Origin of the sequence: Psychrobacter sp. FDAARGOS_221 (assembly GCF_002313155.2) — a bacterium.
Classification (GTDB): domain Bacteria; phylum Pseudomonadota; class Gammaproteobacteria; order Pseudomonadales; family Moraxellaceae; genus Psychrobacter.
On the sequence record NZ_NWFK02000001.1, the window covers coordinates 2,998,918 to 3,114,260 of the forward strand.

Sequence of the window (115,343 nt, forward strand, 5' to 3'; positions counted from 1 at the left end):
GGCACGTTTAGAAGCTGAAAGTACCAATACACCAGCAGATATGCTACTAACGGTTGATGCCGGTAACTTATGGCAAGCGGGCGAGCAAGGCTTGTTGCAGCCGCTTAATTCAGAAGTGATTAACAGCAATGTGCCAGAAAAATACCGCTCAGCAAAAGATCTATGGACGGGTCTATCACTACGTGCGCGTACTATTTTTTATGATCCAAAAAAAGTAAGCCCAGAAGATCTGTCAACTTATGCGGACCTTGCTGATCCAAAATGGAAAGGCAAATTATGTTTACGTACCTCGCAAAAGGTATATAATCAGTCATTGGTTGCCAGTATGATTGAACATTATGGCGAGCCAAAAACTGAAGAAATCGTTAAAGGCTGGGTGGCTAACTTAGCAGCGCCTGTGTTTAGCAGCGATAATAAAATGCTTGAAGCCATTGCTGCCGGTCAGTGTGAAGTGGGTATTGCCAACAGTTACTACTATGGCCGTACCTTAGAAGAAAACCCTGATTTCCCTGTAAAACTATTCTGGGCTAACCAAGGTGAAGGCGCTGAAGCAACCGGTACTCATGTTAACGTATCTGGCGCAGGTATTATCAAAAACGCTGATAACGTTGAAGGCGCACGTAAGCTGATCGAATGGTTGTCTTCTGACACCGCGCAAGGTCAATACGCCAGCAGCGATAAAGAGTTCCCAGTGAAAGAAGGTATTGATGAGTCAGACCTTCTACGTTCATGGGGACCATTCAAACAAGATGACATTAATGTTAGCATCTTTGGTCAACGTCAAGCACAAGCGGTACAATTAATGGATCGTGCAGGTTACGAATAAAACATACTAAGCCAAAATGCGCTAAGCGAACTTTGTCGTCTATCGGCTAGAGTGATTTAATCAGTCTAGCCGATAAGCTTATTATCTAGATGATTTATTACTATGATGACTGTCTCTTGCACTAAATTTGTTTTAAAGTATTGAGATAGTAGTCATTGTTTTAAAACGTTTTTATCAAGACGTATGCATTAAGATGTGGTTATTAAGATGCATGAGCAGACAAAGCAGGTTTAGCATTAGGGGTTTATGAAAGCGAATCAATCCAACAAATCTCTAATAGCGAAATTAGTCCTTGGTCTAATTTCGCTATTTATGTTGATACCCATCATTATTGTCATGCGCTCATGGTTTGAGCCTATGGCTGAGGTATGGTCGCACCTTGCAGACTATGTCTTACCCTCCGTATTAAAAAATAGCGCTTTAATCCTAGTCTTAGTCACCGTAATAGCAGGTAGTCTTGGCACCTATTTGGCGTGGTTAACCAGTATGTATCGCTTTACTGGGCAGAAGTTTTTTGCTTGGGCATTAATGCTGCCATTTGCCATTCCCGCTTATGTACTGGCTTTTGTCAGTGTCGGTATCTTTGATTACAGTGGCATATTGCAAAGTAGCTTAAGAGAGCTGGGGATAAATGGTTCTTTTATTCAGATACGTAACGTCTGGGGCGCCGGTGTTATCTTATCACTGGTGTTCTATCCTTATGTGTATCTATTGGCGAGACAAGCTTTTTTATCGCAAGGGCAACGGGCGCTAGAAGCGGGTCAAATGTTAGGGCTAACTCGGCAACAAGCATTTTTTAAAGTGGCTTTGCCTCAAGCTATGCCGTGGATTGTTGGCGGTTTGCTATTAACCTGGATGGAAACCTTAGCTGATTTTGGTGCCGTATCTGTATTTAACCTAGATACGTTTACAACGGCAATTTATAAAGCTTGGTTTGGCTTTTTTAGTTTAACCACGGCAGCGCAGCTGGCCGCCTTATTAATCGTAGCAGTATTTATTGTGCTGCTGTTTGAGCGTTATTGGCAAAAAAAGCGCAGTTATCTACCCAGTGCAGGCAGCCGCCAACGTCAACAATTATCTGGATTAAAAAATCTGTGGGCATTACTCTTTTGTAGCCTGATTTTTATTTTGGCGTTTGGCATCCCTATGGGTCAGCTGCTAATCTGGGTGATTGATAACTATCATATTGATTTGGATAATCGTTATTGGGGCTTTGTCACCAATACTTTGCTCATTGCCAGTGCAACCGCAGTCACCATTGCGGTATTAGCGTTGTTAATGGCATGGCTGTTGCGCCAATTCCCAAGCCGTAGCAACCAGCTGTTGGTATCTTTGGCTAATCTGGGTTATGCCGTGCCCGGCACAGTATTGGCGGTGGGGGTATTTATCCCAATTGCGTCGATGGACAACGCGTTAATCGCTTTAAATATCACAACCACTCAGGTCATTAGCGGTAGTGTGGTAGTGATGTTATTGGCATTGACCACACGCTTTGTGACAGTTGGCTTTCAGCCCATTGATCGTCAGCTTAATCGATTAACACCCAGTCAGGAGCAGGCGGCGCAGTTATTAACGACCAATCGTTGGCAGCGCTGGCGTCAAGTATATTTACCAGTTATCAGCCCAGGTGTATTAACCGCACTGATCATGGTGTTCGTTGAAGTTACTAAAGAGATGCCCATTACTCTAATGACGCGTCGTCAAGGTTGGGATACACTGGCTGTCAGAGTGTTTGAAATGACCTCTGAGGGTATGTATGAGCGTGCCGCGCTACCCAGTTTGACCATAGTGTTGGTTGGATTGATACCGGTTATCTTATTAATACGTCAGTCAGATAAAAGTTAATTATTTTTATCAGTATTAATTACAGTTAATCAGAGCCATAGTTAATAAGAGCCAGAGCGCTTAATTTTATTTGTGTTTGATTGCCAATATCATTCGTCATTATTTATTTATTAAAATAGCCTAAGCAAAGGTAAGCCAATATGCAGCAGCAACCAGCAGCCACTTCAGCGGATATGACAGCGAGCAAATCACCGTATCTGGTTATCGATCAGATCAGTGTTAGCTTTGATCAAACCCAAGTGGTCAAAGCGCTATCGATGAGTTTAGAGCAGGGTGAGATAGGTTGTTTATTAGGGTTTAGTGGTTGTGGTAAGACTACCGCGCTAAGAGCGATTGCTGGTCTTGAGCAGCCGGTGCAAGGTCGGGTAATCTTAAATAATAAAGTGTTGACTGATATTGAGTCTAACAAGGTCAACGTGCAAGTGATGCCAGCCAAACGTGATATGGGCATGGTGTTTCAAGACTATGCGCTGTTTAGTCATCTGACGGTGAGTGAAAATATTGGCTTTGGCTTACACCGCTGGTCTAAAGCGGATAAAGCAGCCCGCATTAAAGAGATGTTGGCGTTAGTTGAGCTGACTGAACATGCCGATAAGCGTATCAATCAATTGTCTGGCGGTCAGCAGCAACGTATTGCTTTAGCGCGTGCGCTAGCGCCTAAGCCTGAGCTGCTTTTGTTAGATGAGCCATTTTCAAACTTAGATATGATGCTGCGAGAATCACTGGCAGCCAAAGTACGTGATATCTTAAAACAGACCAATACCACGGCTATTTTGGTTACCCATGATCAGCATGAAGCCTTTGCTATTGCTGATAAGATTGGTGTGATGCATAAGGGTAAGTTGGCACAGTGGGCAACACCTGACGAGCTGTATCATGAACCGAACAGTCCGTTCATTGCTGAATTTATTGGTGAAGGTGCGATGATTGATGGGGTGATTGAACAAGGCACCATCAAGACAGCACTGGGTGATATCAAGCGCTATCCTGAGCCGATTCATTCGCATTATCAAGAATACGATTATGAGACTTACTACAATACCGGTGAAGTGTGTGAATACGACTTTGCCAATGGCACTCAGATTAAAGTGCTGATTCGTCCTGATGATATCGTGCACGATGATAGCAGTCCGCAGCAGGCCATTGTAGTCGGGCGCGTGTTTCGAGGTGCTAACTTTTTATACCGATTGCGCTTAGACAATGGGGAAGAGGTGCTGTCGTTAATCTCCAGTCACCATGACCATCCGATTGGCTCATCGATTGGTTTTAGACCCTTGATGGCTCATGTGGTGTTATTCCATGGCGATGACTTGGATGTGACCACTTGGCACCGTATTTAGTTAGTTCAAATATCTAGCTGATTTAAATTTTATTGCTGACGCTGCGCCAATACGTGCAAATAACGCCCCAGCCATTTATAAGGGGTTTGATTTGAGTAGCGTAGCTCCATCTTAATCACTGCTTCAGGATTGGTATGACCGCCACGCTTTAGCGGTGAATAATCATGAAATACGCGTAAGCCACTGACTGAATTAATCTGTAAGCCTTGATCCTCAAGCCAACCTGCCACTTGCTCATAGCTGACAGGGTTGTTTGGAGTCAGGCTTTTTTTATTGTCTGATTTAAACTCTGGGTTATTTAGCAAGTTAAAGTTACCCATAATCAAGTTGCGATAGACAAAACTGGCCGGATTATAAAAACACAGTGATAGTACCCCGTCAGCAGCAAGCCAGCGGGCAAAAAATGGCATGATGTCACTGGGCTGACCCAACCACTCAAGTAGAGCATGGCATAATATTAAGTCATAGCCCTCGTCTGCTGTCTCACCAAGAATTTCTTCAAAATGCTGATACGGACATACCAACCAACTAATTTTATCTAACACGCCACGTTCGCTGGCGTTTTTTTTGGCCTCGACCAACATATTGTGTGAGATGTCATTAATCGTCACCTGATGTCCTTGCTCGGCCAATTCAATTGAAATCTGTGCCAAGCCGGCACCAACATCCAAAATTCTAAGCGGTCTATTGTGTTGCGCAGACAGCTGCTTGACCACATCAGTTAGATCTCGCTTGAGAACAGCCAGACGAATGTCACCTTTTAATCCGCCATATACCTTTTTGACAAAATGCTCAGTAATGGGGTCAAAATTACGGTCTTCAGATACGCTCATAGCAGTCAGGTTTCCAAAAAATACAGATAGGTTTTAATAAAATAATAAAGTTTGTGTCAATAAACACAAAATAATGGCTGTTTTTATAAGAGAGTTTGGGGCGTTTTTTAATTTAAATCTAACAGGCGGCTAATTTTAACCCAGTTTGCATTCAATCGCTGCCGTTTTGTTGTCAATAGTTGTCATCATGGCTTGGATACAGCCCTATAAATGCACCCGTTTGAGGCTAATTTGTGCTAAAATATAACAGTTAATTTTTTGCATGAATTGGTTCAAAAATTGGCTATAAAACTGACAAAATAGTTGAGCAGTCAGTTTAGCAAAAACAATCAATAAAAAACTTTAAAAATAGTTTGCAGAAGGTTCCTAATTTAAGTCGGGGACAACTGCTAACATGGAGATGTATGTATGAGTGATTCGGTCAGTCCTATTGCTATCATCGATGAGATGAAGCAATCCTACCTTGATTATGCGATGAGCGTTATTGTATCTCGAGCGCTACCGGATGTGCGAGACGGGCTGAAACCTGTGCATCGTCGTATCATGTATGCCATGCACCAGTTGTCTAACGACTACAATAAACCTTACAAAAAATCGGCACGTGTGGTTGGTGACGTAATCGGTAAATATCACCCTCATGGTGATACTGCTGTTTATGATGCCATTGTACGTATGGCACAGGACTTTAGCTTGCGCTATCCCATGGTCGACGGTCAAGGTAACTTTGGTTCTATCGACGATGATCCAGCAGCAGCGATGCGTTATACCGAAGTACGTATGACTAAGCTGACTCACAAAATGTTGGCAGATCTGGATAAAGACACGGTTGACTGGGAAGACAACTATGATGGTTCAGAGCGCATGCCAAGTGTGTTGCCAGCACGTATTCCTAATCTACTGGTAAACGGCGCGACTGGTATTGCGGTCGGTATGGCGACCAATATGGCGCCGCACAACTTAACCGAAGTGCTTAATGCCTGCTTGGCGTATGCCGATAATCCGAATATCTCAAGTGAAGAGCTGACCAACTATATCTCTGGTCCTGACTTCCCAACTGGCGGTATTATATATGGCCGTGCGGGTATCGTTGATGCGTATCGCACTGGTAAAGGCCGTCTGCATATCCGTGGTCGTTATCACATTGAACCGATGAGTGAAACTGGCGCCAATCGTGAGCGTGAGCGCATTGTATTTACCGAAATTCCATACCAGGCCAACAAAGCCAAGCTAATCGAGCGTATTGCTGAGCTGGTACGTGATAAGAAAATTGAAGGTATCTCTGAGATTCGTGATGAGTCTGATAAAGACGGCATGCGTATTGCGATTGATTTACGTCGTGGCGAAGTAGCAGAAGTTATTGTTAATAACTTGTTCTTGCAGACACCACTAGAGTCAAGCTTTAGCATCAACATGGTTGCCTTAGACAATGGTCAGCCAAAGCTAATGACATTGCGTCAGTTAATTGCAGCCTTTGTGCGTCACCGTCAAGAAGTTGTGACTCGCCGTACGATTTATGAGCTAAACAAAGCCAAAGCGCGCGGTCACTTATTAGAAGGTCTGACCGTTGCCTTAGCCAACATCGATGACATCATCGCTACCATTAAAGAGTCGGCCAACCGCGGTGAAGCACGTGAAAAACTATTAGCCCAAGTATGGGATTCAGGTACCGTGGTTGCCATGTTGCAAGCGGCAGGTCGTGGTACATTAGCTGCTGGTGACTTGCGCTCAGTACGCCCTGAGTTTATCGAAGGCGAGGACCTGAAAAATCCGTTTGGTCTAATTGATGACGGTAACAACTACCGTTTATCACTTGAACAGGTTAACGCGATTTTAGAGATGCAACTGCATCGTTTAACCGGCCTTGAGCAAGACAAACTAACCGAAGAATACCAAGACATCTTACGTCAAATTGCTGAACTTGAATCTATCTTAGCGGACTTTGATAAGCTGATGATGGTTATTAAAAATGAAATGCAAGAAATCTTAGATGAATTTGGTGATGAGCGTCGCACTGACATCGTTGACTCACGTAGCGACTTTAGCCGTGAAGACTTAATTCCAGAACAGACAGTGGTATTAACGGTATCACGTACGGGTTATGCTAAGACCCAGCCAATCGGTGACTATGTCGCCCAAAACCGTGGTGGCCGTGGTAAGTCAGCAGCAGCGATGAAAGAAGATGATGTGATTGATCATCTGGTTGTGACCTCGACTCATGCGACGGTGCTTTGCTTTACCGATAATGGGCGTGTGTTTAGCTTACGTGGCTTTGAAGTGCCAATTGCCAGCCGTGGCGCGCGTGGCCGTCCGCTAGTTAATATTATTGGCTTAGACCCAGATGAGATTGTCACTACTATTTTACCGATTCCAAAAGCGGTCGAAGAAGCACCACATGACGCTGATGAAGCTGCTGCCATTGCAGATGCTGATGTTGTGGACGATGATGCAGAAGAAAACGACAATACCGTAACGGGACCATTTGTATTCTTTGCGACTGCTAATGGTACGGTTAAGCGCGTGAAGCTGTCTCAGTTTGCTAACATTCGCTCGAATGGTTTGATTGCGATTGGCCTAGAAGAAGATGACAAGCTTGTTTCTGCACGCATTACCAATGGCGAGCAGCAAGTGATGCTATTTGCCTCAAGTGGTAAAGCCATTCGTTTTGACGAGAATGATGCACGTGTGATGGGCCGTACTGCTAAAGGTGTTCGCGGTATGCGTATCGCCAAAGATGAATCTATTAAGTCATTGGTGGTTATTGAAGATGACGTGAAAGAGATTCTGATTGCTTGTGAGAATGGTTATGGTAAGCGTACGCCAGCTGAAGAGTTTAACGCGCAAAACCGTGGTGGCGGTGGTGTTATCGCTATCAAGACCAGTGAGCGTAATGGTGCTTTAGTGCGTGCGACCAAGGTACATCCTGAAGATGACATCATCTTAATCTCGAACAAAGGAACGCTAGTGCGTACGCCAGTGGCTCAAGTAGCAACGTCAGGACGTAACACTCAAGGGGTAACCTTAATTCGCTTAGCCAATGATGAAGTGTTGGTTGGTATGGCGCGTGTTGAGGAGAGCACCGAAGAAGAGGAGCTACTTGAAGGTATGCTAGATTCTACAGATGCGCCTTCTGACGCAGATGAAGCTAATAAACTGGCTGACGATGTCGAGACTGATAGCGATACCGATATTGACGATACTGATGCAGATAACATCAATGACGCAAGTGATGACTAATGTTAACCTTAAAGTAGGGTGTTACGCTTAATACTGATTAAGGTAACAAAACTTATCTTTGTTGTTGATTAGTTTGCCTTTAAAATGCCGATGGAATAGACTTCTGTCGGTATTTTTTTTAGAGTTAAATTTTTACAGTGGTTTTATAAAGTCAGTAATTTTCTAAAGCTCGTGATTCGTGAAATGTTTCATTAGAGTCAGCTGAACCACTAAGTCCGAATAATCTTCTAACCATAACAGTTGCAAGATGAGTGTCAGGCTACGTCGGGCTACATAGTCAAACAACTCTAAACCAAATATTAGGCTATACTTCTTAAGATTTTATAATTTTTATAATAATGCATAACAAGTAATGAATAATTAAGGGGCAGATATGTCAAATTTACATTTACATCATTTAGAGAACTCACGTTCATTCCGTATTTTATGGCTACTTGAAGAGTTGGAATTGGATTATCAGCTAACCAGTTATCAAAGAACCAAGTCTTTTTTAGCGCCAAAAAGCCTAGAGAAGGTTCATCCTTCTGGTAAAGCACCTATACTAGAAGTGAAAGGTATTGATTCAGACAAGCCAGAAGAAACCACGGCTTTGATTGAGTCAGGTTTTATCATTGATTACTTGATGGCAAAATATGACCCTGAGTTTAAGCTGCATCCGAAGCTAGATGCAGACAGCCAAGATTGGCGTGATTACGACTTTTGGATGCATTACGCCGAAGCATCAGCTATGCCAGCCTTGGTAATGCGTTTGGTGTTTACGAAGATTGTAGAGCGTTCACCTGCCTTAATACGTCCGATTGCAAAAGGTATTCGTAAGCAAGTTGAAGCATCAATGATTACCAAAAATATCAACAAGACCCTTGATTTGATCGAAGCTGAGTTGACCGAAGATAAATGGTTCGCCGGTGCTGAGTTCAGTGCGGCAGATATTCAAATGGCCTTTTTCGTGGAAGCGGCTAATGCCGGCCGCAGCTTAGATACGGTACGCTACAACAGTATTGTCAATTGGTTAAAGCGTTGTAAAGCAAGACCTGCCTATCAAGCAGCAGTAGCGAAAGGGGGTAAGCTTGAGTTCTAACCAGTCCCAAAAATCTGCAACTCAACATCAGCAACAGCCAGGAGGTAACATTCATCCTGAAAAACCAGAGATTCTACGCAATGTTAAAATGAAGTTGTTTGTTTTTTTATTGTGTGTAATCAGCTTTTTTGCTGGCTGGCAGGCAAGCCGCTCTTATTTGGTTAAAGAGTGTCAGCTAGCTGGAGCGCAAGTAACGGTTGAAGATAAATTGATATTGTGTCAGATGCCTTAACAGCTGCAGACAACTTTAGATATAAACAAAACCTGTGATTGGTATTGCCGATCACAGGTTTTTTGTTTTTAGCTAAAGCTATTTAATCCAAGCATTTAAGCTCACTTAGCATCATATTATTTACTCTAAATACTTGATTTTAAATGTTAATTAAATCTAGTCTATTGAAATTTAAACTAAGGGTATCCATTATATGAACAGCGATTACTGTTTAGTCATAGTTATAGTTTGACATTTACAATAATTTATAAAATTAGCTCGACATAGACTTGAAAAAACATGACACAGTCTGCATATATGTAACAGAGTAAAGCAGTAAACAGTGCTACTTTAACAGGGTTAAAACCTAATTAAAAATAACCACACCGTTTAATGCTGAATAAATTAAAGATAATACAAATTAAAACGATAAGGATTCTTAGATGAGATTTGAGAAATTTACCCAAAAGCTACAAGCAGCTTTGCAACAGGCTCAAAGCATAGCGCTTGGCAGAGACCATACCAGCATTGCGCCGGTACATATTATGGCCGCACTATTAGAAGATGAGTCTAACTTATCTGTGTGTCAGCAAGCGGGCGCTAGTGTGCCTGCATTAAAAAATGGTGTTGCCAAAGCGTTAGACAATCAAGCAACCATTGCGACACCTACTGGAGAAGTGAACCTAAATCCAGAGTCAGTTAAAGTGCTAAATTTAGCCGATCGTCAGGCACAAAAAGCTGGTGATGACTATATTGCGACCGAGTGGGTGCTGCAAATATTAGCAGAGCAGGGCGAGACCAAAAAAATATTTGAGCAAGCGGGTGTCACTGCGGCTAAGTTAAAAGCAGTGATTGAGCAACTTCGTGGAGAACAAACCGTGGACAGTCAAAATGCTGAAGACCAACGTGATGCATTGAACAAATACACCATAAACCTAACCGAACGTGCAGAGTCAGGTAAGCTTGACCCGGTGATTGGTCGTGACGAAGAGATTCGTCGTACCATTCAAGTATTGTCACGTCGTACCAAAAATAACCCAGTACTTATCGGTGAGCCAGGGGTTGGTAAAACTGCCATCGTTGAAGGCTTAGCGCAAAAGATTGTTAATGGCGATGTGCCAGAAGGTCTACGTAGCAAAGAAGTATTGTCACTGGATTTAGGCGCACTCATTGCCGGTGCCAAATATCGTGGTGAGTTTGAAGAGCGTCTGAAAAGCGTGCTCAACGAGCTGTCACAGCAAGAAGGTAATGTCATCTTATTCATTGACGAATTACATACCATGGTTGGTGCCGGTAAGTCAGACGGCGCAATGGATGCGGGTAACATGTTAAAGCCTGCATTGGCACGCGGTGAGCTGCACTGTGTGGGTGCAACTACTTTAGATGAATACCGTCAGTATATTGAAAAAGATGCTGCCCTTGAGCGCCGCTTCCAAAAAGTATTGGTTGATGAGCCAAGCGTTGAAGATACCATTGCCATCTTGCGTGGTTTAAAAGAGCGTTATGAGCTACACCATGGTGTCGATATTCAAGACAGCGCTATTATTGCTGCTGCGCGTATGAGTCATCGCTATATCACCGATCGTAAATTGCCAGATAAGGCAATCGACTTGGTCGATGAAGCTGCGAGCCGCTTACGTATGGAAATGGACAGCAAGCCTGAAGCATTAGGCAAGCTAGACAGTCGTTTGATTCAGCTAAAAATGCAGCGCGAAGTGCTCAAAAATGAAGAAGATGCTGGTGCACAAGCTGAGCGTCAGATTCTAGATGAACAAATTGAAGAGCTTGAAAAAGAATATGCCGATCTTAACGAAATCTGGCAAGCTGAGAAAGCCTTGGTTAAAGGCAGTCAACAGTTAAAAGACGAGTTGGATAAAGCGCGTATTGCTTATGACAAAGCCAGCCGTGAAGGTGATTACGAAACCATGAGTAAGCTGCAGTATGAAACCATACCTCAGCTTGAAAAACGTATCACTGAATCCGACTTGGCAGAGCAAAAAGAACAAACCGGAGAAGGCGAAGGCATTAAGTTGTTACGTAACAAAGTGACGGACAATGAAATTGCTGAAGTGGTTGCTGCAGCGACTGGTATTCCGGTAAGCCGTATGCTACAAGGCGAACGTGAGAAAATGCTTGAAATGGAAAGCCACTTGCATCAGCGTGTGGTTGGTCAGGATGAAGCAGTGCAGTCGGTTGCTAACGCGGTTCGCCGTAGTCGCGCCGGTCTGTCAGATCCAAACCGTCCATCAGGCTCGTTCCTATTCTTAGGTCCAACCGGTGTCGGTAAAACTGAGTTGACCAAAGCGCTTGCCAGCTTCTTGTTCGATACAGAAGATGCCATGGTGCGTATCGACATGAGTGAGTTCATGGAGAAGCACAGTGTCAGCCGCTTGGTTGGTGCGCCTCCAGGTTATGTCGGTTATGAAGAGGGCGGTGTGCTAACTGAAGCGGTACGCCGTAAGCCATACAGCGTTATCTTGTTTGATGAGGTCGAAAAAGCACATCCAGATGTGTTTAACATTCTGCTTCAAGTATTGGATGATGGCCGCTTAACTGACTCACAAGGTCGTGTGGTTGATTTCAAAAACACGGTTATCATTATGACCAGTAACTTGGGTTCGCATAAAATCCAAGAGATGGCCGGTGATGACTATGAAGAAATCAAAGCTTCTGTTATGGAATCAGTTGGCCAGCACTTCCGCCCAGAGTTTGTCAACCGTATTGATGAGATTGTGGTATTCCATCCATTGGGTATGGCACAAATGGCGGGCATTGCAGACATTCAGCTTGATCGCTTACGTGACCGCTTAAAAGAGCGCGAAATGGACATCAAGTTAACGCCAGATGCGATGCATATGTTAGTCGCCGTGGGTTACGATCCTGTATATGGCGCGCGTCCTTTGAAACGTGCTATTCAGCAGCAGATTGAAAACCCATTGTCATTGAAGCTATTATCGGCAGAGTTTATTGCTGGTGATACCATCAAAGTCGATGTTGATGAAGAAGATAACCTAGTCTTCACCAAAGAATAATCTGTCAACATTGATTATTGTTAATAGGTAATTAATCAAAAAAGACCCTCTATATTACATAGAGGGTCTTTTTTTGTACCTAATTTTAAAGCTGCTTGTTTTCATAATATCTTAAAGTCGTTTGTTTTAAATAGACTTTATAGTGAATTCATATGGCATACATATATGATGGTCATCGCACTATTTAATAAACCGCTAATAACAAAGTCTATTTTAAATTTGCATTAAACTGACCTAAAAGCGATAATTGTTGCTGTTATGTTACCCATTATAGAGTCTAGTGTTAATTTATTAAGGGTGACCTGTGTATAAAATTGCTAATTAGTAATTGCATTGTTAAGGTAACTTCTTTTTTATCAAGGTAAGAGGAATGAGTGATTTAAAAATTGGGCGTTTAGGACCCTTTCCACGGGTTAATCGGCCTGTATTTATCGCCTCAGTGATATTAATTGTTGGTTTTATTATCTTTGGTGCTTTGTTCCAAGATATGGCAAATGAAGTATTTACTTCATTACAAAGCTTTATTACCCAAAGATTTGGCTGGCTGTTCATTGTGGTGATGAATGCTGCTGTATTTATTTGTTTGTATTTAATATTCAGTCGCTATGGAGATATTCGGTTAGGGCATCAGACCGAAGCACCTCAATACAGTCTTATGTCTTGGATTGGCATGTTGTTCTCTGCAGGTATCGGTATCGGTATTATGTATTGGGGTACAGCTGAGCCAGTGTTTCACTTTATGGCACCACCATTAGGTGAAAAAGAGACGGTTGAAGCGGCCAAACAGGCAATGAATATATCGTTCTTGCATTATGGTATTCACGTTTGGGCAATTTATGCTTTTGTGGCGTTATCTTTGGCCTATTTCCACTTCCGCCGTGGCTTACCACTTGCCATTCGCTCTGCTTTATATCCTATATTAGGTAAACGCATTAATGGCGGCTGGGGTCACACCGTAGACGTACTTGCCGTATTCGGTACTATGTTTGGTGTGGTAACCACCCTCGGTTTGGGTGTGTTACAGATTAACTCTGGCTTAAGCGGTTTATTTGGACTGCCTAATAATATTACGGTTCAAATTATATTGATTGCGTTTATTACCTTACTGGCCTGTGGCTCATTAATGATGGGTCTGGATAAAGGGATTAAGCGTCTAAGTGATTTAAACATCTTCTTAACGTTTGTACTATTGGGTTTTGCATTCATCCTAGGTCCAACTCAGTATATTATGGATAGTTTTGTCGAAAATATCGGTAACTATACCCAAAACATCATCGAGTTAGCGTTCTGGAATGAAGCCTATAGTAAGACCGATTGGCAGTCAGCTTGGACTATTTTCTACTGGGCTTGGTGGGTAAGTTGGTCACCATTTGTGGGCGTATTTATTGCTCGTATTAGTCGTGGTCGTACCATTCGCGAATTCTTATTAGGTGTATTATTTGTGCCTATGGCTATCTTGTTCTTCTGGTTCACAACCTTTGGTGGCGTTGCTGTCAATATGGAATTAGAAGGGGCGTTAAAAGGCATTAGCCCAGGCTTTATTGAAGTGGTACAAAATGATTATGGTAACGCTATCTTTAAACTAATGGAATTTTATCCATTGGCTAAAGCGACCACCATGCTAATCATCGTTATGATCGTATTGTGGTTTGTGACCTCATCAGACTCAGCAAGTTTCGTTATCGATATGTTGACTTCTGGCGGTGATACCAACCCTCCTAAGACTCAACGTCTATTCTGGGCTGTGACTCAAGGGTTGGTAGCTGCGATTTTGTTAGCAGCAGGTGGTCTAGGTGCATTACAGGCTGCGGCTATTGTGGCAGGTTTCCCATTTGCTATCGTAATTGTGGTAATGATGTACTCATTGATGCGAGGTCTTAGCCGAGATCGACTCATCTTATATCGTGCGCAGCAGTGGTTTATTACCGAAGAATCTGCTGAGCACAACACAGCCGATGAGTTTGTTGATGAAGAGTTGTTGAAGGGTCCACCAAAAATTGCCTCAGGTGATTAATGGTGTCGATCGCTTAGCATAATAATTTTACTGTTTTTATTTTAAAATAAGCAAAGGCCAACTTTTAGGAGTTGGCCTTTTTTAGGTTTACTGATTAGTTAATTAATTAGGCTGATTGGCATTAGCGTGTACGATCTTCAGCACCACATTCACTCGCGGTATAGCTAATGGCTGTCGGAGTTGTGCAGGCCGTACAAGCATTACCCGCTGTCTTATAACTAATTTGCCCATCTGCTGATTTATGCTTTACGCACACTGGGTCGTAATGCATAGTACACATCACTTGTGCTTTATCAGCGGTAAAGGGTCCGCATTGTGAGGCAGAGCTATTATCAAAGGGTTGATTGTTATCAGTAACTGGTGCTGGCTTAGTGGGTTTTTGTGCTTCTTCTGATGTCGTACAGCCTGTTAATAGCATGCCTATTACTAGCGGTATGCCAAATAGTGCTGACCCTAGTACAGACGATGTGCTTACTTGGGTTTTTTGATTATTTGTTTTGATAAATCCTTTCATAAGTGACCTCATCCTTTCTGAGTAAGTAGCTGGATTTAATCATCATACTAAAAAAACAGCCCACCGAAAGGTGAGCTATTTATACATCTTGTATCACAATTAATCAAAAAAACGGTTAATAATAATTAAGCGTCTTATTCTTTGTTAATCTGAACATATTTATCAAAGTTTTCAGCATAGTCATCTAAGTTGTCACTTAGCATTTGACGATACTGCTTCATGTAAAACTCGATAATCTCTTCTTTTTCTTTCGCCAAGTCACTGCCTTTAACAAAGCCGATAGAGGCCACAGAAGCAGTATATCGAGCAGCGGCATATAACAACGATGCGCCAACTTGTCCTGAATGAGATTGAGGACCTAATTGGCTGTTGGCCAACTCAATAACTGCGTCAGCACGTTTGTAAAAGGCTTCGATGTCTTGAGAAAGCGGCTGTTGATTGTCAGTATTGTTTGTTTTATCAGTCATAGTATTATCTTATTGAGACCTATTTAAATTTAAGTTTTGGTTTGGTTGCTCAAGTGAATAGGGCTATTGGCAGGCTAAATTATAGGTTAGCATCTGCTCTTAATTGATCGGCCTTATCTGTTTTTTCCCATGTAAACGCAGTATCAGAGCCTGGACGACCAAAGTGGCCGAAGGTTGCTGTTTGCTGATACATAGGTTGTAACAGATTTAGCATATTTGTGATGCCGTAAGGGCGTAGGTCAAAGTGAGTGCGAATCAGCTCAATAAGAACATCATTGCTCACTTTTTCAGTACCAAACGTATTGACTGAGATAGAGGTTGGTTCAGCCACACCAATGGCATAACTGATTTGAACTTCACAGCGCTCAGCTAGACCAGCAGCAACTAAGTTCTTAGCAACATAACGACCGGCGTAGGCAGCACTGCGGTCAACTTTTGAAGGGTCTTTACCACTAAAGGCACCGCCGCCATGACGTGCCATACCGCCATAGGTATCAACAATGATTTTACGGCCGGTTAGGCCTGCATCACCTACTGGACCACCGATGACGAATTTGCCAGTCGGGTTGATGTGATAGCGGGTTTCTTTATGTAGCAGATGGGTTGGCAGTACGTGCTTGATGATTTCTTCCATCACCGCTTCTTGCAGATCTTTTTGTGAGATGCTTGGGTCATGCTGAGTCGACAATACTACCGCATCAATGGCTGATGGTGCGCCATTGGCATATTTTAAGGTAACTTGTGCTTTGGCATCTGGACGCAGCCAAGATAGGGTGCCAGCACGGCGCAATTCAGATTGACGCTCCATTAAGCGGTGGGCAAACTCGATAGGCGCAGGCATTAATACTTCGGTTTCGTTACTGGCATAGCCGAACATTAAGCCTTGGTCACCAGCACCTTGATCTTCAGGATTGGTGCGATCAACGCCTTGGGCAATCTCAGGTGATTGTTTACCAATCATGTTAATGACGGCACAGGTCTCACCATCAAAGCCAAGATCTGAATGATGATAGCCAATACCTTTCACCGTATCACGGACGATGCGTTCAATATCGACATTGGCAGTGGTAGAAATTTCACCTGCTAATACCACAGCACCTGTTTTTACTAAGGTTTCACAAGCTACGCGAGCATGTAAATCCTCTTTCATGATGGCATCAAGCAAGGCGTCTGAGATTTGATCTGCCATTTTATCTGGATGGCCTTCACTTACAGATTCAGAGGTAAAAAGTTGATAGTTATGCATAATGAGGTATCACTTATAGTCAGCACTTGTATTTAAGAAATTAAGATTTGGAAAATCTGCAAGAACATCACAATGGTGTTCATGGTCTGTTGAACATTCAAACGAATTATTGATCGGTTACGCTTATTTTTAAGGGTAGTTGCGTGTTTATTTGAATGTTTAACAGACCCTCGGCGTAAAACTTATCTATTTTACCCTGAATGGCAATAAAACTCTAGCGAGCAACAGTCATTACTAGATTAATAATTTTCAGCTTAGGTCTGTGTTAAAGTTCAGCAAACTTTTGCTTGTCTTTGAACATACACTCTTTATAAACAGGGCATTCACCGCATTTCGGTGTACGTGCTTGGCAGGTATAGCGGCCATGCAAAATTAGATAGTGGTGTGCATCGACAAGATAGGCTTCTGGTACCCGTTCAAGCAGCTTTTTTTCAACCGCAAGTACGGTAGGGCCAGTGGCCAGTCCGGTTCGATTACTGACTCGAAAGATATGGGTATCAACCGCCATTGTGGGCTGTCCAAAAGCGGTATTTAGTACCACGTTTGCTGTTTTGCGACCGACGCCAGCCAATGCTTCTAAATCTTTGCGATTATCCGGTACATGGCTGTTGTGTTTATCAATCAAGTCTTTACAGGTTTTAATCACATTTTTTGCTTTAGAGTTAAATAAGCCAATGGTCTTAATATACTCTTTGAGCCCGTCTTCTCCGAGTGCATAGATAGCTTCAGGCGTATTAGCCACAGCAAACAATTTACGCGTCGCAATATTGACACTAATGTCAGTCGCTTGCGCTGATAGGATAACCGCGATTAATAGTTCAAAGTCGCTGCTGTACTCAAGCTCAGTGACAGGCTCATCAATGGCAGCAGCCAGCTTGTCAAAAAAAGCCATCACATTGCGATTGGGCAAGCGTCTTGAAGGTGGGGTGTCCGCTGTTTTGTGTTTAATAACTCGACTCATAGTCTGGGTATATTTCCTAAGGGTCTGAATATAGTGTTGATTAAATAAAATAATCAATTCATTAATTAATTAATTAATTAATCAAACAAATGATCACTGTTATTGCTATCAATGTTCATAATCATTGTTAGATTTTAGCCTAGTCAAGCTGCGCTAATTGCTGCTTTAAATCATCCAGCTCTGCTTGTTTTTTATCGTTAGCGCGCACACTCAGCTGTTTTTCTAACTTTTTGATTTTAGTGCGTAATTTTGCGGCGGCAATGGTAGCTTTTGCTTTTTGGGCATCGATATCTAAGCTTTGATGTGAGGCATTACCTAACAAAGTCTCTACCATACTGGTCACTGGCTTAGCATGGCTTTTGTCCGTCATTTGCTGAGCCACTCGATTCAAGTGAGTATGATAGCGGCCGCGAAGATGAGCCTGCTCCTTATCTCGATATTCAGCAGTTTCAAGCTCTGATGCGCGTGGTACTTGCACTAGGTCAATGCAGTCTACAGGGCAGGGCGGTAGGCATAACTCACACCCAGTGCATAGATCAGTAATGATGGTGTGCATGTGCTTGCCAGTGCCTACGATGGCATCGACAGGGCAGGCAGGTATGCATTTGGTGCAGCCAATACAGTCATCTTCACGAATGACGGCGCGCACCTCAGTTGGTCTTTGAGTATTAGGGTCAACAGGCCAAGGCGATTCACGAGCAATCAAAGTCTCACGTTGCATAATCGTAGCGATGGCATTACTAACCGGCTGACCACCTGGAACACATCTGTTGTGCGGCTCATCCTCTGTTACGATTGCAACCGCATAAGGCAAGCAGCCGTCTGAATGATCACATAAGCCACACTGAGTCTGAGGCAGACACGCATCAACGGCAGCTATAGTTTGTTGCTGCTCAGCGGATAACTGTTGCAAATTTAGGCGATCAAATAAAATCGGTAGATTGTCCAAGCGTTCAGGTATCACTAATAACCTCACATCTGGTTCATATAGCCAAGCTATCCTGCTAAAAGCTGGCTAATAGAATAACTAATAGAAATAAATAAAAACTAAAATAAGTAGAAATCTAGATAGTTAAGTCACGTACTGAGCAGCTTAAAATCGTAAGAAATAAGGCTGTTTAGAGCGGCGTTAATACAACTAAAATAGCCTAAGCATAGCACTTATATCATGCCGTTTTATGCCGCTAAACTAAGCAGTTGGTATAAGCTGCTGTTTCCAACGTGTAGCGCATGCTTACCTAACGGATGTTGCTGCTGACGTGCGCTCAGCTGATGATCAACAGCTAATAATACATCAGCCACTTTAGCAAATTGTGCATAGCTGTGCGCGTCGCGTTTAATCAGTGTTTGACCGTCTTGATAAAAGGTATCTTCTAAATATAGGGCCAAATGATTGAGTATGTTTGCCGCATCTGTTAACTCTAAAAAGCGAATAGCACCGGCAACTTGCTTTAAGGTCTGTGGAATCTGATGTAATAGTTCATCTGGATATTGTGACCCATCTGTCTCTTCTGCACCTAATACATTAGCCTGATGCGCCGGATTAATTGGATCTAGATAATCACTGATACTGCGTTCTAGACGGCGCAATAATTGACGACATTGTTCAGTTAGGTCTTGATAAGCAGACTGCAGCTGATGAATAGAAATACTCGCGTTATTGAGTTGCCATGCCTGCGCACCTGGAGTATGTGCATTTGACATGCGAATAGCCGCGTTTTCTGCTTGAATCAAGTCTGCTAAAAAGCTATCTAATTGTTGATCAGAGGGCTGTTGCCATTGTGACAGTTGCTGAGCGCTTTGGCGTAGAGTATTTGCCACTGGTGCTAGTTTTAATAAGTCAAAGGTTGAGGCAAGTGCCAGTAATTTGTGATTGATATCATCAAAACTAACGTCTACAGGCTCGCTTTGGCTGCCATCATTGACTAGCGCATGCACTTCAACTTTAATATCACTAATCTCTTGCTGTAATAGCTCATTTAATTGGGTAGCAATCTTTTGATCAGGCCCATACATAAAGTGCGCAAACTGATTGAGCTGCGCTTTATCGAGCTGATTATGTTCAAGGCTTTGTTTTAATTGGACCGCCCATTCATTGGATTGTAAACAGGCAAAGCTTACCAAGTCGGCAAAGCGTTGATCGTCTGCTGGCAGGTAGTTATGGAACTGTTGATCTAAAAATATAAAGAGGCGTTTTTGCGCTTCGTTTAATGGCAATATTTTGGCCAAATCTTTGGTAGCGGCTTGTGCCGCCTGCCAGAATAAGCTGGATGATTTTTGGGCAACTCGGTGACAAGCCTGGAACATCGCATCCAGTTTTTGTAGCTGGTCGTTGGTTAGTTGTGGCTGACCTGTATGATTAGGCACATCGGCTTTGACGGATAAAGCCACTGCCAATCCAGAACGATAGGCGGTTGCTAGTAGCGACTGATCTAAGCCAAGCTCAGTGATGGATTGAAAGTTTTGAGCAGGGTTGGCTAGAGTGATTTGACTAAAGTCATCAGAGATAAGGTCGTTTTTAGCAAGCGTAGATTGACCAATCAGCTGTAATAACTGGTTAATAATAGGCAGTAGCAAAGAGGGCTCTACGGTTTCTTGTAACAGCACAAACTCAATATAGCGCTCTAATATCATCACTGCTTGTGACAGGGAAAGAATAAGCGGTTTGTTTTGATTATTCCCTTGCTCATATAGGTGTTGCAGCGCTTGTGCAATTGCCTTTGTTAGTTGGCTAGCTCCTGATAAATCAATCAGCTCAAGGACAGCGGTCAATTGCTGAAATGAGGCAACTGAATCGAGCAGTAGCGGTGCTTGCTCGATGTCATCATAAAACTCAGTTAGATGCTGCTCAGCAACCCTCAGTGTGGTCTTAATCTCAGGACGCAATAGATACAAAGAATTCAGATCAAAGTTTGTAACACTGATTGCTTGAGTGGCTGGTTGCGTGTGTGCTGCTGTCATAAGAGTACCGGTTAATAAAAAAGTCCATTTTAGGTTTTAGCTTGATTTGCTCATAAGCTCTACTTGCTCATCATTTATCTAATAATTGATCTAATCAATTAGCTACTAAGATACAGGTTATGCGCTAAAGGCTGCTGAGTGGCTGATTTTTGATACAGCATGCTAGGTAGCGATTGCGGATCGACCACTTGATGAAAACAGGTGATGCCTTGAGTGTCTGCTAAACTTGGATGCTTGCCAACTAATTTTGCTACCCAGCTAACATGGTCGTTAAATTGAGCTTTAGCCGCCAAAAGTTTGTCAGCCAAATGACTAAAGTTAGCGTGTGAACTTGCCCCTTCGGTCTGAATGTCCTCATCAATAGCAAGGGCAACCTGGCCACCTGTCATGGCCAAATACACTTCTGCTAAAATCTCGGAGTCAAGTAATGCTCCATGGAAGGTACGGTCCATTTTACCAACGTTTAGACGGCGTACTAATGCATCCAAGGTGTTCTTTTGGCCAGGATATTGTTGTTTAGCCAGTACTAATGAGTCGGTAACGGTGATTTTTTCAGCAAAATCTGTCAAACCAACTTTATCAAACTCCATCGATAAGAAGCTGATATCGAACGGCGCGTTGTGAGCGATAACTTCAGCGCCAAGCATAAAGTCATACAGCTGCTGAGCAACTTTATCGAAGGTTGGTTTATCGGCTAAAAAGGCTTCAGAAATACCGTGAACGCGAATAACTTCTTCATCCATACCGCGTTGAGGGTTGATATAGACGTGCAGCTTTTCACCGGTGAATTTGCGGTTCACCAGCTCTACGATACCTACCTCAATGATGCGGTCCCCTTTGAGTGCGTCCAGACCTGTGGTCTCGGTATCCATAATAAGCTGACGACCAGACTCACCGCTATGAATAGGCTTTGGCAATAACGGCTTAAAATGGGGGTTAGCACGACTGGTATCACCGTCAAATTCAATCTCTGCTTCAACCAATTCAGTTTCTGTTGTCTCTACTATGGGCGCATCAACAGGCATGTTTTGATCTAGTGGGTCGTTAAAAGTTTGGTTCATGGTGTTATCGTTATCTTCTATAGGATAGGGTTCATCAGCGACAACATCATCAAAGCCTAAAGGGTCGCTAAACAGCCAATCATCTGAAGTTGATTGTGCGCTATCGACTGCTGATGAATGAGATAAATAGTCTGTCGTTGAATGATCGTTCATTTTTTGAGCTTGGTTTTTTCGAGCTTCGATTTCTTGTGCTTGGCTTTGCTGTTTTTGGCTTGGGGTTTGAGTTGCCAAGCTATCTTCTGTTTGAGTCGTAGTTGCCGAATTATTCAGTTTTTTTTTAAGGCTTCTGATTCATTTGAGTCGCCTGCAGGTGCTGATGGGGACTCTGAAGACTCAAGGATACCTCTATTGGCCAGCTCATCGGCTTTTTCATTACCTTCATGTCCGGCATGACCTTTCACCCAGTGCCAGCTAACATCACGGTTTTGCTGTAGCGCATCTAATCGTTGCCACAGTTCCTGATTTTTAACCGGTTTGTTCGCTGCTGTCTTCCAACCTTTTTTCTTCCAATTGTCAATCCATTGGGTGATACCATTTTTGACATAACTTGAGTCGGTCCAAATTTCAAGGGTTTGGTCTTGCGGGCTTTTTTCTAGAGCAACAATGGCACCCATAAGCTCCATTTGGTTATTGGTAGTGTGCGCATCGCCACCAAAATGTTCAGCCTGCTGACCATCACTAAACACTAAAAATGCACCCCAACCGCCTGGACCAGGGTTACCTTTACAGGCGCCGTCGGTAAACGCCACAGTGGTATTAGGTTTAGGATTTAGTACAGACATAGATGCTCACTCAAAAATTTAAATCTAAAATGTGACAGGTTTTAAAATGACAATGTTAACGCTAATAACAAGTCAAAAGGTAACATGTTAAGTAGGATTAATAGTAAAACTATTATTGCGGTTAGTATATCAAAAATCACTGCCCATTTGCGCCTTCAACTTATTTATTGTCAGCGTCTGACTGTTGGTTTTAAATGATAACAATCGTACCAAGTTGCTTTAAGTTTGTTAAAATGGGCGCAGTGTTTGATTAGGGTATACGTATCATGATTATTGATATCTACAACACCTGAAAAAACAGCCTTAAGGCTAATAGTTAGTCTATTAATGACCTTATTTTATATTTTCAGCAATAGCTGCTACTTTTACCCACACTGGGGCGATTAGGAATATTATTTTGAACTTTTATACGATGAAAAAACCTGCTTTTACTGCCTTGATGCTGAGTGCAGTGTTTATGGTTTCAGCCTGTAGTAACAATAACGATGACAGTCAAAGCACTGGCGACAACACTAATGCTAGCGACGCACAAGTGGCAGCCAATCAGTACGATGAAGTATTTGCAGGGTGTTACACCGTCAGCAAAGATGAACCGGCTCAAATCAAAATCAGCACCCAAGATCAGGGCCTAGTGATGCAGATGAAAGAGCCAAAGTCTGCTGGTAGAGTTTGGGATGATCCTGAGCCTTTAGAGCCGATCGATTTGGATCAAACAGAAAAGTACTTTTCAATCGACAAAAACAATCTGACAGCCATGATTGGTCGTCCAGATCGAGTACTGGTGCTAGGCCATATTAAGTCTGCTTACGTCAATATCAATCCAACCCTAGATAGCCCATATTTAGGATTCATCTTGCAAGGAGCAAATACCATTTACAAGGTAGCCTGTGATGACAACGTCAATATGGACTTAGTTAGTGAAGAAGACATGAGTAACATTACGGTTAAGCCAATCGGTAAAGTGGATACTGAATAAGTCAGCAACAAGCAAAAGGGTAGAGTAACATGGGTTTTTTAAATTACTTATTATTGGGTGCATTGGCTTATGCGGCTGGCTGGGCAGTGCGTATTTATGTGTTAGAAAATGGACCACGTCCTGAGCAAGCTTATAGCTTACAACATCCTAAAGTAATCCAGATTTTGGCTTTATTCTTGCTAGTAATGCTTATTATCTCGACATTGTTGGGACGTTTTGTGCTTGGCCATGAGGGTTTTGATTGGGCATTTATTATCGTCAATAGTGTATCAGCCACTTTTGTTTTCTCTTTTGGGTTAAGTCCAGATCATATTCGTCACGACTTACCCGATTAAAAAGAGTTTAGTAAATATCTTAATGAGATAACAAAAAAACCGCCTCAATAAGAAGCGGTTTTTTTGTATTTAGACTATCTATATAACAATCACTCAGACTAATTGCTATTAGCAGGGTTTACAGGGGTAATATAAACATCTGCTTCATTGCTAGACTCATCTGAAGTATTAGCCGGTGCAACCGGTTGCTGTGGTGCAGGTTGCGGTTGCGAGGTAGAAGTGCGAACCGGTGTTGCTTGCTGCTGTTGTTTATAAGCAGGTATTGGTTTTGCTGCTTCAATCGCATCGGCTTGCTGCGCAGAGATTACATTTGGACCACTGGTTGCTCTGATGATTTCAGCTTTTTGCTGTTGGTCAGATTTACCATCGAATACATTGACCAAGTTGCGGTTACGCGCCACAGGTACAGTTGCCGTATTCAAGTTAGCACCACCGCCTAAAGCTTCATATAGATCAATCTGGTTGGTAAGACGCTCTTGCTCCAGATTTAAGATGCTTTGCTGTGCAGAGAACAATGAACGTTCCGCATCAAGCACACTTAGATAGTCATCCACTTGCGCTTCAAATCGTGCTTGCGCTACTTCTAAGATTTGTGAGAAGCTGTCTTGAACACGGTATTGAGACTCCGTTCTTTGTAATAACGTGGCACGATCTGCAAGAACATCATTGACTTCTCTAAACGCATTCTCAATCGTATTTTCATACTCAGCCAACGCTTGATCACGTTCAACCTGAGCCACTTCATAATTGGCATCACGCTGACCGGCATCAAAGATAGGCAGATTAATAGAAGGCCCAAATGACCAGCTCGCTGAACTGCTGTTAAACAAGTCCGATAAGCTATCACTGCGATAGCCTAAGTTACCGGTTAAGCTGATGGTTGGGTAATAAGCAGCACGCGCTACCTCAATATTGGCACCCGCTGCCTTTAATCTGTGTTCTGCTTGTACCACATCTGGACGTAACTGAAGTAGCTCACTTGGTAGGCCTGCGCTAAGTACTTGACTAGAAGTGATCGAAGAAACTGCAGGCTCTGGTAGCATGTCTTCTGTGATAGGCGCGCCGACCAAGTATTTTAGGGCGTTACGAGCTTTTAAGATGTTGCTTTCAGCGTCGTAGGCAGCAATGCGCGCTGTTTCGGCCGATGCTGCTGCCTGTAATGAAGGGGACTTAGGGTCAATCCCAGCTTCTAAGCGTGCTCGAGTAATGTATAAAGAGCGCTCACGACTCTCAAGTGTACTTTTCGCCAGTTCAAGCTGTTTCAACTGATAGCTTAAGTTGACATAGTTACGCGCAATGTTTGCAATTAAGCTTACTTGAGCGGTTTCTTTAGCAGCGGTTGTCGCTAGATACTCTTCTAAAGCCTGCTCTTTTAGGTTGCGAATTCTGCCCCAAAAGTCGAGCTCATAGCTTGACATACCTAAGCCAACTTGGAATCTATTGCCATCGTTGTTATAGCCCATCTCACTGCCACGTGAATAAGAGCCATTGGCTTCGACACTCGGCAAGTCTCTGCTGTCTGTGATTCGATACTGAGCTTGCGCTCTTTGAATCGCCAGTACTGCTTGTCTAACGTCTTTATTGTTATCAAGACCAAGCTGAATTAACTGTTGTAGTTTAGGGTCAGTATAAAAGCTTTGCCAGCGCACAGCCGCATGACTAATCGGCGGCTGATTGGGATCTGTTAGCTCATAGCCTTCACCTGCTAGTGGCAGGTTAGGGCGAGCAACAACAGGATCAGTTTCCGCTTTTGGAATGGTTTGACAAGCACTAATAGCAATCGCCAAGGTTGACAAACCAAACAAGCGTGACATTTTTTTAGTCGTAGTCATAGTTCGGGCACTCACGGTTCGATCTTTTTGATTAAGGATATTAAATGAAGATGTCATCATTGAGTGTTGTCTCCAAAATTAGCTGGGGTAGTAGGCGTTACTACAGTGCTATCAGGTGAATGAGCAGGTGCGTTTGGCGTCGAAGGTGTTGAACCCGAAGTAGGTCCATTACCACCATTGTTATTGCCTTTGTATTTAAATACTGAGCGCACCCAAACATAGAACATTGGGATGAAGAAAATACCCAAGAAGGTCGCTGTAATAACACCGCCAACCACACTGGTACCAATCGCGTTTTGGCTACCTGCACCAGGACCAGTTGCAAGATATAAAGGAACAACACCCAGACCAAATGCCAATGAAGTCATGATGATCGGACGCAAACGCTGTCTTGCTGCGAGCATTACCGCATCGCGTAGCGAGTTTCCTTCCTCTTGGTGTTCTTTGGCAAACTCAATAATCAAAATAGCGTTTTTAGCGGACAAACCGACGACGGTTAACAGACCCACCTGCAAGTAAATATCGTTAGCAAATTGTCTAAACCAAGTAAATAATACCGCACCAACAACCCCTAATGGTATCACTAAAATTACCGCAAAGGGTATTGACCAGCTTTCATATAAGGCAGCCAGACATAAGAAGACAACCAAAATAGATAGTGCATATAACAGCGGAGCTTGTGCACCAGATTTTTTTTCTTCAAGTGACAATCCGGTCCACTCATAACCAATACCTTCAGGTAACTGACCGATCATCTGTTCCATAGCCGTCATTGCTTCACCGGTACTCATACCTGGTGCTGCGTTACCTTGAATGTTCATAGATGGAAAGCTGTTATAACGCGTTAGTCGTGGGGAAGCATATTGCCATTCACTATTAGAAAACGCATCAAATGAAATCATTTGGCCTGCTTCATTACGCACATACCACTTGTTAATATCTTCAGGGTTAGTACGACTGTCTGCTTCACCTTGAACGAATACACGCTTAATACGACCTCTGTCTACGAAGTCATTAACATAAGAAGAACCCCAAGCGGTTGAAATGACACTATTAATACCCTGAATAGACAGTCCATAAGCACTGGCTTGTTCATGATCAATATTAACTTTTAACTGAGGGGCATCTTCTTGACCATTCGGACGCACACCAGCGACTTGGTCATTTTGGCCTGCCATGCCCAGTAACTGGTTACGTGCGGCAAGCAATCCTTCATGTCCGACGTTACCCACATCTTGAAGCATTAAGTCAAAGCCACTGGCGTTACCTAGCTCTGTAATGGCTGGCGGTACAATAGCATATACTTGCGCTTCATTAATTTGAGTAAAGAAGTAACCCATTGCCCGATCTGCAATAGCCTGTGCTGAGTTTTCTTCACCAACACGGCCATCCCAGTCAGAAAGGCGAATAAAGGCAATACCCATGTTTTGACCTTGGCCAGCAAAACTAAAACCAGCGACGGTAAACACAGAGGCAACATTATCTTCCTCTTGAGTGTCGTAATAGGTACGAACTTTTTCTAATACGTCTTGAGTATCATCTAGGGTAGAACCAGAGGGCAGCTGAACCAAAGCAATCATAATACCTTGGTCTTCTTCAGGCAAGAATGAGCCTGGAATACGCATGAATACAACAGCCATAATACCGATAATAGCCGCATAGCCTAAAGCGTATAGCCATTTTAGGTTGATACTTTTACCAATAAAACCTTCGTATGAACGACTTGTTTTATCAAATGTGCGGTTGAACCAACCAAAGAAGCCTTTTTTCTCACCTTCTTTTTTACGTTGACGTTTTAGTAAAGTCACACATAAGGCAGGTGTAAATATCAAAGCAACCACTGCCGAAAGTGCCATACTGGTAATCAAGGTAATTGAGAACTGGCGATAAATTACCCCAGTAGAGCCACCAAAGAATGCCATTGGTACGAATACCGCCGCTAGAATCAGAGCGATACCGATAACAACTTTACTGATTTCTCCCATCGACTGCACAGTGGCATCATGGACGGAGATATCCGGATTTTCTTCCAAAATACGTTCGACGTTTTCGACCACAACAATGGCGTCATCCACCAGTAGACCAATGGACAGTACCATCGCGAACATGGTTAAAACGTTAATACTAAAGCCTGCCACATAGAGCACACCAAAAGTACCTAGTAATACAACAGGTACAGCTAGGGTTGGAATAATAGTGGCGCGCCAATTTTGCAGGAATAAAAACATAACCAAGAAGACTAAAATAATTGCTTCAATTAATGTTTTAACAACCTGCTCAATAGATAATTTAACGAAAGGTGTGGTGTCATAAGGGACAACAGAAGCCAAGCCTTGTGGGAAGTTTGCTTCAAGTTCAGCCATACGATCTTCAACCAGTTGTCTGGTTTCAAGCGCATTAGATCCTGGTGCCAGTGAGATACCAATACCAGAAGAAGCTTTACCATTATATAAGGCTTGTACACGGTAACTTTCATTACCCATTTCAACTTTTGCCACATCCCCTAGGCGAACTTGGGCACCGGTGTTATCGGTTTTGATCAGGATATCTTCAAACTGCTGAGGTGTTTGTAGATAGCTTTGAACCGTTACCGTGGCGTTGATAACCTGTTCATCAGTATTTGCAGGAACTTGACCCAATTGGCCGGCAGAAACCTGAGTGTTCTGTGCGCGGATTGCATTAACAACGTCACTGGGTACCAGATTGAAACTGCGCAGACGGTCTGGCTGCAACCAAACACGCATCGCATAAGAGGAACCGAATAGTTGTACCTCACCGACACCATCAACACGGCTGATTTGGTCAACGATATTAGAGGCAACATAGTCGGCAATATCAACGTTGTCCATTGAGCCGTCTTCAGAGATGAAGCCATAAACCATCATAAAGCCACTAGAGGACTTATTAACGTTAACCCCTTGACGCTGTACAGGCTCTGGCAATGAGCTCATTGCTGATTGAAGCTTGTTTTGGACTTGAACTTGTGCTGTATCAGGATCAGTACCGTTTTCAAAGGTTAAGGTAACCGAACCGCTGCCACTAGATGAGCTACTAGAAGACATGTACATTAAGCCATCAAGACCTTTCATACGTTGCTCGATAATCTGAACAACCGAGTCTTCGACGGTTTGCGCATCAGCACCTGGATAGCTGGCACTCACGTTAACCGTTGGCGGCGCAATACGTGGGTACTGTTCAATCGGTAAATTAATGACCGATATGACACCCAGTAACATGATTAAGATTGCAATCACCCATGCAAAAATAGGGCGATCAATAAAAAATCGTGACATGATAAATTCCTTGTCTGCCTATTTTTGGGTTAGTTTGCAGCAGAATCTTGTTCTGAAGATTGTTCAGTCGCCGGTGCTGCTGGCGCTTTTGCTTCAGAGTTCTTCTCAGGTGCTACAGGGCCTTTACTGCTTTGACCTTGTGGCGCAACTGGTCCTTTACCTGTTTGACCTTGTTGTGGTGCTACCGGGCCTTTTGGCGCTGCTCCATTATTTGCAGGCTTTGGTTGCCAAGGTCTTGGAGAGACTTTGGTCTCAGGCTGTAAGTTTGCACCGCCTACGACCACAACGCGCTCGCCACTTTTTAAGCCATCAGTGATGATCCAATTACCCTGGAAAGTCCCTTCGGTGGTGACTTCACGTACTTGCAGTTTGTCTTCACCATCGACGACATAAACCTGAGTACCGCCTTTAGGTGTACGTTTAAGCGCACTTTGTGGCAATAGCACTGCATTGTTAATCATACCTTGCATCAGTCGTGCTTTGACATACATGCCTGGTAGTAACAAATAACGTTCGTTATCAAAGATGGCGCGTAGGGTAACAGCACCTGAGTCTTCGTTGACTTTGGCTTCTGCCAATAGCAGTTGTCCTGCTTCTGGATAAGGGGTACCATCTTCTAATACCAGCTCAACGCGGCTGCTGCCGCCTTGAAGCTCGCCTTGCATTTGTTGCTGCTTCAGTCTTAATAAGTCTGCTGAAGACTGACTGATATCAACATAGATCGGATTAATCTTTGAAATGGTAACCAGTGGGTCCGGTTGGTTGGCATTGACTAATGCGCCAACAGTTAAGCCTGAACGCTCAGTAATACCTGAGATAGGGGCCACAACGGTTGTGCGGTCAACATTTAATTGGCTACCAGATAGCTCAGCTTTTGCGGTAGCAACGGCGGCTTCTGCACTGGCGATATTTGCTTGTGCTTGTTGCGCTGACGCCACGGCACTTTCATACGCCGCTTTTGCGGTTTTGGCACGTGTTTCCGTTTGTCTAAACATCTGCTCCGAGATGGCTTGCTTAGATAGCAATGGACGCAAGCGATTGACATCATCAAGGGCTTGCTCTAGCTCAGCTTTACGTGACTCAATATTTGCCACACTATTGTTATAGCTTGCTTTTGCAGTCTCAACGTTCGCTAACGCCTGTTGCACCGCTGCTTGACCTGCAGCTTGTGATGACTCATAGTTTTCATCGCTTAAGCGGTATAAAGGCTGACCCTTTTGTACCATACCGCCTTCACGATACAAGATTTCATCAATTACCCCAGTAATCTGCGGTCTAATAGCGGCCTGTTCGTAAGCGGCAATACGTCCTGAGAACTCTTTAATTAAAGGCACCGTTTGGAATTGCACTGGCATCACGTCGACGGTAGCAGGCGGCATTTGCTGTTGAGCGGCGGCTGCATCTGCTTCATCTTGTTTCGAGTTACAACCAGCAATGAACAGACCGGATACAGCGAGGCTAATAGCGAGATAAAGATGTGATCGTTTCATGTAAAAAAACCTTAATTTGGGTCATCACAAGTAAGTAATAAGTTATACGTTAATGAACTAGCAATATAAATTCAATATTTTTTTGGCCAGATGAATACCAACAAAGTTGATATTCTGGTCATTTAGGTACTTAAAGCATTCACAGCTTATCGTTTGAATAATCGTTACAAATATCTGTACTTTAGCAATGTTAATCAGGCTGCTTGTGTTAAATTTGTAACACCTAAGTGGTTAGACTATCAATCAAAACTTATCAATAACCATCCGTAGTGATTACAGCAATATGACGATTATTTAAATAGGTCAAACAGTTATAGGAAATTCTCGTCGAATAAGATGAATTTTAATTGAAATATTAAACCAGACAAATAAAAAACCACAACTGTGGTTTTCTATAACGCTGCATGTTTTGATGCAACCAATGTTTTGATGCTATGACAATTTGCCGAAATACAGTCGCTGCCAAACTATAAACGAACCCCAGAAGCTTAGCAAAGTCAGATGTTTATGGCTTTACTGTGTTTTAACTGGGGTTATTATATATTACAGGTGTAAAGTATAACAAATTTGCGTTGTAATCGTTATCTTATTTACAATAAATTTCAGCTCGATTAAGGCATCTATTATCGCTGTTAGCGCTAGCTAATATTAGGTCTAACATTAAGCCAGACGTGAACTCGCAAGCTCAGTTAACTGCCATAAGCCTTGACGATATTGGTTGTCTGGTAATTGATTCAAGGCTTGCTGCGCCAGACGCGTCTCTTCCATGGCTCGGGTACGACAATACTCTAAGGCACCAGAGTTTTGGACGATATCGATAAGCTTTTGCGCATCATCCACTTTACCGGTCTGTACAGCGATACGTAAGGTGTTGTACTTTTCCTCATCGCTGTCTTTTAGCAAGCGTAGGGCTACGATGGTAGGTAGTGTTGGCTTACCTTCGGCCAGATCATCGCCTAAGTTTTTGCCCATAACGTCAGCATCACCGGTGTAATCAAGCACATCATCAATAATCTGAAACGCATTACCAAAATGTTGACCAAAGTCACTAAATGGCTGCATGAATTCAGGACGGTTTTGCAAGATAGCGACACCGCAAGTGGCCATCATGAATAAGCGCGAGGTCTTACCATCGATGATGTTGATATAGTCTGTTTCAGTCGCAGATGGGTTGTGCTGGTGTTGCAGCTGTAGTACTTCGCCTTCGGCAATATCACAGGTGCCATCAGAGAATAGCTGTAATAAAGGCAAGCTTTGAAAGCCAACCAATAAGTTAAAGGCGCGAGCAATCAGGTAGTCACCAACCAATACCGCAGTGGCATTATCCCAAGTAGCATTTGCAGTAGGGCGACCACGGCGTAGGCCTGACTCATCGATCACATCATCATGTACTAATGTTGCGGTATGCAGCATTTCAGTAATAGCGGCTAAATGCATCGCATCTTTTGACTGCTCATCTTGACATAGGCGAGAGCACAACAAGGTAATTAATGGGCGCATACGCTTACCGCCAGCATTAATCACATGTTGAGAGACATTCATCACCAGTTGTACTTTGGAGTTTAGGCTACCAAAGACTTGTTTATCCATAATGGCAAAGTCATCAGCGACGATTTGCTGGATGTCGGTATAATCAAGAGTAGGGGCGTTGTCTGAGATGGCGGTGTTTTGATTAGTCATATTACTGTCAACTGCAATAAAATAATTAAGATGGATGAGGACAAATAAAGGATAAATGTAATAATAAGGTAATAATAAAGTCAAATATTAACTATTATATAGAAAGCTATTTGAATATTTATGCTAATAATAAGTCAGCTTTTTTAGTAGGTTTGATTTTAACCTAACTGGCTGTGTATTAGGGGGCTAATTTAATATTATTTTAAGCTGATTAGCGATTTGTGCTTATTTTGCCCGCTGTATTTTACGTGATATGAGACGATAAATAGTATTTTATATGTAACCAACCTCTATGTAACTAATGGCTTGAGCAGTTTGATCGAATGCTTAAGCAGCTCTAAAGATGGACTTGATTAGTCAGATAGTTTTTAACGGTCAAAGCTAGCTTGTTTATTCTATCTTTATCATCTATATATCAAAAATAGCCTAAAGCTAATCTTATTTAATAAAAATGGGCTATTAGCAACAAAAAAGCATCATAGCATAGCCTTTATTTGTAATCATCCCTTGCAATTTGCGTCATAAATGCGTAGAATTTCGTCTTCATATTCAAGGCACGTGACCAAAGTGGTCAGGTTGCTATATTTTCTGTAACTTTCCCTGTCGTGACCGTAGATCAGGCAAAAGCTGAAGCGTTATTAAGTGAGTAATATTATACGCTTGGTAACCACGGCACACGGGTTAAACGGAGTCGTAAGATGTACGCAGTTATTAAAAGTGGTGGCAAACAGCACCGTGTAAGCGTTGATGAACTACTAAAAGTTGAGCTTCTTAAAGGGGCTGAGCAAGGCGAAACCATTAAAATCGAAGACGTATTAATGGTTGTTGATGGCGATGATTATAAAATCGGTCAGCCAGTTGTTGAAGGCGCAAGCGTTGAAGCTGAAGTAGTAGAGCACGGCCGCGGTAAAAAAATCCGCATCGTGAAGCACAAGCGTCGTAAGCATTATCATAAAGAACAAGGCCACCGTCAGTGGTACACACTTCTTAAAATTAAAGCAATTAATGCTTAATAACTGGTTTTTACCATTACAGGTATAAAGATATTATTAGTATAATTTGGATGCTTTCAGCTGATTCAGACGAAAGCCAAAAATTAGTATAGAATATCTTTATAGTAATAAAGTTTTATAAATTAGTCTCAGTAAGGAGATTTCTCATGGCACATAAAAAAGCCGCAGGTTCAACTCGTAACGGTCGTGACTCTAACCCAAAAATGCTTGGCGTAAAAGTATTTGGTGGTCAAGATGTTGTCGCTGGTAATATCATTGTTCGTCAACGTGGTACAGAATTCCACGCTGGTGAAGGCGTAGGCATGGGTCGTGACCATACTTTATTTGCCTTAACTGACGGTGTTGTAAAATTTGACACCAAAGGTAAATTCAACCGTCGCTATGTATCTGTAGAGCAAGCATAATAATTTGCTAATACAGTTAACCAGTAGCGTAACCTACTGGTAATAAAAAGCCCTGATAGTAATATCAGGGCTTTTTTGTGTGTGACCATTCATCAGAGCGTAACATAACAGAAGTTTTCTTTGCAATTTTCATCTAGTCAGGTAATAAAAGACGTGGCACACTGTTCATCAATTCATTAACACTTATTTTTATTTTAAGTTAATGTCTTTTTTAAGGAATGTTTTAAAGATCTTATTAAAAATTATCTTGATGAACGTTTTTAAGACATCTTTTACAAGTTATCATTAATCGCTATTTATTATTCGCTATCCATTAATGTAAACTTTTTTGATTAATCTAAATGAAAGGACGTATTATGTTTAACACAAATACCCAACAACAAAAATCAACTAAAAATAAGAAAAACACGTTTAAAAATATTATGGGCAGTGCCACCGTTGCTGCATTGATGGTAGCTGTACCAGCCATGCCTGCCATGATGGCAACTCAAGCGCATGCAGCTGCAGCCAGTGATTTGACAGCAGCTAAGCGACTGAACAATCTATTGGTCAATACCAAAAGTATGACGGCTAACTTTTCACAGTCAACTAAAGGCGCAAATGGCGGTCAAAGTGGACTGAGTGCTAAAAATGGATCGTTCACAGGTAGCATGAGCCTTAAGCGTCCTAACAACTTCCGCTGGAGCATCACCAAACCTTTCGAGCAGCTTATTGTGACTGATGGCAGCGCACTATGGGTTTATGACAAAGATCTTGAGCAAGTGACGCGTCAAGATGCTTCTAAACAGTTGGGTAATACGCCTGCGTTATTATTGTCAGGTGATCCTAAGAAAATCGCTCAAAACTTTAAAATTACTCAGCCTAATGCCAGCAAAAACTACTATGTGCTGTATCCAAAAACCAATGATACTAACTTCAAAAGCTTGAGCATTAGCTTTAATGGCGGTAAACCAGTAATGATGGTGCTAAGTGATTCTTTAGGTCAAGTGACGACCATTCGCTTTAGCAATGTTAAACTAAATACCAGTATTGCTAACAGCCAATTTAAGTTCACGCCACCAAAAGGTGTTGATGTTATCAACCAGTAATCACTGATAACTTGATAACTGATAGTTTGATAAGATTTCAGCACTATAACTAAAAGATCAGCTCATTAGTTGTTAATTAAATAAAATAAGATTTAACTAAACCCAGGCTCCGGCTTGGGTTTTTTATTGAGGTGAGATAAGAGAATTAAGCTAACCAAATAAAGTAGATTTATATTATTTAAAAAAATATCTAAAAAGAGCATCTAAAAAAATAATCTAAAAAACTAGGAGAGTTGATTAAATGCAGAGTTAAACATAAGTCAGTGAAGAATTGGTATAATAATTTATTTTAGTATTATCTATTAAAGTGCTAGTTATTACCGATCATATATTGCTAATTAATTAACGAATAAACTCACAGACTAACCATAAATCGATTACCAGATACCGAGGGCTAGATGACCGCAAAAGTTACCAAACGTTCTGAGCAAAAACGTGCACGTGAAACCAAAGATAAAATTCTGACCGCTGCTATCAAAGAGTTTTCAGCGGCAGGATTCGAAGGGGTATCGACACGTGCAATAGCCAGCCGTGCAGGGGTGAATCATACTTTGATTACCCATCATTTTGGCAGTAAAGCTGAGCTATGGAAAACGGCAGCGAAGGCCATCTTTGATACTTATTCGGCACAATCTGAAAAACGATTGCTTGATCTGGGTGATGTTGAGCAGAAAAAAGTAGTACGTGAGTTATTAAAGCACTATATTGAGTTCAGCGCTGAGTTTCCAGACTTTCATCGGTTTATGATTCAGGCCAACCGCGGTGATTTAGAGTTGTTAAATTGGTTTACCGATGAGTATTTAAGCCAGTATTCAGACTCAGAACTCGACTTATTACAACAAGCGCAAAAACTGGGTCTTATGCCGCAGGGTGATAGTCTTCATATTCGATATTTGTTTATGGGGGCAGTGACTTCTATTTTTACTTTTGCACCGCAATATCAACGTTTATCTGGAAAAGATCCGTTTTCTGAAGCCGTTGTTGAAAAGCATATTGATTATGTGTTGTCATTATTTGAAGTCAAAAAAGACACAATACTAGGGTAGAGCGTATGCCCCAAAGCGATATCACTTTTAAGACATTATATTGAACAAAAAAGAGCGCTCAGCATCTAATGTTGAGCGCTCTTTTTATCTTAGAATAACTGATTAACCATTTTTAGCGAATAGCATCAAACCGGTTAATACCAGAACAATCCCCATGATACCAAGCAGAGAGGGTGCCGGATTGTTCAAAAATATCATACCGCCCACTAAGGCAAAAACCACTTCACTGGCTTGAGTCGCATCAACCCCTGCCACTTCGCTAGGGCTCTCGGCTTGCTCGCGGGCAAACAAAAACAAGCTGGTTGCAATCACACCAGACAGTAGCGCGACCAAAAAGGTATTATTAACTTGTGCAACATCAGGTAGTTCAGGGCGAATCATAACACCTAAAACCAACCAAAAAGGGGCGCTGCCCAGCGTCATTAACCACACTTTATTAAATGAATCTCGTAATAAAGTGGTGGGTATGGTTGGGATTTGCTCAATAGATTGCTGTAGCTTAGATTTTGGTAAGGTCGTCACTGCCACACTTTTAGGCTGCTGCTGAAAGTAATCCGCCATTTTTAACGACACAATTCTAGGTGCCAGAGTCGTTAATGGTTGAAACTCGTTATTAACTGTCCAAAATTGTAAGGTCTGCATGTTTAGCTTTTTCTGAGCTTGCTTAACGTTGTAAGCGCGCGCATTGTAGGATGCTTGCCAAACCAACTGGCTGCCAATTGGATAACTAAAAGCGGCAATAAGACAGGGCAGCGTCCCATAAATAAGCACGTGTGATAAAGGCGTGTCTAGCCCAAAAAATCCAGCTGAACTGCTAAGCGCTTCGCTGACATTAGCTAGTATCACCCCAACAAAGATAATAGTGGCATAGAAAATAAAGCGTCTTTCAAAACGATGACCAAATGCCATCAGCACGAATAAGCTGGCAACCACCGTAAACATAAAGGTAGCCGCAACCACCCAACCGCTAACATGATCTGCGGCATAGCAAAGTCCGGCATAAAAAAAGCCAAACCCAATACTGCCGGTAACTGACCAAAATCGCCAGTGGCTGATAAATATATCCCACAGCTGTCTGATTCTTTGCCATCCAAAACGTATGCTAATCAGCGCCGTTAATAAAATCAGTGCAAACAGATAACGCAAACTGGCAGACCAAAACCAATGTCCACCAGCGGCACTCATTATTTCATTGAGTACATACGTTGAGCTAAAAAAAGCGCACGCAACTAGGGTAATTAAAATCAGTTTTAGCATAAACACTCAGGCAGTTAGAAATTTTATGACTCGAAAAGACCGCTGTTTATTTACCTTTGGCATCGGCCCATATGATTTTGTGAAGCTGCAGTTGTAGGCGTACAGGCAGGGCATCAGCCAATATCCACTCTGCAAGCTCACGTGCTAAGTTAGGCACATCAACGCTAGCAACATCACCTTGTGCATCCTCATGGACGTTGAACATAGGTGAGAACCACACGGTTGATACACGCTGATCAAGCTGATGCTCAGCGACTATCTGCTTGGCCCAGTCATAATCTGTGCGATTCATAATCACGAATTTGATTTGATCATGTTGGGTTAGATAATCAAGGTTGGACCATAAGTTTTTGTCAGCTTCACCACTACTCGGGGTCTTGATATCCATCACTTTGCTGACCGCTTCAGGAACCTCAGCCACGCTTAACGCACCAGCTGTCTCTAACGAAATCTCATAGCCGTCATCAAGTAGTAGAAGCATCAGAGGTATTGCATTGGGCTGAGCTAATGGCTCACCACCGGTTAGGCAGATGCGCTTGCAAGGGTATTGAGCGATATCTGCAATGATGGCATCTAGGCTAAGACGCTCACCGCCTGTGAAGGAGTAAGTGGTGTCGCAGTAAACACAGCGTAGAGGGCAGCCAGTCAAGCGCACAAATACAGTGGGCAAGCCAGCCGTTAGCGCTTCGCCTTGTAGAGAGTAAAAAATCTCTGTCATACGTAATCCAGCTTCAGGATCAGTGACAGGAATGTTGGTCGTTCTTAAATTTGACATAGTAAGCGGTCAGGTTATGAATGAATTTGGTGATAACAGTGATGGCGTTAATAAAAAAGTAAAGGTAAGGATTTTGAATCCTTACCTTCTGGTATTTAACATTTGTTATTAATTAATGAGTATTTGTCTTAATGAATACTTGGCTGTTATTAATAAGAAAATAAAAGCTAAAGCTGTGATAGTAATAAGCAAACCTTATCTTGTCAGTAATAAATATCTTAAGATAAGAAGCCTTTACTTCATTCTAGTTAAGGCACACATAGCCGGTGCATGACCATAGCAATTATGAGCATTATATAGCTTGATATTAATGGTGTAGCCCTTGCTTTTCATACACTGAGTTTGAGCTTCAAATTTTGTTTTGTTGATTTGGCTGACATCATCAACATACTGACACGCCTTTAGGTCGGCACGAGTTGTTTCCACTGTTGCCCCTGATTTTTCCCAAGCCTCAACAGCACTTGGCGCAGGCTGATGGTAACTGGGCACCATAATGACACACCCTGACAGTGTTAAGCTAACAGTTGCTGCTAGGCCAACTAACATATTTTTCATAAGGCGTATCCTTATTTAATCAACCAGTATTTTAAACTTGAATGATGTTGCTATAACAACGACAAAAGATTAAGCCAAGCGTAACAGCTCATTGATGCTGGTTTTTGAACGCGTTTTGGCATCAACTTTTTTGACAATCACTGCGCAATATAAACTGTGCGTACCGTCTTTTGATGGAAGGCTACCTGATACAACAACTGAGCCGGCAGGAATGCGGCCATAGCTAATTTCGCCAGTTTCACGATCCAAGATCTTGGTTGACTGTCCGATATAGACACCCATTGAAATTACTGAGCCTTCTTCAACGATAACACCCTCAACAATTTCAGAACGTGCTCCGATAAAGCAGTTGTCTTCAATGATGGTTGGGTTAGCTTGTAACGGCTCTAAAACACCGCCGATACCAACACCGCCTGATAAATGTACGTTTTTACCAATTTGTGCACATGAGCCAACGGTTGCCCAAGTGTCTACCATAGTGCCTTCATCAACGTAGGCGCCAATATTGGTATAGCTTGGCATTAACACTACGCCTTTACCGATAAATGAACCGCGACGAGCAACAGCCGGTGGCACAACACGCACACCTGATTCAGCGAACTGAGCAGGGGTCCAGTTTGCAAATTTAGTCGGAACCTTATCATAGAATTGTAGGTGTTCTGCTGATGGCATTGCATAGTTATCATTCATGCGAAATGACAGCAACACTGCTTTTTTGGCCCACTGATTGACGACCCATTCACCTTCTTTCTTTTCAGCAACGCGTAAACTGCCATTATCTAGCTGTTCAAGGACGCTTTCTACCGCTTTCTTAACGTCTTCTGGCATGGTGCTTGGGCTATAATCAGCGCGATTTTCAAAAGCTTGTTCAATGATTTGTTCTAATGACATAAATGATTCCGTAATGTGCTAGTGTGCGTTAACTTAAAGTTAACCGCGCCTATGCATTAATTAAAAATAAGGAGGGTTATTGTCGCTAATTTTTGGTCATATAGCAAACGCTGTCACCCTTTTTTTATGACCAGCTCAGTACGCAAAGTGCCTTTGATAGCCAGTCATAGCCTATATTAAAGTGTTTTAGGCGTTATCGATTTGTTTTTGTAACCAGTTCAGCAAATCTTGATAGACCAGTTGATTGTCTTTTTCATGCAAGGGTTCATGACGCATTAAGGGGTATAAAAGCTGTTCAACTTGTTTGAACCCTTGCTTTTGCATGCGAATGGTTAGTTTGCGTATGCCTTTACCCATATCACCGACTGGATCATCTTCGCCACTGATAAATAGCATAGGGAAGCTTGGGTCAATGGTATCCGCCCAGCCTTTGTCAAGACCGGCTTGCATTAATTGGAATAAAGTCAAATAGCCATTGTTGGTGAAGTCAAAACCACACAGAGGATCATTTTCATACTCTTTAATGGCTTCAGGATTGGCACATAACCAGGCACGATCTGATTTGATACGGTTATTCTTTAAGCGTGAATTGAATAATTTATTAACCACAGCGGTAAAGGTGGCATTAGGGCGCTTCGGTTGTAATCGATTAAGTGTTTTTGCTAATGGAATACCTAATTTAACCAATGGGTTGTAATCACTGCTGCCCATTAAAATGGCGCCATCAAACTCACTACTGTGAACTTGTAGCACAGTACGAGCGATAAATGAGCCCATTGAATGCCCTAAGATAAAGTGAGGTACATCAGGGTATTGCTGCTTAAGAATATCAGCCATGATAATGACATCTTTTAACAGCGTTTGCATCGGGTGTTTTTTGGCGAAATAACCCAATTCATCAGCATTACGAATACTGCGTCCATGACCTAAATGATCATAGGTTAGGACAGCAATACCGTGCTCTGCTAAAAACTGAGCAAATTTGGCATAGCGCCCGCTGTGCTCAGTCATACCGTGTAAAATCAGCAAGGTTGCTTTGGCAGGTTGTTTTGGCTCAAATAGGGTATGGTTTAGAGTGTGAATCTTATCTGATGAGAGCAGAGTCTTAACCATGAAGCGTCCTTTATATAATAGTATTGGTTTTTGCTTGATATTGTATGAAGTCTGACCAGAGTACAGCTGTTTACATCCGTTGTTTTAAGTCAACAGCTATTGCCTGTTAAAACTAATAATCCGTAAACTAGTGAATAATCTTGACCGATATTGATTGAAAATATTGGTTCAAATTTTTGGTAAATAATGACTTATTATACCTGATAATTGCATAGCGCTCAGGGTCTAGATGCTGATATTATTATTGCGCTTTAGTATCAGTTTGTTGCAATATATGCTATAAATATTACTACTTCAAAAAATAAATTTTGTAAGTTTATGATAATCACACTCTGCATTAGTTTATATTGAAAATCGAAGTATGCATTTTAACTTTCAGCGTATAACCATAGCTGATAACTTATATCAATAATTCATACCACTCATTCATAGGTACTAGGATATAACCATGACAAAAAAATCATTTAAAACAAAAGCATCTTTATTAGCAACTGTACTTTTAGCAAGCAGTCTTGGCTTGAGCGCATGCTCAAATGAAAGTGATACAAATAGTGCTGCAGATAGTGAAGCAGCAGTATCGGCAGATAAATTACAAACTAAGTTTGTTACGCTTGCAACTGGCGGTGCATCTGGTCCATATAACATTATTGGTACCTCTCTAACAGAAGCTTACAATGCGACCTATGGCGTTAACTCTAAAACGCAAACCACAGGTGCTTCGGTTGAAAATATGAATTTGATCGATCAAGGCAAGGTTGAAATGGCCTTTGCAATGAGCGATGTTGTGAACGATGCTGTGCTGGGTAGAAATAACTTTAATGCACCAATCACTAAAGTACAGCAAGTTGCAGCGCTATATCCTAACTATGTTCAAATCGTGACTTCAAAAAAATCAGGTATCAAGAACTTTGAAGACTTGAAGGGTAAACGTATTGCAGTGGGTGCACAAAACTCTGGAGTTGAAGTAAATGCGCGCAACTTACTACAAGGTTTTGGCATGACATATGATGATGTTAAAGTTGACTATTTGGGTTATGCAGAAGCTGCTGATGCCTTAAAATCAGGTAAGCTAGATGCCGCTTTCTTAACCAGTGGCTTGCCAAACTCGTCGTTAATGGAGCTGCAACAAGGGTTTGATTTGCAGTTGGTTAGTATCGATCCTGCTAAGGTTGCAGAAATTGCTCAAGATGAAACTTACTTTACGGCAAAAGAAATTCCAGCAGGCACCTATGGCAATGAAACTGCTATTCCGACAGCTGCTATCATGAATGCTTTGGTTGTAAGCTCTGATATGTCAGAAGATGATGTTTACAAGTTAACCAAAACCTTCTTTGAGAGCTTGGATAAGTTAAAAACAGCGCATCAGGCAGCAGCGGATATTAGTTTAGAAAATGCACAACAAGGCATGGTTGCACCTGTTCACCCTGGTGCTCAAAAGTACTATGATGAGCAAGTTGCTCAGTAGTATTTATTAGGTTATTGTCTTTAGATGATAAAGCCATTAAAAAACCAGTACGGCCAACTTCGCTTTACTGGTTTTTTTGTTTTGGTATTCTTGATTAGCGGTGTTTTGTTAGTTGCTAATTGGCAGCAACAACGCATTGAAGTTGTCTTTAAAAATCAATCTTGTCTGTTAGAAGGAACAGCCTTTGAACTTCAATGGATTCATTCAGTTGAAAAGCAACAATGGGTGGAAGCTTATCAAGTTCAAGATAAAAACTTATTGCTAACAGATACCTATTTTGAAACCTTTGGTGCCGGATCGCCGTCGATGTCTGCAAGTGACTTAATAGACGATAGTATTCAACACCAATCACAGTTGTTGAATCAAAAGCAAGCCGCTGCTTACCAAGCTAGACAGAATCACTTGAATCAAAAATATCAACATTATGTGCACTATCAAGTTAATCAGCAACTGCCATATCTAAACTGGATGGTGTCCTCTCATGTAAAGGCTATCATTATCAATCAGAATCAAACACTGCCAATTTATCAATGGGTTAGTGATTATACTAATATTTATATTGCACCCAAGAAACTAACAGTATGGGCGCAGCTGTTACAGGAATCATGTCATGACTACACCGCACACAGTTCGGCCAGAATCAGAGGATGATTTAGGTTCACCATCTGCTGAAAAGCAGCAGCAGATACTTGAAAAGTTTGATAGAGAGTCAGTCACACGACGTTTAAAAAATAAGCACATTGGTTGGTTTATTTCAGCTTTGGCTATCGCTTATGCTGCTTTCCACTTATATATTACATTTAACCCAATGCCAGCATTATTGCAGCGTGCCATTCACGTTGGTGTCGGATTTGCATTAATTTTTCTAATTTTCCCGGTATCTAAAAAGTCATCGAGACAGAAAGTGGCCTGGTATGATTGGATCTGGAGTATTCTTTCATTTTCAGGTGTTGCTTACCTAATGGTTGAATACCAGGATATTGTTACTGTGCGCGGGGGGATACCAAATCAGTTAGATATTGTCTTCGCTATAATTACCGTCCTGTGCGTATTAGAAGGCACACGACGTATTACAGGGTTTATTTTGCCGTTATTCGCCCTTATCTTTTTAGCATATCCCTTCTTTAGTCATTTAGACTTTATGCCTAATAGGCTATTAACCAGACCCTATGATATCGGAGATATTTTCGGTCAGTTATATTTAAAAACCGAAGGTTTATATTCAACTGCCATCGGTGCCTCTGTTACTTTTATCTTCTTATTTATCTTATTCGGTGCTTTTTTATCTCGATCAGGGATGGGGCAACTGTTTAATGATTTAGCATTAGCGCTGGCAGGGCATAAGCAAGGCGGGCCAGCAAAAGTTGCGGTGATATCAAGTGGATTTATGGGAAGTATTAATGGTGCAGCTGTCGCAAACGTCGTAGGCACCGGTGCCTTCACCATTCCTCTAATGAAAAAAGTTGGTTATCATAAAAACTTTGCAGGTGCTGTTGAAGCCAGTGCTTCTGTGGGCGGACAAGTGTTGCCACCTATTATGGGTGCCAGTGCTTTTATCATGGCCGAAACAACTGGGGTTAAGTACAGTACCATTGCATTAGCAGCATTACTGCCAGCAGTTTTATACTATCTTGGTGTGATTGCTCAAGTGCACTTTCGAGCAGGACGCCGTGATTTAAAAGGGATTGCAAAAGAGAGTTTGCCACGCCTTAAAGATGTGATGAAGGCACGTGGGCATATGCTATTACCGATTGTATTTCTAGTCTTTTTGTTAGGTAAATCAGTACCTGTAGGTTTCGCTGCAGCATATACTATTGGGTTTACGGTAGTAATGAGTATGCTAAAGGCTGAAACGCGTATGGGCTTTAAGGATATACTGGGTGCTCTTGAAGATGGTGCTCGCCAGTCTTTAGCGGTAATGGCAGCTTGTGCGGTGGTAGGTATTATCATCGGTGTGGTGAGTTTAACCAGCTTTGGCTCGGTAATGACTTCTTCCATTGTGACCTTAGGCGCAGGTTCATTATTCTTAACCCTTATTTTGACCATGTTAGCGTCTATGGTATTGGGTATGGGTCTACCTTCAATTCCTGCGTATATTATTACGGCGACTATGGCAGCGCCAGCATTGGCAGGTTTTGATATTCCTATTTTAGCCGCCCATATGTTTGTATTTTACTTTGGTATCTTCGCTAATATTACACCGCCAGTTTGTTTAGCAGCCTTTGCTGGTGCGGGTATTGCCGGCGGTGATCCAATGAAAACAGGCTTCCAGTCTTTAAGACTGGCTTTAGCTGGATTTATTGTTCCCTTCATGTTCATCTATAATCCCACCATGTTAATGATTGACCCAGCAGGGCTTGCAGTGACTGCCAAAGAGTTCCCTTTACCACCAGTGATTGAAATTATTACAGTTGTATTTACTTCAGTGACTGGTGTGATTGGATTAAGTGCAGCAGTAGAAGGGTACTTTAAAGGTGAGATGAATGCGATTACTCGTGTGGTATTGGCTATCGGAGCATTACTGCTTATTTACCCTGAAGTTATGACAGATATTGTCGGGGGCGTTATCGTATTCGGTATCATTGCATTCAATATTAATGCTAACAAGTCAAATAACAAACCGGTTTCTGTGACTCGACTCTAACAAAGAGCTTATTTCAACCGACGCGTTTTATCTGTAAAAAAGGAGGTCTACTTATTGGCAGACCTCCCTTTTTTTATTGCTTAGAAAATAGCTTTTATAAATTTAGAAAGCTATCAATTAGCAACCTAACTTTTTGCCAGCGGCTTCCGCTTCCAACGCTTTTTTGCTGCGAATTGGCGCTGGGCAATCTTCGCCATAGTATTGACGATCAGCGAAGTAGCTTGAGCGTACCATAGGACCTGCCCAGATACTAAAGAAGCCAATCTTCTTACCATAGTCCATATAGCGCTGGAACTCATCTGGATGCACATAACGGTCGACAGGGGCATGGTTTTTACTTGGCTGTAAGTACTGGCCAATGGTAATCATGTCCACGTCATGTGCTTTTAAGTCATCAAGTAGTTCGTAGACTTCTTCTTCTGTCTCACCAAGACCGACCATAAAGCCACATTTAGTTGCAATATCTGGGCGACGTGCTTTGTACTCTTTTAACAGATTTAGTGAGTGTTGATAGTCTGAACCTGGACGGAATGCTTTGTATAAGCGGGGCACGGTTTCGATGTTATGGTTAAACACATCTGGCGCGGTCTTAGTTAATAAATCTAACGCCACTTCCATACGACCACGGAAATCAGGTACTAAGATTTCAATTAAGCAGCTAGGGCTTAATGCACGAGATTCATTCATAACGTCAACGAAATGCTGTGCACCACCGTCTTTAAGATCATCACGGTCCACAGAGGTGATAACCGCATATTTTAGACCTAAGCCTAAAATAGTTTCAGCGGTATGACGTGGCTCATCAGGATCCAACTCATTCGGACGACCATGCGCCACATCACAGAATGGGCAGCGACGGGTACAGATATCACCCATAATCATAAAGGTCGCTGTACCATCACCAAAGCACTGGGCTAGGTTAGGGCAGGCAGCTTCTTCACAAACAGTATATAGCTTTTGTTCACGCAACGTCTTTTTGATGCGCGCAACTTCAGCAGGCGAGGACATTCTGACACGAATCCAGTCCGGCTTTTTAGGCGCTTCTACCGTTGGGATGACTTTAATTGGGATACGGGCAACTTTGTCGTATCCACGTAACTTTTCCCCTTTGACCGCTTTTTTTGGTTTTGGCGAGGCTTTAGGGACAAAGGTTTCTACAGTATTTGTCATAATAATATCTGTCCTAACCCTTTTTAGCATAAGGGTTTTATTGATTTCATTGGTTTTTTATTAGTGGTTAATAGCACTATAAAATTATGAACGCCATTATAACAGATATAGGGGGCAGATGCCGATAACTCAAGGGTGTAATCGTAGTATTAGAATTTATAACCCTAAAGCTTAATTTTAGAGCTCGGTTAAATCAAATCCCATCTCAGTTAACACTTCAATCGCCGCTCGGAATGCTTTTTGAGTGGCTGGCGCACCGCAGTAAGGTAGACTGTGCATCAATACTTCGCGGATTTCAGCAACCGTTGCACCATTATTAATTGCACCTCGTATATGCCCTTTAAGCTCATTTGGACTTTTTTGAGCAATTAAAAATGCCATGGTAACCAATGAGCGGTACTTATGCGGTAACACTTCATCGTCTTGCCAAGTGCTGCCCCAAGCGTGTTCAATAATCCAGTCTTGAAGCGGCTGAGTAAACGGGGTTGCTGATTGCAAAGAGCGTTTGACATGTGTCTCGCCCATTACTTTAGTACGTACCTTTAGACCATTTTGATAATTGTTACTGTCATAGTTGTTGTCTGACATTGCCGCGCATCCTTCAGCTAGTGAGAAGTTAGTGGGGTTAGTATTTATAACATCAGTTAAATGAGTCTGGAAAATAACCTTACTTTGTTAAATAAGACGTTGTCAATCAACTTGTGTGCTTTGTCGATTGAGCCAATCAAGATTTGGCTAAAAAGTAAAAATGACTGACCAACAGATATTTGACGCTAACATCAGTCTTTATACCATGTATTTCTAAAATAAATGTTCGATATGGCCTTAAAATACGGCCGCTTTACAGTTTGGTGATTAACTTTTTAGCTAATTTAAGCTATATTATGCGGCAGTGTTAAACCCACCTGCATGGTGTCGGAAGCCACCACTTAAATCGATAGAATATCGTTGCCTACAACGGTCTTATACGTGATGAAAATGATCATAAGTAAGCTGTTATTATAAAAATAGGGCATATCTGATAAGCGATAGCATTGATGAATCAATAATATCGGTCTATCTTTAGTGGCAGCTACCCAAGCCTGCATCAAATAATTAAAGAGGATGCTTATTGTGTTAGACGCATATCGTAAACATGTCGAAGAACGTGCCCAACTTGGTACAGTACCTTTACCACTTTCTGAGCACCAAACAGCCGATCTAGTTGAGCTATTAAAAAACCCACCAGCAGGTGAAGAAGAGTTTTTAATGGACTTGTTGGTTAACCGTGTACCAGCAGGTGTTGACCAAGCCGCTTATGTTAAAGCAGCGTTCTTAGCCGCTATCGTAAAAGGTGAAGCAACCTCACCACTTATCGACAAGAAAAAAGCTGTTGATATCTTAGGTACTATGCAAGGTGGTTATAACGTATTACCTCTAGTTGAAGCACTAGATGATGCTGAAGTTGCTGAAAACGCAGCGACTGCTCTTAAGAGAACATTGCTTGTATTTGATGCGTTCAACGACGTCACTGAAAAAGCTGAAGCGGGTAACGAGAAAGCAAAAGAAGTTATCCAGTCTTGGGCAGACGCTGAGTGGTTCTTAAACCGCCCAGAAGTACCTAAAAAGATGACTTACACTGCGTTCAAAGTGACTGGCGAAACCAACACTGACGACCTATCACCAGCACAGGATGCGTGGAGCCGCCCAGACATTCCACTACATTCATTAGCGATGCACAAAAACTCTCGTGACGGCATCCAAGCTGACGAAGAGGGTGTACGTGGTCCAATGAAGCTAATTGATGAGCTTAAAGAAAAAGGCCATCCATTAGCATACGTTGGTGATGTTGTTGGTACGGGCTCAAGCCGTAAATCAGCGACTAACTCAGTACTTTGGTTAATGGGCGATGATATCCCTAACGTACCAAACAAACGTGCTGGCGGTCTTGTACTAGGTGGTAAAATTGCACCTATCTTCTACAACACTATGGAAGACTCAGGCGCATTACCTATCGAAAACGTTGCTGTTGATAACATCGACATGGGTGATGTATTTGATATCTACCCACATGATGGCAAAATCACTAAGCATGATTCAGACGAAGTTCTGTCAACTTTTGAGCTAAACTCAAACACGCTACTTGACGAAGTTCGTGCTGGCGGTCGTATCCCATTAATCGTTGGCCGTGCATTAACTAACCGTGCTCGTGAGTACATGGGTCTTGAGCATTCAGACGTATTCGCTAAGCCAGAACAACCAGAATCTTCAGACAAAGGCTTTACTTTAGCTCAGAAGATGGTTGGTAAAGCATGTGGTATGGAAGGCGTACGTCCAGGTATGTACTGTGAGCCTAAGATGACCACTGTTGGTTCGCAAGATACCACTGGTCCTATGACTCGTGACGAACTAAAAGACTTAGCTTGCTTAGGTTTCCAAGCAGACCTAGTTATGCAGTCTTTCTGTCACACAGCCGCTTATCCAAAGCCAGTTGACGTTGAAACTCAGCACACACTACCTGACTTCATCATGAACCGTGGCGGTGTTAGCTTACGTCCAGGTGACGGTATCATTCACTCATGGTTGAACCGTATGCTTCTTCCAGATACTGTTGGTACTGGTGGTGACTCGCATACTCGTTTCCCAATGGGTATCTCATTCCCAGCAGGTTCTGGTCTGGTTGCGTTCGCAGCAGCGACTGGTGTTATGCCACTAGATATGCCTGAATCTGTACGTGTTCGTTTCGTTGGTGAGCGTCAGCCTGGTATCACTCTACGTGACCTAGTACACGCTATCCCATTACAAGCGATCAAAGAAGGTTACTTAACTGTTGATAAGAAAGGTAAAATCAACGAGTTTAACGGCCGTATCTTAGAGATCGAAGGTCTAGAAGACTTAACCGTTGAGCAGGCGTTCGAATTATCTGACGCATCAGCTGAGCGTAGTGCTGCTGGTTGTACCATCACTCTATCTGAAGAGTCAGTCACTGAGTACTTAAACTCTAACATCACACTACTTAAGTGGATGATCTCTGAAGGTTATGGCGATGCGCGTACGCTAAGCCGTCGTATCGAAGCTATGCAAGAGTGGTTGAAGAGCCCAAGCTTAATGCGTGCTGACGAAGATGCAGAATACGCAATCGATATGACTATCGATATGAGCCAAATCAAAGAGCCAGTACTTTGCTGCCCGAACGATCCAGATGATGCTAAGACACTATCTGACGTTGCTGGCGACAAGATTGACGAAGTATTCATCGGTTCTTGTATGACTAACATCGGTCACTTCCGTGCCGCTGGTAAACTATTACAAGAAGTACCTGCAGGTAGCTTGAAAACTCGTCTATGGATTGCACCACCAACTAAGATGGATGCACGCCTATTGATGGAAGAAGGTTACTACAATACTTACGCACAAGCCGGCGCACGTACTGAAATGCCAGGTTGTTCACTATGTATGGGTAACCAAGCACGTATTGCTCCAGGCTCTACTGCAGTATCTACTTCTACTCGTAACTTCCCGAACCGTCTAGGTCAAGGTGCTAACGTATACCTAGCATCAGCTGAGCTTGCTGCGGTTGCTGCGGTACTTGGTAAACTACCTACTAACGAAGAATATCAGCAATACGCTGGCATGCTAAACAGCATGGGTGACGAAGTATATCGTTACATGAACTTCGACCGTATGGAAGAGTACACTGAAGAAGCAGATAAAATTAACGTGGCACAACTGTCATAAGTTGACCCATTAAACGTTAATTTTTAGCTAAAAAAAGACCCCGTATCGAAAGATTCGGGGTCTTTTTATGATGACTCAATTCGTATTATTGTTGAACCAGTTTATAATTAAAATCTGTTCTTATAAATCTAGCTCTTGAATTGAAGGAATTAATGAAGGTTTATTTAGCATCAATCATCTTGTTCAAAAAATGCAATCTTAATGACATAGACTAAGAATAAAAGCGCTAATACCAGTAATACGGTTTCAATCACATTATCCGTTAACGACTGATTTAAATACATGGTTTGTTTCATAGCTCTTTTTTCTCCGTAGGATAATCACGGCGTAACTGTCTTCTTAAGGCAGCCATCCATAAGTAAGTTAAAAAGACGAAAGGGAATCCAGCGAAAGATCCAACAGCCTTAATGCCTTCTATTTTTCCGGTAACAACAACCGCATAAGCAACTAAAGCAATCAAGACACTCCAGACCACCGCTTTATAACGGCTTTCAGTACGTCCATCATGACTGGTCATAATACCTAAAGAAATGGCGGCACTGGTAACAGTAGTGACCACAAATCCTAAGAATAAAATAACGGTCACCACTTTAGTGACGGCAGAGCCAGGTAGCATCTCTAGAAGATAGTAGAAGGTGCCTTCATAATCGCCTTTATTAGCAATTTCGGCTAATTTACCGCTACCTTCAATGGTATCGAGTAGGCTAAAACCTGAGAAAACGGAAAACCATATAACGATAAATCCAGTTGGAACAAGGATGCTAGCAAGTACAAACTGGCGAACTGTCCTACCATAAGAAATCTTTGCTAAAAACACACCAACAAAAGGTGCCCAAGTGACCCACCACACCCAATAAGCCATGGGATACCATACAATCCAATCACGTGGTTCAAATAAATACAATTCAAATGAATGCGGTATGGTTTGTGTCGCTATATTGCCAACAGCGACGACCATCGTACTTAGAAAATAATGACTTGGTCCAACTACAAAAACAAAGGTAAGTAAGGCTAATGATAAATAAACGGTCATATTACCCAAAAAGGTCATACCTTTAGCAATTGGTAAAATGGCTCCTAATGTATATAAAGCCGTAATAACGATTAATATAATGGTTTTCCAGCCTAATGAAGCAAAAGAAATACCAGTGATAATCTCTAAGCCTGAACCTATTTGTCCTGTTGCCATTGCTACTGATGAGGAAACAGATAAAGCAATTGATATAATCGCTAAAGCTGTAATAATGATACCAACTGGTTTCACCCAACGCTTTTTGGGAAAGGCTTTTTGCAAGGGAGCGGCAGGGCTGAACTCCATCTTATGCTGATATGCAAAATAAGCCATAACAATGCCGGCTAATGTATATAATGCCCATGCCGGCAAGCCCCAAACGTGCAGTGCTAGGCTCATCGCGTTGCCAACCTGTTCATATGTGGCTAGGCTGGTATCTTTAACGCCGATAGAGGATTGATAGTAGTGCCATAAGCCTTCGATAGGTCCGTAAAAGACGATACCAACCCCGATGCCAGCGGTAAAAAGCATGTTCATCCATGTTAAAAAGGAGTATTCGGGTTTGGCTTCTTTACCTCCGAGGCGAATATTACCATAACGTGAGAAGGCGACTGTTAGGCAAACAATTAATGCCAATAAAGGCAGCCACATTATTAACCAATCAAATGCTTGATAGAAAAAGTTACTGGCTGCAATAATAACACCGGTTAACACGGTTGGTTTCCAGACTGCAATAGCAGCAATAATACCAACCAATATAGCCGTATACAGAAAATAGTTTATTCTCTTAGACTCATTGATGTTAAGACTCATTTTACGAGCTCCCCAATACAATGGCTGACGGTCATAATAAACCATCGGCTTAGTTAATAAGGTTTTCTAAAATATATTAATAGATTAACCTATATTGCCGCTTTATTACTATACCTATTTAAAACCTATACTAGGCAAGATTAATAAAATAACTCAGTAGAATGGTTGCTTAATTTAATAGCAGAAGATAAAGAACCAGGAGAGTATCTTGATCCATTTATCCCCAATAAAACGTCGCTTAGTCTATGTGACTGTCTTTGAGATTATTGCCATCATCATGTCGACCTATATCTTAATGTGGCTAAGCAATAGTGAGGCAGTGGAGTCATTACCGGTTGCAGTGATGGTGTCGGTGACGGCAGTGATATGGAATTTTATATTTAATACTGGGTTTGAAGCGTGGGAGAGACGACGCCAAAATCACGAGCGCACGTTTTTAATTCGTAGCATGCATGCAATAGGCTTCGAGGGCGGATTAATCTTAATTTGCTTACCGCTATATATGATTTGGTACAAGGTTGGCCTGTATCAAGCGTTTATGATGGAGGCAGCATTGCTGTTGTTTTTCTTAGTTTATACCTTTGTGTTTACCCTGATATTTGACAAAATTTTTGCATTACCCAATCAGTCATAATCACAATCATAATGCTCTATTAAAAAGAGAACTACTGAGTTGTATTTTTATGATTTCACAATAGAGTTATCATTTTTAGTTTGATGTAGTGTCTTTAATTTTATGGAGAGGGCTTTGATTTATTTATCCCCGCTCAAGCGTCGCTTAGTGTATGTGATAGTCTTTGAAGTAGTCGCTATTATTTTGTCCACGTATATTTTAATGTGGATTAATGGCGGTGAGACGATGGAATCATTACCGGTGGCGGTGATGGTGTCGCTGGCCGCTGTGATTTGGAATTTTATCTATAACACAGCATTTGAGGCGTGGGAGCGTCGGCGTCAAAACCAAGAGCGTACGCTGTTGGTTCGCAGTATACATGCGGTCGGTTTTGAGGGTGGGCTGATTTTAGTTTGCCTACCGCTTTATATGATTTGGTATGACGTTGGGGTATATGAAGCGTTTATGACGATAATAGGTTTGTTGCTATTTTTCTTAGCTTATACTTTTGTATTTACTTTGATATTTGATAAGATTTTTCCACTGTCTAATCAGCAGTAGTCTAAGTAATTGTTATTTATACCTTAACCATTATTTCCATGCTTTAACCAGTGATTTGTGACGATAACAAAAGCCCCTTTATAATAAAGGAGCTTTTATTGTCTGTATCGTATGAATTAAAATGGATATTTGAAGTAAGCGCTACTTATTGTAAACCGGCTTACGTTTTTCAACGAAAGCCGTGATGCCTTCGATAAAGTCATCGGTTTTGGCCAAGCGAGCTTGCTGTAATACTTCCATGTCTAACGCCTCATTAAGACCAGAGTAGGCATGGGTATTCAGCATATGCTTCATGGTTGCCAAAGCAGTGGCGGGCAGGGAAGCCAAGCGAGTGGCCAATGTCATTACCGCATCATCTAACTCGTCAGCACTAACCACTTGATTAAGTAGGTTTAAGTCATCCATATCCTGTGCAGATATCTTCTCACCTAGCATAATAAGCTCAGTGGTCTTAGCCGGTCCAATCAGATGGTTTAACAAATATACGCCGCCTGCATCAGGTACTAAGCCGATGTGTACAAAGGCTTGTAAGAATTTAGCGGTGTCGCTGCTTACACGGAAGTCGCAGGTCAAGGCTAAGTTCATGCCAGCACCGGCAACGGCGCCTTCAAGTTTTGCGATGATAGGTTTGTGCACTTTGCGCAGCTTTAAGCTAACTTCACCAGCGCCTTCAACCATGCCTTTTAAGGTATTTGATAAGCTGTCTTTGTCCATGCCGTTAGACAGCATTTCTTTGATATCGCCGCCACTTGAGAAGTTGCCGCCAGCACCTTGCAGGATAATGACACGTACCTCATCATCAGCTTCGGCTTTATTTAACACTTCCATTACGCTGTTTTTTAAAGGCGTGCTAAAAGCATTTAGGCTTTTTGGATCATTTAGCGTAATGGTAGCAATATTATTTTCAACGCTATACAAAACGAGAGACTGAGACTGGGTCATAATCGATATCCTGCGATTAATAAAATATAAGTGCTAGAACGGTTTATATTTAAGTGGCTGTTTATATTATAAATAACGCTTTAAATTGTAAATAACTGATAGGTTGAAATAAAGGTCTAGCTCATTGTCTGCTGTTTAAGCATGGTTAAGAATTTTACCACTTGATCGGGTAGGGTTGCCCACGAGGTGACCAAGCGGACGATACTATACTCATCGTCTACGGCTTCCCATTCATAGAAGTCAAACTCAGTCTTTAAGTGGGTGATCAAGGTGTTGGGCATTTTAGCAAATACTTGATTACTTTGGGTCGGTACAAACAGCTCTAAGCCGCAGTCAACTATACCTTGCGATAGCTGAGCAGCCATCGTATTGGCGTGACGACACAGCTCAAGATATTTATCATCTTTTAATAACACATCAAACTGTAGCGCTAGCAAATAACCTTTTGCCAATAAGCCGCCATGCTGCTTGAGATAAATATTAAAGTCTTCGGCAATCTGCTCGTTAGGAATGATTAAGATTTCACCGAACATGGCGCCCATCTTTGTTCCGCCAAACCAAAAGATATCGGTTAATTCTACAAAGTCGGCCAAAGTGACATTACGCTGGTCTGGATTGTCATGATAGCTGGCGATGGCAGCGCCTAAACGTGCACCATCCATAAATAAATACATGTCATGTTCGCGGCAAAACTCAGAGATAGCCTTTAACTCTTCATAGCTATACACAGTACCAAGCTCAGTGGTATTAGAGATGTAGACCGCTTTGGTACGCACCACATGAGGGGCGAAGCTGTGACGCATGCGAACTTTACGTAACGCTTCAATGGTGAGCTTTCCATTGGTTGATGGCGCTAAAATCACTTTGTGACCGGTCGCTTCAATTGCGCCTGCTTCATTAACAGCGATATGTCCTGTGTCACAGGCGATAATACCATCGATGGAGTCGAGCATAGCATCGATACAGACTAAATTGGCTTGAGTACCAGTAATGCCAAAATGAATGGCAATATCTGAGTTGCCAAGTTGCTGCTGAACAGTATTGCGGACTTTGGCTGAGAACTCATCGTAGCCATAGCCTTTATGTTGTTGTAGGTGGCTATCTTGTAAGGCGGCGATGATGTCGGGATGGGCGCTTTCGCTATAATCATTCAAAAACTGATACATGACGGGATTTTAACTCTCTGTTGGGGATTGGTCTGTCACAAAAAAAGCCTGTTTTAAGATACGCCACTTAATACAGTCAACGTCATATAAAGCTGTCAAAATACAGGGTAACCAAGTGCGAATACGACCAAATTAGACGTGGCAAGGGTACAACTTAACTGTTTTATAACACTATGACTAGGGGTGTACAGACGATATGTGTACATTAAGTTTGGTATCAAAACAGGCCGAAGAAGTACAATAAAAAATAATAAAGGTACAACAATAAATAAGTTTTTTAATTATAAAGGGTTAGCGTTATTTTAAACACTAACTTGCTAGTTTTTCAGCTATTTTTTATTAAGTTAGCTAGCTTTTTATCAATCAGCTTAAGGTTATTAATTAGATTCATATCATTATTCATCCGCTTCAAAGGCAGCATCGGCCATGAAGTGATCTGGTGTTAGGTTAATAAAGCGCGTGTATTGACCTTCGAATGCTAGGCGCACAGTACCAATTGGACCGTTACGCTGCTTACCAATGATAATCTCAGCAACGCCTTTTAGATCAGAGTTTTCGTTATAAACCTCATCACGATAAATAAAAGTAATCAAATCCGCATCCTGCTCAATCGCACCTGACTCACGTAAGTCAGACATGATGGGGCGTTTGTTGGGACGGTTTTCCAGACTACGGTTAAGCTGAGATAGAGCGATCACTGGGCAGTTCAATTCACGAGCCAAGGCTTTCAAACTACGTGAAATCTCAGAAATCTCTTCCACACGGTTACCACTTAAGCTGGGTACTTTCATCAGCTGCAAATAGTCGACTACGATTAAGCCCAAGCGTCCATCATGGTTTTTGGCGATACGGCGACAACGTGAGCGCAGCTCTGAAGGCGGTAAGGCAGTACTGTCATCAATATATAAGTGCTTTTCTTGCAAGTGGGTCACAGCGTTCATCATACGTGCCCACTCATCTTCATTCATTTGACCTGAGCGCAAATTGGTTTGGTTAATTTGGCCCCAAGAAGAGAGCAGACGCATCACGATTGATTCTGCGGGCATCTCCATTGAGAACACCACTACTGGCAGGTTTTCATGGAATAACACACCTTCAGCTAAGTTCATCGCAAAAGTGGTCTTACCCATAGAAGGACGGGCGGCGACAATAATCAAATCACCCGCTTGCAAGCCTTGAGTTTTATTATTGAGCTCAGTGAAAGGGGTTTGCAGACCAATCATGCCATCTGGGTTGTTCTTTAACTCATCGATTTGCTCGATAACATTGGCCAATACCGAGTTGATATCCGCCGGTCCACGTTGCTCAGCACGCTTGTTATGCTGCTCGTTAATAGCGAAAATCTTAGACTCAACAGTATCTAGAATTTCACTGACGCCACGCTCTCTTGGATCATAAGCGAGCGCTAGCATTTCATTACCCGTGGTAATTAACTGACGCAATGTCGACAGCTCACGCACACGCTGAGCGTAGGCGGTCAGGTTAAATAAGGTACCCGGGCTTTGAGTCAGGATATCGGCAAGATAGCTTTCACCTCCGGCTTGTTTTAGCAGCTTTTGCGAGCTTAGCCAGTCATGCACCATCACCGTATCATACGGTTCGCCAACCATCGCTAGATGTGAAATCGCCGCAAAGATATGCTGATGACGTCCGGCATAAAAATCATCTTGAGAGACGATATCAGACACCTTCTCAAAAGACTCTTCGATACTCATTAGCGAGGCGATCAGTGCTTTTTCGATGTCGATATTATGCGGCGGCTGCTGGCTGAGTAAGTCGGTTAAGCCTGCATCATTATTGTCTTTTTTGTCACTTTTTTTGTTGCTGTCTGCCATAGGGTACTTGTCTTTTTAAATTGGATAACTAATGGGGCTGTTAATGGGTGCCGCTGTATTTGCTTTAATGTATTTACTTTAACGTATTCGGTTTAATCTGTTGGGTTTAAAGAGCTAGGTTTAATATCAGTGATATGATTAATAGTATTCAATCACCAGTAGAACCTGTGGAAAAAAGGGATGGTGCTATGGTGTTAGGTTAATAGATTTAATGAGTTTTAGCTATTTGCATTCAAACGTCATGTCATATTGGAGCGATTAATACGTTTGTCATTTATAGGCTTTAATTTGGCCCTAACGGTTGTCATTTCTGCTAATAGTATAGTGGCTTGTTTGGTCACAACAATCAGACTTATCTTGCAGTGATATCGATTGTGTTATTGTTTATGATAAAGTGGCGGCATGCAGCAATAAAACAAGTGAAAAATTAAAGCATGACGCATTTTATAGGGAACTGATAAGTGTAGCATAAAGCCCAAATAACTAAAACGGCATTGTCCTACGTACTCATATATAAGTGCACCCGTTTAACCATCCGTTTTACTTACGTTAATTAAGCATATCAGTTAAATAAAGCGAATGTATTAAATAAACAGTTTCATTTAAATAAATAGACTCTGTTAAATAAACAGACTCCGTTATATAAAGTAAATCAATCAAATCAAAAGAAACCCCAAATTAAGATAAAAATATAGCTATAAAAGGCAACTTAGATGACCAATACAGCAAATAATCATAAGCATAAGCGCAATGCGCCAAATAATAAGATGAGCATCACACCATCGAAAAAGCCATTAGTAGTCACCACCGGTGAACCTGCCGGCATAGGGATGGATATTGTGCTACAACTGGCGGTGCAGGGTAAGCTGCAAGCGTTAGAGCATCCAGTTATTGTGTTGGCCGATGAGACTGTGCTAAAGCAGCGTGCACAGGCCATCTATGGCGAGCAGATATTTGAGCAGTATCCCAACCTATGGCAGCGTATTGATAGTGAACAGGATATCAGTGAGCAACTGGCTACACACGAGTCAGATAATGCTGCGCCACGCTTTTATATGATTGATGTACCTTGTGCAGCACAAGTGACAGCGGGTCAGTTAAATGTACAAAATGCGCAGATGGTGATTAACCAATTAAAACTGGCGCACCAATTGGCGATATCAGGGTCTGCTGCTGCAATCGTGACAGGGCCACTGCAAAAGTCGGTTCTGATAGATGCGGGTATTACGCTGGCTGATGGCAGTATGTTTACTGGGCATACTGAATTCTTTATGCAACAAAGTGGCTGCGACAAAGTGGTGATGATGTTGGCCAATGCCGCCATGAAAGTGGCTTTAGTCACTACTCACTTACCATTAAGTCAGGTAGCAGCGGCTATTACTACTGAAAACCTACAAAAAACCATACAAATTTTAATGGCCGATTTAAAACAAAAATTTGGCTTATCTCAGCCTAAAGTATTGGTTTGTGGATTAAATCCACACGCTGGAGAAGATGGTCATTTGGGTACAGAAGAGATTGATATTATCAATCCAGTACTGCGTGAGTTTCAGCAACAAGGCATGGATTTGTCATTAGCGATGCCTGCTGATACCTTATTTACGCCCAGACATTTGCAGCAGTGTGATGCGGTGCTTGCCATGTATCATGACCAGGGCTTGCCGGTATTAAAATCACATGGCTTTGGCGATACGGTTAATTTGACCTTGGGTCTGCCTTACATTCGTACCTCAGTCGATCATGGTACCGCGCTTGATTTGGCCGGTCATCCGGTTAAGCCAGAAGCCAATCAAAATGGCCAAGTCGATGATATCAAGCAAGTCGCAAATAGCCATAGCCTGTGGCAGGCATTGACTATGGCATCTGATATGGCCAATGCAACCGTGCCTGATTTGCGTTAAATTTATACATCTGCCGGCCTGATTGCGGGCTAATTATGCTAAACTAAATCCTTTTATAATTGATAATTAAGACCTTATGACACAATCAAATTCTAGCAAACATCCTTTGCATGGCACCTTACAAAAAGCAGCCAAACATCAACCACGTAAACGTTTTGGTCAAAACTTTTTGCATGACGCCAGTGTTATCTCTCAAATTGTAGACAGTATTGGTCTCAATAAAGACGACAATCTGGTCGAAATTGGTCCAGGTATGGGCGCCTTGACTGAGCCGTTACTTGAGCAAGTAGATGCCATGACAGTGATTGAGCTGGATCGAGATTTGGCAAGTAGCTTACGTATTAGAATTGGCGCCAACAGTCATCCTAACTTTAATATTATCAATACCAATGCGATGCATTTTGATTATTCCAGCCTGTATCAACAGCCAGATGCTGAACAAAGCACGGCTGGCAAGAAGCTGCGTATTGTGGGCAACCTGCCATACAATATTTCTACGCCATTATTATTTACGCTGCTTGACTACGCAGATATCATTGAAGATATGCACTTTATGCTGCAAAAAGAAGTGGTTGAGCGTATCACCGCAGAAGTGGGCAGCAAGATTTATGGTCGCTTGTCAGTCATCATGCAGTACTTCTGCGAAACTGAGTATTTATTAACTGTACCTAGAGGTGCGTTCAATCCGCCGCCAAAAGTAACCAGTGCTGTGTTTCGCTTACGTCCGCATCAACAAAAACCTGTGGTCGCTGAAGATGAGAAACTGTTTGCCTTGGTAGTACGTGAGACCTTCAACCATCGCCGCAAAACCTTGCGTGCCATTTTCAAACAATCTTCATTAATGCCAACCTTAACTGATGCCGATTTTGAAAGCATTGGCATATCATCAAGTGCGCGTCCAGAGACGTTGGATGTAAAAGACTTTGTGGCATTAAGCAATGTGGTGAATATCAAGCAACAACAGCAAGCTGAAGAAGATAATCAATCAGAATAAATGAGTTGTATCTGTATCTATTTATCAGCTGTAAAATAAGCAGTTGTTTTAATGTCCCAGTCACTTAAGTATTGGGTAATTAGAGCTGTTAATAATTAAAGTTATTAAACATAATACTGATTGGAATTTGATATCAGTATTGCGGATGATATACCCTAAAGTAATGTTTACAAGGTATTTTTAACTAAAATAATATGAGACTAGAGTAATTATATGACTTATCGTGCCGAGTATGTAATCGGGGACCTGCAAGGATGCTACGCTGCTTTTGTTGATCTCTTAGACAAAATACAATTTGATCCTAATCAAGATAAGATTTGGTTTGTCGGGGATATTGTGGCGCGCGGTGAGGATTCATTGGCTACTTTACGTCATGTTAAGCAGTTGTGTGAGCAGGGCGCTGCGCAAACCGTATTGGGTAATCATGATATTAATTTGATTGCGGTATGGCGTGGTTTTGCACCTTTAAAGGACAAAGACAAAACCCGTCCCATCTTTGAAGCAGAAGACTGCACTGAGCTGATGGACTGGTTACGTAAGCAGCCATTATTATTGATGCCTAATAAAGATACGGTGATGGTACACGCAGGAATTCCGCCGCATTGGAGTGTTAAACAGGCTAAAGGTTATGCTCGTGAAGTAGAAGTGCAACTTTCAAGCAGTCTTAAGCAGTTAGATAGGGTATTGCCGCACCTGTATAGTAATGATGCCGATGAGTGGTCAGAGAGTCTACATGGCTTTACACGGATTCGTGCGATTACCAATTATTTAACGCGCATGCGCTTATGTAAACAAGACGGCACATTAGAGCTTAGCTTTAAGTCAAGCTTGTCTGACGAAATGCCTAAAGATTTCTCACCTTGGTTTGATTGGGAAGTTGAGCGTAAGCACAAGATTTTATTTGGTCATTGGGCGGCATTAAAAGCAGAGATTGATTTGCCACATGCACGTGCACTTGATGCAGGCTGTGTGTGGGGTAATAGTTTGCTGGCTTATCGCCTCAGTGACGGCAAAGTATTTACCACTTCTGACAAATGTCCAAAATAATATCTGCAGCTATTCCGGCCAGTCTTGATTAAGTTTAGCGTGCTTTATTTCTGTTTTATCGAATAAACAAAAAAGCCAGTGAGTTGTCATCACTGGCTTTTTTTTATTTCATTTAATAAGGGTTTGTAAAGTTGGTTGGCAGGCTAAGTGCTAGGCTGGTAGGCTACTGAGCAGTTAAGCCGCCATCTACCACAAACTCAGAACCGGTTGAATAAGTTGAATCATCTGATGCTAAAAATAGCACCATGCCGCTGACTTCTTCTGGCTGAGCAACTCGCTTTAAAGGAATGCTTTTCGCGAACTGCTCAACCGCATCTTTGGTATCGCCCTGCATAATCATAGGGGTAGCAATAACGCCAGGATGGACAGAGTTAACACGAATGCCATAGTTGGCCAGCTCAATAGCGGCGGCCTTGGTCATGCCTCTGACCGCAAATTTAGAATCGGTATAACCAATGGCGCCACCGACCAGACCATTAATAGATGAGATGTTGATAATAGATCCATTTTCGGTCTTTTTCATTGAAGGCACCACCGCCTTCATGCCCAAGAATACAGACACCTGATTGATCTCTAAAATGCGGCGATAGTCTTCAAGTGAGGTCTCTAGCATCGATTTGGCCATGGTGATGCCGGCATTATTAACCAAAACATTGATGGGGCCAAAGTGGGCTTCAGTTTGTTCAATCACCTGTTGCCAATCTTGCTCATTAGTCACGTCATGTTTGATAAATAAAGCATTGTCACCCAGCTCAGCGGCTAGCGCAGCGCCTTTTTCTGCATTAATATCGGTTAACACCACTTTAGCACCGTGCTGTAAACATAAGCGGGCGTGGCTCTCGCCCATACCTTGGGCGGCACCGGTAATGATAATGACTTTATCTTGTAATCTAGACATGACTAACTCCTATGGTTTAATGGTTATTAATGAGTCGTTATAGGCTCTTTTTAAGATTACTTGGTCGTCTTATAAGAATAATTATTAACCATACTATTCAGGAAGCTTAGGTGGATTTTTGGGTTTTGGTAACGGTTTTTTAGCATTTTTGGTTTTCTTATCTTTAGCAGTCTCTGCTTTAGCGCAGTCAACTTCATCAGTAGTTTTATTGTCACTGCCTGACTCATGGTTTGAGCTCATGGCATGATATTTTTCATCGACATAATCATACTTTAGATGACTTAAGGCTACCGCATAATCATCGGTCTCTAAAGTAGCAGGCAAATTGCTTTTTGGCTTAGAGTTTGACTGCTGTTTGTCTTTGAGTTTCTCTTTTAACTCTTGCTGCTGATTAGGCTTAGTCGCAGTGTTGTCTTTGGTATCTGTTGCCTTATGATCAGCAGCAACCGTTTCGGCGGATACCTTAATGTTAGCCAGACGACGCACCGCAAAATGTTTGGGGAACAGTTTGTGCTTTTGAGACTTGCTGCTTTCTTCATGAATCATGTGCCCATCGCTGTCGATTTCTGCATAATGCATCGGCTCAGGACGGGGTAGGATAAAGTCTCTTGGCTGAGTGACTAAGTGGGTGGTCATCAGTTTGCTGATGGTTTTCCACTCAGGTATTTGTACCCCTTTTGAACGTAGCGCCACGGTCATCGCTAAGAAGAAGCTCACCATTAAGTTGATGATACCAATTAATGCCACACCCAGCAGAGAAATCATGATAACGCCAAGCGTCAAATCATCTCCTGGAATATTAAACACGCCATGTGCAAAGTTAGCAGAGGCAAACGCGATATGGCGGATATCAAGCGGCATACCAAATAAGAAGCCAACGGTTGCGGTACTGCCTAGGAACACACCAAATAAGAAGTTACCCATGATGGCGCCTAGGTTATTCTCAATAAACAATCCTAAGCGCTCTGGCCAATGTACCGGTAATATTTTGACTAATAGCTTATGACGGGCAATACGCTCGCCAATATTATTAAATAACGCCAAGTTGTCGTAGTAACCAGCAATCAGACCAGCCAAGAATAAGTACACACCAGCGATGGCGGCATGGAACAGGGCTAATGAATGAAATGGATGTAAATCATGCAGCAAATGCTCAGCTTGTGCAGTATCTATCATCGGAGTACCAAACTGCTGCAACCACAAAAATGAGATTAATAGCGCAAGCGGCATCGCTATCATCACGTTACCCATAATGGCAATAAACTGGGTACGGACGATATCAACCATCAGCTCAGAGAGCTTAGCCAGCTGATGGGACTTCTTACCAGAGCTATCAGAGATGGTAGAAGCAATGGCAGCGGCGGTCATCGCAGGCTGCTTAGTAGCAACCGTACCGTGAATAATATGAATAAACACAAAGCCTAAGCCGTATATCATACTATTAACAAAGGCTCGGCTCATCGGTGCAAGATCAAGGTCGTAGGACAAGATTTTTATAGTCGCCATAAAGGCAATCACAAAGCCACCGACTGCGGCCATCTTAAACATTTTGATATAGCCCGACTTATCGGTACTAATATAATGCTCACCGACACGCCCTGAGTTCTCAGTAATCTTGCGCGATAACAGCTTGGTATTGTTGTTAATCAAATAGCCAATACTATAGCGTCTTTTTACACTGACGATAATGGCTTGAGTCAGCTCAATCACCGCCTTATCACGTTTTTTAGAATCGTCACCGAGTAAGTAGCCAAGGATATGCATCCGCTTTAGACTTTGCTCTAAGCGCAGTAGCATATTGGTTAAGCGAATTGAGATACCAGTTTTATAAATACGCTTGCGCACAATATTGACGATATTGTCACATTGCTCGAGCATCACAAACAGTGGCGCAAGGTCGGTGGCTTGTTTGGGTATGACATCCGCAAAGCTGTCTAGCTGATGCATCTCACGGTATTCATTGGCAAACAGTACCGCTTCTTGGTTCTGTGCAACGAAGGCGGCTGAATAGTCGAGCATTTGAGGGTAGGACTTCATCAAGTCAGGATGTAAGCCGATGCCGCTGACCCGATAGGACAAGATTACCATCGCATTTAGAATGTTGTTTTTGGCAGTGGCGACTAGATTTGAGTGGGCATCATCAACCATCAGCAGCTCAATTAACTCATGCCACAAGCTTAAATCAATACTGGCTAGCCAATCTTCATCATGTTTGCCATCAAACAGATAAGCGACCAGCTCTACGATAGAGTTATCCTCTGGTAATAATGGCACAAAGCGGTGTCCCACTAAGCGCATTAAGCTGCTTGAGAAGCTATGATCCGACAAGATACCGGTATCGGTATATAACGACATACGGTGATACTTGTTCAACAGGGTCAGGATGAAAATAGCTAAGCCGTTAGCATACTCAGGGTGCTGGCGAAGTAGGGCATTTAGATTACGTAACTGTTCATTGGTGCAGTCTGGATTTCTTTTAAATTCAGTCTCTGATACCCGCAGGGTGTCAATCAGCTTCTTTAATAAAAATGGCTCAGGAGTGTCACCTAGTGCATTTATTTTTTGCAAAATATCTTTTAATTCTGCCACTTATACACCCTTAATTGATTAAATTAATAGACGTTAGTCAAATCTTTAAAAAACTCAATCGTTTTGATGCTAATTATATAACCGTTTTAAATTTTTTGTGAATTTATAATAATTTATTACATCATTAATGAGCAGGCATAACGGTCATCAGATACCATATACACCTGATAAATAACCTCTTATTTTGACAAAAAAGACAGCTCAATGAGCTGTCTTTTTGTAACGTTATCAGACTATTATAAGCGATATTGTTAAATCATTTAGCTGATATTTTGTTCAAAGTACGAAATATCAAAGTCCATCATAGGCTCACTACCGGTTCTTACCATATCAGCGTGTGCTTTGATGCGTGGTAAGATACGGCCAACGAAGTAAGTGGCTAGTTTTAGCTTATTAGCATAGAACTCGCCTTCTTTGTCGTGTGCCGCTTCAACCATCATCGCAAACATGAACGCATAGCATAGGTAGCCCATCGCGTGTAAGTAATCCACTGCACAGCCGTTGATTTCAGTCTTACGAGTGCTGATGTTGGTTAATACAGTTGTGGTTAGTTCTTCGATCACGCTAGCTGCATCTAAAGTAGCCTGCTTGATTTCGTGGTCTGCTTTCATGTTGGCCACAAACTCACGGATTTCAGCTAGGAAGCTTTCTAAGTATTTGCCTTGGTTACGAGCGATTTTACGACCTAACAAGTCAAGGGCCTGAATACCGTTAGCGCCTTCATAAATCTGAGAAATACGCGTGTCACGAACGATCTGTTCCATACCCCATTCACGGATATAGCCATGACCGCCGAATACTTGCTGGCTGTCTACCGCTGCTTCAAACGCTTTGTCGGTTAAGAAAGCTTTTGCGATTGGTGTTAATAGAGCAACATGCGCAGCAGCTGCTTTAGCATTGTCCTCATCAATACTGAACTTAGACTCATCTAATTGCTTAGCAACGTACATAGCGAAACAACGTGATGCTTCAGCGTTAGCACGCGCGTTCAATAGCATGCGGCGCACATCAGCGTGATGGATGATGCTGTCAGCTGCTTTATCAGGATTTTGAACACCTAGGTCGCTACGGCCTTGAGTACGGTCTAGGGCATAAGCGGCGGCATTTTGATACGCAAGCTCAGTACCACCTAGGCCTTGTAGACCCATAGTCACACGCTCATAGTTCATCATGACGAACATAGAAGCCAGACCGGTGTTTTCTTCACCAACCATCCAGCCTTTAGCGTTATCAAAGTTCATCACACAAGTTGCTGAGCCTTTGATACCCATTTTGTGTTCGATAGAGCCGGCTGCTAACGTGTTACGCTCGCCTAGGCTACCATCTTCATTAACCATAAACTTAGGTACTAGGAATAGTGAGATGCCTTTTGAACCCGCTGGTGCATTTGGTGTTTTCGCCAATACTAAGTGTACGATGTTGTCGGCTAGGTCATGCTCACCGCCAGTAATAAAGATTTTAGTACCTGAGATAAGGTAGCTGCCGTCATCTTGTGGTTCGGCTTTGGTTTTGATAATACCTAAGTCAGTACCTGCATGTGGCTCGGTCAAGCACATGGTACCTGCCCATTCACCGCTGTACATTTTTTCAAGATAGGTTTGTTTTTGCTCTTCAGACGCAGAAGCTAATAAACAAAGCGTCGCACCAACAGTTAGGTTAGGGTATAGCGCGAAAGCTTGGTTGGTAGTGAATACCATTTCTTCGGTTAGCATGGTGACCATTTTTGGGAAACCTTGACCGCCGTATTCAGGATCACCACCTAGACCAATCCAACCTGCTTCTGCGTACTGTTTGAACGCATCTTTAAAGCCGGCAGGTGTAGTTACTACGCCATCACCATGGTAGGTTGCGCCTTCTTCATCACCAGAGCAGTTTAATGGCAATAATACGTTCTTAGATAGTTTTGCCATCTCTTCAAGTACCATATTGACGGTATCCATATCAACATGGGCTAGATTTTCATTGGCTTGCCAGAACTTTTCAACGTCAAAAACGTCGTTCAGCATGAAGCGCATTTCATCAAGTGGTGGATTGTAAATTGCCATGGTTATTCCTTTTAAATTATTAGAATGAGTAACGAATCAATGGGTTGCTATACAGTGAGTTGCGACGCAATAAGCACCACCTAATGGTAGCACTTATTGCGTTAATTCTATAGCATCGAATAGTGTGGCTTAGAATGCAAATTGATCAACATCCATGCTCATGTATGGCTCAGCACCCGAATCAATACGCGCTAAGTAAGTGCGGGTACGTGGTAATAGTTTGCTGTAGTAGAATTGAGCAGTTTTGATTTTGGCATCATAGAAGCCAGTTTCAGTGGTACCGTCAGCCAATGCTTTCTTAGCAACAGCCGCCATGCGAGCCCATAAGTAAGCAAGGGTTACGTAACCGCTGAAGTACATGTAGTCTACTGCAGCTGCGCCTACTGAGTCAGGATTTTGAGTGGCTTGCATGCCAATACGTGCAGTTAAGTCAGCCCATTCGGTATTTAATTTGGCTAATGGACGTACAAATTCACCCATTGAGTCATCGTCTTCATGCTCTTTGCAGAATTTATGGATAACTTTAGTGAAGTTGGCCAACATTTTGCCTTGTGAGCCCAATACTTTACGGCCTAATAGGTCTAAAGATTGAATTTCAGTAGTACCTTCGTATAGACATGCGATACGCGTGTCACGTACGTTTTGCTCCATACCCCACTCAGAGATGAAACCATGGCCGCCGTATACTTGAACACCGTGGTTGGCTGCTTCATAACCAGTTTCTGTTAAGAAGGCTTTGGCAATAGGGGTTAATAATGACAACATTTGATCAGCGTATTGCTGTTCTTCACCAGTGCCTTTAGCAACGACGTCAGCGAACATGGCTAAGTAATACACTAGCGCACGACCGCCTTCAGCAAATGCTTTTTCAGTTAATAGCATGTTGCGAACCGCTGGGTGAACAATGATAGGATCGGCTACTTTATCTGGCGCTTTAGCACCGGATAGTGAACGCATGGCCAGACGCTCTTTAGCGTACTCAAGTGAGCCTTGGAAAGCCACTTCTGATGCGGTTAAACCTTGTACTGCAGTACCGATACGAGCAACGTTCATGAAAGTGAACATGCAGTTTAGACCACGGTTTTCTGGGCCAATTAGGTAGCCGGTCGCACCGTCAAAGTTCATCACACAAGTGGCTGAGGCTTTAATACCCATCTTGTGTTCGATTGAGCCACAAGTCACGCCATTGCGCTCACCTAGGCTACCATCAGCGTTTACATTTACTTTTGGTACGATGAATAATGAGATACCTTTGGTACCAGCAGGCGCGCCAGGTAGGCGAGCCAATACGATATGAATGATGTTCTCAGTCATATCATGCTCACCGGCTGATATGAAGATTTTTTGACCAGTGATGCTGTAAGTACCGTCGTCATTTGGCTCAGCTTTAGTACGAATAATACCTAAGTCTGAACCGGCATGGGCTTCGGTTAAGCACATGGTACCTGACCACTCACCAGTAACCATTTTTTCTAAATAGATGGCTTTTTGCTCATCGGTACCATGGTGCTCAAGAGTAGCAATCGCACCATGTGATAGGCCTGGATACATAGAGAATGACCAGTTGGCTGAGCCCATAATTTCGTTTACGACAGTACCTAGTGAGAATGGCATGCCTTGACCGCCAAACTCTTCTTCGGCAGCAAGTGCTGCAAAGCCAAGTTCGCAGTATTGTTTGTACGCTTCTTTAAAGCCTTTAGGCGTGGTCACTTCACCATTGTTAAACGTACAACCTTCTTCGTCACCACTACGGTTTAGTGGGGCAATTTCATTTTCTGCAAAGGTAGCAGCTGCTTCAATATAGCTGTCAATAATGTCACGCTCAACTTCTGCGTACTGAGGTAAGCTTTGATAGTGCGTAGTGCTGTCTAAAAGCTCATGTAAAACAAACTGCATGTCACGAAGAGGGGTTTTATACTGCATGTGGCTATCCTTAAGATATGTTGTGGGTTAATGTAACCGCCTAAAAATCTGTCCGTTTCATACCAAATCTGCTGCTTAAACAGTCAATTTTTATTTAAGCAAATGGGCTGAAATGACTGAATAGGATTCAACTTAAATGCAAATTTTATGAGGGTAATGTTAAGGCTACATGTCTTAAGTGGTGACGACCTGCTTTTAGTTATTAGGTGTTGTCACTGTTAAGCATTAGCTTTTATAAGTCTTGGATTAGCACCCTAATGACTTATTGTTCATAGACTTATCGCTCATGTACTTGCATCTGATTTAACAGAACCGTTAATCAAATGTCGTCTTACCCTAAACAAAAGAAGATAAAAGAAGGGGTATAGATAACATTTTTCACAACAAAAGATAGTAGTTAGGCCGTTATTTTACAAGCGTTTGCAAAGACTTATGGGTCACAAATAAAATATTGAAATACAAAAAAATGCGTTGTTTAACACATTTTGTATTATCGACTAAAGGTTTTAGCCTGTGATTTGAGGGGTAATTTGAAGGTTGATTTGAGGATTAGTAAGAGTGGAAATTTAAACCGGTATCTACTAACGATAACCGGTGTTATTGGTGAAATTTGAATTATTTGGCTTGTCTAACTTATCTCGTCATGACAACTCAATCCATTAAGCCTCAATCCATTAGCGAGGGTAATTAGACATCGCCATTAGCATCATTTGCCATAGTCATTAAAGTCGCTAAGGCCACAACTGGTGCGGTCTCAGTACGTAACACACGATTGCCAAGCTGCCAAGGTAAGTAATTGGCTTGGCGTGACAGCTGATATTCATTGTCAGATAAACCGCCTTCAGCACCGATCAATAAATCAAAGCGCGGCAGTGCTGCTTTATTGTGATATTCAGCTAAATGCTGTTTGATGGACTGATTGGCATTAAGGGTAGCTTGCTCTTGTTGGCTAGGCACGGCTAGCACAAGGGCAAGAGATGATAGATTGAAATAAGTTTGATAATAATCATCATCTAGCAAGTAGCTGACGCTAGAGTGACAGTCACCAACGTTTTGTTGTAACCAGTCTTCAATGGATAACGGTGACAGCACCAAAGGTGGCCGGTTTAAGCCACATTGCTCACAAGCAGATAGCGCCACTTGCTGCCAATGATTTAATTTTTTGTCTACTTGATTGGCTTTTAGGCGCACCTCACCATGCTGACTGCTTAGCAGTTGAATGGCGGTTGCCCCAAGTTCTGTGGCCTTTTGGATGGCATAATCCATGCGGTCACCACGACTCATCACCAAGGCAATGGTGCTGTAATAGGCAGAGGTGTTATCAGTAGCATCATGAGATAGGACGCGAGCAGTGGCAGTTTTTTTATCAACAGCCACTAACTCAACCACAGTCTCACCGCCTAAGCCATCAAACAATACGCTTTGTTCCCCAACTTTGGCACGCAGTACACGGCACCAATGATGATACACATCATCGGGTAGAGTAAGCTCAGTATTAATAGGCAACTGTTGTAAACCTAAGTGGTCTGGTTGTTCGGACAGCTGCTGAGCGGGATAAAAAAAACGGCGCATACCGGATGCCTTATTATTGATAAGCTGTGTTGATAAAAGATGCTAGATAGCTAGATAATGTTGATAAGTGGTTGGCTGTGGTTTAGCTTAAAATTTACCACTAAGCAGTTATGCTTGAGTGGTTAATCCTAAAGACTCGACCAAGCGCTTGTTTGGCTCTATTCGGTTCATAGAATAAAAATGCAGTGCAGGCACGCCCTCAGCAATAAGCACTTCACATAAGCGGTGTACCACTTCAAAGCCAAACTCACGGATGGCTTTACGATCGTCGCCATAATCGGCTAACTGCTTGCGAATAAAGCGTGGGATATCAGCGCCACAGCTGTCGGCAAATCGAATTAAGCTGCTAGAGTTGGTGATTGGCATGATGCCAGCGACCAGTTTGTGCTTGTCAGTATCAACACCGCGCTTTTCTAAAGCATCACGTAGGTATAAATAGCTTTCTGCGTTATAGAAAAACTGAGTGATGGCAGAGTTGGCACCGGCTTCGAATTTATTCACTAAGTTTTGAATGTCTGAGTCAAAGCTTTTGGCTTGCGGGTGCATTTCAGGATAGGCTGCCACTTCAATTTGAAAGTGATCGCCAGAATGTTCACGGATAAAACGTACCAAATCTACAGCAAACGGTAATTCACCCATGCCAACCTGACCTGACGGTAAGTCACCACGTAGCGCTACCATGCGATTAATACCAATTGACTTATAAAAGTCTAGCAGCTTGGCGATTTCGTTTTTGTCATCACCGATACATGAGATATGTGGTGCAATGGGGGTATTAGCACGTGATCGAAGGGTACCAACGATGCCCAAGGTGCGCTCACGAGTGGTACCACCAGCGCCATAAGTCACTGAAAAATAACTGGGTGCTAATTCATTAAGTGCATCAAAGGTGTGACACAGTTTTTCAACACCCTCATCGGTTTTAGCTGGGAAAAACTCAAAAGAAAATTGCGGCTTGCTCATACCCTGTCCTTGATGAAAATAAATAACGCTTAAATATTATAGCCCTTACTAATAAGCTGAGAAATTAATGATAATTTCTCAGCTTAGGGTAAACGGTTTATTTTGACTTGTTAAATACTAAAATGGTTTAAGGTTAGTACTTTTAGTTGTTAAGTACTCGTTAAGTGATTAAGATCCTTAATCCTTAATCCTTAATCCTTTAGCGTCTTAGTGTTTAACTTTTAATATTAATAGTCTATTAATATTTATAGTCATTAGGCTTGAATGGGCCTTCAACAGGGACTCCAATATAGTCCGCTTGTTCTGGTGTTAACTTAGTCATGACACCATTAAAGCCGGCAACCATAGCGGCAGCCACTTCTTCATCAAGTTTCTTCGGTAATACTTTTACGTATAGGCCGTTTGCACGCTCATCTGCTGGAAGCTCAGAGAAATTTTGCTCATGAAGATACATTTGTGCCAATACTTGGTTGGCAAATGAACCATCCATCACACGTGATGGGTGACCAGTGGCGTTACCAAGGTTAACTAGGCGGCCTTCAGCCAATAAGATTAAGTAGTCGCCATCTTCTTCTGAGCGGTATACTTGGTGTACTTGCGGCTTAATCTCTTCCCAGCGCCAGTTGTCACGCATAAACTGAGTATCAATCTCAGTATCAAAGTGACCGATGTTACAAACCACAGCGCCTGATTTTAACGCGGCTAACATGTGTTTATCACACACATGATAGTTACCAGTGGTGGTAACGATTAAATCAGTATCTTGTAGTAGTCGAGTGTTGATGCCTTCTGCTGAGTTGGTGTTGTTACCATCAATGTATGGCGATACTAGCTCGTAGCCGTCCATACAGGCCTGCATGGCACAAATTGGGTCAACTTCAGTAACACGTACAATCATACCTTCTTGACGTAAGCTTTGTGCTGAGCCTTTACCCACGTCACCATAACCGATGACTAGAGCGCGGCGGCCAGCAAGTAGCATGTCAGTACCACGCTTGATGGCGTCATTTAAACTGTGGCGACAGCCGTATTTGTTGTCGTTTTTAGACTTAGTTACCGCGTCATTGACGTTAATCGCAGGTACTTTTAGCGTACCTTTGTTTAACATTTCGATCAGACGATGCACACCAGTAGTGGTCTCTTCTGAGATACCATTGATGGTGTCAAGCATTTGTGGGTAGTCATTGTGGATTAGTGCCGTTAAGTCACCGCCATCATCCAAAATTAGGTTGGCATCCCACAGCTCGCCATTTTCTTCGCCGCCAACGAATAACTGTTGACGTAAGCACCACTCGTATTCTTCTTCGGTTTCGCCTTTCCAAGCAAACACTGGAATACCATTGGCCGCCATTGCCGCAGCAGCGTGGTCTTGAGTAGAGAAGATATTACATGAGGTCCAGCGTACTTCAGCACCCAATGCCACTAGGGTTTCAATCAGTACCGCGGTTTGAATGGTCATGTGAATACAACCTAGGATTTTAGCACCGGCTAAAGGCTGTTGCTCACTGTAGCGCTTGCGTAGGCCCATTAGCGCTGGCATTTCTGCTTCTGCTAGTGAGATTTCACGGCGGCCATAATCGGCTAGGCTGATGTCAGCTACTTTATAATCTGTAAAACTTGAATCGATATTAGACACTGCGTCCATCTCGAGCTCCTTGGTGTGAAAAAATAAATTAAGGGGGAAAGAAACGCAGGTGTCGTTGTTTGCCATCGACAAAGAGAGTTCACTAAAAGCTAAATCAATAAAAGCTATGCTTGTGTTCTAAGATGTTATAAAAGATGGCTAACCGAGCCTGACAATTGCTAAAGCAACTGATGCAACACCTCTCGGCAGGCAAATATTGTAAAGGATGTGCTCGCTAAAGTCATCTTTAACCGCCAAATTTCGCCTAAATTTTGTTGAATTAAGTGTGTGGATGTTAATACTGTTAACGATTGTCAATATAGTTAACAGCGACTAGTACTGATTATCACAACCATTTACTAGATCAGCCACTGACGGCGGCAACAGCCAGATTCAGGTAGGGCAGATACAGATAGGTTAGGGGCGGGTGACTGTTGTTATCAGACTTTGTAGCTAATTGTTTGTCAGTTAATGATTGTTGATAACTAAATGCGTTATGCAGTTCAAGGTTTAGGTTGTGTTGCATATGCTGTTGATAATCTGTTAATAGCTGCTGTGCTGGCAGGCTTAGATCTGTTTTTAAGCCCGATATTAGCTGATCGGTACCAAGTGCTTTAATAGAGGCTTCTTTTAGCATCCATAATAAGTTGCGTGCTTGTTCAACAGACATTGTTTGCTTAATAGTTGCTTGTTTTGGACAGGAGTGCATTAATGACAGTTGTGGTAATGAATTTAACCACAGTAGCTCATTGGGATGAAAGAAGCGCTTACTGACTTTAGCCGATACCGAATTAAGTTCTATATCGATACCGATGTCAGCACTGCTAATCGCACAAGCCACAGACCGCTGAGAATGCGAAAAGCTGATCGGATAGCCAACAGGTTGTAATCGATAGGGATAGTGAGAGTCATCTAAGCGGACATCTTGATGTGCTGTTTGAAAAGCAGAATGAGCGCTAAGCGTTGATATTAATTGGCTAGCCAGTTGACGTACGGCCAGTTTTTGCGCCTGTTGCTCATTTAAAGCTGTATTAACCGAGTCAAAGCTTGCAGACGCCAGCCAAATCTTAGCGTTCGATGACAATAAAGGTTGCTGTCTGCCGTGACAATCATAGGCAAGCAAATGTGAGTCGATTAGATTGACGCTTTGTGAAGTTGTCATGAGGCTGCTAATTAGGTTCTCGTTATTGACGCTTGTGGCGACTGCAATGTGCTCGCTGTATAAAACTCTATCTCAAATAATAAAAGCCTGATACACAGGGTTATCAGGCTCTCATGCGACTTAATTATAAGATTTAATCAGCTAGAGATGACTAAATTAGTAAGCCAGTTCAGCGCGACGGTTTTGTGCGTGTGACGCTTCATCAGTGCCAGGGGCAAGCAGACGGTCTTCACCATAGCTGATGGTTTCAACGCGCGCATCAGGAATACCTTGCGCTGCTAAATAAGCTTTAACCGCTTGGGCGCGACGCTCGCCTAACGCGTGGTTGTATTCACGGCTACCGCGCTCATCGGTATGACCTGCCACTAACACACGTGCATCAGGGTTTTTGGCCAAAAATGCAACCTGCTCATTTAAGATGTTAGCCGCTTCAGCACTGATATCGTAGCTATCGAAAGCGAACTGTACCACGCTGCGCACATTTTGAGCATCAGCACGAATCTGATCAGAGTTAGAAATCAAAGGTGCTGTTTGGTGAGCGGCGTTACCTGGTACGGCCATAGGAGCGACCACAAGATCAGATGAGCTTGACTTAGTGGTACAGCCAACAGTGGCTAATAAAGTAGCAGACACAAGCGCAACGGCTGGAAGTTTAAGATATGAAAACATATGAGTTCCTCAGTTTACTCAAAAGTGTCTTAAGCGTCGCATTGCTTATCAAAGATAGGAGTCAATGCTGCTGACTAACACTGGAATTTTGCAAATAATATAATTTCAGATGCATTATAACTAATATTACACAAATAAAAATAGTTATTGTGTTGTGTTATTAGTGTTACTCGATAGTGATATTAGAATAATGACAAAATTTAATAAGGATAACAAGCCTATTTATTGCATTGCGGTTCTGATTGAAAGCTTGAAATTGTTGATTCATCAACCGCTACCAACGGTATTTATCAAAATTTTCAGGATTAGCCCAGTATTTGGCATTTAACCAGTCAGGGCGCTGTTTATAATCGTACAAATTAAACTGCCAGCATTGTAGCTTGGTATGGTTAGCGCTAGGCGCATCTTCATTCGTTTCATTATGAGCCACATCAATGGGGGTTAAGATATAGCCGAGTCCATTTAAATTATTAACCTGTTTATGCTCAGCGTCCACTTTTGGAGCAGATATAAATAAAACACTTTGTTGTGCAAACAGGTCACGTAGACGGATGGCAATAGTTTGTTGCTGCTTTAGCTTATCGGGTCTGACTTCAGAAGTATTTGATGAGGCCGAAGATGTATGTTGTGGCTGGCTTGTACTATTTGTATTGTCAATTAACGGCTGTTTATTGTCGATTAATTGGGCATCTATAAAGCAGCTTAAATTGTAGCGGCTGTCAAAAGCGGCGTTGACAAAGTCAGTCGCTGTGCTAGCGCGCACTTTTATTTGATTAAATGTTTGTTTAAGCGGTGTCAGCAGAGAATCATTGATATCGGCATCACAGATTAATAACAGACTAAAAGCGTCTGCCGTTGATGTTTGGTCAGTGCTGTTGTCTTTTGGACTGTCTTGATTGGCTAAGTAGTTAATAACATGGCATAAATGCTGAAAAATGGCATCGATGGTCGCTGTTGTATGGGTAGCAGGGGGTGTTGGCATAATCAGAAATTGTGTCCGTGTTATAAGAGTAGGGGTTTAAAATAGCAGCAATGCTACAATATACAAACTATACTATATCTTACTGGGTTTAAATAAAGAAAGATTGACCCTAATTTTAAAACCGTTAATTTTTAAACCCTGCATATAGACTTTAAATGATAAACGTAACCTTTAAATTAAAAGCGTAACCCTGAAATTAAAAGCGTAACCCTGAAATTAAAAGCGTAACCCTGAAATTAAAAGCGTAACCCTGAAATTAAAAGCGTAACCCTAAAATTACAAACATGACCTTGTTACAAGCGTTACCTTTTTAACAGTATAACCCTCAAATTAAAAGAGACTTATTTATGACAACCGAAACCCTAGAGACCACAGCCACTCACGTTGAAAAAATCTATCTAAAAGATTACACCCCGCCAAGTTACAGCGTCGATAGCGTGGCATTAGACATCAAAATGTTTGATGACCATGCGACAGTAGATAGCGAGCTACATATGACGCGTCAGCACCCTGGGGATTTGGTGTTATTCGGTCAAAACATGAGCTTAACTGCTATTAGTATCAATGACGAGCCATTAGATGACAGCCGTTATCAGCTTGATGACAGTCAATTGGTGATTGCTGATGCGCCAGATGATGTGGTGCTAAAAATTAGTGTGCGTCATCAGCCACAAAAGAATACGGAGCTTGAGGGTTTGTACATCGCCGGTGAAGGCGATGAGGTGATGTTTGTCACTCAATGTGAGCCAGAAGGGTTTCGTAAAATTACCTACTATCCAGACCGCCCTGATGTGTTGTCGGTGTTTACCACGCGTTTAGAAGCGGATAAAAAGTTTCCAACGTTACTGGCCAATGGTGACTTGATTGAATCGGGGGATGTAGAAGGCGATAGTAGCCGTCATTATGCGATTTGGCATGATGCCAGCAAAAAGCCAAGCTACTTATTTGCTTGTGTGTTCGCCAATTTATCAGTATTAGAAGACAGCTATACCACTATTGAAGGCCGTGAGGTTGCGTTAGAAATCTATACTCAAGACTATGACATTGATAAGTGTCATTTGGCGATGCAGGCACTAAAAGATGCGATGCATTGGGATGAAGTAAACTATGGTCGTGCTTATGATTTAGACCGCTACATGATTGTTGCGGTGAAGCAGTTCAATATGGGTGCGATGGAAAATAAAGGCTTGAATATCTTTAACACTTCTTGTGTGTTATCAAGCCCTGAGACCACCACGGACGCGCGCAGCTTTAGCGTGAAGTCAATTATCGCCCATGAGTACTTCCATAACTGGACCGGTAACCGAGTTACTTGTCGAGATTGGTTCCAATTGTGTCTTAAAGAGGGCTTAACCGTCTTTAGAGATCAGTCATTCTCAGCCGATCATCAGTCACCGGCAGTACAGCGTATTGATGATGTCTCTAGACTGCGTGCATTCCAACTCACCGAAGATGCAGGTCCGTTAGCGCATCCGCCACGTCCAAGCAGCTTTGTTGAGATTAATAACTTTTATACCGCTACTGTCTATGAAAAAGGCGCGGAAGTGGTACGCATGCTTGCCAATACCTTAGGTGATGAATATCGTCAGGGTACTGACACTTATTTTGAGCGTTACGATGGTCAGGCAGTGACTGTTGAAGATTGGCTGTCTGCGCTTAGCGCCAATGGCAAATCAGTTGAGCGCTTTATTGATTGGTATACCCAGCCCGGTACGCCTGAAGTGTCAGGGTCACAGCAGTTTGATAGCGCAACGGGCACTTTGACCGTTAGCCTGTCGCAACAGACCCGCCATGTTGAGGGTTATGATGCGCCAAAAGCGTTACCAATTCCAATTGCAACCGCCATCTTTGATAGAAGCAGCGGTGAGCTGATTGAAGAGCGCTTATTGATGCTAGATAAGTGGCAACAAGACTTTGTGTTTGAAAATGTGAAAACCGTTGATTCACAAGAGCCTGTGGTGTCATTACTGCGTGACTTTAGTGCGCCAGTGCAGCTTAAATACAATCACAGCGAGCAAGACTTAGCCTTTTTACTAGCCCATGAGACCAGCGGCTTTAACCAGTGGCAAAGTGCTCAAGCCTTGGTCAATCAGGTACTCATTCAAAACAAGCCAGCCGACACCTATTTACAAGCTGTCAAAAAGGCGTTCTTAGACTTAACTGAGACCGATGCCATGTTGGCTGCACGTATTTTAGATATACCGGCTGAGCGTGAGCTGGCAAGTTCGGTGAACGCCGATTATCAGCCTGAACAGATGCAGCAAAAATGGCAACAGTTAAAACAACAGGTTGCCGATAGCATGGTTGATAAATGGGCTGATATCTATCAACAGTTGCCAATTAACGAGTACGAAGATACTCCAGAAGCGCGTGGTAAACGAGCGTTGCGTAATGTGGTGCTGGACATGGCATTGACTGCCGGTATTGAAGAGGCGCAGCAGTGGGCTAAAGCACAATATGAAATGGCCAGCTGCATGACAGAGCGTTTGGGTGCTTTAAGTGCGATGGTTAATCATCAGCACCCACAAAAAGATGAGATGTTAGCTGATTTCTACCAGCGCTTTAATAAGCAAGCTTTAGTGATGGATCTGTGGTTTAGCGTTCAGGCAGCTGACGTCAATGCCAACGTCGACGATATTCAGGCATTAATTGAGCGTGATGACTTTGATTGGGGAACGCCAAACAGAATCCGTGCGGTTGTCAGTAGCTTTGCAGCGCAGCCAACTAAGCTGTGGACTAAGAAGGGGGTGCAGACTTACATCTCTGTGGTGCAAAAATTAGATAGCACCAACCCAGTATTGGCTTCTCGCTTATTACAAGCCTTGTCACGTTGGTACACCCTTGCTGAGCCGATGCGCGCTGAAGCGAAGCAGCAATTACAGCAGCTGGGCACACAAGTGACCTCTAAAAACGTCACTGAAAGTCTGCAAACCTTGCTACAAGCAGGTTAAGTCAAGGCAAGCAGGTTAAATAAAAGCAAGCAGGTAACCTAAAGTCTCTCTTTTTAATGAAAGGGAGACTTTTTTATCATCCACCGTTCATTAATCATTTAGCTTTCTTTGGCTTTGCCCAATAAAAAACGCCTAACGTGTGGTTAGGCGTTTTTTGTATCGTCAGTAAAATAGTATTCGTTGTTAGTAAAATATTAGCGGTTAGGCAACACGTCTTTGATGGTGTTACGTAAGTTGCGAAGAGAGGCAACCGTGCTGTCCCAATCTAGGCAGCCATCAGTGATTGACTTGCCGTATTCAAGTTGACTTGGATCACCGGTTAGCTTTTGGTTGCCGCCTTTTAAGTGACTTTCAATCATCAGACCCATAATCGACTTGTTACCATTGCTGATTTGTTCAGCGACATTTTGGATAACCATTGGCTGCAAGTATGGGTCTTTGCCAGAGTTGGCATGGCTTGAGTCAATCATGATTTTGACTTTGGCATTGCCTTTTTCTAGTTCATTTTCAGCTTGTTCAACTGATGATTGATCATAGTTAGGCTTGCCATTACCGCCGCGCAATACCACGTGAGCGTATGGGTTACCTTTTGACTTAATGATACACACTTGACCATCGCTAGATAGGCCTAAGAAGTTGTGACCCGTTTTAACCGCGTTCATAGCGTTAACGGCCACGGTCATGCCGCCATCAGTACCATTTTTGAAGCCAACAGGACAAGATAGACCTGAGCTCATTTCACGGTGTGTTTGACTCTCTGTGGTACGCGCGCCAATAGCAGACCAGCTGATTAAGTCTTGGATATACTGAGGCGTGTTCGGGTCCAGTGCTTCTGTCGCACAAGGTAAGCCTTTTTCGTTTAAGTCGAGCAATAGCTTACGTGCAATACGAAGACCTTTTTCGATATCAAAGCTATCATTCATATCAGGGTCATTAATCAGACCTTTCCAGCCCACTGTAGTACGTGGCTTTTCAAAATAGACGCGCATGACGATATAGATGCTGTCTTTTAACTCTTCCGCCAATTTGACCAGTTTGTCCGCGTACTCATTAGCGGCTTTGACATCATGGATAGAGCAGGGACCTACCACGACCAATAATCGTTTATCCGTGCCATCCAAAATATTTTGAATGGTAGTACGTCCTGCAAGCACCGTGTCATACGCTTTATCAGATAAAGGGTATTCAGCTTTTAAGCTGGCAGGAGTCATTAAAGGGATAAACTTTTCAATATTCACGTCATCAATATCTGCTGTGTGGGTAGTCGAATTTGTCGTCATATATATGTGCCTAGTTTAAAATTTTGTTAAAGGTTTGAAAAGTAATTATTGGGATATCCTTATGCCTGTTGCCTCAGGAGTACTCGTAAGGGCTTAATACTTCTAAATAAATGTACAGTCACTTATACTTTATTATGGGGGGTTACTCTGAGATTGACAAGTGTTACCGGCATCTTATTGCCTTATATAAGGAATGGATGGGCTAAAATTTTGTTATACTGTTTTATTGTATTTGTTGATGTACTTAAGATTTAATGCGGTTTTTATTTTTAACCTATTTTGTATATCGTGATTTCATTTTAAAGTAGAGTTTGGTTATGTTAGCAAGTTCGGCACGTCAGTCCACAGCAGTAAATAGCACAGGTTTACAGCCTAATAAGCCTTTGGTTATTGGTATTGTGGCAGGAGAGGCTTCGGGTGATAGCTTGGGTGCCGACTTTATGGCACAAATGAATGAGCTGTCTGACGATGTTATTTGGGTTGGGGTAGGCGGGCCTAAGATGAAGGCACAGGGCTTGCAGTCTTTGTTTCCGTTAGAGCGTCTGGCAGTTATGGGTCTGGTTGAGGTGCTGTCTCAGTTACCGGACTTATTAAAGGCGCGTAAAGAATTGGTCGCTGCCTTTACTGAGGCCAATGTCGATTGGTTCATAGGTATTGATGCGCCTGATTTTAATTTGCGAGTGGCACAGAAGCTTAAGCCAAAAGGCATCTTTTGTGTGCAATATGTCAGTCCCTCAATTTGGGCATGGCGCGAGTCACGTATTAAGTCGATTAAGCAAGCGACTCATTTGGTGCTGTGTTTATTCCCATTTGAGTTAGAAGTGTATCAGCGTCATCATCATCCGGCCGTCTGTGTTGGGCATCCGCTGCTACATAACTTGCCGCAGCAACTGCTTGAGATATCCACTCAAGAGCAGCGCCGTGAGTTGATTTGGCACAATTCTGAGCTTAATCAGTTCTTCGTCAAACGTAAAGAAGACATCAGCTTAATGATCTGTCTAATGCCAGGTTCACGTCGATCTGAGATTAATGCAATTTTGCCATTAATGTTAGATGCTGTGACCCGTCTGCTGCATGTCGATGAGAACTTGTGCTTTGTTATCCCGACCGTTGACAAAAATCATCAGTACATTGTGCAAGACTTAATCGACAGACAAAATGAATCACTACGTCAGGCAGTGGCCGTAGCTTACGATGAATCACAAACTCAAACCCACTTTAGCCAGTCAATTATGGCAATGAGTGACATGGTAGTGTTAGCGTCGGGTACCGCGACGCTTGAAGCCATGCTATTGACACGCCCCATGGTAGTGGTGTATCAGATGAATAAGATGACTTACAGCATTGCCAAGCGTCTTGTCAAAGTACCTTATGTTTCTTTACCCAATATTTTGGCACAGCAGCAGATTGTGCCTGAGCTCATTCAAGAGCAAGCTTCTGGTGAGAATATTTGTCGTGAAGTAACACGCTTAATGACGCCACGCGCCTATGAAGAGCAGCTGCATAATTTAGAGCAAACCAGTATTTGGTTAAATCAGCAGAGCAGTCAAAGCCCAGTATCGGCGGTGATTAATACTTGGCATGATTATATGAGACGTCAGAATCAGCAATAACAATCTGACTTTTATCATTAAACCTGCTAATCATTCACTATGTCAGCTAAGTAAGTCATTATATGAACCAAGCCACTCAACAAAATCCGCATCAAAGCCCGAAACAAGACGATCATCAGAGTCAACACGATTGCATTCAAATTGATAAACAACTCGATAGCCTACAGCTGGTATCTGAAAGCTCTGCTGCTCAGCCTAGCTTTCCAATGCCTTTGACTCAGCCAATTATTTTACAAGGTCAAATACATCGACAGGCGTTGCTTAAGCAAACTAGTGAGTGGTTAAACTCATCTCAGTCGCAAACTCAGACCCAAGCTCAGTCTCAATTATCATACGAATCTCAAACCCAATCGCAGCTGCAATTACAATTACAGTCATCGAGCACTAATGATGCAACTGCTAGTTACTCTGATACTGAAATTGACAACAACACTCATTGGCTAGATATAGGTATTGATGAAGTGGGGCGTGGGCCATTGTATGGCAGTGTGGTTGTGGCAGCCGCCATCCTACCTGAGGCTTGGTCTGCAGAAACCGATCAATTAGCGTTACATGAGACAGTATTAGCAGATATCACTGATTCTAAAAAGTTAACCGAAGTCAAGCGGGAGCGTTTATTTGAGCCAATTAAAAAACATGCTTTGGCTTATCTAATAGTCGACGTGCCAGCGGCAGTGATTGATGAGATTAATATTTTACAAGCGACACTGCAGGCAATGCGTTTGGCTAGTGAGCAGCTGATGCTTGAGGTGGTGTCTCTGCTTGAAGATTCGTTAAATATAGGACAGGTTAATAACAATCAGAAACAGCAGGTTGGCTTTAAGCTGCTAATAGATGGCAATAAACTGCCCAGTCTCGACAGCCAAACCCTAGCTAGTCATGGTATAGGGGAGAGTAGCAGATACCCGCTACAGTCGGAGGCTTGGGTCAAAGGTGATGCTCGGCATACGGCGATAGCCGCTGCCAGTATCTTGGCAAAAGTAACTCGTGATAGACAATTAGTCATTGATGGACAGCGTTATCCTGGTTATGGGCTAGAGAAGCACAAAGGCTATCCAACCAAGACCCATATCGAAGCGCTGCATAAACTTGGCGTCTTACCTGAACACAGACGCAGTTATAAGCCGGTGCAATTGGCATTAGCTGATACCGGCCCTGTTAAATAATGGCTCAAATAATGGGTGAAGTAATTAGCCAAATAAATGCGATAGCTAACTGAGTCATTGTCATTCAATTAGTCAGTTAGCTACTAGCTATCCATCCTATTCATCACTCTATCTTACTCATCACGGCGCTCAACGGGATGATCGCGTAAGTGTTGATGTAAAATCTTACGCAGCGTCAATACCGCTTCAGGAGATTCATGGATACCATGCCCGCCTGAAATGATGGTTTCACTGGCAGCGCCCTCTAAGTGCGAGCTGCTATAGGGCACTATACCATCAGAGATATTGGGCGACAACGATTGCGCGATATCTTTGGTGAGACTGCTTTCATCTTCCTTCGATTTCATTTCCGCAACTTTCTCTTCATCTGCCTCTTCTGAAATTGACTCAGAGCCGATACTGGCTGTTTTTTCTGTCAGCTCCTCTGTTGAAGGTGCAGGCTTATCTGATAACGCAGTCTCTGGCTGTGAGGTGATATTCAGACGCATTAAGCCTTGATACAGATCAGAGTCTCTATTGGCAATAATAGAGTGGTAGGTCACATCATCAGCAATTTTTAAATCAGAAGTGAGCTTCATAAATGAAGACTTATCACTGAGCTGGCTGGCGCCATTTTCAAATATTAGTGCACCCATTGGGTTCTCAACCAATTCACCTTCGGTCACGATACTGGTTAGGTTGCCTTTAATGGTCTGTGCAAAGCCAAGTGGCAACTGTACAACGCGGCGCAATAGTTGAGTAAACCAACGATCTGCAAAGTCAGTACCTCTAAATGGTGCTGAGATAAACACAGCCGTATCAACACTATCGAGCTTTTTCAAATGCAGACGGTTTTTGATACGCATTTCGTCGAATTGAGTATCTAGCAGATCACTGATTTCTCTGTCTCTTTTACCTTCGGCTAAGCGCTTGAAGTTGGCTTCAAGGTTTTCGTTAGATACCATCATACGACCAATCACGGCACCCATACTATGACCAATCAGCACCGTATTGTGACTGGCAATGTGCTCTGCATTTGGATCATTCATTTCAAATGCAGTCTCAATTAACTCTTGAATACGATAACGGTTTTCAAGCATGGGAATGTTGGTAGCATAAAATATCTGCCACACTTGGTAGTTGTCACGTAGTTTGGGGTCATTTGAAATATCGTTGGTCACACTCACCCAAGTGGCAGGACTTGATGCCAAACCATGCAGCATAATAATAACCCGCTTATTAGGGTCGTAAGGCTCTAGCATGAACAGCTGTGGCTGAGTTAAGGTCTGCTGTTTTGCTAATAAATTAAAATAACCAACATTGTCTAAACGGTTTTCGGCCAGCCACATGCCATAGCTGGCAGAGAAGTTGGCAGCCAAATAATAGGGTTTACCTAAAATATCGACCACCTTGGTGTGGTACGGGTTATACAGTCGCAAATCAAAGTCATGGCTGTCTAGCACTTCTGCTAGCGTCTCACCATGAGGAGAGATAACCGCAGACAGTAGCAAGTTGCCAGTCAGATGGATACGGTCTTTTGGGTCTTCAGCGTTAATGCGATTGTTATTGGCTCTGATTAATCCAGCAACTGAAGTGTTTAGTCGCTCATCAAACAAGGTGACGTAACTGACGCCAAAGCCTTCACGCTCACTAATGGTATTAAGACCGGAAAAGCTTAAGTCATGGCTGGCATATAATTCATCAATAGACTTGTTATGAGTTTGCGTATTTTGTAGATATTCAGGCTCATTGGGCAAATACACATCAAGGCTCACGGTTTTGGTGCCAAGATTGTATTTTTGCTGGTCTTCTTTAATAGACTGCGCGACTTCTTCGGCTTCTTCTTCTTTCGAGGTGTTGTCTAGATGATCCATCAGCTCATCGAAGTAGGGATCTTCATTAATAGGCGGGAAGGTAAAATTAAGCACTTTAAGCTGCTCGCCATATTGGGAGTTGTCTTTGCGTTTTGCACTATTAGACATGGCCGTCTTAGAATCATCCACCAATTTGGGACTGATAAAAGAGGTCATCTTGGCCACTTGCTGACTGTGATCTTTATTGGCATACAGCTGCTTAATCAAGGCATCAGTCGCCGCCTCATAGACGTCTTGAGTTTGAATATCTAAGTCTGTGATTAAGTTGCCTGGCTCTGGTTGGTCAGAGTTATTGGTATTATTGTGCGCCGTTAATTGATCATAAAATAAATAAGCGTAGCTGTATTTAATGGCACTTAATAAGTTGTCACGGTAATCGGTATTACATTGACGAAGGTACTGCATGCGCTGCAAATTATCTTCTGGCGTCATCGGTGCGTTGGCATAATAGGGATCAATAGGCGGTCTTAATATTTTAGAGACGCAGTCTTCTGACGCCTGAATTTGTCTAGCCCTTGCCATATATAACTCTGCAAATAATGCTAACGATTCGCGGCTATTAGTGTTTAACACCCCTGAATGTACCTTTGCTATACAGGCGTCAAAGTTTTCATAGCACTGATTGGCTGGCACGCCCATAGAGACAAGAACAGAGGCACTTTTGTTACTTAATGAGTTTTTAGTGACGATGTTGTCTCGCTGTTGGACAATAGTCCTACTGGCGTTTTTTTCAGATACAGAGACGGTATTACAAGCCGTCATCAAGGCACTGAGCGCTAATATCGAACCAAGGCGCAGTGTTAATTTATTCAATCTTTTTGGAATATTTATAGGCATAAGATTAAGGCTTTTGATGTTTATTGAAGAACAATATGACCCATTAATTATGAACCACTAATATAGCAATATAGCAGGTAATAATCAGAAAAAAATGGAATATACTAAATATTTGTTTGCAGAGACAAGCATCGTTTAACCGGCACAGCCAATAAACGTTTTAAAATTAATGAGTAAAGGAATAGTAATAAAGTGTGTAGGAGCAGATATAAAAATAAGTAAAGCCACTCAATTAAGTGGCTTTACTTCCATGTACGATTATTTGCTATTGTCAGCGATAGAGCTGATGAGATGCCATTTTAGTTGGCTGGTAAATCCCAAATATAATATTTACCAGATTCAACGATCTGAATTTGTTTGGCGATAGTGGCATCATCAGGATGCTTTTGCTGCAGACGCTTTAAGCGCTCTAATGCTGCAGGACGGTTGTCGCCTAATAGGTCTGCTTGAGCAATACTTTGCTCAGCTTCTTTGTAGCTTTGCTCTGCTGCTTTCAGCAAGTATTTTTTACCTTCTTTAAAGCCGCCGCCCTCAGAAAGCATCATGCCATAAATGAAGTTGGCTTCTGCGCTGTTAGGCTGTCTATCAATTGCTTTAGCAATAAAAGTACTGCCACGTACCGCATAATCTGAACCTAAGTCTAAGTTACGACCCATGCCGTTTAACTTAGCAGCACGCAATAATACTTCATAAGACGCGTTTTCATTTTCTGCAAATGGGCGTAACCATTCTTCTAACTCTTTTAACTTCTCTTTGGCATAGTAGCGGTCAGAAGGTGTTTTGAAGTTTGGCGGATAGTGACGCGCATTAGGACTGATTGAGTCAATGAAGTCATCTAGCAAACTTACGTCAAGCTGATCTGAAGGGTTGTTTTCAAATTTTGGAATAATAACCGTTGGGATATAGCTGTTATTAGCCACGCTCACCACTGGGGTAGGAATACCAGATAAGCGGTTAGTAGAAAGGTCAGTGGCTTTGTATAACGGATCAGCAGCTAATTCATTTTGCTTGTATCTGTCTTTGTGGTCGCCAGTTGAAACAGCAATAGCAGCTTGAGTTTCTTGAGCCGTTGGTGTGCTCACCGTGCTGCTGGTTGAGCTGCTAGAGCCTGGAATATTAGGCAGTGATTCACAACCTGTGGCAGCAAGTGCTAAAAGTGTAGCACTTGATAAAAGTTTGATAGAGACTTGCTTGTTCATAATAAGATCCTTGTGATAACGTCATGCACTGATGTCTTATTTAACATCAAATCAACGCTATTAGTAGGGTTGATCTGATCGCCTGTAAGCCATCATGCTAAGCGTTATTTATGATTTAAATAATAAACAGTTTTTTGGCTAAGTAATTTGGGGCCATATAACTTTATGATTATTAACGTTATGACTGTTTCAATAACTATCTAAAAGTAATTATCGAAAACAGTGATTGCTCATAAAAAAATTAATTCAATTGTCAGATAAATCATTAAACCAGATAAGTGGTTGATAACCGTTCAATTGCTATGGATAAAATTGAATCCCATAAGATACCAAGTTTGTAAATAGGATAAAAGTGGCAGGTTGTAAACGACCAAACCATTTATGTGTATTATTAATCTACCCTAAAGACTGGTGCTTATGGAGTTACAGTAAATGCCAAGCCATTTATATGACTTAACCTGGTAATATAAGCAACGATTATAAATGATAAGCAACCGCTTTCATTTGGTTCGCCATCCAGCGCATGGTTGATTTAACTGGTGCGGGTAATACTTGACCACCATAATCTAAAGCCGCCTGACGATGTTCTAACTCTTCAATATTCATCTGCGCCAATATCTCTTTACTGCGGGTATCCTGCTCAGGCAGTTTGCCCATGTGATCTTCTAAGTGTTCGCTCACTTGCGCTTCAGTTTCTGCAACAAAGCCTAAGCTAAACTCATCAGAAATCAAGCCAGCAACCGCGCCCAGACCAAAAGATAGGCCATACCAAACTGGAGTAAACACACTAGGATGGCTGCCAAGCTCATCAAGGCGGGTTTCGCACCAGACTAAGTGATCAATTTCTTCATCGGCTGAATGCTGCATTGCGTCTTTGACATGGGCATTTTTGGCAGTGAATGCTTGCCCATGATATAAGCCTTGAGCACAAACTTCGCCGGTGTGGTTGATACGCATCAAGCCTGCCACGTGGCGTGATTCATTAATTGATAGCTGAGGGATGGTCTCAGAGCTGACAGGGAGAGGGCGTGTCGATGGGTTTGAATGAGGAATGATGGCACGCAAGCTGCTGTCAAACCCCACGATTGCTTTGTCTATCAAAGTTAGATTTTTTGCCATAACGCCCTCTATATTGATTAATTATCGATCGTTGTTATTGAATGACGGTAGTAAAGGTAATAATAAAGCGCAGCTTGTTATATTAGCTCGGCTTTATTTTAGCTCGACAGTTGCGCCTTTTTCTATATTAGCAAACAGTTCCAGCACATCCCAGTTAGTCAAGCGTACACAACCTGCTGAACCTTGGCGACTGATACCTTCAGGTACTGGTGAACCATGGATACCATAAGAAGGTTTAGACAGTCCCATCCAAACTACGCCTACTGGATTATTCGGTCCTGGCGGCAACATGAATACTTGCTGCTTATCAGTGCCTTTGTTAACTGTAGACTTATACCAAGGCATTTTTACTTTATTAATAATTTTAAAGCTGCCCGTCGGTGAAGGGGTGGTGTCGCTACCCACTGTGGTTGGGTAGGTTGCTACTAGCATATCGCCTGAGTACGCGTATAAGGTTTTGTCTGCTTTATTGGCAACCACACGGTCAACTTTTGCTTTTAATGGATCAGCAGTATTAATAACAGTGATGGTTTCACCTTCAACAAACTTCTTGCCCTTGTTAAGCTTTTTCAAATAACGAATGTCCATATGGAAACGTTCGCCAAACATCTCTTCGATGTTTTCGTAATACAGACCTTTAACTTTTGATTTGGCTTCAGAGCCTGATGGTGTTGGGGCAAAAGTGGTATTTACGTCTTCTTTGGTAATGGTGTATTTAACCAATACCGGTTGATTGGTATCGATGTTTTTAGTTAAAGCATCCCAAGTGGCTTGGTCCATGCTACCGGTTGCTGGCAGGCCACTCATTTTTTGGAAATTGGTCAGCGCTTTGATACTGTTCATACCCCAACCGCCATCAAGTGGGCCTGGTGAGGCATGGTTCCAATCAAGCAGTGCTTGCAGTTTTACAGTCATCGCTGTATTTGGATTCATATTTGGTGTCCAAGTGGCGCTGTTCACCGCTTTGGCATAGCCAGACAGGCTAAGGGTAGTATAGACTTTTCCATCTTTATTTTCGATGCTTTTGATAGAGGCTTCGTCAATCTCAAGGCCCTTACTGGCAACAGCTTGACCGCCATCTTCACTTGACTCAATTTCTATTTGTTGATCGTTAGTTTTTGGCGTTTTTTTGGCGGCGGTTTTTTCGGTGACACCTTCGGTCTCTTCGATCAGTTGTTGTAGTCGATCGACTGAATCAACATCATTGCTAGCTGTGGCTTGGATATCCTCAACTTCAGCGCTATCGACTTTGGCTGTGCTGTTTTTTTGTTGAGCAAATACCGGGCTGCTGATGGCAAGCATGCCGCTGGCAACACCGGTCATGATAAGTTTGGTTAGATATGCCGACTGATGAGGCTGGTTATTTTTATAGGAAGTTTTATTGGTTGTTGTGGTTGTTAATGTATTGTTTTTTGAGGTTTTATTGATCATAGTCATTTCATATTCACCGTTGTAGAGACTTGCTATTATGCGACGAAATGAGGCTACTGGCAAATGTTTGGCACAAATTCAAAATGAAGCGTAACAATTGTGCTATTTAAGGTGGTGGCTTGATAACAAACCACTAATTTTAGGTTAAATAATTCAGGTATAATCAGTAACATTTAGCTTATTTTTTATTCATTTGTATTTTTAACCATTATATTTAACACGCATTTTAAATTAGGTGTTTTATTTAGATTTATTTTGGTTTTATTTAAATTGTTTTTTATTGAAGACACCAGGGGATAGCATGGCGGCTCAGAGTGACCGGACAAACGATAACAATAAGCTAAATAAAGCAAATAAAGTAAAAGACGATGAGTTTTATACGCAGCTAAAAGACATCGAAAAAGAGCTGCCACATTATCAAGATTATTTTAAAGACAAAATCATTCTGTGTAATTGTGATGATCCATCAAAAAGTAATTTTTTTAAATATTTTGCGATTAACTTTGATCAGCTGGGTATAAAACAGCTAATAGCGACTTATTTTAACGCTAATAAACCGGTTTATAGATATGAAGTCAATAATGCCCTGAGCTTAAACAAAGACGGTAATATTGATTTAACTGAAGTAAAAAAGACACCGCTACAGCAGCAAGGTGACTTTCAAAGTTCTGAATGTATTGAGATTTTAAAGTCTGCAGATATTGTTGTTACCAATCCGCCGTTTTCATTGTTTAGAGCTTTTATAGAAGTGCTGATGCAGCATGAAAAGCAGTTTTTGGTTATTGGTAATAGCAATGCCATCAGTTACAAAGATTGCTTTGAATATATTATGAATGACCAAATGTGGTTGGGTTACAATAATGTGCGTTGGTTTTACAAGCCAGACGGGACGTTGTTTGAAGCTGCGCGCTCATTTTGGTATACCAACTTAGATAATTTAAAGCGGCATAAGCGTTTTGAGCTGGATAAAACTTTCTGTGCAGACGACTATCCACAATATGATAATATTCATGCTATCGAGGTCGGCAAGGCCAAAAATATTCCGATTGATTATAGCGGGGTGATGGGCGTACCGATTACCTTTATTGATAAGTACAATCCAGATCAGTTTGAAATTGTTGGTTTAGACTACCATGTAAAAGAGGGTAGGCTGCCACATCTTGTCAAAAGTGAGTGGCAAGGTAAGCTAGATAGGGCATATTTAAAGGGCAAGCGGCTTTATTCGCGAGTGTTAATTAGGCACAACTTAGATAATACAGCCCATATAATAATGAACAAGGATTGATCAGCATGCCCTTCGAGTACGTTAATATTGACTGTCAGCAATCGGGTCCGCCCTCTCAGTATCTGGATAAACGCTATACCCTGGTAAAGTGTGTGTTCAAAAATAAAGTTAACTTATCGAAGGACTATCATGATAAAGCTTGGGCATTGGCGCAACAAGTTAATCCCAAGCAGGCCAATGATGCGGTTAGCTCAAGAGACAAGCAGCGATTGATTCAAGATGCACTAGGCGGTGTGTTAGCAGAGTATGGTTGGTTTCATTATATTAATCGTGTTTTTGGTGATAATTCCGTCAGCTTTACAGAAATGAAGCAGGGCGAGCAACAGATCGACTTAAAACTCAGTAATGGCACGACCATTGAGGTGCGTTCTTCTTTTCCAAGAAATGGTATTGAGTTTGCGGTTTGTCATAGCCGTCATCAATTCAAAAATATCTGTAAGTATGAAAACCTGTACAAATTGCAAGAGACAGCAAAAGACTTCTTCGCTTGCGTCTATTTTGAAACTCAAAAAGATCAGTTATTGGCCGCTGAAGAGATAGTGTTTTATTTGGTGGGTGGTTCGACTCGCGATATGATGCTTGACGATAGCATCGCCTATGACACAGACTTGGTCGCTGAAGATGATTTAACCCAGCAAACAACCAAATACAAGGTGATTAATATCAGTAATGCACTGGATATCAGCGGCTTTGAGCAATACATGCAACAATTGGGATATCAAAAAAATAACACCCTGTTTTAATTAAATCAGCAGCTGAATCATTTAAACTATTTATCAATAGCAATACTTAACAGCACTTTACTAAACTATTTTATCAACCATTAACCAATCACTTAATTAAAACTTTTTTTAACTTAGATTCTTTAAATTTACATTCTTTTAATTTAACCAATAGGCTCGTGTACTATGTCAACAAACGATTCATCAACGTCTAATATTCAAGACAACGCATCACTTTCAGCGGTAAACCTTGATCCAGAAGCCTTACTGGCACAAATCCAAAGCGCTAATAATGACACTGGCGGCTACAGCATGGAAGAGATTAATCTACAGCAAGATGGTCAGTTTGATGGCCTACTGGCTGATTGCGATGAGGCTTTAACCTCACTGCTAACCATTCGTGACTTTATTCGCTTTTGCGTGACTCAATTACGCAATCATGACGTGGTCGTGGCTCAAGGCACCAATGATGTGTTCGCTGAAGCCGCTGCCATTGTATTACACAGTTTGTCGCTAGATTGGTCGGCAGAAGAGCAGATTTTAGATTGTCGTTTGACACCGTCTGAAAAAGGCGAGGTGTTAACCTTATTACAAGCGCGAATTATTTATCGTAAGCCACTAAGCTACTTGGTGAATCTGGCTTACTTCTGTGACTTGCCTTTCTATGTGGATGAGCGAGTGCTGATTCCAAGATCACCAATTGCCGAGTTGATACGTCAACAGTTCTATCCTTATTTTGAAACCAATGAATATGCTCAGCCACTAGCTCCGGATTCCACTGTGGATATTCCGGTATTTTATATGCATGGCTTAGAAGAAAAGCAGCTGTATCAGCCAGAGCGTATCTTAGACTTATGTACTGGTTCAGGCTGTATCGCTATTGCACTGGCCAGTCGCTTTAGAGATGCGTTGGTGGATGCGGCTGATATTGATACCGATGCGTTGCAAGTGGCGGCGGTTAACGTTGAGCACCATGGTATGGAGCATCAGCTAAACTTAATCGAGTCAGATTTATTTGACAAAATACCTGCTGAGAACCAATATGAGCTTATCGTCACCAACCCGCCTTATGTTGACGCGGCAGCGATGGCTGAGTTACCACCTGAGTTTATCCATGAGCCTGAGCATGCATTAGCTGCAGGACAAGATGGCTTGGATTTGGTACATAAAATTTTGCTAGAAGCACCTGATTATTTGAGTGCTGAAGGTCTGTTGGTTTGTGAAGTCGGTGACAGTGAATGGGCGCTGCGTCAGGCATATCCAGAAATTCAGTTTGACTGGTTAACCTTCGTACATGGCGGACACGGTATCTTCGCAATAGATCGTGCTACTTTATTAAATTACCGTGATTTGTTTGCAGAACAGGTTGCACAGCTAAGCGAATAGTTGGCTAGCTGTACTTTTCAAAACTTTTCAAATTTAGGCGTATACCTATTAACACTCAATAAATAGAGCATGAGCTATGGCAGGAAATAGTATTGGACAGGCATTTAAAGTGACGACTTGTGGTGAGTCACATGGGCCAGGGTTGTTGGCTATCGTTGATGGCGTACCGCCAGGACTTGAGTTAAGTGCTGAGGATTTGCAGCAAGACTTAGACAGACGTAAGCCAGGTACCTCAAAATTTGCAACCCAACGCCGTGAACCTGATGAAGTTGAGATCATATCAGGGGTGTTCGAGGGCAAAACCACGGGCACTTCTATTGGTCTGCTTATTCGCAATACCAATCAAAAGTCCAAAGACTATAGCGACATCAAAAACACCTTCCGCCCAGGTCATGCCGACTATACCTATAGTATGAAATATGGCTTTCGTGACTATCGCGGCGGCGGACGCTCATCTGCCCGTGAAACTGCAATGCGAGTCGCGGCCGGTGCCATTGCCAAGAAGTATCTGCAACAGCGCCTGGGTATTAATATCCATGGCCATGTGGTCCAAATCGGTAATGAGCTGGCAAAACAGCAAGATCCTAGCACTATCGACTGGGAGTTTGTGAATAGCAATCCTTTCTTCTGTGCTGATGCGGATGCCATACCACGCTTTGAGTCGTTGATTACCGATTTACGCAAACAAGGCAGTAGCTGTGGCGCTAAGCTAGAAGTGATTGCTTCGGGTGTGCCGGTTGGTTTGGGTGAGCCTGTTTTCGATCGATTAGATGCTGATATTGCGCATGCCATGATGAGTATTAACGCGGTAAAAGGCGTTGAAATTGGCGATGGTATGCAGGTAGCAGAGCAGTTTGGTCATACTTCGCGTGATGAGCTAACCCCTGAAGGCTTTACTGCCAATCATTCTGGCGGAATATTGGGCGGCATATCATCAGGACAGGACATCAAAGTGAGTATTGCGCTAAAGCCAACCTCTAGTATTACCACAGCAGGCGACAGTATCGATCAGCAAGGTAATCCAGTGCAAATGTTGACCAAAGGCCGTCATGATCCTTGTGTTGGTGTTAGAGCAACGCCTATCGCTGAAGCGATGCTGGCGATTGTATTGATGGATCATTATTTGCGTCATCGTGGTCAAAACGCTGATGTCACTTATCCACTTGAGCCCATCGCGCCTTAAGGTTTTAACACTGAAAGCTCATCAGGGTTTGAGTAGTTAGAGGCCTGATATAAGCACTCTGATGAGCCAAGTACTTTAATAAGCTAAGTGCTCTGATGAGCCAAGTACTTTCATAAGTTGAGCGTTCTAATCACATTGAACAATGGCACCTTAACCGATTGCCGCTTAATAGTAATAACAATAACCTAGCAGAATATTATAAAAATATATTACAAATAAATATTATAAAGAATAAGGACAGAAGATTATGACTCAATCACATCATCACCCGATAGCAGACAGTAACGATCAACAGGCAACCTCTGCTTCAGTCACAGATGAGCAGGTCATTAATTGGATTAAGTCGCGTCGCAGTATTGGTAACTTGAGCATACCGGCGCCCAATGCAAATCAACTAAAGGCAGCTATTGAATGTGCGATGACAGCACCAGATCATAAAAAACTACAACCCTGGCGCTTTAGCATTGTTGAAGGGCAGGCAAGACATGAGATGGGGCGAGCATTACTTGAAGCAGCACAAGCGCAAGCAGAGCGTGAAGGTACGGAGCTTGACGAACGCACAACAGAGAAGACGTTGAAGATGCCGCTGCGTGCACCCATGATAATAACAGTGACGACTCGTATGCGTTATCATGAAAAAGTGCCGTCATTCGAGCAAATGCTCAGTACCGGCGCTGCAGTACAAAACTTAATTTTAGCGCTACAAGCACAAGGTTTTAGTAGTGTCTGGCGTACCGGTACATTGGCCAACGAGCCAGCAGTGAAGCGTTACTTTAACGTTGGTGCAGAAGATTATATTTGTGCTTTTGTGTATGTGGGCACTAGCCATTGTGCGATGCCTGGTCGTGGTGACTTTGAGATAACCGACTTTGTGCGCCATATGTAACCGTTTTATTTAGAGCCTTAATTGACCTAAAACTCTGTTTGATCTAGAGCTTTATTGAGTTCATGACGCCATAAACTTAGCAACTTTATTTAACTTCTGCTTAAAGCCTTAAACTATCGACAATGCAGGGCAATGGAAATAATTGCGATAGATTGGCTCACAACTGGCAGATTGTTTATTTTACTGTTTTAGGTTAATTTAACTTAATAATATAGCCTAATATTAGCCGGCTTAACCTTGATTGCATTTATTTAAATATTTAAAAAATTATCAGATTTAAATCAAACCGCATTTAACACATTAACATTAATAATATGAGAGTAAGTCAATGACAGACGATAACCTAGTGAATAAGAAGGATGACAATCCAGTTGCTGCTGATGATCAAAACAAAACAGCAGAAGACAAGCCTGGCTTTAACTCAGGTATTATTGCCAGCTTATTTGAAAAGGCCACTAAGGCGACAAAAGCCAAACGCAACCCTATATTCGACCCATCGGTAGTCGAAGAGATTGTGGTCAATAATATGAATAAACCACAGCCGCCAAAAGGCATGCACAATTTGCGCTTGACCTTCTTAGGCGGGGGTAGCTTTGGTACTGCCATGTCAAACTTAGCGGCTCGCAATGGCTGTGACTCAACCTTATGGGTACGTAATAAGCGCACCGTTAAGTCACTGCAAAAGACACGTATTAACAAAAAATATTTGCCAGACTATACCTTAGATGAGCGCTTAAAGTACGAGCATGACTTGCAGGCTGCGGTACAAGATAAAGATATTATCTTTGTGGCCGTACCAAGCTCGGCATTTAGAGAAACGCTTAGAAAAATTAAACCTTATTTGACAGGTCAGTCTGTGGTATCACTGACTAAGGGTATGGAAAAAGACACCTTTAGTTTAATGAGCGATATCATCAAGCAAGAGCTACCAGAAGTGAACTATGGCGTGATGTCAGGGCCAAACTTAGCGGTAGAAATTATGCAGAACATGCCGTCAGCCTCAGTCATCGCCAGTGAGTCTGAGCACCTGCGTCATGCGGTTCAATCTGCATTGCACAGTGCTTTTTTTAGAATATTTGCTTCGGATGATGTGAAAGGGGTTGAGCTTGGCGGTGCGCTAAAAAATATCTATGCGATTGCCATGGGTATGGCAGCTTCATATAACGTGGGTGAGAATACCAAAGCCATGCTATTGACTCGTGCGTTGGCTGAAATGAGCCGCTTCGGTGCTGCTGCTGGTGCAAATCCGTTAACCTTCTTAGGCTTATCCGGTGTTGGTGATTTATACGCAACTTGTAGCTCTGAGCTGAGCCGTAACTACCGTATTGGTAATATGCTGGGTAAGGGCATTAGTTTAGAAGCCGCCATTAAAAAGTTAGGTCAGACCGCTGAGGGTGTGAATACCATTCAGCAGGTGCATGAAAAGGCAACCAAGCAAGGTATATATATGCCAATTACCCATGCGCTGTATGCGGTTATCTTTGAAGATCAAGCAGCATTAGGGGTTGCACTAAACCTTATGGAGTCTGGCTTTAGAAGTGATGTTGAGTTTGTCATGCCACATGAATATAGCAATGAGGCACTCAATGCTCAGATTGCTGCGGCAACTGACCAAGAGTAATAACCAGATTCATTTACTCTGAGTTAGCAAATACTGTTATAACCAACAAATAGGCTGAAGTGTTATGAAGCTCATTTTAATGCGTCATGGACAAGCAGGGTATCAAAGCACCAATGATGCGGATCGTCAATTAACTGAGTTTGGTCAAAAGCAAGCTCAGCAATCAGCGCAGGCTTTGCTAGAGCGCTATCAGCCTGATTTGTTTGTGGTGAGCCCTTATACTCGAGCCAAACAAACGTTAGCCGCTTTCACCAAAATAAACCCTGAAATACCGGTGGTTGAGCTTGAAGGCATTACCCCAGATGCGGACCCAGTCAAAGGGTTAGACAGCATATTTGATTTGGTATTAGATGCTGCTAAGCAAAACGGCGTAAGCGAGCAAGATAAGCTTGAGTGTGTATTGGTGGTTTGTCATATGCCTATCGTGGCTAAGATGGCAGGTTTATTGATTGCACAAGATGCTGAGCCTTATGCACTGGCAGAAGCTAGAGTGTTTGATGCTGAGTTGGTAGCGCCGGATATGGGTGACGAAGTGGATCGATTTGTACCCGATCAATATTAAATTTCTTATTCAACATGCAATATCTAGGTCTAAGTAACATCCAAGTATAAGCACGAACAGTTTAAATACCAGTTATTTGAGTTTCGGTTGTTTTGATAGTTGTATTATTAATAGTTAAGGAGGCAAGGGCCAATGGATAATAATAACGATAGAAAGCAAGTGCCGCTAACGCCTCCTGAGCCGCCCATCTCTAATAGTGGTCCTTTTGCTCCTGATGCTAGTTTAGAGCAGCAGCGCTTACACCAACTTTCAACGGCACGTCATTCAGGACTTTCTGGACAGTCGACTCTAAGCGACGAGCAGCTGACAAATTTGGTGAAATACAACCATATAAGCTATTTGCTGTATGTGCTCAGTATTTTCACAGCAGGCTTGTTGTGGATAGTGCCGATTATTATGAATTACGCACGTCGACGCGAGGCAGATAATACTTGGCTTGCGACTCACTTTGACTGGCAGATTAAAACCTTTTGGTACAGTATTATCTTTGTCGCTGCCGGTATTATTATAGGATTGATTGGACTTGGCGGCTTAGGTATTGGTGTATTTTCTGAGAGTAGTGGTATGGCTCTTGGCTCGGTACTGCTGACCATTATCGGTGGCGGGATATTTGTGTTCGCTAATTTTTGGCATATTTATCGAATCGTCAGAGGCTGGATTGCACTGACAGATCATAGACCCGTTCCTTAGTTTTGCTAAAGCTAATAATGGGTTTGTATATTTTTACTTATCATCACTAACGTCAATGACGCTATAGGCAGCTAATGAAAAGTCTGGCTTATAGCGTATACATTTGTTGTGATAAACCGATGAATTACATCAATTATACTGTTATAATCGTCACCTCTTAAGTATCACTGACTAAGAGTCCCTTAAACTCATTATGGGTCTAAATATAGTCACTGATGATAACGTTTTAAAAGCAGATTTTTTACATTTCAACTCTTTAACAAATGCTTTACTGATAGCTTTGTTCTATTTACTTATCCCATAACAGGTTACCCAACGTTATGTCATACGCCTTATTACGCCCTTTTTTATTCAACCTTGACCCTGAACATGCCCATGAATTAACGCTTCAATTATTGGAAAAAGCGCATAAAGCCCATGCGTTAGGCTTTATCTATTCTCAGCAATCGCTACCAACTGAATGTATGGGTATACAGTTCACTAATCCAGTTGGACTGGCAGCGGGTTTGGATAAAAATGGCGATTATATTGACGCTTTGGCAGAGCTGGGCTTTGGCTTTATTGAAATAGGCACAGTCACGCCCAAACCGCAGGCAGGTAATGAGAAGCCCAGATTATTTAGAATAAAAGAGGCGGGGGCAATTATTAACCGTATGGGCTTTAACAACTTGGGTGTTGAACATTTAGTTAACAATGTAAAAAAATGCAAATATCAGGGTGTTATTGGTATCAATATCGGTAAAAATGCCATAACCCCGGTTGAAAATGCTGCTGATGACTACATATATTGCCTAGAGCGGGTTTATCCGTATGCTTCTTATATTACGGTGAATATATCTTCGCCCAATACTAAGAACTTGCGTGATTTGCAAAGTGGCGATGCATTAACCGAACTGTTAGATGCGATTAAATCCCGTCACAATCAGCTAGCAACCGAGTATGGCTTTTATGTGCCAATGGTGCTGAAAGTAGCACCTGATTTAACCACAGAACAAGTGGATTATATTGCCCAGCAGCTGATCGACTTTGATATAGATGGTCTTATTGCGACCAATACCACGTTAAGCCGTACTGGTGTAGAAGATTTACGCCATGGCGATGAAGATGGTGGCTTATCAGGTCGTCCAGTGGGTCATTTAAGCAACCAGATTATTGAGCAGTTTGCTGAACGCTTAGACGGTAAGTTGCCTATTATAGGTGTTGGCGGTATTGACAGCAGTGATAAGGCGGTTCGCAAAATTGAAGCGGGCGCGCAAATGATTCAACTGTATAGCGGTATGATTTATAAAGGACCTAGGTTGGTTCAACAATGTATTGAAGCGATTGCCAGTCATCGTGACAGCGAGCTGAGATAACGGATGAGTATGCTAGATATTATTATTGCCATTATTGTCTTACTCGGACTGTGGCGAGGATTTTCAGTTGGATTCATTCGTAGTGCGATTGCATTGGTGGGTTGGTTTATTGCTTTATTAGCCGCCACTCGCTTAGCGGATGATGTCGCGCCTTATTTTGCAGGCGTGGTACAGTCACCTGTGTTACAAATGGGTGCCGGCTTCTTGGCTGTTGTGTTAATCGTGATGCTGGTTATTCAGTTATTAACCTTGATGGTATCTGGCATTGTTAACAGCTTAAAGCTCGGTTTTGTAGATAAGTTTTTAGGCGGCACTTTAGGTGCTGCCAAAAATATTTTGGTGGTGTTGGTATTGCTGAGTGTTTCAGCGCCAGCCTTAATGACAACCTCAATGTGGCAATCATCGGTATTAGCGCCTGAGCTACTACCTTATGCCCCATTTGCCAAAGAATTTGCTGCCAAGGTTTTAAGTGGTGCATGGGAACAAATAGACATGCCCGCCGAAGACGTTGAGTCAGTAGATGGCCACACTGTAAATGATCAAACTTATTAATTAAGTTGGGTCAAATATAACTGGTCGTAAGTAACACGCTGATAACCTCAGTGATAACGATAGATTAGCAACCACTAATTTAATCGTCTAACCAATAAAGACTATTTTAAAAGGATAGAGTATGTGTGGAGTTGTAGGTATCGCAGCGCATGAACCAGTCAATCAGATGTTGTACGATGCTTTAACAGTGCTACAGCATAGGGGTCAAGATGCCGCCGGTATCGTGACCATGAAAGATGGGCGTTTTTTCCTACGTAAAGACAATGGTATGGTGCGTGATGTATTCATGACGCGTCATATGGTGCGTTTGGTTGGTGAGTTTGGTGTCGGTCACGTTAGATACCCAACCGCTGGAACCTCAAGTAGTGCGGAAGCACAACCGTTTTACGTCAACTCTCCTTATGGTATTACACTTGCGCATAATGGTAATTTAACCAATGCTGAACAGTTGGCCAAAGAGCTGTATCAAGATGATTTGCGTCACTTGAACACCAATTCTGACTCAGAAGTGTTGTTAAACGTGTTAGCGCATGAGATTCAAGCATTGGGTAAAACCAAGCCAACCCCAGAAGATATCTTTAGTGCTATCAGCTCTATGTATCAGCGTATTGAAGGCGCTTATGCGGTTGTGGCGTTGATTACTGGCCAAGGCCTAATCGCCTTTAGAGATCCAAATGGCATCCGTCCACTGATTTACGGTGAGCGTTTGGCTGCCGATGGTGGCACAGAGTATATGGTTGCTTCAGAATCTGTTGCATTAACCGGCTCTGGCTTTAAAGTGGTGCGTGATGTCAAGCCAGGTGAAGCCATCTTTATTGACTTAGATAATAACTTACATACCTTCCAGTGTATTGAGCCAAAAGAATACACCCCTTGTATGTTTGAATATGTATACTTCGCGCGTCCTGACTCTATCATGGACAATATCTCAGTATACAAAGCGCGTTTACGCATGGGTGAAAAACTGGCCCAGAAGATTCGTGATGAATGGGGTGAAGATCATGATATTGATGTGGTCATTCCAATCCCAGATACTTCACGTACCTCAGCGATGGAATTGGCACTTAACCTCAACATTAAGTACCGTGAAGGCTTCATGAAAAACCGTTATATCGGTCGTACTTTCATTATGCCAGGTCAGCAGCAGCGCAAAAAATCAGTGCGTCAAAAGCTAAATGCGGTACCTTTAGAGTTTAAGAACAAGAACGTCTTATTGGTTGATGACTCTATTGTGCGTGGTACCACGTGTCATGAGATTATTCAAATGGCGCGTGATGCCGGTGCTAACAAGGTATTCTTCGCCAGTGCTGCGCCACCGGTGAAGTTCCCTAATGTCTATGGTATTGACATGCCTGTTCGTCATGAACTGATTGCTTCTGGCCATACGGTTGAAGAAGTCCGTGAAATCATTGGCGCGGATCGTCTGATTTTCCAAGACTTAGATGACCTAGTAGAAGCGGTACAAGACACCAAACACAGCAAGGTCGAAGGCTTTGATTGTGCGGTATTTGATGGTAAATACATTACTGGTAACATTACTGAAGAGTATTTACAGTACTTGCAGCAGCAGCGTAATGATAAGGCTAAGAATAAAACTGGCGGCGTACAAGTGATTGCGGACACTCCCGTTGATATGACGGGCGTTCCTGAAGACGAAGCGTCTTAATCGGCTGCATACACGCTGTTATGGCTAAGGCCAAGTTAGTATCTTTGTATTTAACATCATAACTTGCCTTAGTAGTTAGCTATAAATAACCTGCCTTTAACTGAAGGCAGGTTATTTTTTTGGCTGTAGTTTGGCCAGTTATTAAGGTTTTGATTTATACAATTAACAATCAATCTTTCGATTTTATTTTCCGATGAAAACATGCTATTGCTAGGTAATAAAAATACTTAAAGATAAAAGTGCTTAATGATAAAAATTCTTGGCCATATAAATTACTTAGCCATAAAAAAGCAGCTAACCTTGGGTTAACTGCTTTTTTGTATTACTTAATTAATTGCACATCAATTGAGCGTCAATTGAATGAAGAGTTGGTTATATGCTTGGACTTAGTAGTAACCTAGGATTTTCCACCAAACTAGACCAGCTGCAATCCATACTACTAGGTTAACCACACTCATAACCGCACCCATTTTCCACCATTCGGCAAGCGTGGTATAGCCAGAGTTAAAGATAACAGGCGCAGTACCTGTTGCATAGTGGGTCAAGGTCATCATGATGTTACCGGCTGCTGCTAAGATTAATGCAAATAGCATTGGCGGCGCACCTAAGCTAAGACCAACAGCATAGAAGGCAGCAAACATGGCTGTAATATGCGCTGTGGTACTGGCAAAGAAGTAGTGCATATATAGGTATACCAAGGTTAAGATAACCACAGCACCCACCCAGCTAACACCTGTCATGCCAATCGCTGTTTCGATGTTGCTTGAGAACCAGGTAATTAAGCCAAGTTTGTTTAGGTAGTTGGCCATCATAACTAACGCACCGAACCACACAATGGTGTCCCAGGCAGATTTCTCTTTCAACACATCTTGCCAGCTTAATACGCCAGTAATTAATAGAACAGACAATCCAATAAAGGCGGTAGTCGTAGCGTTGACACTGAACTGATCGCCAAAAATCATAGCTGGTACGTTTGCCCAAAGTAGCAGCATAAGTGTGAACACGCCTAACATGATTTTTTCATGACTGCTGACTTTACCAAGTTTGGCCAGATTTTCTCTAGCATAACCTTTAGCATCTGGTGTTTCTTTAATTTGAGGTGGGTATATCCAATAAACGACCAATGGCATCAAAATTAGACACAATATACCAGGTACAAACATGGCGAGTGCCCACGTTGTCCACGACAATTGAATCTCACTCCCAGTGGCTTTATTGACCAGGTCAACCACTAATGGGTTAGGTGCTGTGGCGGTAATAAACATACCAGAGGTGATCGGGTTGGCATGATAGTTAACCATCGCCAAGTAACGCCCAATTTTGTTTTGAGTGCCTTGCTGCGGCGTAGAGTCAAAGCTTAACGAAATAGAGCGCATGATAGGGTGAATAATACCACCACCACGAGCGGTGTTCGACGGTGTGATAGGGGCAATGATGAGCTCAGCAATGGCCAATGCATAACCAATACCCAAAGTACGCTTACCAAAAATTGAAATAAAGTAATAGGCGATACGAGAACCAAGGCCCGTCTTAATCAGACCGCGTGAAATCATCACAGCGATACCAATTAACCAAATCAGAGGGCTAGAGAAACTCGATAATGCATCATTAATAGCATCTTTTGGTGTCTCTGCGGTCACCCCAGTCACTGCCACTAGGGTAATGGCAATCATCGCCAATGCACCAATAGGTAGAGCTTTACCAATAATGGCAACGATAGTGGCTACGAATAATGCCAACAGATGCCACGCATTATCGGTGACACCCTCAGGTGTTGGAATCACTAACCAAATGATCAATCCAACCGCAATGGCTATCGCTGCGGGAATTGGCTCAAATGCGAGTTTTTTTTCAGGTTCAGAATTTTTCTCGGAATCAGACATTATAAAATCCTATATAGTGTTATCTAGATAGATTTATTACATGGTTTAAGTTGAAGTGAAGTCATACAAAAGTGTGGTCATACAAAAAAGATAAAAAATATAAAATGGCTGCCGACTAATGTGTGTTACTCGACATTTTTTTGGCCAACTATAACATGGTGCTTATGAAGTTATTATTAATAAAATATAAGTAACACAGCAGTACCATAAATAAAATTTATGTTGGTTATTCCTATAGGATTATTATGACAAAACAAGATGACAAATTAAGCATTATTTTAGTGAGTTCATGTTGATTTGTGTTAACTACTCAAGCCATTCTAAACCCGCTATTAAGTAAAAAAATAAGTAATAAATAATGGGTTAAATTTGCAAATTTTTGAGGGAAATGAGGGCTGTCTACGTTAAGCTAAAATTAAGATTCGGTCTGCTTAACTTGAGCAATTAATTGTGATTTATGACGCCATAACATTAAGGCGGCAACCGCAAAACGGGACAGCAATAACCAATAAACGGCAAACCAAATAACCGGCATCGCATAAGTGCTGCCAAATTTTTGATAAATAAACCAGGTTAACGGGAAGAAGATAGCGGCGACAATAATGGCTACTTGACGAATTTTACTGCCTGCGGTCAAGCCGAACATAACGCCGTCCAACCAATATGCACCGGCGCCAATAATGGGTAATAGGATAGCGATATAACGATATTCTAACGCTAGGCTAGTGACACTAGGAATGTCGGTCATCAGATCTAAGAATGTGGGTAAAAATATCAGCCACAATACACTTAGCCCGACCGCTAGCCAAAAGGTCATCACACCGGTTCGCTTTAATGCTTTTATAAATAAGGCATGACCTTTACGCGCTGCTGCTTGACCGGACAGACTTTCAGCAGCAACTGCCACACCATCTAACGCAAAGGCTGAAATGCTTAATACCTGCAATAACACCGCATTGGTTGCCATTACAAGATCACCTTGCTGTGCTGATAGACGGGTAATCCAAGCAAAGCTTAACGTCAGTAAAATAGTGCGAATAAAAATGTCTTTGTTTAGGGAAAACAGGCTAAGCATTTTTTCTAACGCATATATCTCAGCAAGCCGCTGACGAATGCTTGGTTGAGCGTTAAGTTGACCGTTTTGTTGAGCGTCTAGTTGAGGATTAAGCGACTGCTGAGAAGATTTAGTAGTTTTTGAATTAGCTTGCGATAATGAGTTTTGGCTTAAAATGCGACGTGCCAATAAAAAAGCAGTACTACAGCCGATGGCATAACCAATCACTGTGCCTAATGCTACGCCTTTAAGTCCCATATCTAATAGATAGACAAAGCTTAAGGTCAGAACGATATTGATGGTAGAAATCAATAATTGAACCATCATCATTTGCTTGGTCTTGCCTTGACCCGCAAACCAGCCAATAAAGGCGTAGTTCATCAGTTCAAACACAATACCGAAATAGCGAATATCAATGTAGGTATGTGCTGCCTGCTGACTCGATGGCTGTGCGCCGAGTAGCTGTAATCCCAGCGCAATTACCCAGTCCTTACACAGCCAAAGTATTGCAGCCAAGATAACGGCTAATCCCAATGAGCGAAATAAGATATCTGCCAGCTCAGTACCTGACTTACCTGTCGCCACTTGTCTACCCAGTGCCTGAGCGGCCAGTCCTGATGAGGCATATTGCAAAAAGTTAAAGCTCACCAATATTAATAGCCAAAGCTGTGATGCAATACCAAGACCGGCCAGATAAAACGGCTCAGGGAAGTGCCCAACCACCGCCACGTCAATAGCACCTTGCATCGGCATGGCGAGATTGGCAATTAATACAGGTGTGGCAATGGCGATAATATGCTTGTAACTTAAGTCTAAAGGAGCAGGCGGGTTATTAGACTGAGAGTGACTCATGATAATTATCTTATTAGGTTAATAACGGGGTTAGAAGTAAAATTACTGCTTTAAGGGTTAAGAAGATAACAGTGTATTTGCTAAAACGAATAAAAGCACCCTAAGGTGCTTTTATTTTAAAATCAGTGATAGATTAGAGGGTTAGTCTGTTCAAGCCCTTAGCCTTTATAATCTTAGTCTTCAAAAGATTTAGGATCGTTAAAGCTAACCACTTCTTCTTGGAATTCAGGTTTGATTTTCACTACGAAGTCATCACGAGACAAGCCCATTGCTAGTGGAATTGAGCTTGAAATATAGGTTGATGAATAGGTACCGGCAATCAGACCAATGAAGAAGGCGACCGAGAACCAGAATAGACCAGCACCGCCTAAGAATAACATCGCTAATACCACAACCAATACAGTTGAGATGGTCATAATGGTACGACGTAATGTCTCAGTCAATGATAAGTTGACAATCTGTACTGGAGACGCATCACGCACCCGGCGGAAGTTCTCACGGATACGGTCATAGACAACGATGGTATCGTTTAATGAATAACCAATTAATGCCAAGATGGCTGCCAGTACCGTCAAATCAAACGGGAACTGGAATAAAGCAAACACACCTAAAGTCACGATGGCATCATGCACCAGTGCTAATAGAGCACCAATGGCCAATTTAAACTGGAAGCGAACACCAACATACAGCATCATCATACCCAATGCAGTTGCAATGGCGATTAACGAGCTGACATAAACTTCGCTACCGACTTGGCTACCAATAATGTTGACGCTACTAATAGTCGCTTCATTATTAGGTAAATCTAGTGCTTGTTTTAGGCTGTCATTAAGACCCTCAACGTTATCAGACTGAGGCGGCAAGCGAACCAATAGCTCGGTGGTACCACCTAGATACTGCACAACCGCATCATCGAAGCCTGCATTTTCAAGTGAGCTGATTACCTCAACTTGCTCAACCGGCTGTTCGTATTCAACATCAGCAGACACACCGCCGGTGAAGTCTAAGCCTAAATTTAAGCCATTGATGAATAGGGCGCCAATACTAACCAATACCAAGATGATAGATAAAATAGCCATTGGCTTTTCAATCTTCATGAATGGAATAATGCGCTTGTCACCAACTGCTTTAATACCACCTTCAGCTAGGGCAGCATCATCTTCTTCAAACAATGACGCATCATATGCCTCATTATCGGCAACTTCAGCATCATAGCCGTTACTGCTGATTGGTTCCTTATGAGCCGTGTCTTGGCTATGGGTTAACGCTGTGCTGCTTTCATCTGCTTCTGTGCCAGTACGACGGCGAGTTGGCGCATTACCTTTACCATCACGACGAGGACCACGACGACGAGGGCGACCGCCTTCATAGTAGGCAGGTTTTGAGCTATCAGGCGTGTTTGGATTGTTATTGTTTGGATTTTCATTCGAGTTGTTATTAGACATTATTCTCTCCTAGCCTATGCTCAATTTTTTGACAGATTTACGATTGCCATAAACCAGTTGCACCAAAGCACGCGTCACGATAATCGCGGTAAATAGCGAGCTTAAAATACCAATGGCTAGGGTAATAGCAAACCCTTTAATCGGGCCTGAGCCGATTGAGAATAAGATAATAGCAACCAGTAGGGTTGTCACGTTACCGTCAAAAATACTACTAAAGGCACGATCAAAACCGGCAACAATGGCTGACTTAGGCCGTGATCCTTCAGAAAGCTCTTCGCGTATTCGCTCGAAGATAAGTACGTTGGCGTCAACCGCCATACCAATGGTCAATACAATACCCGCAATACCAGGCAGCGTTAACGAAGCGCCTAAGATTGACAGTACCGCGACCATGATGACCAAGTTAAAGGCCAATGCGACGTTCGCAATCACCCCAAATAAGCGATAGAACACAATCATAAACAAGAACACCAATAAATAGCCTACCTTAGTAGAGAATAAGCCGTCATCGATGTTTTGCTGACCCAGTGATGGACCAATGGTGCGTTCTTCAACGAAGTACATTGGCGCAGCCAACGCACCTGAGCGTAATAGCAATGCTAGTTCGCCAGCTTCAGCGTTACTGTTCAAGCCTGTAATACGGAAGCTTGAGCCTAAGACAGCTTGGATGTTGGCTTGGCTAATAATCTTAGTTTCAGCATACGGTGTGCGGGTTTCAACCACTTCACCAGTTTCTGGATCTTCTTCGTAGCTGACTTTTTGTTTGTTTTCAATAAACAATACCGCCATCTGCTTACCAACCGCATTTTTGGTGGCATTTTGCATCAGCTTACCGCCGGCCGTATCCAAGGTAATATTAACCTCAGGCGCACCATTTTCATCAAGACCAGAAGTTGCGCCTTGTACACGCTCACCAGTTAAGATTGGTTGACGAATCAATAGTGACGGCGGACCATCTAAAGTCATATATGGGAAGGCTTCGGTACCTGCTGGTGGGATACCACCATCGTAGGTTGCATTCTCATCGGCGACCAGACGGAACTCAAGGTTAGCTGTACGACCTAATACACGTTTCGCTTCTGCGGTATCTTGTACACCAGGTAGCTCAACAACAATACGGTTACTGCCTTGAGACTGAACCAATGCTTCAGACACACCAAGCTCAGAGATACGATTACGTAGTGTCGTTAAGTTTTGTCCTACGGCGTATTTATTAATCTCTGCTAACGTGGCTTCATTATATTCTAGGCGCAATACAGGGCCCTGGTCGTCCATTAACGCTTGTAAATTGAACTGAGTGCCTTGGTCACGCTGGATAACGCGTTGTGCCTTGTCGCGCAGCTCAGTGTCGTTAAAGTGCAGCACTAGGCTTTGATCGACGACATTGATGCTTTTTAGTGGCACACGTTCGCTACGTAAGCTGCTGCGTACTTCACTACTGGCTGTTTTTAAACGTTGATCCAGTGCTTTGTTCATATCAACTTCAAGCACAAAGCGCACACCGCCTCGTAAGTCAAGACCAAGCTTTAACGGCTTGGCACCTATACTACGTAACCAATCGGGTGTAGTTTGCGCAAGGTTTAACGCCACAACATAGTCATTGCCAAGCTGCTGGCGCAATACTTCTTGTGCTTTACGTTGATCAGCGCCATTTTGAACTCGGACTAATGCACTGTTATCTGCAAAAGTCGGGTCATGATAGGCAATACCAGCGTCATCTAACAGCTGAGTTGATTGATTGAGTACCTCTTCGGTCAGCTCAGTACCTGCTGAGGCACTTGTTATTTGCACCGCGGGCTCATCAGGATATAAATTTGGCAGGGCGTATAGACCTGCAATGATGAGAACGGTGACGATTAAGAAATATTTCCAGGCGGGGTAATGCATAGTAGCTTCTTCACTTGAGGGAAGGTAAACAGTTGAGTGCTATGAGCAGACGTTTACAGATAAAAAGTAGGGCGCCGAGTTGCCGTTAATCTATGAATGAACGACTTTTGGCGTCTGTTTAGTCTGATGTATATATAGGGTGCACTGTCATTATATTAAAGAGTACAAGACTAAAAAGCACGTGGTTAATAACTGAATAAATACACGTGCTCTTAATAATAATCAAAGTTTTAAGCCATCAAACCAAACCTAAATAAGTTTGGTTTGAGTTAAACTAATTGTAAATTAAATGGCTTATTCTAGGATTTAGCTGTAAAAGCTTAGCCTATTATAGTAGGCCATCCATTGTGCCATTTGGTAATACTGAAATCACAGAAGCACGCTGAATCATGACGTCATTTCTGTCATTTAAGCTAACAACCGCATAATCACCATCAATTGATTTGATTTTGCCCATAAGGCCACCAGCAAAGATAACTTCATTGCCGACAGTTAGCGCGTCAACCATGTTACGGTGCTCTTTTGCACGTTTTGATTGTGGTCTAATCACTAAGAAGTAAAAAATAGCGAAGATGGCCAATGGGAATATCCATTGCATGATCATAGCCGATCCACCTTGTTCTGGAGCGGCATGGGCTGCTTGAATAAATAAAAGCATAAAATTTCCTTAAAGTTTGCAGTCTTACTTTTATCAATAAAATAAGTATTATTAAAAAAGATTAATTGTTTCGCCATGCATTATACCGTTATCGCAAAATAATACAGTCATACCAAAACAATTAGGTATGACAGGATAAACGCATGAAAAAAGCATTATTATATAATAAATTATAAATAAACAGTTTGGTTATTAGTATCTATAGATAGAGGCATTATAATTTAACACGCATAGTATCAAAAAAAAGGCCCCTTGATAACTATTAGTTGTAATACAACGCATTATTTCACCGCAATTATCAATCAAACAGCCGCTTATTTAGGGACGCCATTAAATGAATGCTAGCGACAACCCCTCATTAAACGCTATAATCAAGACAATAACTCACAATTTTTTCAACCAGTTATCCAAATAGAGGCCATCATGCGTTTTGTTTTAATGATTTTATTGTTTGTAATCTTTGGCTATTCTTTAGGCTTGGTTTTGGTGAATAGCAGTGAAGTGGCTGTTAATTTACTATTCTCTCAAGCACCAGAGATGAACTTGGGTCTATTGCTTATCCTATGTATCGGTCTGGGCGTGCTAATCGGTATGTTATTGGCTTTATTACTGTTTAAAGTATTACAAAACAAATGGGAGATTGGTCGCTTAAACAAAGAAAACAGACGTTTAAAAGAAGAGCTGACTCAAGCGACGGTAGAGATTGAGCGTCATTCATTAGCAAACCAAGCTGACAAAACAGTCTTTGTTGACAGTGAACTACAATCACCAACGCCAAACCAGCCGCGTACTGATGTTTCTGATAGCCATAATACCATTCGCTAGTTTTTTATAAATTTAGGAGATATTGTGTCTCAAGACTTGCAATCGACCCAATCACCTTCATCGACTCACAATGGGCAGGATCAAATGACGCGTCCTAATTCACCAATTATTGTGGCGCTTGATAAGGCGTCAATGACAGAGGCTTTAAGTCTAGCCGATCAATTAGATCCAGCATTGTGCCGAGTAAAAGTAGGCAAAGAGCTTTTCACTCGCTGCGGGCCACAGATTATTGATCAACTACACTCTAGAGGCTTTGAGGTATTCTTAGATCTTAAGTTTCATGACATTCCCAATACTACAGCGCAAGCGGTATTAGCGGCTGCTGACATGGGTGTGTGGATGGTGAACGTTCATGCCAGTGCCGGACTTGAGGCGATGCAGACCTCTAAGCAGCGCCTAGTTGATGCCGGTCATGATACCTTACTGATTGCCGTTACTGTGCTTACCTCAATGTCACAGCAGGCGTTAGATGGCATCGGTATAACGACAGCATTGCCACAGCAAGTAGAGCGCTTGGCGTTATTAACTAAGCAAGCAGGCTTAGATGGTGTCGTCTGCTCAGCTCAAGAGGCGCAGCGATTAAAGCAGCTGTGTGGTGATGAGTTTGCATTAGTCACTCCAGGTATCCGCACGTTAGAGGACTCAGCAGATGATCAAAAGCGCATCTGTACACCAGAGCAGGCGATGCAAAATGGCTCAGATTACTTAGTGATCGGTCGTTCAATTACGCAAGCCGCTAATCCTACTGACAAGATGGCATCGATATTAGCCAGCTTACGTCAAGCGTCATGATAAAAGCATTCAACCAGTAATGACAAATCATACTAAGCAACCCAGCACATTTAATAACCAAAACCCGCTCAGCACCAATACTCAGGGTGCGGGCGGGGACTCTGTTGATACTAGCGCTGTTGTTGGCGCGAAAGTATCAGCATTGCCTAAGCGCTTACATGCGATGCCACCAACCCCCGCTCATTTGCCAGAGAGCATGATACAGTCAGTCAAGTATTTACCCAATAGCAATGAGCGTATGTTGCTGTTTACCAGACATTCATTGCGTGAACGCTCAAATGGTCAAGGTTTTGCCAGTTATGATTTACCGTTAACGCCAAAAGGGCGGGTTTTGGCAAAATCATGGGGGCAGTGGTTGGGCAATCATCTGTCATATTCCCTAGATACTCAAAGTATCGCCAGTCCCATTGGGCGCTGTGTCAATACAGCGCAGCTGATGCAAGAGGGCGCAGGTGTAGATCAACCGATTACTCATGAGCCTTTATTAGTTGAGCCTGGAAGCTTAGTCACCAATCCTTTCAAAGCCAATATGGTGTTTAAACAGATAGGTGCGCTGAATTTCATCAATGCATTCTTGAAAGATGAACTAGACAGCACTAAGCCGGCTAGGCAAGGCGGTTTAGATCTGTTGTCGTTATTATATGACTCACAGCCTGATCCTGGCCACTTAGCATTGGCCGTTAGCCATGACACGCTATTAGCGGCTTTCTTGGGTGTAATGCGCCAAGCAGGCATCATTAGCTGGGATGATTGGCCTAAGATGATGGAAGGTATGTTTGTTTGGTTTGATGATAAGCCATTTGAAGAATCAACGGCGAACTTTATTTGGCGTGGCGAGCATTTTCAGGTTGCGACCAATACCCTTTAATTGCTAATTATAAATTTAAGCGGCTGGTTATAAATTTAAGCGCTATTTATAAAATAGATAGACATTAAAAAACCCCTAACTTCATAAGCTAGGGGTTTTTTTGAATCATCGCAGTCCGTTAATTAAAACAGACTTAGGCTTAAATAATTAAGCTTTAAGTGCTTTGATTGCTTTGTTATAACGGCTCTTATGACGAGCAGCTTTGTTCTTATGGATAACGCCTTTGTCAGCCATACGATCAATAACAGGTACTGCTTTGTTATAAGCGGCAGTCGCTGCTTCGTAGTCACCAGCTGCGATAGCGGCATCTACTTTTTTGATGAAAGTACGGATCATTGAACGCTGTGATGCAGCGTGTTGACGACGAGTAGTGTTTTGACGAGCGCGTTTACGAGCTTGTGCAGTGTTAGCCACAGATGTCTCCTTGGTAGAGTTTAATTACTAAATTAGGACTCAGTAATAATTACTGATGAATATAAAAATCAATAGTTTATAGTAAAAACTGATTGACGCAAAATTATATTTATAAATTTACACAAAACGTATCAATCTAACGCTAGATGATATGATGTTTGCCTACTTTAGCCATTATGGATCTGAGACTATCCATTGGCTAGCTTAAGTTAGCTATAGTGACGACTGTGATACTTGGTATAAGCAGCCAGTTTACAACCATCATTTTATAGCCAGGCTATTCATTGCGTACGCATTGTTTATTGGGTAAGCGTTAAAAGCCGAGGTATAAAATTTAGTATCAAAATCGTCATTAACACAAATTTGGAATATTATATTTGTGTGCAATTTAAAGCCGGTAATTTTAGCAAAAAAATGCTGTAATTACAATACAAACTGCTTAAATGAGGCGATTTTGGTCCAATAAACAGCTTTAAATGCAATTTATAAAGAACTAATTACTTTTCTAATTGTTTTGAGTCGGCTTTTACTACTATCGTTTTAGCAATTTTATCGTGAATGCTGCGGCGCTGTTTATTTAATGTCATAACTACAAAATCTGCTAACATAATCATCGTGCCTATCATAGGGATTAGATATAAAGCAGAGGTAACCACGCTGCGTAATAAAATAACATTAGTAGCTGAAGCTAGCTTTTTGGACTGCTCATCCACAATACGAATACCGTTAAGCAATTTACCTAGTGTCTGGCCACGTCTTAAAAGCAATAGCAGCTGAATGGTAAAGAGGGCCAAAAACATAATCGAAGTTATTGAACTTAGATGCTCAGGCACCGACAGGGCCAATTGAGTCATTTTTTCCATATCGCCATTAGTGGCGGTAATTTTTGCAAAATCGTAGTTTATGCCCGATAAAAATGGAATATAACAAGCTATAAACAATAAAGCATCAATTAAACCAGCCAATACACGGCTGGCAATACTGGCTAGCGGATAAGTTGCCGTAGCTTTAGACAATACATTTTGTCGTTGCTGCGTGCTTGGTGTTGCAGTACTGAATGGAGAAGTAGATGAAGAAGGACTGCTACTGGACGGCTGCTGACCATATAGCTCTGCAACGGTAGTACGTTTTCTGTCAGGATCTGTCTTTGCGTTTGGATTGTAGTTATATTGACCGTGAGTCATTTCGCCCACAGGTACCCACTGTTCCATACCCTCATGCCACATAAGGTCAGTCAATGCTACCTGCTGTGTAGCAAGCATATTGTTAAGCTCAGTGAGTGTATATGGACCAGCTTGTACGCCGTTTCTAGCGAGGAAAATCTGCATGTAGATAACAACCTTTTAAAAGTACAACGTCAGATAATATGTCGATTAGCTTTTATCATAAATGAAAACGACCACAATAATCAATATAGCTTGATAATTGTGGTCGCTGCTCAAAGTAAATAGACAAAACTTAAAGTCACTGCCTATTTACTTTATTTAGTCTGCTTATTTAACTAGCTATTTAACTTCAGCTTTGCCATTGGCATTGGCATCATCAGCTAAGAACATCCAAGTGTCTAGTACTGAGTCTGGGTTTAATGACACAGAGCTAATACCTTGCTCCATTAACCAGTAAGCTAGATCTGGATGGTCTGATGGACCTTGACCACAGATACCAACGTATTTGCCTTGTTTGTGACACGCTGCAATTGCCATTGATAACAGTTTCTTAACCGCTTCATCACGCTCATCAAATAAGTGTGAAACAATGCCTGAGTCACGGTCAAGACCTAGTGTTAACTGAGTTAAGTCGTTTGAACCGATAGAGAAGCCATCGAAGTGCTCTAAGAATTCATCTGCTAATAGAGCGTTGGTTGGCAGCTCACACATCATGATTAACTTAAGGCCGTTTTCACCACGTTTTAGACCGTTAGTTTCAAGGATTTCTACCACTTCTTTCGCTTCTTTCGTAGTGCGAACGAATGGAATCATAATTTGAACGTTGGTTAAGCCCATTTCGTCACGTACACGTTTTAATGCACGGCACTCAAGATCGAAACAGTCACGGAAAGTTTCAGAAACATAGCGGCTGGCACCACGGAAACCAAGCATTGGGTTTTCTTCTGATGGCTCGTATAATTTACCGCCGATCAGGTTAGCGTATTCGTTTGATTTAAAATCAGACATACGCACAATAACAGGTTGCTCTCTGAACGCAACGGCTAGAGTTGAGATACCTTCAACTAACTTGTCTACGTAGAAATCTACTGGAGAAGCATAACCTGAGATACGCTCTTTAATAGCTTGTGACACTTCACGTGGCAAGGTGTTCATGTTTAATAGTGCTTTAGGATGCACACCGATCATACGGTTAATGATGAACTCTAAGCGTGCTAGACCAACACCTGCGTTTGGAATTTGAGTGAACGAGAAGGCACGATCTGGGTTACCCACGTTCATCATAATTTTGAACGGTAACTCTGGCATCGCATCAATAGAGCTGCTCTTCACTTCAAAGTCAAGAATGCCTTCGTAGATAAAGCCAGTATCACCTTCAGCACATGATACAGTCACTTCTTGGCCATCTGATAATACTTCAGTTGCGTTACCACAACCAACGATAGCAGGTACGCCTAGCTCACGTGCAATAATGGCAGCGTGACAAGTACGACCACCACGGTTGGTGATAATAGCAGATGCACGCTTCATGACAGGTTCCCAATCTGGGTCAGTCATATCAGAGACCAATACGTCACCAACTTCAACTTTGTCCATTTCATGGATGCTGTTAACGATTCTAACTTTACCAGCGCCAACACGTTGACCGATAGAGCGACCTTCACACAATACTTTAGCGTCTTTGCTTTGGATTAAGTAACGTTCCATAACGTTACGGTCCTGACGGCTCTTAACGGTTTCAGGACGTGCTTGAACGATGAATAGCTCATTGGTATCGCCATCTTTAGCCCACTCAATATCCATTGGCTGGCCATAGTGTTTTTCGATAACAAGCGCTTGTTTGGCTAGTTCGTTAAGCTCTTCAGTAGTTAGTGAGAATTGGTTACGATCTTGCTTCTCAACTTCAACTACTTTAACTGAACGCGTGGTGCTACCTTCTTCACCGTAGATCATTTTTTGGTGCTTGCTGCCTAAGTTACGACGAATAACAGCAGGCTTGTTTTCCGCTAATAGAGCTTTTGATAGGTAGAACTCATCTGGGTTAACCGCACCCTGTACAACCATTTCGCCTAGACCGTAGCTTGAAGTGATGAATACTACTTCATCAAAACCACTTTCAGTGTCTAGCGTGAACATAACACCAGAAGCGCCGGTTTCTGAGCGAACCATACGCTGAATACCAGCAGATAGGGCAACGCCTGCGTGCTCAAAGCCTTGGTGAACACGGTAAGCAATCGCACGGTCGTTATATAGTGATGAGAATACTTCTTTGATAGCGATTAATACGTTATCAATACCACGAATGTTTAGGTAGGTCTCTTGCTGACCTGCGAAAGAAGCATCAGGTAAATCTTCTGCAGTTGCTGATGAGCGTACAGCAACAGCGATATCTTCACCGCCACTCATGACGTCAAAGGCTTCACGGATTTCTTTTTCTAAAGATTCTGGTAATTCTTGTTCGATAATCCAGTTACGGATTTTTTCACCAGTTTCCGTTAGTTTTTTAACATCATCAACGTCTAAGTTTTTTAGCTCGTCGTTGATTTTGTCTAAAAGCCCAGTTTCAGTCAGAAAGTTATTAAATGCTGCGGCAGTTGTGGCGAAACCGCCAGGAACACTAACCCCAAGATCTGATAAGTGGCTGATCATCTCGCCTAGTGAGGCATTTTTACCGCCTACGGTTTCGACGTCATTTTTGCCTAACTTGTCAAGGGTAATAACTTGCGGTGTTGTCATGATAACTCCAGGAAATAAGGTTATTTTTTTCGAATTATACCGCTATTTGAGTAGTTTGTGTATGGGTGCTTACCATTTTGCACTGCGAGTTAATTACAAGTGAAATTGTAAGTAAGCAGTGTTGCAAAAGTATCTTCGTACAATGCTGCTAAAACACTAAAAGTATTATGGCATCATAGAGAAAATTGCGCTAAATAAATTAAACGCCCAAACGGTTGCCATCTACGGTAATTGGATGTGCCGAGACTATAACATTTATATTAATTGAACGTCCACGTGACAAAAATGGCAAGAGCGGGTTTTGAGGGGGTTACGCCTTATCAAAAAAGAACTAATTATTTGCTAAATATGATGTATTTATTTTATTTATGGTGGATGATTAGAGGGGATTGTTCGATTTTATTAAATATAGATCAGTTATTTAGAAATAAAATCAATCATTGGCGATGGGAAGTTGAATGCTAGCTTGAATGTCATATTGCCATTAGCGATGACAGTTATTTAGCTAAACAGCAGAGTAGTGAATAGGTTTTGAGCAACTAAAGTCTAAAATCAAAGTACAAATACAGCACACATTAGTAGTGAATCTGTCACAATTGTAGCAGCGATGAAATTAATCTGTAAAGCACATTTATTATATTAAGCTAATTGTGCTTTTAACTATTTGTAACTATTTGTGCTTTTATTAAGTTCAAGGCAACAGCGATAACTAAAGCAATCGTCTTGCTTAAAGCAACATTCACGCTAAATTCAATATGCTTGACTTTGGACTAGGCGGCTATAGAATAAAGTATTAATCTATCCTCACTCAGCATTTAATAGACTGATTAATAAATAGATGAATAGCCTAGTGCGAACTAAGCGTCTAAATCTTATTAGCATCGAACCCAGCGATGCATCCTAAGGACATTTATGGAAAACCTAATTAATACCCTGTCTGCAAAAC

General features: G+C 42.2%; 88 protein-coding genes (1 of these 88 running past the window's edge). 40 read left to right on the top strand and 48 right to left on the bottom strand.

Going from position 1 to position 115,343, the window contains the following annotated elements:
- From A6J60_RS12660 to A6J60_RS12670, 3 genes are all read left to right on the top strand, one after another.
- A protein-coding gene (locus tag A6J60_RS12660) for an extracellular solute-binding protein (protein WP_096066293.1) crosses the window boundary here: on the top strand, positions 1–826 show its 3' portion. Its footprint begins 278 nt before the window's first position; the window shows 826 of its 1,104 coding nt (coding positions 279–1,104); its start codon lies off the left edge, out of view; it ends in the stop codon at positions 824–826.
- A 246-nt stretch (positions 827–1,072) separates the two neighbouring features.
- On the top strand, positions 1,073–2,671 hold the full coding sequence (locus A6J60_RS12665; RefSeq protein ID WP_096066294.1) for an ABC transporter permease: 1,599 nt from the start codon (positions 1,073–1,075) through the stop codon (positions 2,669–2,671).
- 140 nt (positions 2,672–2,811) lie between these two features.
- Positions 2,812–4,011, top strand: coding sequence for an ABC transporter ATP-binding protein (locus A6J60_RS12670; RefSeq protein WP_096066295.1), 1,200 nt, complete (start codon positions 2,812–2,814; stop codon positions 4,009–4,011).
- A gap of 29 nt (positions 4,012–4,040) precedes the next feature.
- Here the strand turns inward: A6J60_RS12670 and A6J60_RS12675 are convergent, their stop codons facing one another.
- Entirely contained in the window at positions 4,041–4,844 is an 804-nt protein-coding gene (locus A6J60_RS12675; RefSeq protein ID WP_096066296.1) for a methyltransferase domain-containing protein, read from the bottom strand.
- 408 nt (positions 4,845–5,252) lie between these two features.
- On the opposite strand from A6J60_RS12675, the gene gyrA reads away from it, so the two are divergent.
- The 5 genes from gyrA to A6J60_RS12700 all read left to right on the top strand — a co-directional run bounded on the left by gyrA (position 5,253) and on the right by A6J60_RS12700 (position 14,413).
- Positions 5,253–8,078, top strand: a complete 2,826-nt coding sequence (gene gyrA, locus A6J60_RS12680; protein ID WP_096066297.1) for a DNA gyrase subunit A — start codon at positions 5,253–5,255, stop codon at positions 8,076–8,078.
- 373 nt (positions 8,079–8,451) lie between these two features.
- Entirely contained in the window at positions 8,452–9,156 is a 705-nt protein-coding gene (locus A6J60_RS12685) for a glutathione binding-like protein (RefSeq protein ID WP_096066298.1), read from the top strand.
- Positions 9,146–9,388, top strand: a complete 243-nt coding sequence (locus tag A6J60_RS12690; RefSeq protein ID WP_227526151.1) for a hypothetical protein — start codon at positions 9,146–9,148, stop codon at positions 9,386–9,388. The genes A6J60_RS12685 and A6J60_RS12690 overlap by 11 nt, the downstream gene beginning before the upstream one ends.
- Positions 9,389–9,810: 422 nt before the next feature.
- Positions 9,811–12,399, top strand: coding sequence for an ATP-dependent chaperone ClpB (gene clpB, locus A6J60_RS12695; protein ID WP_096066299.1), 2,589 nt, complete (start codon positions 9,811–9,813; stop codon positions 12,397–12,399).
- 370 nt (positions 12,400–12,769) lie between these two features.
- Positions 12,770–14,413, top strand: a complete 1,644-nt coding sequence (locus A6J60_RS12700; RefSeq protein WP_096066300.1) for a BCCT family transporter — start codon at positions 12,770–12,772, stop codon at positions 14,411–14,413.
- A gap of 121 nt (positions 14,414–14,534) precedes the next feature.
- Here the strand turns inward: A6J60_RS12700 and A6J60_RS12705 are convergent, their stop codons facing one another.
- From A6J60_RS12705 to rnhA, 8 genes are all read right to left on the bottom strand, one after another.
- Positions 14,535–14,927, bottom strand: a complete 393-nt coding sequence (locus A6J60_RS12705; protein WP_096066301.1) for a hypothetical protein — start codon at positions 14,925–14,927, stop codon at positions 14,535–14,537.
- Between the two features lie 134 nt (positions 14,928–15,061).
- Positions 15,062–15,394, bottom strand: a complete 333-nt coding sequence (locus tag A6J60_RS12710; RefSeq protein WP_096066302.1) for a DUF3144 domain-containing protein — start codon at positions 15,392–15,394, stop codon at positions 15,062–15,064.
- A 79-nt stretch (positions 15,395–15,473) separates the two neighbouring features.
- Positions 15,474–16,640 (bottom strand): methionine adenosyltransferase, encoded by a 1,167-nt coding sequence (metK, locus tag A6J60_RS12715; protein ID WP_096066303.1) that lies wholly within the window; start codon positions 16,638–16,640, stop codon positions 15,474–15,476.
- 265 nt (positions 16,641–16,905) lie between these two features.
- The gene (gene nth / locus A6J60_RS12720) at positions 16,906–17,601 is read right to left on the bottom strand and encodes an endonuclease III (protein ID WP_096066304.1); all 696 of its coding nucleotides are present in this window, start codon (positions 17,599–17,601) and stop codon (positions 16,906–16,908) included.
- 139 nt (positions 17,602–17,740) lie between these two features.
- Positions 17,741–18,565, bottom strand: a complete 825-nt coding sequence (locus tag A6J60_RS12725; RefSeq protein WP_096066305.1) for an RnfABCDGE type electron transport complex subunit B — start codon at positions 18,563–18,565, stop codon at positions 17,741–17,743.
- A 212-nt stretch (positions 18,566–18,777) separates the two neighbouring features.
- A complete protein-coding gene (locus tag A6J60_RS12730; protein WP_096066306.1) occupies positions 18,778–20,562 on the bottom strand; it encodes a hypothetical protein in 1,785 nt (594 codons plus the stop codon).
- A 98-nt stretch (positions 20,563–20,660) separates the two neighbouring features.
- Positions 20,661–21,854, bottom strand: coding sequence for a DNA polymerase III subunit epsilon (gene dnaQ / locus A6J60_RS13565; protein ID WP_413772368.1), 1,194 nt, complete (start codon positions 21,852–21,854; stop codon positions 20,661–20,663).
- Positions 21,855–21,889: 35 nt separating this feature from the next.
- Positions 21,890–22,405 (bottom strand): ribonuclease HI, encoded by a 516-nt coding sequence (gene rnhA / locus A6J60_RS13755; protein WP_096066307.1) that lies wholly within the window; start codon positions 22,403–22,405, stop codon positions 21,890–21,892.
- A 397-nt stretch (positions 22,406–22,802) separates the two neighbouring features.
- Between rnhA and A6J60_RS12745 the strand changes: the two genes are divergently transcribed.
- Positions 22,803–23,381 carry a hypothetical protein gene (locus A6J60_RS12745; protein WP_227526152.1) on the top strand — a complete coding sequence of 193 codons (579 nt, stop codon included), beginning with the start codon at positions 22,803–22,805 and terminating at the stop codon, positions 23,379–23,381.
- A 29-nt stretch (positions 23,382–23,410) separates the two neighbouring features.
- Entirely contained in the window at positions 23,411–23,716 is a 306-nt protein-coding gene (locus A6J60_RS12750; RefSeq protein WP_096066309.1) for a hypothetical protein, read from the top strand.
- Between the two features lie 98 nt (positions 23,717–23,814).
- Here the strand turns inward: A6J60_RS12750 and A6J60_RS12755 are convergent, their stop codons facing one another.
- The 4 genes from A6J60_RS12755 to A6J60_RS12770 all read right to left on the bottom strand — a co-directional run bounded on the left by A6J60_RS12755 (position 23,815) and on the right by A6J60_RS12770 (position 32,011).
- Positions 23,815–25,608: an efflux transporter outer membrane subunit gene (locus A6J60_RS12755; RefSeq protein ID WP_227526153.1), complete on the bottom strand. Its 1,794-nt coding sequence runs from the start codon at positions 25,606–25,608 to the stop codon at positions 23,815–23,817.
- Complete coding sequence (locus A6J60_RS12760) at positions 25,605–28,841, bottom strand: efflux RND transporter permease subunit (protein WP_096066310.1); 3,237 nt, start codon at positions 28,839–28,841, stop codon at positions 25,605–25,607. Before A6J60_RS12760 ends, A6J60_RS12755 begins: the two co-directional genes overlap by 4 nt.
- Before the next feature lie 29 nt (positions 28,842–28,870).
- Positions 28,871–30,331: an efflux RND transporter periplasmic adaptor subunit gene (locus A6J60_RS12765; RefSeq protein ID WP_096066311.1), complete on the bottom strand. Its 1,461-nt coding sequence runs from the start codon at positions 30,329–30,331 to the stop codon at positions 28,871–28,873.
- Positions 30,332–30,991: 660 nt separating this feature from the next.
- Complete coding sequence (locus A6J60_RS12770; protein WP_096066312.1) at positions 30,992–32,011, bottom strand: polyprenyl synthetase family protein; 1,020 nt, start codon at positions 32,009–32,011, stop codon at positions 30,992–30,994.
- A gap of 698 nt (positions 32,012–32,709) precedes the next feature.
- Between A6J60_RS12770 and rplU the strand changes: the two genes are divergently transcribed.
- The 4 genes from rplU to A6J60_RS12790 all read left to right on the top strand — a co-directional run bounded on the left by rplU (position 32,710) and on the right by A6J60_RS12790 (position 35,562).
- Complete coding sequence (gene rplU, locus A6J60_RS12775) at positions 32,710–33,024, top strand: 50S ribosomal protein L21 (protein WP_096066313.1); 315 nt, start codon at positions 32,710–32,712, stop codon at positions 33,022–33,024.
- A gap of 146 nt (positions 33,025–33,170) precedes the next feature.
- The gene (gene rpmA / locus A6J60_RS12780; RefSeq protein ID WP_019673091.1) at positions 33,171–33,428 is read left to right on the top strand and encodes a 50S ribosomal protein L27; all 258 of its coding nucleotides are present in this window, start codon (positions 33,171–33,173) and stop codon (positions 33,426–33,428) included.
- A gap of 356 nt (positions 33,429–33,784) precedes the next feature.
- Positions 33,785–34,516: an outer membrane lipoprotein chaperone LolA gene (gene lolA, locus A6J60_RS12785; protein ID WP_096066314.1), complete on the top strand. Its 732-nt coding sequence runs from the start codon at positions 33,785–33,787 to the stop codon at positions 34,514–34,516.
- A gap of 398 nt (positions 34,517–34,914) precedes the next feature.
- A complete protein-coding gene (locus tag A6J60_RS12790; protein ID WP_096066315.1) occupies positions 34,915–35,562 on the top strand; it encodes a TetR/AcrR family transcriptional regulator in 648 nt (215 codons plus the stop codon).
- 102 nt (positions 35,563–35,664) lie between these two features.
- Here the strand turns inward: A6J60_RS12790 and A6J60_RS12795 are convergent, their stop codons facing one another.
- The 5 genes from A6J60_RS12795 to A6J60_RS12815 all read right to left on the bottom strand — a co-directional run bounded on the left by A6J60_RS12795 (position 35,665) and on the right by A6J60_RS12815 (position 40,153).
- Entirely contained in the window at positions 35,665–36,819 is a 1,155-nt protein-coding gene (locus A6J60_RS12795; RefSeq protein WP_096066316.1) for a multidrug resistance efflux transporter family protein, read from the bottom strand.
- A gap of 46 nt (positions 36,820–36,865) precedes the next feature.
- On the bottom strand, positions 36,866–37,594 hold the full coding sequence (gene queE / locus A6J60_RS12800) for a 7-carboxy-7-deazaguanine synthase QueE (RefSeq protein WP_096066317.1): 729 nt from the start codon (positions 37,592–37,594) through the stop codon (positions 36,866–36,868).
- A 234-nt stretch (positions 37,595–37,828) separates the two neighbouring features.
- Entirely contained in the window at positions 37,829–38,149 is a 321-nt protein-coding gene (locus A6J60_RS12805; RefSeq protein ID WP_096066318.1) for a hypothetical protein, read from the bottom strand.
- Positions 38,150–38,218: 69 nt separating this feature from the next.
- On the bottom strand, positions 38,219–39,040 hold the full coding sequence (gene dapD / locus A6J60_RS12810) for a 2,3,4,5-tetrahydropyridine-2,6-dicarboxylate N-succinyltransferase (protein ID WP_096066319.1): 822 nt from the start codon (positions 39,038–39,040) through the stop codon (positions 38,219–38,221).
- Between the two features lie 186 nt (positions 39,041–39,226).
- Entirely contained in the window at positions 39,227–40,153 is a 927-nt protein-coding gene (locus A6J60_RS12815; RefSeq protein WP_096066320.1) for an alpha/beta hydrolase, read from the bottom strand.
- A gap of 448 nt (positions 40,154–40,601) precedes the next feature.
- On the opposite strand from A6J60_RS12815, the gene A6J60_RS12820 reads away from it, so the two are divergent.
- Genes A6J60_RS12820 through A6J60_RS12830 form a run of 3 tightly spaced genes read left to right on the top strand, consistent with a single transcriptional unit; the run spans position 40,602 to position 44,262 of the window.
- Positions 40,602–41,618 (top strand): TAXI family TRAP transporter solute-binding subunit, encoded by a 1,017-nt coding sequence (locus A6J60_RS12820; protein ID WP_096066321.1) that lies wholly within the window; start codon positions 40,602–40,604, stop codon positions 41,616–41,618.
- 24 nt (positions 41,619–41,642) lie between these two features.
- Positions 41,643–42,269: a DUF1850 domain-containing protein gene (locus tag A6J60_RS12825; protein ID WP_096066322.1), complete on the top strand. Its 627-nt coding sequence runs from the start codon at positions 41,643–41,645 to the stop codon at positions 42,267–42,269.
- Positions 42,229–44,262 (top strand): TRAP transporter permease, encoded by a 2,034-nt coding sequence (locus tag A6J60_RS12830; protein ID WP_096066323.1) that lies wholly within the window; start codon positions 42,229–42,231, stop codon positions 44,260–44,262. Before A6J60_RS12825 ends, A6J60_RS12830 begins: the two co-directional genes overlap by 41 nt.
- Positions 44,263–44,379: 117 nt before the next feature.
- Here A6J60_RS12830 and lipA read toward each other — a convergent pair whose 3' ends face one another.
- Both lipA and A6J60_RS12840 read right to left on the bottom strand, forming a co-directional pair.
- Complete coding sequence (lipA, locus tag A6J60_RS12835; protein WP_096066324.1) at positions 44,380–45,432, bottom strand: lipoyl synthase; 1,053 nt, start codon at positions 45,430–45,432, stop codon at positions 44,380–44,382.
- Positions 45,433–45,609: 177 nt separating this feature from the next.
- Positions 45,610–46,020: a carboxymuconolactone decarboxylase family protein gene (locus tag A6J60_RS12840; protein ID WP_096066325.1), complete on the bottom strand. Its 411-nt coding sequence runs from the start codon at positions 46,018–46,020 to the stop codon at positions 45,610–45,612.
- Between the two features lie 525 nt (positions 46,021–46,545).
- On the opposite strand from A6J60_RS12840, the gene acnB reads away from it, so the two are divergent.
- A complete protein-coding gene (gene acnB / locus A6J60_RS12845) occupies positions 46,546–49,149 on the top strand; it encodes a bifunctional aconitate hydratase 2/2-methylisocitrate dehydratase (RefSeq protein WP_096066593.1) in 2,604 nt (867 codons plus the stop codon).
- Between the two features lie 170 nt (positions 49,150–49,319).
- Here acnB and A6J60_RS13655 read toward each other — a convergent pair whose 3' ends face one another.
- Both A6J60_RS13655 and A6J60_RS12850 read right to left on the bottom strand, forming a co-directional pair.
- Complete coding sequence (locus A6J60_RS13655) at positions 49,320–49,445, bottom strand: hypothetical protein (protein WP_264755582.1); 126 nt, start codon at positions 49,443–49,445, stop codon at positions 49,320–49,322.
- A complete protein-coding gene (locus tag A6J60_RS12850; RefSeq protein ID WP_096066594.1) occupies positions 49,442–50,974 on the bottom strand; it encodes a BCCT family transporter in 1,533 nt (510 codons plus the stop codon). The genes A6J60_RS13655 and A6J60_RS12850 overlap by 4 nt, the downstream gene beginning before the upstream one ends.
- A gap of 208 nt (positions 50,975–51,182) precedes the next feature.
- On the opposite strand from A6J60_RS12850, the gene A6J60_RS12855 reads away from it, so the two are divergent.
- The gene (locus A6J60_RS12855; protein WP_096066326.1) at positions 51,183–51,608 is read left to right on the top strand and encodes a PACE efflux transporter; all 426 of its coding nucleotides are present in this window, start codon (positions 51,183–51,185) and stop codon (positions 51,606–51,608) included.
- Positions 51,609–51,722: 114 nt separating this feature from the next.
- Complete coding sequence (locus tag A6J60_RS12860; protein WP_227526154.1) at positions 51,723–52,148, top strand: PACE efflux transporter; 426 nt, start codon at positions 51,723–51,725, stop codon at positions 52,146–52,148.
- Between the two features lie 141 nt (positions 52,149–52,289).
- Here A6J60_RS12860 and A6J60_RS12865 read toward each other — a convergent pair whose 3' ends face one another.
- The 3 genes from A6J60_RS12865 to dnaB form a co-directional block, all read right to left on the bottom strand.
- Complete coding sequence (locus tag A6J60_RS12865; protein WP_096066328.1) at positions 52,290–53,090, bottom strand: enoyl-CoA hydratase/isomerase family protein; 801 nt, start codon at positions 53,088–53,090, stop codon at positions 52,290–52,292.
- A gap of 116 nt (positions 53,091–53,206) precedes the next feature.
- Positions 53,207–54,256: a threonine aldolase family protein gene (locus A6J60_RS12870; protein ID WP_096066329.1), complete on the bottom strand. Its 1,050-nt coding sequence runs from the start codon at positions 54,254–54,256 to the stop codon at positions 53,207–53,209.
- A 395-nt stretch (positions 54,257–54,651) separates the two neighbouring features.
- Positions 54,652–56,091: a replicative DNA helicase gene (dnaB, locus tag A6J60_RS12875; protein ID WP_096066330.1), complete on the bottom strand. Its 1,440-nt coding sequence runs from the start codon at positions 56,089–56,091 to the stop codon at positions 54,652–54,654.
- 767 nt (positions 56,092–56,858) lie between these two features.
- On the opposite strand from dnaB, the gene pdxA reads away from it, so the two are divergent.
- The 3 genes from pdxA to A6J60_RS12890 all read left to right on the top strand — a co-directional run bounded on the left by pdxA (position 56,859) and on the right by A6J60_RS12890 (position 60,033).
- The gene (gene pdxA, locus A6J60_RS12880; RefSeq protein ID WP_096066595.1) at positions 56,859–57,992 is read left to right on the top strand and encodes a 4-hydroxythreonine-4-phosphate dehydrogenase PdxA; all 1,134 of its coding nucleotides are present in this window, start codon (positions 56,859–56,861) and stop codon (positions 57,990–57,992) included.
- Between the two features lie 76 nt (positions 57,993–58,068).
- Entirely contained in the window at positions 58,069–58,986 is a 918-nt protein-coding gene (rsmA, locus tag A6J60_RS12885) for a 16S rRNA (adenine(1518)-N(6)/adenine(1519)-N(6))-dimethyltransferase RsmA (protein WP_096066331.1), read from the top strand.
- 213 nt (positions 58,987–59,199) lie between these two features.
- Positions 59,200–60,033: a symmetrical bis(5'-nucleosyl)-tetraphosphatase gene (locus A6J60_RS12890; protein ID WP_096066332.1), complete on the top strand. Its 834-nt coding sequence runs from the start codon at positions 59,200–59,202 to the stop codon at positions 60,031–60,033.
- Between the two features lie 163 nt (positions 60,034–60,196).
- Here the strand turns inward: A6J60_RS12890 and A6J60_RS12895 are convergent, their stop codons facing one another.
- The 10 genes from A6J60_RS12895 to A6J60_RS12940 form a co-directional block, all read right to left on the bottom strand.
- Positions 60,197–60,931, bottom strand: coding sequence for a glucose 1-dehydrogenase (locus tag A6J60_RS12895; protein ID WP_096066333.1), 735 nt, complete (start codon positions 60,929–60,931; stop codon positions 60,197–60,199).
- A 93-nt stretch (positions 60,932–61,024) separates the two neighbouring features.
- On the bottom strand, positions 61,025–63,520 hold the full coding sequence (locus A6J60_RS12900; RefSeq protein WP_096066334.1) for a site-specific recombinase: 2,496 nt from the start codon (positions 63,518–63,520) through the stop codon (positions 61,025–61,027).
- A gap of 260 nt (positions 63,521–63,780) precedes the next feature.
- Complete coding sequence (locus A6J60_RS12905) at positions 63,781–65,565, bottom strand: acyl-CoA dehydrogenase C-terminal domain-containing protein (RefSeq protein WP_096066335.1); 1,785 nt, start codon at positions 65,563–65,565, stop codon at positions 63,781–63,783.
- Between the two features lie 129 nt (positions 65,566–65,694).
- Positions 65,695–67,488, bottom strand: coding sequence for an acyl-CoA dehydrogenase C-terminal domain-containing protein (locus tag A6J60_RS12910; RefSeq protein WP_096066336.1), 1,794 nt, complete (start codon positions 67,486–67,488; stop codon positions 65,695–65,697).
- Positions 67,489–68,175: 687 nt separating this feature from the next.
- Entirely contained in the window at positions 68,176–69,060 is an 885-nt protein-coding gene (locus A6J60_RS12915; RefSeq protein WP_096066337.1) for a 16S rRNA (uracil(1498)-N(3))-methyltransferase, read from the bottom strand.
- Between the two features lie 108 nt (positions 69,061–69,168).
- On the bottom strand, positions 69,169–70,023 hold the full coding sequence (gene metF, locus A6J60_RS12920; RefSeq protein WP_096066338.1) for a methylenetetrahydrofolate reductase [NAD(P)H]: 855 nt from the start codon (positions 70,021–70,023) through the stop codon (positions 69,169–69,171).
- A 238-nt stretch (positions 70,024–70,261) separates the two neighbouring features.
- Complete coding sequence (ahcY, locus tag A6J60_RS12925) at positions 70,262–71,668, bottom strand: adenosylhomocysteinase (protein WP_096066339.1); 1,407 nt, start codon at positions 71,666–71,668, stop codon at positions 70,262–70,264.
- Between the two features lie 343 nt (positions 71,669–72,011).
- Positions 72,012–72,809 (bottom strand): 4'-phosphopantetheinyl transferase family protein, encoded by a 798-nt coding sequence (locus A6J60_RS12930; RefSeq protein WP_096066340.1) that lies wholly within the window; start codon positions 72,807–72,809, stop codon positions 72,012–72,014.
- A gap of 156 nt (positions 72,810–72,965) precedes the next feature.
- Positions 72,966–73,478 carry a peptidoglycan-associated lipoprotein Pal gene (gene pal, locus A6J60_RS12935; RefSeq protein ID WP_096066341.1) on the bottom strand — a complete coding sequence of 171 codons (513 nt, stop codon included), beginning with the start codon at positions 73,476–73,478 and terminating at the stop codon, positions 72,966–72,968.
- Positions 73,479–73,752: 274 nt separating this feature from the next.
- Positions 73,753–74,460 (bottom strand): DUF6231 family protein, encoded by a 708-nt coding sequence (locus A6J60_RS12940; protein ID WP_102993974.1) that lies wholly within the window; start codon positions 74,458–74,460, stop codon positions 73,753–73,755.
- Positions 74,461–74,807: 347 nt separating this feature from the next.
- On the opposite strand from A6J60_RS12940, the gene pepN reads away from it, so the two are divergent.
- Entirely contained in the window at positions 74,808–77,411 is a 2,604-nt protein-coding gene (gene pepN, locus A6J60_RS12945) for an aminopeptidase N (protein ID WP_096066342.1), read from the top strand.
- A gap of 194 nt (positions 77,412–77,605) precedes the next feature.
- On the opposite strand, the gene A6J60_RS12950 is transcribed toward pepN, so the two are convergent.
- Positions 77,606–78,691: a 3-deoxy-7-phosphoheptulonate synthase gene (locus tag A6J60_RS12950; RefSeq protein WP_096066343.1), complete on the bottom strand. Its 1,086-nt coding sequence runs from the start codon at positions 78,689–78,691 to the stop codon at positions 77,606–77,608.
- A gap of 317 nt (positions 78,692–79,008) precedes the next feature.
- On the opposite strand from A6J60_RS12950, the gene lpxB reads away from it, so the two are divergent.
- Entirely contained in the window at positions 79,009–80,304 is a 1,296-nt protein-coding gene (gene lpxB / locus A6J60_RS12955) for a lipid-A-disaccharide synthase (RefSeq protein WP_096066344.1), read from the top strand.
- A 62-nt stretch (positions 80,305–80,366) separates the two neighbouring features.
- On the top strand, positions 80,367–81,470 hold the full coding sequence (locus A6J60_RS12960; protein WP_227526155.1) for a ribonuclease HII: 1,104 nt from the start codon (positions 80,367–80,369) through the stop codon (positions 81,468–81,470).
- A 113-nt stretch (positions 81,471–81,583) separates the two neighbouring features.
- Here A6J60_RS12960 and A6J60_RS12965 read toward each other — a convergent pair whose 3' ends face one another.
- The 4 genes from A6J60_RS12965 to A6J60_RS12980 form a co-directional block, all read right to left on the bottom strand.
- On the bottom strand, positions 81,584–84,160 hold the full coding sequence (locus tag A6J60_RS12965; protein ID WP_227526156.1) for an esterase/lipase family protein: 2,577 nt from the start codon (positions 84,158–84,160) through the stop codon (positions 81,584–81,586).
- Positions 84,161–84,459: 299 nt separating this feature from the next.
- Positions 84,460–85,359 carry a tetratricopeptide repeat protein gene (locus tag A6J60_RS12970; RefSeq protein ID WP_096066345.1) on the bottom strand — a complete coding sequence of 300 codons (900 nt, stop codon included), beginning with the start codon at positions 85,357–85,359 and terminating at the stop codon, positions 84,460–84,462.
- A gap of 477 nt (positions 85,360–85,836) precedes the next feature.
- The gene (gene coq7 / locus A6J60_RS12975; RefSeq protein ID WP_096066346.1) at positions 85,837–86,478 is read right to left on the bottom strand and encodes a 2-polyprenyl-3-methyl-6-methoxy-1,4-benzoquinone monooxygenase; all 642 of its coding nucleotides are present in this window, start codon (positions 86,476–86,478) and stop codon (positions 85,837–85,839) included.
- A 93-nt stretch (positions 86,479–86,571) separates the two neighbouring features.
- A complete protein-coding gene (locus A6J60_RS12980; RefSeq protein WP_227526157.1) occupies positions 86,572–87,909 on the bottom strand; it encodes a L,D-transpeptidase family protein in 1,338 nt (445 codons plus the stop codon).
- Between the two features lie 301 nt (positions 87,910–88,210).
- Here A6J60_RS12980 and A6J60_RS12985 point away from each other — a divergent pair, with 301 nt between their 5' ends.
- The 11 genes from A6J60_RS12985 (at position 88,211) to purF (ending at position 99,817) form a co-directional block, all read left to right on the top strand.
- Entirely contained in the window at positions 88,211–89,194 is a 984-nt protein-coding gene (locus A6J60_RS12985; protein ID WP_096066348.1) for an adenine-specific methyltransferase EcoRI family protein, read from the top strand.
- Positions 89,195–89,199: 5 nt separating this feature from the next.
- Positions 89,200–89,937 carry a hypothetical protein gene (locus tag A6J60_RS12990; RefSeq protein WP_096066349.1) on the top strand — a complete coding sequence of 246 codons (738 nt, stop codon included), beginning with the start codon at positions 89,200–89,202 and terminating at the stop codon, positions 89,935–89,937.
- Positions 89,938–90,228: 291 nt separating this feature from the next.
- On the top strand, positions 90,229–91,302 hold the full coding sequence (gene prmB, locus A6J60_RS12995; RefSeq protein ID WP_096066598.1) for a 50S ribosomal protein L3 N(5)-glutamine methyltransferase: 1,074 nt from the start codon (positions 90,229–90,231) through the stop codon (positions 91,300–91,302).
- A gap of 76 nt (positions 91,303–91,378) precedes the next feature.
- Complete coding sequence (gene aroC, locus A6J60_RS13000; RefSeq protein ID WP_096066350.1) at positions 91,379–92,485, top strand: chorismate synthase; 1,107 nt, start codon at positions 91,379–91,381, stop codon at positions 92,483–92,485.
- 247 nt (positions 92,486–92,732) lie between these two features.
- Positions 92,733–93,371: a nitroreductase gene (locus A6J60_RS13005; protein WP_096066351.1), complete on the top strand. Its 639-nt coding sequence runs from the start codon at positions 92,733–92,735 to the stop codon at positions 93,369–93,371.
- 328 nt (positions 93,372–93,699) lie between these two features.
- A complete protein-coding gene (locus tag A6J60_RS13010) occupies positions 93,700–94,992 on the top strand; it encodes an NAD(P)H-dependent glycerol-3-phosphate dehydrogenase (protein ID WP_096066352.1) in 1,293 nt (430 codons plus the stop codon).
- A 64-nt stretch (positions 94,993–95,056) separates the two neighbouring features.
- The gene (locus tag A6J60_RS13015; RefSeq protein WP_096066353.1) at positions 95,057–95,554 is read left to right on the top strand and encodes a SixA phosphatase family protein; all 498 of its coding nucleotides are present in this window, start codon (positions 95,057–95,059) and stop codon (positions 95,552–95,554) included.
- 132 nt (positions 95,555–95,686) lie between these two features.
- A complete protein-coding gene (locus tag A6J60_RS13020; protein ID WP_227526159.1) occupies positions 95,687–96,244 on the top strand; it encodes a DUF4870 family protein in 558 nt (185 codons plus the stop codon).
- A gap of 320 nt (positions 96,245–96,564) precedes the next feature.
- The gene (locus A6J60_RS13025) at positions 96,565–97,599 is read left to right on the top strand and encodes a quinone-dependent dihydroorotate dehydrogenase (RefSeq protein ID WP_096066354.1); all 1,035 of its coding nucleotides are present in this window, start codon (positions 96,565–96,567) and stop codon (positions 97,597–97,599) included.
- Positions 97,600–97,608: 9 nt separating this feature from the next.
- A complete protein-coding gene (locus A6J60_RS13030) occupies positions 97,609–98,151 on the top strand; it encodes a CvpA family protein (protein WP_227526160.1) in 543 nt (180 codons plus the stop codon).
- Between the two features lie 121 nt (positions 98,152–98,272).
- Entirely contained in the window at positions 98,273–99,817 is a 1,545-nt protein-coding gene (gene purF, locus A6J60_RS13035; RefSeq protein WP_096066356.1) for an amidophosphoribosyltransferase, read from the top strand.
- Between the two features lie 386 nt (positions 99,818–100,203).
- Here purF and A6J60_RS13040 read toward each other — a convergent pair whose 3' ends face one another.
- From A6J60_RS13040 to yajC, 5 genes are all read right to left on the bottom strand, one after another.
- Positions 100,204–101,700, bottom strand: coding sequence for an anion permease (locus A6J60_RS13040; RefSeq protein WP_096066357.1), 1,497 nt, complete (start codon positions 101,698–101,700; stop codon positions 100,204–100,206).
- Between the two features lie 415 nt (positions 101,701–102,115).
- Positions 102,116–103,606 (bottom strand): MATE family efflux transporter, encoded by a 1,491-nt coding sequence (locus A6J60_RS13045; RefSeq protein WP_096066358.1) that lies wholly within the window; start codon positions 103,604–103,606, stop codon positions 102,116–102,118.
- Between the two features lie 173 nt (positions 103,607–103,779).
- Positions 103,780–105,051: a protein translocase subunit SecF gene (gene secF, locus A6J60_RS13050; protein WP_227526161.1), complete on the bottom strand. Its 1,272-nt coding sequence runs from the start codon at positions 105,049–105,051 to the stop codon at positions 103,780–103,782.
- Between the two features lie 9 nt (positions 105,052–105,060).
- Positions 105,061–106,938, bottom strand: coding sequence for a protein translocase subunit SecD (secD, locus tag A6J60_RS13055; protein WP_096066359.1), 1,878 nt, complete (start codon positions 106,936–106,938; stop codon positions 105,061–105,063).
- 328 nt (positions 106,939–107,266) lie between these two features.
- Entirely contained in the window at positions 107,267–107,596 is a 330-nt protein-coding gene (yajC, locus tag A6J60_RS13060) for a preprotein translocase subunit YajC (protein ID WP_096066360.1), read from the bottom strand.
- Positions 107,597–108,019: 423 nt separating this feature from the next.
- Between yajC and A6J60_RS13065 the strand changes: the two genes are divergently transcribed.
- The 3 genes from A6J60_RS13065 to A6J60_RS13075 all read left to right on the top strand — a co-directional run bounded on the left by A6J60_RS13065 (position 108,020) and on the right by A6J60_RS13075 (position 110,081).
- Positions 108,020–108,421: a lipopolysaccharide assembly protein LapA domain-containing protein gene (locus A6J60_RS13065; protein ID WP_227526162.1), complete on the top strand. Its 402-nt coding sequence runs from the start codon at positions 108,020–108,022 to the stop codon at positions 108,419–108,421.
- Positions 108,422–108,505: 84 nt separating this feature from the next.
- Entirely contained in the window at positions 108,506–109,213 is a 708-nt protein-coding gene (pyrF, locus tag A6J60_RS13070) for an orotidine-5'-phosphate decarboxylase (protein WP_096066601.1), read from the top strand.
- A 163-nt stretch (positions 109,214–109,376) separates the two neighbouring features.
- Positions 109,377–110,081, top strand: a complete 705-nt coding sequence (locus A6J60_RS13075; protein WP_096066602.1) for a histidine phosphatase family protein — start codon at positions 109,377–109,379, stop codon at positions 110,079–110,081.
- 147 nt (positions 110,082–110,228) lie between these two features.
- On the opposite strand, the gene rpsT is transcribed toward A6J60_RS13075, so the two are convergent.
- The 3 genes from rpsT to ppsA all read right to left on the bottom strand — a co-directional run bounded on the left by rpsT (position 110,229) and on the right by ppsA (position 114,397).
- Positions 110,229–110,495: a 30S ribosomal protein S20 gene (rpsT, locus tag A6J60_RS13080; RefSeq protein ID WP_096066361.1), complete on the bottom strand. Its 267-nt coding sequence runs from the start codon at positions 110,493–110,495 to the stop codon at positions 110,229–110,231.
- Between the two features lie 497 nt (positions 110,496–110,992).
- Positions 110,993–111,823: an RDD family protein gene (locus A6J60_RS13085; RefSeq protein ID WP_096066362.1), complete on the bottom strand. Its 831-nt coding sequence runs from the start codon at positions 111,821–111,823 to the stop codon at positions 110,993–110,995.
- Positions 111,824–112,000: 177 nt separating this feature from the next.
- Positions 112,001–114,397, bottom strand: a complete 2,397-nt coding sequence (gene ppsA, locus A6J60_RS13090; RefSeq protein WP_096066363.1) for a phosphoenolpyruvate synthase — start codon at positions 114,395–114,397, stop codon at positions 112,001–112,003.
- Positions 114,398–115,343: the final 946 nt, after the last annotated feature.

Bases quoted from the DNA above. Each gene is read 5' to 3' on its own strand.
- A6J60_RS12865 (WP_096066328.1), bottom strand. From the start codon at position 53,090: ATGACCCAGTCTCAGTCTCTCGTTTTGTATAGCGTTGAAAATAATATT.
- A6J60_RS13655 (WP_264755582.1), bottom strand. From the start codon at position 49,445: ATGAAACAAACCATGTATTTAAATCAGTCGTTAACGGATAATGTGATT.
- metK (WP_096066303.1), bottom strand. From the start codon at position 16,640: ATGCATAACTATCAACTTTTTACCTCTGAATCTGTAAGTGAAGGCCAT.
- A6J60_RS12825 (WP_096066322.1), top strand. From the start codon at position 41,643: ATGATAAAGCCATTAAAAAACCAGTACGGCCAACTTCGCTTTACTGGT.
- lolA (WP_096066314.1), top strand. From the start codon at position 33,785: ATGTTTAACACAAATACCCAACAACAAAAATCAACTAAAAATAAGAAA.
- A6J60_RS12675 (WP_096066296.1), bottom strand. From the start codon at position 4,844: ATGAGCGTATCTGAAGACCGTAATTTTGACCCCATTACTGAGCATTTT.
- metF (WP_096066338.1), bottom strand. From the start codon at position 70,023: ATGAGCAAGCCGCAATTTTCTTTTGAGTTTTTCCCAGCTAAAACCGAT.
- A6J60_RS12830 (WP_096066323.1), top strand. From the start codon at position 42,229: ATGACTACACCGCACACAGTTCGGCCAGAATCAGAGGATGATTTAGGT.
- A6J60_RS13005 (WP_096066351.1), top strand. From the start codon at position 92,733: ATGACTCAATCACATCATCACCCGATAGCAGACAGTAACGATCAACAG.
- A6J60_RS13015 (WP_096066353.1), top strand. From the start codon at position 95,057: ATGAAGCTCATTTTAATGCGTCATGGACAAGCAGGGTATCAAAGCACC.
- A6J60_RS13025 (WP_096066354.1), top strand. From the start codon at position 96,565: ATGTCATACGCCTTATTACGCCCTTTTTTATTCAACCTTGACCCTGAA.
- pal (WP_096066341.1), bottom strand. From the start codon at position 73,478: ATGTTTTCATATCTTAAACTTCCAGCCGTTGCGCTTGTGTCTGCTACT.
- A6J60_RS12705 (WP_096066301.1), bottom strand. From the start codon at position 14,927: ATGAAAGGATTTATCAAAACAAATAATCAAAAAACCCAAGTAAGCACA.
- A6J60_RS12990 (WP_096066349.1), top strand. From the start codon at position 89,200: ATGCCCTTCGAGTACGTTAATATTGACTGTCAGCAATCGGGTCCGCCC.
- A6J60_RS13030 (WP_227526160.1), top strand. From the start codon at position 97,609: ATGCTAGATATTATTATTGCCATTATTGTCTTACTCGGACTGTGGCGA.
- A6J60_RS12980 (WP_227526157.1), bottom strand. From the start codon at position 87,909: ATGATCAATAAAACCTCAAAAAACAATACATTAACAACCACAACAACC.
- pepN (WP_096066342.1), top strand. From the start codon at position 74,808: ATGACAACCGAAACCCTAGAGACCACAGCCACTCACGTTGAAAAAATC.
- A6J60_RS12670 (WP_096066295.1), top strand. From the start codon at position 2,812: ATGCAGCAGCAACCAGCAGCCACTTCAGCGGATATGACAGCGAGCAAA.
- rplU (WP_096066313.1), top strand. From the start codon at position 32,710: ATGTACGCAGTTATTAAAAGTGGTGGCAAACAGCACCGTGTAAGCGTT.
- A6J60_RS13045 (WP_096066358.1), bottom strand. From the start codon at position 103,606: ATGAGTCACTCTCAGTCTAATAACCCGCCTGCTCCTTTAGACTTAAGT.
- A6J60_RS12665 (WP_096066294.1), top strand. From the start codon at position 1,073: ATGAAAGCGAATCAATCCAACAAATCTCTAATAGCGAAATTAGTCCTT.
- pdxA (WP_096066595.1), top strand. From the start codon at position 56,859: ATGAGCATCACACCATCGAAAAAGCCATTAGTAGTCACCACCGGTGAA.
- nth (WP_096066304.1), bottom strand. From the start codon at position 17,601: ATGAGTCGAGTTATTAAACACAAAACAGCGGACACCCCACCTTCAAGA.
- yajC (WP_096066360.1), bottom strand. From the start codon at position 107,596: ATGCTTTTATTTATTCAAGCAGCCCATGCCGCTCCAGAACAAGGTGGA.
- A6J60_RS12820 (WP_096066321.1), top strand. From the start codon at position 40,602: ATGACAAAAAAATCATTTAAAACAAAAGCATCTTTATTAGCAACTGTA.
- gyrA (WP_096066297.1), top strand. From the start codon at position 5,253: ATGAGTGATTCGGTCAGTCCTATTGCTATCATCGATGAGATGAAGCAA.
- clpB (WP_096066299.1), top strand. From the start codon at position 9,811: ATGAGATTTGAGAAATTTACCCAAAAGCTACAAGCAGCTTTGCAACAG.
- A6J60_RS12805 (WP_096066318.1), bottom strand. From the start codon at position 38,149: ATGAAAAATATGTTAGTTGGCCTAGCAGCAACTGTTAGCTTAACACTG.
- A6J60_RS12870 (WP_096066329.1), bottom strand. From the start codon at position 54,256: ATGTATCAGTTTTTGAATGATTATAGCGAAAGCGCCCATCCCGACATC.
- lpxB (WP_096066344.1), top strand. From the start codon at position 79,009: ATGTTAGCAAGTTCGGCACGTCAGTCCACAGCAGTAAATAGCACAGGT.
- A6J60_RS12755 (WP_227526153.1), bottom strand. From the start codon at position 25,608: ATGATGACATCTTCATTTAATATCCTTAATCAAAAAGATCGAACCGTG.
- A6J60_RS12930 (WP_096066340.1), bottom strand. From the start codon at position 72,809: ATGACAACTTCACAAAGCGTCAATCTAATCGACTCACATTTGCTTGCC.
- A6J60_RS12970 (WP_096066345.1), bottom strand. From the start codon at position 85,359: ATGAACAAGCAAGTCTCTATCAAACTTTTATCAAGTGCTACACTTTTA.
- A6J60_RS12750 (WP_096066309.1), top strand. From the start codon at position 23,411: ATGGGTTTTTTAAATTACTTATTATTGGGTGCATTGGCTTATGCGGCT.
- A6J60_RS12890 (WP_096066332.1), top strand. From the start codon at position 59,200: ATGACTTATCGTGCCGAGTATGTAATCGGGGACCTGCAAGGATGCTAC.
- coq7 (WP_096066346.1), bottom strand. From the start codon at position 86,478: ATGGCAAAAAATCTAACTTTGATAGACAAAGCAATCGTGGGGTTTGAC.
- lipA (WP_096066324.1), bottom strand. From the start codon at position 45,432: ATGACAAATACTGTAGAAACCTTTGTCCCTAAAGCCTCGCCAAAACCA.
- rpmA (WP_019673091.1), top strand. From the start codon at position 33,171: ATGGCACATAAAAAAGCCGCAGGTTCAACTCGTAACGGTCGTGACTCT.
- A6J60_RS12770 (WP_096066312.1), bottom strand. From the start codon at position 32,011: ATGACTAATCAAAACACCGCCATCTCAGACAACGCCCCTACTCTTGAT.
- A6J60_RS12760 (WP_096066310.1), bottom strand. From the start codon at position 28,841: ATGTCACGATTTTTTATTGATCGCCCTATTTTTGCATGGGTGATTGCA.
- A6J60_RS13075 (WP_096066602.1), top strand. From the start codon at position 109,377: ATGCCACCAACCCCCGCTCATTTGCCAGAGAGCATGATACAGTCAGTC.
- rsmA (WP_096066331.1), top strand. From the start codon at position 58,069: ATGACACAATCAAATTCTAGCAAACATCCTTTGCATGGCACCTTACAA.
- A6J60_RS12685 (WP_096066298.1), top strand. From the start codon at position 8,452: ATGTCAAATTTACATTTACATCATTTAGAGAACTCACGTTCATTCCGT.
- A6J60_RS12815 (WP_096066320.1), bottom strand. From the start codon at position 40,153: ATGGTTAAGACTCTGCTCTCATCAGATAAGATTCACACTCTAAACCAT.
- rnhA (WP_096066307.1), bottom strand. From the start codon at position 22,405: ATGTCTGTACTAAATCCTAAACCTAATACCACTGTGGCGTTTACCGAC.
- pyrF (WP_096066601.1), top strand. From the start codon at position 108,506: ATGACGCGTCCTAATTCACCAATTATTGTGGCGCTTGATAAGGCGTCA.
- prmB (WP_096066598.1), top strand. From the start codon at position 90,229: ATGGAAGAGATTAATCTACAGCAAGATGGTCAGTTTGATGGCCTACTG.
- A6J60_RS12910 (WP_096066336.1), bottom strand. From the start codon at position 67,488: ATGCAGTATAAAACCCCTCTTCGTGACATGCAGTTTGTTTTACATGAG.
- A6J60_RS12730 (WP_096066306.1), bottom strand. From the start codon at position 20,562: ATGACAGCAGCACACACGCAACCAGCCACTCAAGCAATCAGTGTTACA.
- A6J60_RS12985 (WP_096066348.1), top strand. From the start codon at position 88,211: ATGGCGGCTCAGAGTGACCGGACAAACGATAACAATAAGCTAAATAAA.
- A6J60_RS12905 (WP_096066335.1), bottom strand. From the start codon at position 65,565: ATGGCAATTTACAATCCACCACTTGATGAAATGCGCTTCATGCTGAAC.
- ppsA (WP_096066363.1), bottom strand. From the start codon at position 114,397: ATGACAACACCGCAAGTTATTACCCTTGACAAGTTAGGCAAAAATGAC.
- A6J60_RS13040 (WP_096066357.1), bottom strand. From the start codon at position 101,700: ATGTCTGATTCCGAGAAAAATTCTGAACCTGAAAAAAAACTCGCATTT.
- A6J60_RS13020 (WP_227526159.1), top strand. From the start codon at position 95,687: ATGGATAATAATAACGATAGAAAGCAAGTGCCGCTAACGCCTCCTGAG.
- ahcY (WP_096066339.1), bottom strand. From the start codon at position 71,668: ATGGACGCAGTGTCTAATATCGATTCAAGTTTTACAGATTATAAAGTA.
- A6J60_RS12700 (WP_096066300.1), top strand. From the start codon at position 12,770: ATGAGTGATTTAAAAATTGGGCGTTTAGGACCCTTTCCACGGGTTAAT.
- A6J60_RS12850 (WP_096066594.1), bottom strand. From the start codon at position 50,974: ATGAGTCTTAACATCAATGAGTCTAAGAGAATAAACTATTTTCTGTAT.
- dnaB (WP_096066330.1), bottom strand. From the start codon at position 56,091: ATGGCAGACAGCAACAAAAAAAGTGACAAAAAAGACAATAATGATGCA.
- A6J60_RS12795 (WP_096066316.1), bottom strand. From the start codon at position 36,819: ATGCTAAAACTGATTTTAATTACCCTAGTTGCGTGCGCTTTTTTTAGC.
- dapD (WP_096066319.1), bottom strand. From the start codon at position 39,040: ATGTCATTAGAACAAATCATTGAACAAGCTTTTGAAAATCGCGCTGAT.
- A6J60_RS12950 (WP_096066343.1), bottom strand. From the start codon at position 78,691: ATGACGACAAATTCGACTACCCACACAGCAGATATTGATGACGTGAAT.
- purF (WP_096066356.1), top strand. From the start codon at position 98,273: ATGTGTGGAGTTGTAGGTATCGCAGCGCATGAACCAGTCAATCAGATG.
- A6J60_RS12895 (WP_096066333.1), bottom strand. From the start codon at position 60,931: ATGTCTAGATTACAAGATAAAGTCATTATCATTACCGGTGCCGCCCAA.
- A6J60_RS13085 (WP_096066362.1), bottom strand. From the start codon at position 111,823: ATGCAGATTTTCCTCGCTAGAAACGGCGTACAAGCTGGTCCATATACA.
- A6J60_RS13010 (WP_096066352.1), top strand. From the start codon at position 93,700: ATGACAGACGATAACCTAGTGAATAAGAAGGATGACAATCCAGTTGCT.
- A6J60_RS12710 (WP_096066302.1), bottom strand. From the start codon at position 15,394: ATGACTGATAAAACAAACAATACTGACAATCAACAGCCGCTTTCTCAA.
- A6J60_RS12965 (WP_227526156.1), bottom strand. From the start codon at position 84,160: ATGCCTATAAATATTCCAAAAAGATTGAATAAATTAACACTGCGCCTT.
- A6J60_RS12960 (WP_227526155.1), top strand. From the start codon at position 80,367: ATGAACCAAGCCACTCAACAAAATCCGCATCAAAGCCCGAAACAAGAC.
- A6J60_RS12765 (WP_096066311.1), bottom strand. From the start codon at position 30,331: ATGAAACGATCACATCTTTATCTCGCTATTAGCCTCGCTGTATCCGGT.
- queE (WP_096066317.1), bottom strand. From the start codon at position 37,594: ATGTCAAATTTAAGAACGACCAACATTCCTGTCACTGATCCTGAAGCT.
- aroC (WP_096066350.1), top strand. From the start codon at position 91,379: ATGGCAGGAAATAGTATTGGACAGGCATTTAAAGTGACGACTTGTGGT.
- A6J60_RS12790 (WP_096066315.1), top strand. From the start codon at position 34,915: ATGACCGCAAAAGTTACCAAACGTTCTGAGCAAAAACGTGCACGTGAA.
- secD (WP_096066359.1), bottom strand. From the start codon at position 106,938: ATGCATTACCCCGCCTGGAAATATTTCTTAATCGTCACCGTTCTCATC.
- A6J60_RS12840 (WP_096066325.1), bottom strand. From the start codon at position 46,020: ATGTCAGACAACAACTATGACAGTAACAATTATCAAAATGGTCTAAAG.
- secF (WP_227526161.1), bottom strand. From the start codon at position 105,051: ATGTCTAATAACAACTCGAATGAAAATCCAAACAATAACAATCCAAAC.
- A6J60_RS12940 (WP_102993974.1), bottom strand. From the start codon at position 74,460: ATGCCAACACCCCCTGCTACCCATACAACAGCGACCATCGATGCCATT.
- A6J60_RS13065 (WP_227526162.1), top strand. From the start codon at position 108,020: ATGCGTTTTGTTTTAATGATTTTATTGTTTGTAATCTTTGGCTATTCT.
- A6J60_RS12915 (WP_096066337.1), bottom strand. From the start codon at position 69,060: ATGCGCCGTTTTTTTTATCCCGCTCAGCAGCTGTCCGAACAACCAGAC.